This is a genomic window from Streptomyces violaceoruber (genome assembly GCF_033406955.1).
GTDB classification, from domain to species: Bacteria; Actinomycetota; Actinomycetes; order Streptomycetales; family Streptomycetaceae; genus Streptomyces; species Streptomyces violaceoruber.
The window spans coordinates 6,429,285-6,541,895 of the sequence record NZ_CP137734.1 but is presented as its reverse complement, the minus strand read 5'-3'; the positions used below and the strand labels follow the sequence as shown (position 1 = coordinate 6,541,895).

The following is a 112,611-nucleotide window of genomic DNA, read 5'->3' as shown; positions in this document are numbered from 1 at the left end:
CCCGGGCGTTGACGGCACCGGGCACCTGCGGGACCGGAGTGTCGGTCCGGGCCCGTATCCTCATTGACCATGCTCGAAGACCGCACGACCGCAGCGCCGTCCGCCACGGCGTGGCCGGCCGCGTATCCCCAGGGTTACGCGGTCGTCGACGTGGAGACCACCGGCCTGGCCCGCGACGACCGCATCATCTCGGCGGCCGTCTACCGGCTGGACGCCCGCGGCGAGGTCGAGGACCACTGGTACACCCTGGTCAATCCGCAGCGCGATCCGGGCCCGGTGTGGATACACGGTCTGACCAGCGACGTGCTCCGGGACGCACCGCTCTTCCCGGACGTCGCCGAGGAGTTCGCGGCCCGGCTCGACGGGCGGGTCCTCGTCGCGCACAACGCGGTCTTCGACTGGCAGATGATCGCCCGTGAGTACGCGCGCGCGGAGCGCGAGGCACCGGTGCGTCAACGCCTGTGCACCATCGCGCTGTCCAAGGCGCTGGACCTGCCGCTGCCCAACCACAAGCTGGAGTCGCTGGCCGCGCACTTCGGCGTCGTGCAGCAGCGGGCGCACCACGCGCTGGACGACGCCCGGGTGCTGGCGGAGGCGTTCCGGCCGAGTCTGCTCGCCGCGGCGGCCGGGGACGTGCGGCTGCCGCTGCACGAGTGCCGGCCGCTGACCGAGTGGTCGGACCGGCCCGCGCCCCGGATCGGGCAGCAGGCGGGCTACGGGAGCTACCGGCCGACCAGTTGGCGCCCCTCCCGTAAAAGGCCCGCATGCCCCCATCCCAACCCGGGCCGGTACGAAGAGGGCAAACGGCTCAAGCAGGGCATGCGGGTCGCCTTCTCGGGTGACACCTCCGTCGAGCGCGACCTGCTGGAGGACCGCGCCGTCGAGGCGGGACTGCACGTCGCGACCAGTCTGTCCCGGCTGACCAGCCTGCTGGTCACCAACGATCCGGACTCGGGCACCTCCAAGGTGGTCAAGGCCCGCCAGTTCGGGACTCCGGTGGTGGACGAGGCGGCCTTCGGACAACTGCTCGCGGACGTCGAGCCTGCGGACGGGTGATTCCGGGCGACTCGCCCGGCGGCCGCTGGCCCGCGTTCGCGGCGACGGCCCACCCTGTGGCGCATGGCGACATGTGAAGTCTGCGGCAACAACTACGGCATGACCTTCGAGGTCCACGCCCAGGGAGCGGTGCACGTCTTCGACTGCTTCTCCTGCGCGATCCACCGGATGGCCCCCATCTGCGAGCACTGCCGGGTGCAGATCATCGGCCAGGGCGTCGAGGTCGACGGCCACTGGTTCTGCGGCGCCCACTGCGCCCGCGCGGAGGGGAGGGCGGGGATCGTCGACAAGGTCTGAGCACTTCGCGTGGCAGCCGGGCGAAGCGGTCGTTGAACCCACGCCGCGGCACGGATGCCGGCCGTGCTCCCCGCCGACGCGGGGCTGTGGCCCTCGCGGGGACCTCCTCGCGAGGGCCGATCCGGGCCAAGGTACCGTCGATGCGTGTACCGCTTCCTGTTGTCCCGCCAGTGGGTGATCCTCACGCTGCTCGCCGTGCTGCTCATCCCCACGATGATCAAGCTGGGCTTCTGGCAGATGCACCGCTACGAGGAGCGCACCGCCCGGAACGACCTGGTCGCGCACGCGCTCGAGGCGCCACCGGTGCCCGTGGAGTCGCTGACCGCACCCGGCGAGAAGATCACCACGCGCGAGCGGTACCGCACCGTCACCGCGAAGGGCCGCTTCGACACGGACCGCGAGGTCGTGGTCCGCCGCCGCACCGACGGCGACGACAACATCGGCTACCACGTACTGACCCCGTTCGTGCTGAACGACGGCAAGGTCCTGCTGGTCAACCGGGGCTGGATCCCCGCGGACGGCCCGAGCCAGACCGCGTTCCCGAAGGTCCCCGCACCGCCCCGGGGCGAACTGACCCTCACCGGCCGGCTGATGCCCGACGAGACGACCGAGGCGAGCGGCATCAAGGACCTCGAAGGTCTCCCGGACCGGCAGATCATGCTCATCAACAGCGAGCAGCAGGCCGAGCGCCTGGACGCCCGGGTGCTCGGCGGGTACGTGGTCCTGAAGACTCCCGAGCCCAAGAACGACACCCCGGAGCCCATCGGCGGGCCCGGCAACGAGAACGCCGCGCTGAACTTCGCCTACGCCATCCAGTGGTGGCTGTTCGCCGCGGCCGTTCCGGTCGGCTGGTGGTTCCTGGTCCGCCGGGAGAAGCGCGACCGGGAGGCCGCCGAGGACGTGGAGCCCGCGGAGGCGGAACCCGTGACGGTGTAGCCGGGCGGCGGGAGCGCGCGGGGCGGATCCGATTGCTCCGGCCGAGGCCGGGAAGAGGTCAACCCGTGCACCCCCACATCGAGGACTACGCGCTCATCGGCGACCAGCAGACGGCGGCCCTGGTCTCCGCAGACGGCTCCGTGGACTGGCTCTGCCTGCCCCGCTTCGACTCGGCCGCCTGCTTCGCCAAGCTGCTCGGCGACGAGGACAACGGCCACTGGCGCATCGCCCCCGAGGGCGCCGAACGCTGCACACGGCGTGCCTACCGGCGGGACACCCTGGTCCTGGACACCGAGTGGGAGACCGAGGACGGTGCGGTCCGCGTCACCGACCTGATGCCCCAGCGCGACCGGGCCCCCGATCTCGTCCGCATCGTGGAGGGCCTGAGCGGCGAGGTCACCGTGCGCAGCGTGCTCCGGCTGCGCTTCGACCACGGCTCGATCGTGCCGTGGGTGCGCCGGTCCGACGGGCACCGGGTGGCTGTCGCCGGACCCGACTCGGCGTGGCTGCGCAGCGAGCCCGAGGTGCACAGCTGGGGCCAGGACTTCGGGACGCACGCCGAGTTCACCGTCGCCGCGGGCGAGAAGGTCGCGTTCGTGCTGACCTGGCACCCCTCGCACGAGCCCCGGCCGCCGCTGATCGACCCGTACATGTCGCTGGAGCACAGCGTGGAGGACTGGCGCGAGTGGGCGGCACGCTGCCGCTACGACGGCCCGCACCGCGACGCCGTGGTCCGCTCCCTGATCACGCTGAAGGCACTCACGTACCAGCCCACCGGGGGCATCGTGGCCGCCCCCACCACCTCGCTGCCCGAGGAGCCGGGCGGTGTGCGCAACTGGGACTACCGCTTCTGCTGGCTGCGCGACTCCACGCTCACCCTGGGCGCCCTGCTGTCGGCGGGCTACCTGGAGGAGGCGGAGGCCTGGCGCGACTGGCTGCTGCGCGCGGTCGCGGGCAACCCGGCGGACCTGCAGATCATGTACGGCGTCGCGGGCGAGCGGCGGCTGCCCGAGTACGAGCTGCCGTGGCTGTCCGGCTTCGCCGGTTCCGCGCCCGTGCGCATCGGCAACGACGCGGTGAACCAGCTCCAGCTGGACGTGTACGGCGAGGTCATGGACTCCCTGTCGCTGGCCCGGCTGGCCGGGATGCGCCCCCGGCCGCAGATGTGGGAGTTGCAGTGCGCCCTGATGGAGTTCCTGGCCACGGCGTGGCGGGAGCCGGACGAGGGGCTGTGGGAGGTGCGGGGCGGGCGCCGGCAGTTCGTGCACTCGAAGGTGATGACGTGGGTGGCCCTGGACCGGGCGGTGCGCACGCTGGAGGACCGTCCCGAGCTGGGCGGCGGTGACCTCGACGGCTGGCGGGCGCTGCGCGACGAGGTGCACCGCGAGGTGTGCGAGAAGGGCTACGACCCGGTGCGCAACACCTTCACCCAGTACTACGGCTCGCGGGAGCTGGACGCCTCGGTGCTGCTCATCCCGCGCGTGGGCTTCCTGCCGCCGGACGACCCGCGGGTGGTCGGCACGGTCGACGCGATCGGCGCGGAGCTGGCCCGGGACGGCCTGGTGCGGCGCTACAGCACCGAGGGCGATCCCGTGGACGGCCTGCCGGGCGGCGAGGGGACGTTCCTAGTGTGCTCGTTCTGGTACGCGGACGCGCTGCACGCGACCGGCCGGACGAAGGAGGCCCGGGAGCTGTTCGAGCGGCTGGTGGGGCTCGCCAACGACGTGGGGCTGCTGGCCGAGGAGTACGACCCGGTGGCCGGACACCAGCTCGGCAACTTCCCGCAGGCCTTCAGCCACGTCGGCCTGGTGAACACGGCCCTCGCCCTGTTCGGGGGCGAGGAGGCAGGATAGGGGTCATGGATCTTGGACTGAAGGACCGGGTGTACGTCGTCACGGGTGCCACCCGGGGCCTGGGCAACGCCGCCGCGCGCGAGCTGGTCGCCGACGGGGCGAAGGTGGTCGTCACGGGGCGGGACGAGAAGAGCGTCGCTCAGGCGGCCGCGGCACTGGGACCGGACGCGGTCGGCGTCGCCGCGGACAACGCCGACCCGGAGGCCGCCGGGCGGCTGATCGCCACCGCCCGTGAGCGCTTCGGCCGTTTCGACGGCGTACTGATCAGCGTGGGCGGGCCGCCGCCCGGGTTCGTCGCCGACACCACGGACGAGCAGTGGCAGTCGGCGTTCGAGTCGGTGTTCCTCGGCGCGGTGCGGCTGGCCCGGGCGGCGGCGGCCGAGCTGGCGGACGGCGGGGTGATCGGGTTCGTGCTGTCGGGCTCGGTGCACGAGCCGATCCCGGGCCTGACCATCTCCAACGGTCTGCGCCCCGGGCTCGCGGGTTTCGCCAAGTCCCTCGCCGACGAGCTGGGCCCGCGCGGCATCCGCGTCGTCGGCCTGCTGCCGGGGCGCGTCGACACCGACCGGGTGCGCGAGCTGGACGGGCTGTCGGCCGACCCGGAGGCGACCAGGGCGGCCGCCGAGTCCCGCATCCCGCTGCGCCGCTACGGCGCCCCGGAGGAGTTCGGCCGCGCGTCGGCGTTCCTGCTCTCCCCCGCGGCGTCGTACATCACGGGCGTGATGCTGCCGGTGGACGGCGGCGTGCGGCACGGGTTCTGAGGAGCCGGCCGGGCGGTGCCGGGGGGCCGCTCCCTCAGTTGACCCGTTCGGCCCCGTGCTTGACGCCACGGAGCTGGACCTCCGCCGGGAGGGAGGCGAGGTTCGCCGAGTCACGGGCGTGGGACAGGGCCCGGGTGGTGAGGTCGTGCAGGGCCGTGCCGGGGTCCACGTGGGGAGCCAGGAGCAGCCGGACGCGGGCCGCCGGGGCGTCGCGGCGGCCGGTGAGCCGGACGCCGGCCCGTTCGACGCCGTCCACGCGGTCCGCCTCACCGGCGACGACGTCCTCCAGTGCCCTGCCGCGCAGCGTGGCGCCCTCGCCGTCCCCGGTGTCGACGAGGACCTCGGTGAGCCTGCGGCGGCGTACCACCGCGACCAGCCACCACAGGGCGAGCAGCAGCAGGACCGCGAGCCCGGCGATGACGACCGGCCACCACCAGCCGGCCTCCCGCCACCGGGTCCGTTCGGCGTTGCTCAGCAGCACGTCGTGCGGCCCCTGGTGGACCCACCAGGAGGGTGCCGGGGCGTCGCAGCCCACGGCCAGCACCGCACCGCCGAGGGCCAGCAGGACCAGACCCGCCAGTGCCGTCAGTACCCGGTTCACCGTCCTGAGCACCGCGCTCACCCCTTCCGTCCGGGGCGCGCAACCCGCAGCGACACGGCGGGCGGCCGGGCCAGACCGAGGCCGCGCACCGCGTCGTCGAGCACACCGTCCAGGTCGGCCCGTACGTCGTCCAGTTCCCGGAAGTGCGACAGCGCCCGTACCCGGGCCCGGCGGCGGCGCATCCGCACCCGCGCCGACTGCACCCCGGAGACCTCCATGGCCCGGTCGCGCAGCACCGTGGCGGCGGCGTCCCGGTGCAGCCCGGCGCGTACGTCCGGATGCGTGCGCCGCATCGGCAGCACCCGGCGCAGTCCGGGGGTGAGGGCCAGCACGAGCAGCCAGAGCCCGAGGGCCGCCGCGACGCCCGCGCCGACCAGCACCCAGGTGTCGTCGACGGGCCGTTCGGCGAGCTGCCGGGCCAGGTCGCGGCGCCAGCCGAGCGCGGACCGGCCGGCGCGCACGGCGGCGACGTCGTAGAGGAAGGCCCCGGCGAGGAGCAGGAGCAGCAGCGCGACGAGGCCGGCGGGGACTCGGCGCACGGACCAGAAACGGCCCGCACGTCCGCTCCCGGACGCGTCCGGGGGCCCGGGCTCGTGCTGGTCCGGCGACGGTGCCGCACCCGGATGGGTGCCGCGTTCCACGACGGGCAGGCGCTGGGTGCTGCCCTCTCCCGTCCCGGAGCCCTGCGGCTCGCTCATCGCGTCCTCCCGTGCCTCGCGCCGTACTGCGCCGCCAGGTGCAGCCGCTCCACCCGGACGGCGACCTCCGGCACCGCCATGCCCACCAACGCACGTACCCGCTGGACGACTTGGTGACGCACCTGGCCGCAGCGGGCGCCGATGTCGCAGGGGTAGTCGAGTTCGAGGTGGACCCGGACGTGTGCGGTGTCGTGGTGGACGTCGACGGTCGCGTACGGCCGTGCGGCGTCCGGGTGGAGCGGGCCGAGCGCCTCGCGCGCCGCCCGGGCCGCGACCTTGGCGACGACCCGGTCGGCGATCCGCGTGGCGCCGCGCTCCCCCGGTGCCACGCGGGCCAGGGGTTCGAGGAGCTCACCGGCCCCATCGCTCACGCCGGTCACCGCCGCCGGTCGTCGCGGGTACGGAAGAAGTCACCGAGTTCCATGTCCCCCTCCAGGAAGCGGCCGACGACGAACCCGACGGCCCCCAGGGCCGCCACCAGCAGGAAGGCGCCGAACCCGCCGAAGTATCCGGCGAAGCCCAGTGCCATGCCGGCGATCATGCCGACCACGGCCATGCTCATGGTGCGCTCCCCTCATTCACCGATTCACTCACCGTTCAGTCAGCGTTCCGTCAGCGTCCGTGTCACCTGATCCGGGGTTCCGGTTCCTCGTCCTCCTCGTCGGGCAGCTTCACGTCGCTCACCGCGATGTTGACCTCGACGACCTCCAGACCGGTCATCCGCTCCACCGCCGCCACCACGTTCTCCCGCACGTCCCGGGCCACGTCCGCGATCGACACGCCGTATTCGACGACGATCTCCAGATCGAGGGCGGTCTGCTTCTCGCCGACCTCGGCCTTCACCCCGCGCGTCACCCCGGACTTGGTCCCGCCGGGCACCCGGTCGCGCACGGCGCCGAAGGTGCGCGACATCCCGCTGCCCATCGCATGCACACCGGAGACGTCGCGTGCCGCCATTCCGGTGATCTTCTCGACGACGCCGTCGGCGATCGTGGTGCGTCCCCGGGTGCCGGGGTCTCCGCCGCCGCGCCGAATCGTCTGGCCCTTGGCCGTACCGGAGGTCTCGATCGTGTCCTGCCCGCTCCGGTTGCTCTCCATGTCGCTCATCGCCGTACGTCCCTTTCGGTCGTAGTCCTGTGCCCACGTTAGGCGGGGTTGCGGTGACTCGCGCCACGGATGCGGCAGGCTGGGGCAATGACTACGGCGGACCGGTGGACTCGGGCGGTGCGGGAGCAGTTGGGTCTCGGCAGGCTGCTGCCGCTGGGCGGCCCGGGGGACGGCGCGTGGATCGCCGAGCGGGCGGCCCGGGAGGTGCTGCTGGCGGCGGCCCGGGGGGTGGCGGGGGTGCGTCCGGGTGACCTGCGGGTCGGGCTCGCGGACCCGGACGACGTGCGCGAGCCCGCCGTACCGCTTCCGCCGGGTGCGCTGCCGCCCGGTCCGCTGCGGGTGACGGCCGACTTCGCGGTGGTCGTGGGGCCGACGACGGCGGTCGCGGAGCCCCTGCCGGCGACGGCCGCGCGCCTGCGGGCCGCGCTGGCGGAGGCGGCGGCCGCGCGGCTCGGCCTCACGGCGGCGGACGTGGACCTGCGGGTGACCGGCCTGCTCGACGAAACGCCGGAGGCGGGTCCGGAGGCCGGGCCCGGGCCGGGGCCCGTCGACGCGGCCGACACCGACACCGACACCGGCGACGGCGGAAGCGACGACGGAAGCGAAGCGAGCGGGGACGAGGGGCGCGTCGCCCGGGCCGCGCTGACGGTGCCGGGCGTGGCGCGGCTGACGGGCGTACTGGGCCGTCCGGTGCACCTGACCGAGCCGCCGCCCCGGGAGGGTGCCCTGCCGCGCCGCCACGTCCGGGTGGAGCTGGCGGTGCGGGCGGACCACCGGGCCGTCGAGGTGGCCCGGCGGGTCCGCGCGGCGGTGTCCGAGGCGGTGGCGGACCGCCCGACGGTGGCGGTGGTGGTGACCCGGACGGACGTCGGCTGAGCAGCCGCGCCTCGGCGTCCCTACTCCCCGAGCCCCGCCAGGTCACGCAGCCGGCGTCCCTGCGCGGCCCGTTCGGCGGTGCGCTGGGCCTCGTAGTCCCGCGTCTGGGCGCCCTGGAGCAGCGCCTTGGTCTCGACGACCGCGTCGCGCGGTGCGGCCAGGATCGCGGACACCAGGTCGTGCACGGCGGGGTCGAGCTGGTCCGCGGGCACGGCGAGGTTGGCCAGGCCGGTGCTCACGGCCTCCTCGGCCGCGACGAAGCGCCCGGTGGCGCAGATCTCCAGCGCGCGGGCGTACCCGACCAGGGACACCAGGGGATGCGTGCCCGTCAGGTCCGGCACCAGCCCCAGGCTGGTCTCGCGCATGGCGAACTGCACGTCGTCCGCGACGACCCGCAGGTCGCAGGCGAGGGCCAGCTGGAAGCCCGCCCCGATGGCGTGCCCCTGCACGGCGGCGACCGACACCAGGTCGCTGCGCCGCCACCAGGTGAACGCCTCCTGGTACTCGGCGATGGTCGCGTCCAGCTCGGCGTCGGCGCCCCGTGCGAGGTCGATGAACGACGGTTCGCCGTCGAAGCCCTCGGGCGTGAACGCCTGCCGGTCGAGCCCGGCCGAGAAGGACTTGCCCTCGGCCCGCAGCACCACGGCGCGGACGGAGCCCGGCAGCCGCCGGCCGGCCTCGGCGAGCGCCCGCCACAGAGCGGGGCTCTGCGCGTTGCGCTTGGCCGGGTTGGTCAGCGTCACCGTGGCGATCGCGTCGTCGACGGTGAGCCGCACGCCGTCCTGGTCGAGTGCGGGACCGGGGTCGTGGGCGGGCGAAGCCATGGGGCGCCTCCGAAAGGTGCGGTCGTCGTCCCCGCCGCGCGCCGGACGGTGCGCCGTGCGACGGCAGGGCTAAGTGACTGCACAGTAACCACCCGGACGGTCGGACGACCGACCGGGTGGCCACCGTCACTTTCGGAGCCGGGGGCCGCCCGGGACGTCAGGCCGAAGTGGCCTTCTTGCCCCGGGTAGCCCCGCCACGCCCTCGGAGCGTGACGCCCGACTCGCTGAGCATGCGGTGCACAAAGCCATACGAGCGGCCGGTTTCCTCGGCCAACGCCCGGATGCTTGCACCGGCGTCGTACTTCTTCTTCAGGTCTGCCGCGAGCTTGTCGCGCGCGGCGCCGGTAACCCGGCTGCCCTTCTTCAGAGTCTCGGCCACCCGTGCCTCCTCATGGGAAGTGCGCTCTGGTTCTCCTCATGATCACCCCTCCAGGCGCTCATGGCCACCCATTCGGCAAGGCTGATGAGACAAGGTTGTGACGACAGGAGCGCGTCCCCACATACGGAACCCCTGATTCCAGAGAAACGGGCCCGTTCCGCCGAACGAGTTTCTCCGCGAAATTCCTGGTCAGAAAGGCGTCGCGGCCGGACCCCCGGTGGATGGGGGTCCGGCCGCGAATTCGATGTAGGACACACCTCTTGATGAGGAGATCTCACACAGATGGCGGATCACGGATCGGCCGAATGATCCATAACCAGTGGATCATCCATTCGATCAAGCGAGGGCGACGAGATCCGCGTAGTCGGCGCCCCACAGGTCCTCGACCCCGTCCGGAAGCAGAATGATCCGTTCCGGCTGGAGCGCCTCGACGGCGCCCTCGTCGTGGGTGACGAGGACGACGGCGCCCTTGTAGGTGCGCAGCGCGCCGAGGATCTCCTCGCGGCTGGCCGGGTCGAGGTTGTTGGTGGGCTCGTCGAGGAGCAGCACGTTGGCCGAGGAGACCACGAGGGTGGCCAGGGCGAGGCGGGTCTTCTCGCCGCCGGAGAGGACACCGGCGGGCTTGTCGACGTCGTCGCCGGAGAACAGGAACGAACCCAGCGTCTTGCGGACGTCGACGAGGTCGAGGTCGGGGTTGGCCGAGCGCATGTTCTCCAGGACGGTGCGCTCGGGGTCGAGGGTCTCGTGCTCCTGCGCGTAGTAGCCGAGCTTGAGCCCGTGCCCCTCGATCACCTCGCCGGTGTCGGGCTTCTCCACGCCGCCGAGCAGGCGCAGCAGCGTGGTCTTGCCGGCGCCGTTGAGGCCGAGGATGACGACCCGGGAGCCCTTGTCGATGGCCAGGTCGACGTCCGTGAAGATCTCCAGGGAGCCGTACGACTTGGAGAGTCCCTCGGCGGTCAGCGGGGTCCTGCCGCAGGGGGCGGGCTCGGGGAAGCGGAGCTTGGCGACCTTGTCGGACTTCCGCTCGGCCTCCAGGCCGGCCAGCAGCTTGTCGGCCCGGCGGGCCATGTTCTGCGCGGCGACGGTCTTGGTGGCCTTGGCGCGCATCTTGTCGGCCTGCGAGTGCAGCGCGGACGCCTTCTTCTCGGCGTTCTGACGCTCGCGCTTGCGGCGCTTCTCGTCGGCCTCGCGCTGCTGCTGGTAGAGCCGCCAGCCCATGTTGTAGACGTCGATCTGGGAGCGGTTGGCGTCCAGGTAGAACACCTTGTTGACGACTGTCTCGACCAGGTCGACGTCGTGGGAGATCACGATGAAGCCGCCGCGGTAGGTCTTCAGGTAGTCGCGCAGCCAGATGATCGAGTCGGCGTCGAGGTGATTGGTCGGCTCGTCGAGCAGCAGGGTGTCGGCGTCCGAGAACAGGATCCTGGCCAGCTCGATACGGCGGCGCTGACCGCCGGAGAGCGTGTGCAGGGGCTGGCCGAGCACCCGGTCGGGCAGGTTGAGCGCGGCGGCGATGGTGGCGGCCTCGGCCTCGGCGGCGTATCCGCCCTTGGTGAGGAACTCGGTCTCCTGGCGCTCGTACTGCTTGAGCGCCTTCTCACGGGTGGCGCCCTGGCCGTTGGCGATGCGCTGCTCGTTGTCGCGCATCTTGCGGATCAGGGTGTCCAGGCCGCGGGCGGACAGGATGCGGTCGCGGGCGAGCACGTCGAGGTCGCCGGTGCGCGGGTCCTGCGGGAGGTAGCCGACCTCGCCGGAGCGGGTGACGGCACCTGCGGCGGGCTGGCCCTCACCGGCCAGGACCTTGGTGAGAGTGGTCTTGCCGGCGCCGTTGCGGCCGACCAGGCCGATGCGGTCGCCCTTGGCGACGCGGAAGGTGGCGCTCTCGATGAGGACACGGGCACCGGCGCGCAGCTCGATGCCGGAGGCGGAGATCACGGTCAGACTCCTGGGCGGGTGGTTGGCGGGGATGGGCGGCTGTGGAGGTTCCCGCCGCTCTAATGCACGAGGAGAATGGCCATGAGGGCCAGTCTAACGGGGCGGTGCAACCGCTTTTCCCAGCCGGGCGTCGGCCGGGCGTTGTCAGTGGCCGGTGCAAGACTGGGCGAACGAGTCCAAAGCGGCCTTCGGGCCATGGACCCGACCAGTCAGGACGGACCACCGGTTCACAAGGAAGTGATCGGCATGACAGGCAACGCGGGCAACAGCCCCAGCATCTGCCCGACGCTCCGGTACGCGGACGCCAAGGCGGCGATCCGGCAGCTCACCGAGGCCTTCGGCTTCACCGAACTCGCGGTGTACGAGGGCGAGGACGGCTCGGTGGCCCACGCCGAGCTGGCCCAGGGCAACGGCGCGGTGATGCTCGGCTCCAAGGGCAGCGGCAGCCGCTTCGACGAGGCGATGAAGGGCGGCGGCCCCACGGGGGTGTACGTCGTGGTGGCGGACGTCGACGCCCATCACCGGCGGGCGGTGGAGCACGGCGCGGAGATCCTGATGCCCCCGACCGACCAGGACTACGGCTCGCGGGACTACATGGCCCGCGACCTGGAGGGCAACGTCTGGAGCTTCGGGACGTACGCGCCGGAGGTACGCGGGTAGCCTCCGGCGGTTCGCCCGTCGGGACCGGCCGGTCAGCTGCCCCCGGTGTGCACCTGGAAGGCCGCCCGGCGTACGGCCTTGGCCAGGGCGGGGTCCGGGTGCGCGGCGGCCAGCGCCACCAGGACCTGCACGGTGCGGGGGTGGCCGACCGCGCGGACCTCGTCGAGCAGGGCCGGGACGGTGGCCTGCACGGCCGACTCCAGATGCCGCACCAGCAGCGGGGCCTCCCCGTGGTCGGCGACGGCGGCCGCGGTGTCGACCCACAGCCAGGTGGCCTCCGGGCGGGTGAGGACCTCGTGGGCGTCCTCGGGGTCGGCACCGTCGTGCTCGGCCAGCCACAGCAGCGCGTACGGCCTGAGCGTCGGCTCGTCGAGGACGCCGCGGACGTCGGGCTCGGCGGGGGCGCCGACGACGCGCAGCGCCTCGAAGGCGAGGCCGCGCAGCAGGGCGTCCTCGCCGCGGGCGGCGCCGAGCAGTTCGGCGACGGCGCTGCCGACGGGGCGGGCGGCGAGCCAGGCCCGGTACTCGGCGCGGGCGGCGTTGGGGCGGAGCCGGCCGCAGCCGCGGAGCATGCCCTCGGCCGACTGCTCGATGTTGCCGGCGGGGCTCTGCGCGGCGACGCAGATCTGCTCCAGCTTGACCCAGACCGCCCAGCTGCCGAGCGGGGTGAGCGTGGCCTGCCCGTCGCCGCAGGTGAGGGCGCCGACGGCGGCGAGGGCGTGCAGGGCCCAGTCGAGGAGGGGGGCGAGCGCGGTGTCCGTGGCCGGGGCCGGGTCCGGCTCGGCGCCCGGGGTGCCGGGTTCGAGCCGGGGGCCGTAGGGCACCTCGCAACGTTCGGTGCGCAGTTCGGTGACGCGCTGCTCCAGCAGGTCCAGGAGCTGCGCCACGGGGACGGGCCCGGCGGACAGCTGGAGGAAGGAGAGCACCTGGGGCATCGCGGAGACGACCTCGGCCACCGCGCCGGGCTCGTGTCCGGCGGGCTCCGGATGGGCGAGCGACCAGGCGTCGAAGAGGGCGACCCAGCCGCGCAGCACGGCGCTGTCGTCGCGGTTCCAGGCGCGCAGCCGCCAGCCGGGGCGGGCGGTGCCGCCGTGCACCTCGACCAGTCCGGCGAGGCGGGCGGTGTCCCAGTCGGCGCGGACCTTGGCCACGGGCAGGCCCAGCTCGCGGGCCGCGTGGGCGGCGGTGGCGTCGGACAGGGTGGCCTTGCCGTCGGCGGTCGCACTGCCGCGGCCGGGGCCGAGCGCGGAGTCGGCCCAGCGGGCGACGCGGGCCGCGTCGGCAAGACCGGAGCGCGCCATTCCGGCCAGCTCCGAGCGGGCCGGTGTGCCTTCCGGGGGGCGCGGCGCGGGGCGGCGCGGACGCCGCTGATTCATCGCTTGGGGGGCGGCGGCCAGGGGTCGCGGGCGGACGAGTCGAAGCCTGGAGTCGCGCGGGATACGGGACGTCACGGGTGCAGTCTTCCGGTTGACGGTCCGAAAACCCAAACGGAATGCCCCGGCGGCCTCCCGGGACGGGGCACGCGGGGGCCCGGCGCAGCGTCCGGGCACCGGATCAGGCCAGTGGTACGGCGCTGAACGGAACCGGAGCGACGCGCGCGGGGACGGGCGGGGACGGTGGGTGGGGCGCGGGGCCGGCGGGGGTGGCGCCGAGGGGGCGTGGACCCGGCGGAGGTCGCGCGGAGGGGGCGTGGCGGGGGGTCACACCAGCGGGGTCATGAAGCGGCGGAGGGTCTCCTCGTAGTCCGCGGGGTCGGCGTTCCACATGGCGCCGTGCGGGGCGTCCCGGACGGTGTGGAGGGCGACCAGGCGCGGGTGCGTGTCGGCGAGGCGGCGGGAGAGGCGCCAGGGGGCCACTTCGTCGCCGGGGCCGTGGAAGATCAGGGTGGGCACGGCCGGGCGGTGCAGACCGGCGGTGCCGGTGTCCCGGTCGGCGTGCAGCCCGGCGCGGCCCTGCGCGGCCCGGACGGCGAGCGGCAGGAGCGCGCCGGGGGTGCGGCGGGCGGCGGCCAGGGCGCGCAGGGTGGTCTCCCAGCTGAGCACCGGTGAGTCCAGGACGAGCCCCGCGATGCGCTCGCGCACGCCGGAGAGCGCGGCGGTGCGCAGCGCCATGGTGGCGCCGGTGGACCAGCCGAGCAGGACGACCTGGCGGGCGCCGTGGTCGAGGGCGTAGCGGACGGCCGCGTCCACGTCGCGCCACTCGGTCTCGCCGAAGTGGTGCAGGCCGTCGGGCGAGGGCGGTGCGCCGACGTCGCCGCGGTAGGCGAGGGCGAGCACCGGGACGTTGCGGCGGTGCAGGGGGGCGATCAGGTTCAGCGCGTGTTCGCGGGTGGCGGCCAGGCCGTGCACGGCGACGATCCAGGTCGGCCGGGCCCCGGGCAGGAACCAGGCCGGGAGCGGGCCGAGTTCCCCCGGGACCTCGACGTCGGCGTACTCGAGGTCGAGGGCCGTGCCCGGGTTCCCGACGTACAGGTTGGGGGTGAACCACGCCCGGTCGCCGGTCGCGAGGGTGCCGTGCGTGACGCGTTCGAGGCGGCGTACGACGGTGTCGGCGCCGTGCTCGGCGGTGTCCAGGACGGGGCCGAGGACGGCGTGGGAGCCGTCGCCGGCGAGCCCGTACCGGCCGGGGCGCAGGGCGGCCAGGTGCCGGGTGAGGGTGATCTGCCCGGCGGCGGTCCCGTGCACGGTGAGCCGGGGCTCGGTGGGCAGGGGCCGGCCGGGGGGCGCCTTGAGCGCGGCGTCGCTGGCGAGCCGGCCGGCGGCGACGCTCGCCACTCCGGTCGCCAGTGCTGCGGTGACGGCGGCTGCCGTTGCGGTGACAGTGCGCATGGGGCCAGTCTCCTGGTGGAGTCCTCGGGCGGCCAGTGGACGCGTGACAGTGGGTGACGGGGTCTTCGTGTCCCGTAGCCGGTACCCGCGCAGCCGCCGGGCACGCACCGCGCGTCAGCTTCGCTGCCCGTACCCCCGGAGGCGTTCGGTCACCTCGGCGAGCTGGGCCGGCGTCAGCAGGGACGGCGAGTGGCCGGGCACCGAGGACGCGGTCAGCCACAGGCGGCACATCCACTCGAGCTGGGCGGTGCGGTCGTAGGCCTGGTCGAGGGAGGTGCCGTAGGTGATCGTGCCGTGGTTGCGGAGCAGGCAGCCGGTGCGGCCGGCGAGGGCGTCGAGCATGCCGCGGGCGAGTTCGGCGGTGCCGTAGGCCGCGTAGGGGGCGACCCGGACGGGGCCGCCGAGGGCGGCGGTCATGTAGTGCACCGGCGGGAGTTCGGGGACGAGCAGCGAGACCGCCGTCGCGTGCACGGCGTGGGTGTGGACGACGGCCCGGGCGCCGGGGTCGGCGCGGTACACGGCGAGGTGCATGGGCAGTTCGCTGGTGGGGACGAGGGTGCCGAGCACCTGCCGTCCGTCCAGGTCGACGCCGGTCGCGTCGTCCGGGGTCAGCCGGTCGTAGGGGACGCCCGACGGGGTGACCAGGACCGTGTCGCCGACGCGCACCGAGACGTTGCCGGAGGTGCCCACCACCAGTCCGTCGGCGACCGTCCGCCGGGCCGTCGCGACGAGTTCCGCCCAGGCCGCTTCCCGGGCCGGCCCCGCGGTCGGATCCCCGGCCGCTTCCCGGTCCGGCTCCCCGGCCCCTTCCGCCCCTCCGGCCCGCGAATACGTCACAGTCACCGCCTCCTCCCGGGCCGCCCGCGGGCCCCTCGCGTGCCGTCGCCGAACGGCCTCCCGGTGATCCTGCCAGGGACGTCTCCGGAGAGCACCGGAGCGGGCACGCAGAGGGAGGCCGCGACCCCGCTTCCGGTCACCGTGGCGCCCTGCCCAGTTCATCTTCCGTTCACCCTGGTTACTTACGTTCGTCGCGCCAACGACCTCGAACGATTGCCTGGGTAAATGGAAAGCTTCTCGCTGATCCTCGCGATTGTGGTGGTAACCGCACTCGCGTTTGATTTCACGAACGGTTTCCACGACACCGCGAACGCGATGGCGACGACCATTTCGACCGGTGCGCTCAAGCCCAAGGTGGCGGTGGCGATGTCCGCCGTCCTCAACCTTGTAGGCGCCTTCCTCTCGGTGGAGGTCGCCAACACGATCTCCAAGGGTCTCGTCGACGAGACCGGCATCCGTCCCGAGGTCATCTTCGCCGCCCTGGTCGGCGCGATCCTCTGGAACCTCCTGACCTGGCTGGTCGGGCTCCCGTCCAGCTCCTCGCACGCCCTGATGGGCGGCCTGATCGGTGCCGCCGTCGCCTCGGCCGGTATCGGCGCGGTCAACGGCGACGTGCTCGTCACCAAGGTGCTCCTCCCGGCGATCGCCGCCCCGATCGTGGCCGGCCTCGCGGCGCTGCTGGCGTCCCGGATGACGTACTCGCTGGGCCGCAGGGCCGACGGCAGGGCCGCCGCGAAGGGTTACCGGGCCGGGCAGATCGCCTCCGCCGGTCTGGTCTCGCTGGCGCACGGCACCAACGACGCCCAGAAGACCATGGGCATCATCACCCTCGCCCTGATCGCCGGCGGCTCGCTCGCCCCCGACTCCGACCCGCCGGTGTGGGTCATCCTGAGCGCGGGCCTGGCCATCGCGCTCGGCACCTACCTGGGCGGCTGGCGCATCATCCGCACCATGGGCAAGGGCCTGACCGACCTCCAGCCGCAGCAGGGCTTCGCCGCCCAGACCAGCGCCGCCACGGTCATCCTGGCCTCCTCCCACCTCGGCTTCTCGCTGTCCACCACGCACTCGGTCTCCGGTGCGGTGATGGGCGCGGGCCTCGGCCGCAAGGGCGGCGTGGTCCGCTGGTCCACGGCCACCCGGATGTTCGTCGCCTGGGGCCTGACGCTGCCGGCCGCGGCCCTGGTCGCCGCGCTCGCCGAGTGGGTCTGCCGCGCCGGCGACTGGGGCACGGCCCTCGTCGCGGTGTTCCTGATCGCCTCCAGCTTCGCGATCTGGCGGATCTCCCGCCGGGAGGTCGTCGACCACACCAACGTCGTCGACGGCGGTCCGGTGGACACCGAGGGGCCGGGGCAGCCCGAGCCCGCCGGTGTGGTCACCACGGCGATGGCCGCCGTGTCGCCGCCCCCGACGGGCGCGACCGAGGAACTGGCGGCCACCCTCCCCGCCCCGGCCACCACCCCCGACCCCAAGGCCCCGTCGGCCGCCACCACCGTCTGAACCCGCCTGCCGGGTACGAAGGAAGCGAACCTCCATGAGCATCGACTGGGCAGCCCTCGGCTCCGTCTTCGGCGTCAGCCTCGTGGTCACGGTGGCCCTGGTGGGCCTGTTCACCCTCGGCATCGTCGGCCTCTCCCGCCAGGAGCGGGCCGCCGCCCGGGGCGGCTCCGCGGCCCTCGCGGTCACCGGCGCCTACGCCTGCTTCGCGGCCTGCACTGCGGCGGTGGCGTACGGGATCTATCTGATCGTCGCCTGAGCGTCGCCCGTCTCACGGGCGCACGCCCCCGGGGCGGGGCGCGGGACGGACTCGAACCGTTCCGCGCCCCGCCTCTTCGCGCGCCGGCGCCCACCACTCGGGTGTGGGCCTTCGCACACTCCCCCGTCGCAGGTCAACGCCAGGTTGACGGGTGTTCGCGGGCCGTGGTGGACTTCCGGGGCCATCTACGGCGGCAGAAGAGGAAGCCCGGTGCGAATCCGGCGCGGTCCCGCCACTGTGACCGGGGACAGGATCCCCGGGAGCCAGGAACTCTTGCCGCCGTGCTCTTCGAACCAGGGCGCGGACACCCTGAGTGAGGACCTATCGCCATGCGCGGCTGCCGTTTCGGGCTCACCAGCGACACGCTTCGACTTCCCCTTCCCACGGCCGGTTGAGCCGTGCGTGCCGGACGCGTCTTCGCGTACGGCGCCGCCGCCGGCCTCCTCGGTGACCTCCTCCTCGGCGATCCTCGCCGCGGACACCCGGTCGCCGCGTTCGGCCGTGCCGCGGGCGCCGTGGAACGGGTGCTGTGGCGGGACCACCGGGGCTGGGGCGCCCTGCACACCGTCGTGTGCGCCGGCGGCGCCGCCGTCCTCGGCTCGGCCGCCGCGCACGCCGTACGCCGCTCCCCCGCCGCCTCCGTCGCGCTGACCGCCGCGGCCACCTGGTCGGTCGTCGGCGGCACCTCGCTGGCCCGCGAGGCCACCGCGATCGGCCGGGCCCTGGAGGCCGGCGACGTCGAGGCGGCGCGGGCGCGGCTGCCGCACCTGTGCGGGCGGGACCCGCAGGCGCTGGACGCCGACGGGATCGCCCGGGCCGTCGTGGAGTCCGTCGCCGAGAACACCTCGGACGCGGTGGTGGGCGCCCTGGTCTGGGGCGCGGTGGCCGGGGTGCCCGGGCTGCTCGGCTTCCGGGCCGTGAACACGCTGGACGCGATGGTCGGCCACAAGTCGCCCAGGTACCGCCGCTACGGCTGGGCCTCGGCCCGCCTCGACGACCTCGCGGGCTGGCCGGGCGCCCGCCTCACCGCCGTGCTGACCACCGTGGCGGGCGGCGCCCCGCGCGGCGCCGTACGGGCCTGGCGGGCGGACGCCGCACAGCATCCGAGTCCCAACGCCGGGCCCGTGGAGGCCTCCTTCGCGGGCGCCCTCGGCGTGCGGCTCGGCGGCACGCTCTCCTACGGCGGGCGGGTCGAGCACCGGCCCGTCCTCAACGGCGCCGCGGGACGCGCCGTACGGGCCGGTTCCGGCGACATCGACCGTGCCGTACGGCTGTCCCGGCGCGTGGGCTGGCTGGCGCTGGGGGTGTGCGCGGGCGCGCGGCTGCTCGCGCGCCGGGCCGCCGCGAAGAACCCGGGTGTCACGAAGGGACGTACCTCATGAACGGTGGCCTCCTCGTCGCCGGCACCACCTCCGACGCCGGCAAGAGCGTCGTCACCGCCGGGATCTGCCGCTGGCTGGTCCGCCAGGGCGTCAAGGTGGCGCCCTTCAAGGCGCAGAACATGTCGCTCAACTCCTTCGTGACCCGGGACGGCGCCGAGATCGGGCGGGCGCAGGCCATGCAGGCCCAGGCCTGCCGGGTGGAGCCGACCGCGCACATGAACCCCGTGCTGCTCAAGCCGGGCGGGGAGCGCAGCAGCCAGGTCGTGCTGCTCGGCAGGCCCGTGGGCGAGATGAGCGCCCGCGGCTATCACGGCGGGCGCCAGGAGCGGCTGCTCGGCACGGTGCTCGACTCGCTGGCCGAACTGCGCGGCACCTACGACGCGGTGATCTGCGAGGGTGCCGGCAGCCCCGCCGAGATCAACCTGCGCCGCACCGACATCGTGAACATGGGGATCGCCCGGGGCGCCGGACTCCCCGTCCTCGTCGTCGGCGACATCGACCGCGGCGGCGTCTTCGCGTCCTTCTTCGGCACGGTGGCGCTGCTGGCGCCCGAGGACCAGGCACTGGTCGCCGGGTTCCTGGTGAACAAGTTCCGGGGCGACGTCTCGCTGCTGGAGCCGGGCCTCGACATGCTGCACGGCCTCACCGGGCGGCGGACGTACGGCGTGCTGCCGTTCCGGCACGGGCTCGGCATCGACGAGGAGGACGGGCTGCGGGTCTCGCTGCGCGGGACGGTGCGGGAGTCGGCCGTCGCGCCGCCGGTCGGCGAGGACGTGCTGCGGGTCGCGGTCTGCGCGGTCCCGCTCATGTCCAACTTCACGGACGTGGACGCGCTGGCCGCCGAACCCGGTGTCGTGGTGCGGTTCGTGGACCGTCCGGAGGAACTGGCCGACGCCGACCTGGTGATCGTGCCGGGGACGCGCGGGACGGTCCGGGCCCTGGAGTGGCTGCGGGAGCGGGGGCTCGCGGACGCGATCGCGCGCAGGGCGGCCGAGCGGCGGCCCGTGCTCGGCATCTGCGGCGGCTACCAGCTCCTCGGCGAGCACATCGAGGACGAGGTCGAGTCGCGCGCCGGGCACGTGGACGGGCTGGGACTGCTCCCCGTGCGGGTGCGGTTCGACCGGGAGAAGACCCTCACCCGGCCGGTGGGCGAAGCCCTCGGCGAGCCCGTCGAGGGGTACGAGATCCACCACGGCGTCGCCGAAGTGACGGGCGGGGCGCCCTTCTTGGACGGCTGCCGGGTCGGCCGGACCTGGGGCACGCACTGGCACGGCTCGCTGGAGTCGGACGGCTTCCGGCGGGCGTTCCTGCGCGAGGTGGCCGCCGCCGCGGGCCGCCGCTTCGTGCCGGCCCCCGACACCTCGTTCGCCGCGCTGCGCGAGGAGCAGCTCGACCGGCTCGGCGACCTGATCGAACACCACGCGGACACGGACGCGCTGTGGCGGCTCATCGAGTCCGGCGCGCCGCAAGGACTGCCCTTCATTCCACCGGGAGCGCCCGCATGAGCACAGTGCTGTTGTTGTCGACCGCCGACACGGACCTGCTGGCGGCCCGCGCGTCGGACGCCGCCTACCGGATCGGCAACCCGACCCGGGTCGACGTCGGGGAGGAACTGCCGGGCCTGGTCGACGGCGCGGACCTCGCCGTCGTGCGCCTGCTCGGCGGCAAGCGCGCCTGGGAGGACGGGCTCGCCGCGCTGAGGTCCGCCGGCATCCCGACCGTCCTGCTGGGCGGCGAGAGCGTGCCGGACGCGGAGCTGATGGCGGAGTCCTCGGTCCCCGCCGGGGTGGTGGCGGAGGCCCTGCGCTACCTGGTCGAGGGCGGCCCCGACAACCTCACCCAGCTCGCGCGGTTCCTGTCCGACACGGTGCTGCTGACCGGGGAGGGCTTCGACGAGCCGCGGAAGATGCCAGAGTACGGCGTCCACGGCTCCCGGGACGCCGTGGCGGGCCGCCCGACGGTCGGCGTGCTCTTCTACCGCGCCCACCAGCTCAGCGGCAACACCGCGTTCGTCGACACGCTGTGCGACGCGATCGAGGCGCGCGGCGCCAACGCCCTGCCGGTGTACTGCGGTTCGCTGCGCGGCGCGGACCCCGGGCTGTACGAACTGCTGGGCCGGGCCGACGCCCTGGTCGCCACCGTCCTCGCGGCAGGGGGCACGCACGCCTCGCAGGCCTCGGCGGGCGGTGACGAGGAGGCCTGGGACATCGGCGCGCTGGCCGACCTGGACGTGCCGGTGCTGCAAGGGCTCTGCCTCACCTCCTCCCGGGCCGCCTGGGAGGCCTCCGACGCCGCCCTGTCCCCCATGGACGCGGCGATGCAGGTGGCGATCCCGGAGTTCGACGGCCGGCTGGTCACGGTGCCGTTCTCCTTCAAGGAGCAGGGTCCGGACGAGGTGCCGGTCTACGTCGCCGACCCCGAGCGGGCCGCGCGCGTCGCCGGAATCGCCGTCCGGCACGCGGCGCTCGGGCACAAGCCGAACGCCGGGAAGAAGCTCGCGCTGGTCTTCACGGCGTACCCGACCAAGCACTCCCGGGTCGGCAACGCGGTCGGTCTCGACACCCCGGCGTCGGCCGTGCGGGTGCTGGACGCGCTCAGGGACGCGGGGTACGGGGTCACCGACTACCCCGCCGAGGGCGACGAGTTGATCCACCGGCTGATCGAGGCGGGCGGTCACGACGTGGAGTGGCTGACGGAGGACCAGCTGGCGTCGGCGCCCGCGCGGGTGCCGCTGGCCGACTACCGGGCCTGGTTCGAGCAGCTGGACCCGGAGCTGCGGGACGGTATGCGGGAGGCGTGGGGCGAGCCGCCGGGCTCGCTGTACGTGGACGGCGACGACATCGTGCTGGCCTCCCTCCGGTTCGGGAACGTCGTGGTGATGATCCAGCCGCCGCGCGGCTTCGGCGAGAACCCGATCGCGATCTACCACGACCCGGACATGCCGCCGTCGCACCACTACATGGCCGCCTACCGCTGGCTGGAGCACAGCTTCGGCGCCGACGCGATCGTGCACATGGGCAAGCACGGCACGATGGAGTGGCTGCCGGGCAAGGGGCTGGGGCTGAGCGCGGGCTGCGCGCCCGACGCGGTCCTGGGCGACCTGCCGCTGATCTACCCGTTCATCGTCAACGACCCCGGCGAGGGCACCCAGGCCAAGCGCCGCGGGCACGCCACGGTCGTCGACCATCTCGTCCCCCCGATGGCGCGCGCCGACACGTACGGCGACCTGGCCAAGCTGGAGCAGCTGCTCGACGAGTACGCGCTCGTCTCCGACCTGGACCCGACGAAGGCGCCGGCGGTCCGGGCCCAGATCTGGACGCTGGTCAAGGCGGCCGAGCTGCACCACGACCTGCACGTGGACGACCAGCCGGACGACGACGCCTTCGACGAGTTCGTCATGCACATCGACGGCTACCTGTGCGAGATCAAGGACGTGCAGATCCGCGACGGCCTGCACATCCTGGGCGGCGGCCCGGTCGGCGAGCCGCGGGTCAACCTCGTCCTGGCGGTGCTGCGCGCCTCACAGGTGTGGGGCGGGCAGGCGAACGCGCTGCCGGGGCTGCGGGCCTGTCTGGCCGCGCACTTCGGACTGGTGGAGAAGGAACTGCTGGCCGCGCCGGGCGCCCCGGTGAAGGTCCCGGCGGAACTGACGGACCTGGTGGACGGGCCGGCGCGGTCGGCGGCCGACGCGATCGACCTGCTGGAGCAGCTGTGCCGGCGGTTCGCGGAGGGGATGGAGCTGCGGGAGTGGGACGCGGAGGCCGTTCCGGGTCTGGTGCGCGACGTGCTGGGCGCCGAACTCGCCGAAGCGGCGGCGGTGCTGGAGTTCGCCTGTGCGGAGGTCGTGCCGCGCCTCGCCCGGACCTCCGACGAGATCGGGCACATCCTGCGGGCCCTGGACGGCGGTTACGTCCCGGCGGGGCCGTCGGGCTCCCCGACCCGCGGGCTGGTCAACGTCCTGCCGACCGGCCGGAACTTCTACTCCGTCGACCCGAAGGCGATCCCGTCCCGGCTGAGCTGGGAGGTCGGGCAGTCGCTGGCGGACTCGCTGATCCAGCGGTACCTGAGCGACACCGGTGAGTACCCGAAGTCCGTCGGCCTCACGGTGTGGGGCACCTCCGCGATGCGTACCCAGGGCGACGACATCGCCGAGATCCTGGCGCTGCTGGGCTGCCGTCCGATCTGGGACGACGCCTCGCGCCGGGTGACGGGCTTCGAGGTGGTCCCGGTGGCGGAACTGGGCCGGCCGCGCGTGGACGTCACGGTGCGCATCTCGGGCTTCTTCCGGGACGCGTTCCCGCACGTGGTGGGGCTGATCGACGACGCGGTGCGGGCGGTGGCGGAGCTGGACGAGCCCGCATCGTCCAACTTCGTGAAGGCGCACGCCGACGAGGACACCGCCGAGCACGGCGACCGGCGCCGGGCGACCTCCCGCATCTTCGGCTCCAAGCCGGGTGCGTACGGCGCGGGTCTGCTGCCGTTGATCGACGCCCGCAACTGGCGCTCCGACGCGGACCTCGCCGAGGTGTACGCGGTGTGGGGCGGTTACGCCTACGGGCGCGGGCTCGACGGGCGGGCGGCTCGCGGGGACATGGAGACGGCGTTCCGGCGGATCGCGGTGGCGGCGAAGAACGTCGACACGCGCGAGCACGACCTCGTCGACGCCGACGACTACTTCCAGTACCACGGCGGCATGGTCGCCATGGTGCGGCACCTCACGGGGGACTCCCCCGAGGCTTACGTCGGCGACTCCGCCACTCCCGACCAGGTGAAGACCCGGACGCTGGGCGAGGAGACGCACCGCGTCTTCCGGGCCCGGGTGGTCAACCCTCGCTGGATGGCCGCGATGCGGCGCCACGGCTACAAGGGCGCCTTCGAGATGGCGGCCACCGTGGACTACCTCTTCGGGTACGACGCCACGGCCGGTGTCGTGGACGACTGGATGTACGAGCGGCTCAGCGCCGAGTACGTGTTCTCGCCCGAGAACCGGGACTTCATGAAGAAGTCCAACCCGTGGGCGCTGCGCGGCATCACCGAGCGGCTGCTGGAGGCGGCGGACCGCGGCCTGTGGGCCGAACCCGACGCGGAGACGCTGGAGCGGCTGCGCGCCACCTATCTGGAGCTCGAAGGCGACTTGGAGGGCGACGACAAGTGAGTACCCCGTTCCCGTTCACGGCCGTCGTGGGCCAGGACGACCTGCGGCTCGCGCTGCTGTTGAACGCCGTCTCCCCGGCCGTCGGCGGTGTGCTGGTGCGCGGCGAGAAGGGCACCGCGAAGTCCACGGCCGTGCGTGCGCTGTCGGCGCTGATGCCCGAGGTGGACGTCGTCTCCGGGTGCCGTTTCTCCTGCGACCCCGACTCCCCCGACCCTGCCTGCCCGGACGGCCCGCACGAGCCGGGCGCGTTCGCGTCGCGTCCGGCGCGGATGGTCGAGCTGCCCGTCGGGGCCTCCGAGGACCGGCTGGTGGGCGCCCTCGACATCGAGCGGGCGCTGGCGGAGGGCGTGAAGGCCTTCGAGCCCGGCCTGCTGGCCGACGCGCACCGCGGAATCCTGTACGTCGACGAGGTCAACCTGCTCCACGACCACCTGGTCGACCTGCTCCTCGACGCCGCCGCGATGGGCGCCTCGTACGTCGAGCGCGAGGGCGTGTCGGTGCGGCACGCCTCGAAGTTCCTGCTGGTCGGCACCATGAACCCCGAAGAGGGCGAGCTGCGGCCGCAGTTGCTCGACCGGTTCGGACTGACGGTCGAGGTCGCCGCCTCGCGCGAGCCCGACCAGCGGGTGGAGGTCGTACGGCGCCGGCTGGCGTACGACGACGACCCGGCCGGTTTCGCCGCGCGCTGGGCCGACGAGGAGGCCGCCGTACGGGCGCGGATCGTGGGGGCGCGGGAACTGCTGCCGTCGGTGCGCCTGGGCGACGGGGCGCTGCGGCAGATCGCGGCGACCTGCGCGGCCTTCGAGGTGGACGGCATGCGGGCCGACATCGTGATGGCGCGTACGGCGACCGCGCTGGCGGCCTGGGCCGGGCGGACCGAGGTGCTCGCCGAGGACGTGCGGCAGGCGGCCCTGCTCGCGCTGCCCCACCGGCGGCGGCGCAACCCGTTCGACGCGCCGGGGCTCGACGAGGACAAGCTGGACGAGACGCTGGAGGAGTTCGGCGGGCAGGACGGGGACGGGCCCGACGGGGACGACGATCCCGATCCGGGGCCCGGCGGCGGTCCCGGCGGGCAGCCGGAGCCCGATGACGCGCCGCAGGGCGATGGCGACGCCGCCGCGCGGCCCGAGGCCGGGGAGGGCGGCGAGCCGCAGCCGTCCGGCTCGGGTGCCGGGGAGCAGCAGCCGGCGCGTGCCGCCGAGCCCTTCCGGACCAAGGTGCTGAGCGTGCCGGGGCTCGGCGAGGGTGCCGCCGGGCGGCGTTCGCGGGCGCGGACCGAGCACGGGCGGACCACGGGCGCCCGGCGGCCGCAGGGCGCCCTGACCAAGCTGCACCTGGCCGCCACCGTGCAGGCCGCCGCCCCGCACCAGCGGGCGCGGGGCCGCAGCGGGCCCGGTCTCGTGGTGCGCCGGGACGATCTGCGGCAGGCGACGCGCGAGGGGCGCGAGGGCAACCTCGTGCTGTTCGTCGTCGACGCCTCCGGGTCGATGGCCGCGCGGCAGCGGATGAGTGCCGTCAAGGGCGCGGTGCTGTCGCTGCTGCTGGACGCGTATCAGCGGCGGGACAAGGTGGGGCTGGTGACCTTCCGGGGTTCGGCCGCGGATGTCGCGCTGCCGCCGACGTCGTCGGTCGACGCGGCGGCGGTGCGGCTGGAGTCGCTGCCGACGGGCGGGCGTACGCCGCTCGCCGCCGGGCTGCTGCGCGCCCACGAGGTGCTGCGGGTGGAGCGACTGCGGGACCCGGCGCGGCGGCCACTGATGGTCGTCGTGACGGACGGGCGGGCCACGGGTGGTCCCGAGCCCGTCGCGCTGGCGGGGCGGGCTGCGCGGCTGTTCGCGGCCGAGGGCACCGCGTCCGTGGTCGTGGACTGCGAGTCGGGGCCCGTGCGGCTCGGGCTCGCCGGGCAGCTCGCGGGTGAGCTGGGCGGTACCGCGGTGACGCTGGACGAGCTGCGGGCCGACTCGATCGCCGGTCTGGTGAGGGACGTTCAGGGCAGCAGCAGGAGGGCCGCGTAATGCCGCAGGGGAAACCGAGTGTCGTACCGGACGACGGCCTGACGACCCGTCAGCGGCGCAACCGCCCGCTGGTCGTGGTGCACACGGGCATCGGGAAGGGCAAGTCCACCGCCGCCTTCGGGCTGGCGCTGCGGGCCTGGAACCAGGGGTGGCCGATCGGGGTGTTCCAGTTCGTCAAGTCGGCGAAGTGGAAGGTCGGCGAGGAGAACGCCCTGCGGGTGCTGGGGGCCAGCGGCGAGGGCGGGTCCGTCGACTGGCACAAGATGGGCGAGGGCTGGTCCTGGGTCCAGCGGGACGCCCAGATGGACAACGAGGAGAAGGCCCGCGAGGGCTGGGAGCAGGTCAAGCGGGACTTGGCCGCCGAGACGTACAAGCTGTACGTGCTGGACGAGTTCGCCTACCCGATGCACTGGGGGTGGGTCGACACCGACGAGGTGGTGTCGGTGCTGCGCGAGCGGCCGGGGACCCAGCACGTCGTGATCACCGGGCGGAACGCGCCCGGCGCCCTCGTGGAGTTCGCCGATCTCGTCACCGACATGTCCAAGGTCAAGCATCCGATGGACGCGGGGCAGAAGGGGCAGCGGGGCATCGAGTGGTGACCTCCTCCGACTCCGGCTCCGCCGTTCCCCGGCTCGTCATTGCCGCGCCCTCGTCCGGGAGCGGCAAGACCACCGTCGCCACCGGGCTGATGGCCGCGCTCACGGCGCGGGGGCTCGCCGTGTCCCCGCACAAGGTCGGGCCCGACTACATCGACCCCGGCTACCACGCGCTCGCCACCGGGCGGGTGGGCCGCAACCTCGACGCGTACCTGTGCGGGCCCGAGCTGGTCGGGCCGCTGTTCCTGCACGGGGCGCGCGGGTGCGACATCGCCGTGGTCGAGGGCGTGATGGGGCTGTACGACGGGGCCGCCGGGGAGGGCGAGCTGGCGTCCACCGCGCAGGTCGCGAAGCTGTTGCGGGCGCCGGTGGTGCTGGTCGTGGACGCGTCCTCGCAGTCGCGGTCGGTGGCGGCGCTGGTGCACGGGTTCGTGTCCTGGGACCCGGAGGTGCGGATCGGGGGCGTGATCCTGAACAAGGTGGCGTCGGACCGGCACGAGGCGTTGCTGCGGGAGGCGGTGGACTCCGTCGGGGTGCCGGTCCTCGGGGTGTTGCGGCGGGCCGCTCCCGTGGAGACGCCTTCCCGGCATCTGGGGCTGGTTCCTGTTGCCGAGCGGGGCTCGGATGCGGTGGATGCCGTGGCGGCGATGGGTGCGCGGGTTGCCGACGGGTGTGATCTGGAGGCGTTGGTCGGGCTGGCGCGCAGCACCGGTGCGTTGTCCTGTGCGGCTTGGGACGCGGGTGAGGCCCTGGTCTCCTCGCCCCCGCCGCCCCTCCCCGTCCCGTCCCCGGGGGCTGCGCCCCCGGACCCCCTCGTTCGGCCTGGCCGGCCTCGTCCTCAAGCGCCGGACGGGCTGAGAAGGCGCGTCGCCATGGCCAGTGGCGCGGCCTTCACCTTCTCCTACGCCGAGCACACCGAACTGCTCGCCGCCGCCGGGGCCGAGGTCGTCACGTTCGATCCGCTGCGGGACGAGGAACTGCCGGAGGGCACTCAAGGGCTCGTCATCGGCGGCGGGTTCCCCGAGGTGTACGCCTCCGAGCTGTCCGCCAACGAGGGGCTGCGCAAGTCCGTCGCCGAGCTGGCGTTCAGCGGTGCTCCCGTCGCCGCCGAGTGTGCGGGGCTGCTGTATCTGTGCCGGGAGCTGGACGGGCTGCCGATGTGCGGGGTGCTGGACGCCGCCGCGCGGATGTCGGAGCGGCTGACGCTGGGCTACCGGGACGCCGTGGCCGTGTCCGACAGTGCGCTGGCCGTGGCGGGGACGCGGATGCGGGGGCACGAGTTCCACCGGACGGCGGTGGAGCCGGGGGCCGGGGCGGCGCCGGCGTGGGGGATGCGGGCGCCCGAGCGGCGCGTCGAGGGATTCGTGGAGCGCGGTGTGCACGCGAGCTATCTGCACACGCACTGGGCGGCCGAGCCCGGTGTCGCCCGTCGGTTCGTGGAGAGGTGCCGGACGTCATGAGCAGCACGCTGATCGGTGTGGGGGTCGGGCCCGGGGACCCCGAGCTGGTGACCGTGAAGGGGGTCAACGCGCTGCGGGGCGCCGATGTCGTGGTCGTGCCCGTCATGGACACCGGCGAGCGCGGCCGCGCCGAGGCGACCGTGCTGCACTACGTGGGCGCCGAGAAGATCGTGCGGATCGTGTTCGCGCTGAACGAGCGCACCGACCGGGCACGGCGCGAGGCGGCCTGGGACGCGGCCGGTGAGCGGGTGGCCGGGCTGCTGCGGGAGCATGCCGCCGTCGCCTTCGCGACCATCGGTGATCCCAACGTGTACTCGACCTTCACCTACCTCGCGCAGACCGTCGGCGCGCTCGTGCCGGGGACGGTCGTTCAGACCGTGCCGGGGATCACCGCCATGCAGGACCTCGCGGCGCGGTCGGGGGCCGTGCTGACCGAGGGCACGGAGCCGTTGACGCTGGTGCCGGTCACCGCAGGGTCCGCGGTGCTCGAGGAGGCGTTGCACGGGCCCGGCACGGTCGTCGCCTACAAGTTCGGCCGTCAGGCGGCCGAGGTGGCCGAGGCACTGCGGGAGAGCGGGCGCCTCGACGACGCCGTGTGGGGGTCGGCGCTGGGGCTGCCGGAGGAGTCGGTGCGGCCGGCCGGCGAGCTGGACGGCGCGCCGTTGCCGTATCTGTCGACGCTCATCGCGCCCGCCCGGCGCGAGGGCGGGCGGGGCGGGAAGCTGTGACCGCCTCCCGTTCCCGGCGCTCACTCCGCGATGCCCACCACCAGCCAGATGAACGCCGCGCCCGCGACCGTGCACAGCAGGGTCGAGCGGGCGGGGTGCTCGTGGTGGGCCTCGGGGAGGATCTCGGCCGCGGCGAGGTAGAGGAGTACGCCGCCGAACAGGCCGAGATAGGCGCCGAGCGCGCCCTCCGGGATGGTGAAGAGGAGGGTGGAGGACGCGCCGAGGACGGGGGCGATCGCGTCGGCGACCAGCATCGCGACGGCGCGGCGGCGGGCGTTGCCGTACAGGCTGGTCAGTGTGTAGGTGTTGAAGCCGTCCGCGAAGTCGTGGGCGATCACGGCCATCGCGACCGCCGCGCCCATGCCGCCGCCGACCTGGAAGGCCGCGCCGATCGCCACGCCGTCCATCGCGCTGTGGCCGACCATCGCGGCCGCGGCCGTCAGGCCCACCTCGGGCGAGCGGTGTTCGTGCTCGTCGGCGCCGTGTGCGGCGCGGCGGGCCGCCAGCAGGCGTTCCACCAGGTGCGCGAGCAGGAATCCGGCGACGAAGAGCAGGAGCGCGGCGGGTACGCCGAACACCTCGTCGCCTGCCGCCTCCAGGGCCTCCGGCAGCAGGTCGAGGCCGACCACGCCGAGCATGAGGCCGCCGGCCAGGCCCAGGACCAGGTGGCGCCGGTCGGTGACGCGCTGTGCCGTCCACCCGCCGGCCAGCGTCATCAGGAACGCGCCGAGCGCGACGAAGACCGCCATGGGCCCTTGGTATCCGATCACCCCGCGTTCACGCGCGTACGACAGCAGCAACCGCAGTAAATATGCGCAGGATGCACAGGAGAGGACCGAAAACGATGGATTCCGAGGCCAAGGTGACCTTCGTCGGTGCCGGTCCCGGCGCCGCCGACCTGCTGACGTTCCGTGCGGCGCGGGCGATCGCCGAGGCGGACGTGGTGATCTGGGCGGCGAGCCTCGTCCAGGCGGAGGTGCTCCAGCACGCGCGCGAGGGCGCCGAGGTGCTGGACTCGGCGACGATGTCGCTGGAGGACGTCGTCGCCGTGTACCGGCGGGCCCGGGCGGAGGGGCTGCGGGTGGCCCGCATCCACTCCGGCGACCCGGCGCTGTGGGGCGGCACGCAGGAGCAGCTCGACCGGTGCGCGGAGATCGGTGTCGCGACCGAGGTGGTGCCCGGCGTCTCCGCGTTCTCGGCCGTGGCCGCGCTCGCGCAGCGCGAGCTGACCATCCCGGAGGTCGCGCAGTCCGTGGTCCTCACCCGGCTCGGCGGGGGCAAGACGCCGATGCCGCCCGGGGAGGAGGTCCGCGAGTTCGCCAAGCACGGCACGACGATGGCGGTCTTCCTGTCGGCGGCCCGCAGCGGCCAGCTGGTGCGGGAGCTGCTGGAGGGCGGCTACCCGACCGAGACCCCGGTGGTCGTCGCCTACCAGGCGACCTGGCCGGAGGAGCTGGTCGTGCGGTGCACGATCGGGACCCTGGAGGAGACGGTCAAGGAGCACAGGCTCTGGAAGCACACCCTGTTCCTGGTCGGCCCGGCCCTCGACGCGCACGGCACCCGCTCGCACCTCTACCACCCGGGGCACTTCCACGGCTATCGCAAGGCCGACCCCGAGGCGCGCCGGGAACTGCGCTCGCGGGGTGCGAGCACGTGATCACCGTGGTCGGGGTGGGGGCCGCCTCCGGTGCGGCTCCCGCCGGGGACGTCGCCGCGGGCGCGGAACTGGTCGTCGGCGGACGTCGGCACCTGGACGCCGTACGGCTGCCGGAGGGGGTCCGGACGGTGGTCCTCGGGGCGTTGGCGCCCGCCCTGGACACGGTCGCGGAGTACGTCGCCCGGGGGCGGCCGGTGACCGTGCTGGCCTCCGGTGATCCGGGGTTCTTCGGGATCGTGCGGGCGCTGGCCGAGCGGTTCGGACCGGAGCGGCTGGACGTGCGGGCCGGGGTGTCCTCCGTCGCGGCGGCCTTCGCGCGGGTGGGGCTGCCGTGGGACGACGCCGTGGTGGCGAGCGCGCACGGGCGGGACCTGCGGACGGCGGTGAACGTGTGCCGGGCGCACCCGAAGGTGGCCGTGCTGACCGGTCCCGGGGCGGGTCCGGCGGAGCTGGGGGCCGCGTTGCGGGACGACGGGCGGGTGTTCGTCGTCGCCTCCGCACTGGGCTCGGCCGAGGAGCGGGTGGAGCGGGTGACGCCCGCCGAGGCCGCCGGCCGGGACTGGGGTACGGCGGTGAGCGTGGTGCTGTGCCTGGACGGGGCGCGGGCGCTGGGGCCGGTGCGGGCCCTCGCGGGGGTGCGCCCCGGGCCCGCCGGGTGGGCGCTGGCCGAGGACGCGTTCACGCACCGGGACTCGATGATCACCAAGTTCGAGGTGCGGGCGCTGGCCCTGGCCCGTCTGGGGCCGCGCCCGGGCGACCTGGTGTGGGACGTCGGCGCCGGTTCCGGGTCCGTGGCGGTGGAGTGCGCGCGGCTGGGTGCCGCCGTCACCGCCGTCGAGCGGACGCCGGACGGTGTCGGGCGGGTCCGCGCCAACGCCGCCGCGCACGGTGTCGACGTGCGGGTGGTGCACGGGGCGGCGCCCGCGGTGCTGGCCGGGCTGGACGAGGTCCCGGACGCGGTGTTCGTGGGCGGCGGCGGGCGCGAGCTGCCTTCGATCGTCGCCGAGTGCGCGCGGCGGGCCCGGCGCTCGGTGGTCGTCGCCGTGGCCGCGCTCGACCGGGTGCCGGCGGCCCGCGAGGCGCTGCTCGGCGCCGGTCTGGACTGCGACGGGGTGCTGCTGCAGTCCTCGCGGCTCGCGCCGCTGCCGGGGGACGTGACCCGGCTCGCGGCCACCAATCCCGTCTTCCTGCTGTGGGGCGTCAGGCCGCACGGCCGTACCGAAGGAGTTGCCCCTTGATCGGCCTCATTTCCGCCACGGCGGCGGGAGCGGCGGCGCGGGACCGGCTGGCCGCGGCGTGGCCGGACCGCACGCGGGTGTACGACGGTCCCGTCGGGGACGCCGTGCGGTCCGCGTTCGCCGAGTGCGAGCGGCTGGTGTGCTTCCTGGCCACCGGGGCCGTGGTCCGGCTGGTGGCGCCGCTGCTGGACGACAAGCGGACCGACCCCGGTGTGGTGTGCGTCGACGAGGGCGGGCGGTTCGCCGTGTCGCTGGTCGGCGGGCACGGGGGCGGCGCCAACGAACTGGCCCGTGCGGTCGGCGAGGTACTGGGCGCGGAGCCGGTGGTGACGACGGCGACCGACGCGGTCGGGCTGGCCGGTCTGGACACGCTCGGGATGCCCGTGGAGGGCGACGTCGCCGGAGTGTCGCGGGCCCTGCTGGACGGTGAGCCGGTGGCGCTGCGGGCGGAGGTGGCGTGGCCGCTGCCGCCGCTGCCGGTCGCCGCCGAAGGGGCCTACGGGATCCGGGTGACGGACCGTGCGGTGGAACCGGCCGCGGGCGAGGTCGTCCTGCGGCCGCCGTCCCTGGTCGTCGGCGTCGGCGCGTCCAGGGGGGCGCCGGTGGACGAGGTGCTCGGCCTGGTGGAGGCCGCCCTGCGCGAGGCGGGGCTGTCGGCCGCGTCGGTCGCCGAGCTGGCCACCGTGGACGCCAAGGCCGGGGAACCCGGGATCGTCGGGGCGGCGGGGCGGCTGGGGGTGCCCCTGGTGACCCACCCCGCCGACGAGTTGGCCGGTGTCGAGGTCCCCAACCCCTCGGACGCGCCGCTCGCGGCCGTGGGCACCCCGTCGGTCGCGGAGGCGGCGGCGCTGGTGCGCGGGGGCGAACTGCTCGTGCCCAAGCGGAAGTCGGCGGCGGTGCCCGCGATGGCGACCTGCGCGGTCGTACGGCGTCCCGGGCGCGGACGGCTCGCGGTGGTCGGGCTCGGGCCCGGCGCCCGGGACCTGGTGACGCCGCGGGCGCGGGCGGAGCTGCGGCGGGCGTCGGTGCTGGTCGGGCTCGACCAGTACGTCGACCAGATCCGCGACCTGCTGCGGCCCGGCACCCGGGTGCTGGAGTCGGGGCTCGGCGCCGAGGAGGAGCGGGCCAGGACCGCGGTCGAGGAGGCGCGGCGCGGGCACGCCGTCGCGCTGATCGGCAGCGGGGACGCCGGGGTGTACGCCATGGCCTCGCCGGCGCTGGCCGAGGCGTCCGACGACATCGACGTGGTCGGGGTGCCGGGCGTGACGGCGGCGCTGGCGGCCGGGGCGGTCCTGGGCGCGCCGCTCGGCCACGACCACGTGTCGATCAGCCTGTCCGACCTGCACACGCCGTGGGAGGTCATCGAGCGGCGGGTGCGGGCGGCGGCGGAGGCGGACCTGGTGGTGACGTTCTACAACCCGCGCAGCCGGGGCCGCGACTGGCAGCTGCCCAAGGCGCTGGCGATCCTCGCGGAGCACCGGGAGCCGACGACTCCGGTGGGTGTGGTGCGCAACGCGTCCCGCGCCGACGAGTCGAGCCGCCTGTGCACGCTCGCCGCTCTCGACCCGGCGACCGTCGACATGATGACGGTCGTGACGGTGGGCAACACCGCGACCCGGGAGATCGCCGGGCGCATGGTGACGCCGCGCGGCTACCGCTGGCAGACGCGCGAGACCGCGCCGCCCGCCGAGAGGCCCGGCTCGTCCCCGACGGCCGAGGTGTCCGCCGAACCCGACGTACCCGACGCGTCCGCCGAACCCGACGTACCCGCTGCACCCGACGTGTCCGCTGCACGCGACGTATCCGCTACCCCCGAGGAGACCCTGTGACGACCCCGCCCGCCCTGCTCATCGCCGGACACGGCACCCGGGACGAGGCCGGAGCCGAGGCGTTCCGCGACTTCGTGCGCGAACTGGGCCGACGCCATCCCGAGCTGCCCGTCGCGGGCGGCTTCATCGAGCTGTCCCCGCCGCCGCTGGGCGACGCGGTCGCCGAGCTGGTCGAGCGCGGGGTGCGCCGGTTCGCGGCGGTGCCGCTGATGCTGGTGTCCGCCGGGCACGCCAAGGGCGACATCCCGGCGGCCCTGGCCCGCGAGAAGGAGCGCCACCCCGGCATCACGTACACCTACGGACGCCCGCTGGGCCCGCACCCCGGGCTGCTGCGGGTGCTGGAGCGGCGTCTGGCGGAGGCGGTCGATCCGGCCTGGGACCCGGCCGAGGTGACCGTGCTGCTGGTCGGGCGCGGTTCGACGGACCCGGACGCCAATGCCGAGGTGTTCAAGGCGGCGCGGCTGCTGTGGGAGGGGCGCGGTTACGCGGGCGTGGAGACGGCGTTCGTGTCGCTGGCGGAGCCGGACGTGCCCGGCGGCCTGGAGCGGTGCGTGCGGCTGGGGGCGCGGCGGGTCGTGGTGCTGCCGTACTTCCTGTTCACCGGCATCCTCCCGGACCGGGTCCGGCACCAGACCGAAAAGTGGGCCGCCGCGCACCCGGAGACCGAGGTGCGGTCGGCGGACGTGATCGGTCCGGAGCCGGAGCTGCTCGACCTGGTGTGGGAGCGGTACGAGGAGGCCGTCGGCGGCGACCTGCGGATGAACTGCGACAGCTGCGTGTACCGGATCGCGTTGCCGGGGTTCGAGGACAAGGTGGGGCTGCCGCAGCAGCCGCACTTCCACCCCGACGACGACGGCGACCACCCCCACGGGCACCATCACGGGCATGGACACGCACACTCCCATGCACACTGAGGCCGACGGCCTCGACCTGCGCCATCACGGGGACGCCGAGGTGCGCGACGACGGTGCGGCGCTGGTGGACCTCGCGGTGAACGTCCGCGCGGGCACTCCCCCGGCCTGGCTGCGCGAGCACGTCGCCGCCTCACTCGGTTCGCTCGCGGCCTACCCGGACGGTCGGGCCGCGCGGGCGGCGGTGGCGGCGCGGCACGGGCTGCCGGTGGAGCGGGTGCTGCTGACGGCGGGCGCGGCGGAGGCGTTCGTGCTGCTGGCGCGGGCGCTGAAGGTGCGCCGGCCGGTCGTGGTGCACCCCCAGTTCACCGAGCCCGAGGCGGCGCTGCGGGACGCGGGGCACACGGTCGGCCGGGTGCTGCTGCGGGCGGCGGACGGCTTCCGCCTCGACCCCGCCGCCGTCCCCGAGGACGCCGACCTGGTGGTGGTCGGCAACCCGACGAACCCGACCTCGGTGCTGCACCCGGCGGACGTACTCGCTTCGCTGGCCCGGCCCGGGCGGACGCTGGTCGTGGACGAGGCGTTCATGGACGCGGTGCCGGGCGAGCGGGAGGCGCTGGCCGGGCGGACGGACGTACCCGGGCTCGTCGTGCTGCGCAGCCTCACCAAGACGTGGGGACTGGCGGGGCTGCGCATCGGGTACGTCCTCGCGGACCCGGAAACGGTCGCCGGGCTGGAGCGCGCGCAGCCGCTGTGGCCGGTGTCCACGCCCGCGCTGGCGGCGGCCGAGGCGTGTGTGGCGCCGCGGGCACTGGCGGAGGCCGCCCACGCCGCCCACCGCGTCGCCGCCGACCGGGACCGGCTCGTCGCCGGGCTGGCGGTGTTGGCCGGTGCCGGCGTGCGGGTCGTCGGACCGGCCGAGGGTCCCTTCGTCCTGGTCGACGTCCCGGACGGGGCCGCCGTACGGCACCGGTTGCGCGACCTGGGGTACGCGGTCCGGCGCGGGGACACGTTCCCCGGTCTGGGCGGCGGGTGGCTGCGGCTGGCGGTACGGGACCGGGCGACGACGGAGGGCTTCCTGAGCGCCCTGGAACGCACGCTGACGGCGACGGAACCGGCCTGAGCCACACGGGGCGCCGGCGCAACGGGCTCCGGCCGGTTCCGCCCCCGTCGGGTCAGCCATGCCCGCTCCGGATCAGGAGCGGCGCTCCCACCCGCCAGGGCCGGGCCCCCGGCACCCGCGACACACAGGGCCACCGGACCACCGCCCGCCCCAGCCGGGACCACCGCCCCCACACGCCCCGGCCGAATCCCCCGCAGGCGCCCCGCACCCCGGCCGGATCCCCACCGCCAGCCGCACCGGGCCAGCAACGTCCCCGCCCGCCAGGGCCGGGCCCCGGCACCCGCGACACACAGGGCCACCGGACCACCGCCCGCCCCAGCCGGGACCACCGCCCCCACACGCCCCCGCCAAATCCCCCAGAGGCGCCCCGCACCCCGGCCAGAGACCCACCCCCGGCCGGATCCCCACCACCAGCCGCACCGCACCGCGCCGGGCCAGCAACGCCCCCACCCACCAGGACCGGGCCCCGGCGCCCGCGACACACAGGGCCACCGGACCACCGCCCGCCCCAGCCGGGACCACCGCCCCCACACGCCCCCGCCGAATCCCCCGCAGGCGCCCCGCACCCCGGCCAGAGACCCACCCCCGGCCGGATCCCCACCGCCAGCCGCACCGCACCGCGCCGCACCGGGCCAGCAACGCGCCCCCGCCCGCCAGGATCAGGCCCCGGCACCCGCGACACACAGGGCCACCGCCCGCCCCAGCCGGGACCACCGCCCCCACATGCCCCGGCCGGATCCCCACCGTCAGCCGCACCGCACCGCACCGCGCCACACCGGGCCGGCACCGGCGCGCCCCCGCTCGCCAGGACCGGGCCCGGCACCCGCCGCGCCCCTCGGGGGCACCAGAGCACCGTCCGCCCCCGCACACGCACCCCGGCCAGAACCGGCCAGTGACCCTCCCCCGGCCGGTTCCCCACCGTCAGCCGCGCCTGCGCCGGGCCAGGACCAGGGCGCCGCCGCCCGCCAGGACCAGGGCCGCGGCTCCGGCCGCGACGTACGGCGTCGCGGAGCTGCCGCCGGTCTCGGCGAGGTCGGCCTCGGTGCGGGCGCCCTGGGCCTTCACGTCGGCCGCGGGCTCGGCGGGCCGTTCCGCGTCCTGCTCCGCCGGGGGCTCGTCGGCCTGCGCCGGGGGCTGCCCGGCCTCGTCCGCGGGGGCGGCCGGGGACTCGCAGGTCGCCCTGGCCAGGGTGACGGTGCCGTCGACCTCGGCGACGTTCAGGTCGCCGGGGTTGACGGAGACCTTGAGTTCGAGCGCGGTGGCGGCGGCCGTGCGGGAGGTGGTCTCCTCCTTCGAGAGGTCGAGCCGTACCTCGCCGACGCCGGGCACCTTCACGTCCGTCGTCCCGCCGGTGGTGAGCGTGACCTTCTTGCCGAGGACGGTCACGGGTCCCAGGAGGTTGGCGTCGGCGACCGGCTGCTTCCCGGCCTCGCAGGTGGCCGTGGAGGTGACCTCCTGGACCTCGATCACCGACAGCAGCGGCAGGCCGGGAACGTGCAGCCTGGCGCGGGCCAGCGTGGTGGAGCCCTCGCTCTTCCCGGCGGTGGCCGTCGCCCTCGCCTCGGCCACGTCGGCGCGCAGGACGCTGAACGGCTTTCCGCCGTCGACGCCGTCCAGCCGGGCGGTGAGCGCGGTCTTCTCGGCGCTCTCGGGCGCCTGCACCTCGTTGAGGGTGACCGCGAGCGGGACGTTCACGGTCTTGTTGAGCAGGGAGACGTCGAGCCCGGTGCGCAGCACGGTGGCGCTCGCGCGGCCGTGGTCGCCGGTCGCGTGGGCGGACCCCGCGCCGGCCAGGGTCGCGGGACCCGCGGCCAGGGCCGTGGCCGCCGCGACGGTGGCGAGACGGCGTGCGGGCATGCGGAAGGTGTTGCCGTTCAAGGTGGTGGGACCCCCAGTGAGACATGCGTGCGGGGCACGCATGAGCGACATGCTTGGGACCCGGAAAGGATGTCCCCGCGTGCGCCCAACCGTCAGCGATCCCGGGGCACTTCACCCCTTCGTGGGGTTTTGGCGGATCTATTCGAATCTTCGTCGCATCTTCCGGCACGGGTGTTCCCCCGCGTCACTCCCGTCGGTCAACCGACGACCCGCCCGTTGAGCACGACCCGGCGCGGAGCGGTCAGCACGCGCACGTCCGCGCGCGGGTCCTGCTCGTACACCACCAGGTCCGCCGGCGCGCCCTCGTCCAGGCCGGGGCGGCCGAGCCAGCGCCGGGCGGCCCAGGTCGTCGCGGCGAGGGCCTCGACGGGCGGGATGCCCGCGGTGACCAGCTCGGCGACCTCGGCCCCGGCCAGCCCGTGGGCGAGGGCACCGCCCGCGTCGGTGCCGACGAAGACCGGGATGCCGGCGTCGTAGGCGCTCCGGACGGTGTCGTAGCGGCGTTCGTGGAGCCGGCGCATGTGGGCCGACCAGCGCGGGAACCGGGACTCGCCGCCGTCGGCCAGCGCGGGGAAGGTGGCGATGTTGACCAGGGTGGGGACGATGGCGACGCCGCGCTCGGCGAAGAGCGGGATCGTGTCGTCGGTCAGTCCCGTGGCGTGCTCCACGCAGTCGATGCCTGCCTCGACCAGGTCGCGCAGGCAGTCCTCGGCGAAGCAGTGCGCGGTGACGCGGGCGCCCAGCCGGTGGGCCTCGGCGATGGCCGCCTCCACGGCGCCGCGCGGCCAGCAGGCCGACAGGTCGCCGAGGTCGCGGTCGATCCAGTCGCCGACCAGTTTCACCCAGCCGTCGCCGCGCCGGGCCTCCTGGGCGACGTAGGCGACGAGGTCGTCGGGCTCGACCTCCCAGGCGTAGTTGCGGATGTAGCGGCGGGTGCGGGCGATGTGCCGGCCGGCCCGGATGATCTTCGGGAGGTCCTCGCGGTCGTCGATCCAGCGGGTGTCGGAGGGCGAGCCCGCGTCCCGGACGAGGAGGGTGCCCGCCTCCCGGTCGGTCAGCGCCTGCTTCTCGGCCACGTCCGCGGGGACGGCGCCGTGCTGGTCGAGGCCGACGTGGCAGTGCGCGTCGACCAGGCCGGGCAGGGCCCATCCCTCGACGGTGCGGACGTCGGCGGCGCCCGTGGGGCGGTCGTAGGAGATCCGTCCGTCGATCACCCACACCTCGTCCCGGACCTCCTCCGGCCCGACGAGCACCCGACCCTTCACGTGCAGCACCGCGCGATCGCTCATGCCCCGCACCCTAAACGGTGCCCGCACACCCGTACGGGGCCGGTCACGGGACGGGTCACCCGCCTCCGCCGCGCGCTGTCGCGCGGGCGCGCGCCCCACTCGCGTACCCGGCCCCGACGGCGCCCGCGACGGCGGTCAGGGCCAGGGCGGCGGTGGCGGGGTTGACGTAGCCGGGGACGTCGTCGCTGGTGTACTCGCCGCCGCCGGTGGTCTCGCAGACGAAGCCCAGCGGCAGGAAGGAGACCGACTGGTCGATGACGTGGAGGGCGCGCTCCTCGTTCCCGGGCGTGCGGCAGGGCGGCGCCGGCGCGGAGCCCGCGCCGCCGTCGGACTCCATGACGGCGCCGGTCACGTGCAGCAGCCCCCAGGCGTACATCGCGACGGCGGCGGCACCGGCGAAGGCGGCGAGGGCGCGCAGAGCCGGTCCGGCGCCCGTTCCCCGGGCGCGGCGGGCGGCGAGGACGCTCGCGCCGTGGCCGGTCAGGCCGACGGCGGACACCACGGCGACCACGACGATCAGCAGGAGTACGAGGAACACGGGCCCAGTCCATCAGGCGGTGATCTCTTCGGCTGTGACGGAAGCCACGATTCCGGGCGTGGGGGTGTCGCAACGGAAGCACTCCGGCGCGAGTGCCGGCGGACGCCATGGTTACTCTCGACTCCGTACGCCGCGTACCCGCGCCGCACACCCGCCGTCACCGAAGAGAGCACCGCCGTGACCCATCCCTTCCTGGACCTCCCCCCGCTGAGCGCCGGACGTTTCGCCGCGATCGAGGACCGGGTCGCGCGCCTGCTCGGCACCGGCCAGGACGTGGTGGTCATGCAGGGCGAGGCGCTGCTGCCGCTGGAGGGCGCCATCCGCGCCGCCGCGGGGCCCGGCACCGTCGCGCTGAACGTCGTCACGGGACCGTACGGGCAGACCTTCGGCAACTGGCTGCGGGACTGCGGCGCGACCGTGCACGACCTCGCCGTGCCGTTCCACACGGCCGTCTCCGCCGAGCAGGTCGGCCGGGCCCTGGCCGAACACCCGGAGATCGACTTCGTGTCCCTGGTGCACGCCGAGGCGGCGACCGGCAACACCAACCCGGTCGCGGAGATCGGCGAGGTGGTCCGGGCGCACGGCGCGCTGTTCTACCTGGACGCCGTGGCCTCGGTGGGCGCGGAGCCGGTGCTGCCGGACGCCTGGGGCGTGGACCTGTGCGTCATCGGCGCGCAGAAGGCGATGGGCGGCCCGGCGGGCGTCTCGGCGGTGTCGGTGAGCGAGCGGGCCTGGGCCCGCATGGCGGCGAACCCGAACGCCCCGCGGCGGTCGTACCTGTCGCTCCTCGACTGGAAGGAGCGCTGGATCGACGGCGGGCGCAAGGCGCTGCTGCACGCGCCGGCGCAGTTGGAGATGCTCGCGCTGGAGGCCTGCGTCGAGCGCATCGAGGCGGAGGGCCCCGGCACGGTGATGGCGCGGCACGCGTCCGCGGCGGCGGCCACCCGGGCCGGCGCGCTCGCGCTGGGCGGCCTGGAGCCGTACGTGTACGAGGCGGGGGACGCGGCGCCGGTGGCGACGACACTGCGCACGCCGTCGGACGTCGACGCGTCCGCGCTGGTGGCCCGTGCCCTGGAGTCCGACCCGGCGCTGCCGCTGGCGGCGGGCGGCGGCGCGCTGGCGGGCGAGATGATCCGGGTCAACCACTACGGTCCGGACGCGACGCGCGGGGCCGTGCAGGGCTGCCTGGCGGCACTGGGTGCCGCGCTGGTCGAGCGGGGCGTGAAGGCCGACCCGGAGGCCGCCCGGCGGGCCGCCGAGGAGGCGTGGGAGCGGGCGGCCGGGCCCGGCCTTTCGGAAGGATGAATCGGAGGGAATTCCGGATACTCGCACAAGCAGAATTTAAGAATTCTACTCAGCGCAGCTTCCCGTATTCTTCTGCCCGCTTTCTTCGGACCTAAACACAAAGATTTCACGACTAACGATCTTCACATTTCGGACACGTCTCGCACGGGTTACGCGATTGTGACCCGATCCACATGCTGCCCGATTTGCGGCTTACGCACCCGTCAAATCGCCCCATAACGCCGTCGTCTCGCGCGGAAGCACGCGCCCGCGTGATAACACAAGCGGCACTCATTCGTAACCCCATCCGGCGATGCAATTTCGAATTTCGCTGGGTAAATTCAATTTGCATGACTGCCGCGCAAGCAGACCTGCAAATCGATCGTCCGAGAGTGGCCGACGGCGCCGCCCTGTGGCGGATAGCGAGGGATTCCGAGGTCCTCGACCTGAACTCCTCGTACAGCTACCTGCTCTGGTGCCGGGACTTCGCCGCCACCTCGGCCGTCGTCCGCGACGGGCACGGCGTGCCGGTCGGCTTCATCACCGGCTACGTACGGCCGGACAGTCCCGACACCCTGCTCGTGTGGCAGGTGGCGGTGGACGGGACGTACCGTGGTCGTGGGCTCGCGGCAACGCTGGTCGACGGACTGGCGGACCGGGTGGCCCGCGAACGCGGGATCACCATCCTGGAGACAACGATCTCTCCCGACAACACGGCGTCCCAACGACTGTTCACCTCGTTCGCCGAGCGCCGCGGCGCCCGGCTTGAGCGCGAAGTCCTGTTCGACACGGCGGTGTTCCCCGACGGGCCCCACGAGCCCGAGGTCCTGTACCGCATCGGACCCCTGTCCGCCGGCGGCTGACCCCTCGCCGAGCCGTCGGGGCACCCCCGACCGTCCGGCCCCCAGACTTCCCGGCCGGGACCGCGACCGGTCCCACCGGACCCGTACGACCTTCCTCTCCCACCCTCACCCCACGAGGAGCGATTCGTCGTGACCATCACCCAGCCCGACCTCAGCGTCTTCGAGACCGTCGAGTCCGAGGTGCGCAGCTACTGCCGCGGCTGGCCCACCGTCTTCGACCGTGCGGTCGGCAGCCGCATGTACGACGAGGACGGCCACGAGTACCTCGACTTCTTCGCCGGAGCGGGCTCGCTCAACTACGGGCACAACAACGCGGTCCTGAAACGCGCCCTGATCGACTACCTGGAGCGGGACGGCGTCACGCACGGGCTCGACATGTCGACGACGGCCAAGCGCCGCTTCCTGGAGACCTTCCAGAACACCATCCTGCGGCCCCGCGACCTGCCCTACAAGGTCATGTTCCCGGGCCCGACGGGCACCAACGCCGTCGAGTCCGCGCTCAAGCTGGCGCGCAAGGTGAAGGGGCGCGAGTCGATCGTGTCCTTCACCAACGCCTTCCACGGCATGTCGCTGGGCTCCCTCGCGGTGACCGGCAACGCCTTCAAGCGGGCCGGCGCCGGCATCCCGCTGGTGCACGGCACGCCCATGCCGTTCGACAACTACTTCGACGGCACCGTCGAGGACTTCATCTGGTTCGAGCGCCTGCTCGAGGACCAGGGCTCCGGCCTGAACAAGCCGGCCGCCGTGATCGTCGAGACCGTGCAGGGCGAGGGCGGCATCAACGTCGCCCGCGCCGAGTGGCTGCGCGCCCTGGCCGACCTGTGCGAGCGCCAGGACATGCTGCTCATCGTCGACGACATCCAGATGGGCTGCGGCCGTACCGGCGCCTTCTTCTCCTTCGAGGAGGCGGGCATCACGCCGGACATCGTCACCGTCTCCAAGTCCATCAGCGGCTACGGCATGCCGATGGCGCTGACCCTGTTCAAGCCGGAGCTGGACGTCTGGGAGCCGGGCGAGCACAACGGCACCTTCCGCGGCAACAACCCGGCCTTCGTCACTGCGACCGCCACCCTGGAGGCGTACTGGGCCGACGGGTCGGCGATGGAGAAGCAGACCCGCAAGCGCGGCGAGCAGGTCGAGCAGCACATGATCGCCATCACCGAGGAGAACCTCGCCGACGTCAAGGAGTACCGCGGCCGCGGCCTGGTCTGGGGCCTGGAGTTCCACGACAAGGACCGCGCGGGCCGGGTCGCCAAGCGCGCCTTCGAGCTGGGGCTGCTCATCGAGACCTCCGGCCCCGAGAGCGAGGTCGTCAAGCTGCTGCCGGCGCTCACCATCACGCCCGACGAGCTGGACGAGGGCATGAAGACCCTGGCCAGGGCCGTGCGCGAGACCGCGTGACGGTCTGACGGCCCGGCCGTCGGGCACCACCACCACGAACTCCCGGCGTCTTCGGTCCGCGCGGCCGAGGACGCCGGGGCCCCTTGCACACCCTTCACCTAGGAGGCATCGCAAAACCGTGATCGTCCGTTCGTTCAAGGAGTTCGAAGGCACCGACCGGCACGTGAAGAGCGCGTCCGGCACCTGGGAAAGCACCCGGATCGTCCTCGCCAAGGAGAAGGTCGGCTTCTCCGTGCACGAGACGATCCTGTACGCGGGTACGGAGACGTCGATGTGGTACGCCAACCACATCGAGGCCGTCGTCTGCACCAAGGGCGACGCCGAGTTGACCGACCGCGAGACGGGGAAGACGTACCACATCACGCCGGGCACGATGTATCTCCTCGACGGCCACGAGCGGCACACGCTCAAGGTCAAGGAGGACTTCCACTGCATCTGTGTCTTCAACCCGCCCGTCACCGGACGGGAGGATCACGACGAGAACGGCGTCTACCCGCTGCTCACCGAGGAGGTGTGAGTCACCGTGACCACCACGACCACGAACGTCACTGATCTCTATCCCACCCGCGGCGCCACCGAAGTGGCCACCCCTCGGCAGGACCCGGTCGTCTGGGGCTCCCCGGACGCGCCCGGCCCCGTCTCTGCGGGCGACCTCCAGGCGCTGGACCGCGACGGCTTCCTCGCCATCGACCAGCTGATCACCCCGGACGAGGTCGGCGAGTACCAGCGTGAGCTGGAGCGCCTCACCACCGACCCGGCCATCCGCGCGGACGAGCGCTCGATCGTCGAGCCGCAGTCCAAGGAGATCCGGTCGGTCTTCGAGGTGCACAAGATCAGTGAGGTCTTCGCCAAGCTGGTGCGCGACGAGCGCGTGGTCGGGCGGGCGCGGCAGATCCTCGGCTCGGACGTGTACGTCCACCAGTCGCGGATCAACGTCAAGCCGGGCTTCGGGGCCAGCGGTTTCTACTGGCACTCGGACTTCGAGACCTGGCACGCCGAGGACGGCCTGCCCAACATGCGCACGATCTCGGTCTCGATCGCGCTCACCGAGAACTACGACACCAACGGCGGTCTGATGATCATGCCGGGGTCGCACAAGACGTTCCTCGGGTGCGCGGGGGCCACGCCGAAGGACAACTACAAGAAGTCCCTGCAGATGCAGGACGCGGGGACGCCGTCCGACGAGGGCCTGACGAAGATGGCCTCGGAGTACGGCATCAAGCTGTTCACCGGCAAGGCCGGTTCGGCGACCTGGTTCGACTGCAACTGCATGCACGGGTCGGGCGACAACATCACGCCGTTCCCGCGCAGCAACGTGTTCATCGTGTTCAACAGCGTGGAGAACACGGCGGTCGAGCCGTTCGCGGCTCCCATCCGGCGGCCGGAGTTCATCGGGGCGCGGGACTTCACGCCGGTGAAGTGACTCGCGTCTGAGACTCGGGCAGGGGCCTTCTCGTGTGGGACGGGAGGCCCCTGCCCGATACTTCTTCCCGGCCCGGCCGGGTCAGCCCGCCAGCACGTCGAGCAGCCGGTCCACGTCGGCCGCGGTGTTGTACGCGTGGAAGGCGGCCCGCAGATTGCCCGCCCGGTCCGAGACCTGGACGCCGGCCCCGCCCAGCTCGCCCTGCCGGTGTCCGAGTCCCGGCACGGACACGATCGCGGAGCCCGGCGCGTCCACCGGCTCGTGGCCCAGCGAGCGCACCCCGGCGCGGAACCGGTCGGCGAGCCCGGTGTCGTGGGCGTGCACCGCGTCGACGCCCAGTTCCTCGATCAGGGCCAGGGAGTGCCGGGCGCCGGTGTAGGAGAACAGGGCGGGGCTCTCGTCGAACCGCCGGGCGGAGTGCGCGAGTTCCTCCACGGGGCCGTAGCAGCTGTCCCAGGGGTGCTCACCGGACGCCCACCCGGCGAACAGCGGTGTCAGCCCGGCCGCCGCCCCCAGGTCCTCCGGTACGACGAGGAAGGCGACGCCGCGCGGGCACAGGACCCACTTGTAGGCGACGGCGACCACGAAGTCGAAGTCGCCGGCGGCCAGCGGCAGCCACCCGTTCGACTGCGAGGCGTCGATCAGCGTCCGCGCCCCGTGCGCCCGGGCGGCGTCCCGCAGCGCGGCGAGGTCGGCGAGCCGCCCGTCGGCGGACTGCACGGAACTGACCGCGACGAGCGCGGTGTCAGGACCCACCGACTCGGCCAGCCGTTCCAGCGGCACACTGCGCACCTTCAGGTCGCCGCGGGTGTACAGCGGGTTCACCAGGGAGCTGAAGTCGGCCTCCGCGGTGAGGACTTCGGCGCCCGGGGGCAGCGACGCGGCGACGAGCCCGCTGAACGTGGCGACGGACGCGCCGGTCGCGACCCGGGTGGCGGGCACTCCCACGAGGCGGGCGTACGCGGCCCGGGACGCCTCGACGTCGGCGAACATGTCGAGCGGCTGCCCCTCCGCGGCGGAGGCCGCCGCGTCGCGCATGGCCGCGAGGGTCCGGGCGGGGAGCAGGCCGGTGCTGGCGGTGTTCAGATACGTGGTCTTCGGGGCGAACTCGGTGCGGACGAGGTTCTCGAAGCTCTCCATGGCACCACTGTGCGGTCCCGTGACCTCCCCGTCCATTGCGTATTTCTACGCGATACCCCCAAGGGACACTTATGAGTCCGTCCCGACCTGCCGATTCAGTGGCCGGGGACCGCGCACCCGTCCGGGCCGCAGGCCTCGGCGCCGCCGTCGTCGATCAGCCTCAGCGGCGTGCGCTCGCCCCACGCCTGGGTCAGTGCCTGGGTGAAGACCTCGGCCGGCTGGGCGCCCGAGACTCCGTAGGCCCGGTCGAGCACGAAGAACGGCACCCCGGTGGCCCCGAGCTGGGCGGCCTCGCGCTCGTCGGCGCGCACCTCGTCGGCGTAGGCGGCGGGGTCGGCGAGCACCGCGCGGACCTCCTCGGCGTCCAGCCCGGCGCCGACGGCCAGCTCCACGAGCCGCTCGTCGTCGTTGAACACGGAGCGCTCGTCGGCGAAGTTGCCCCGGTAGAAGGCGTCGAGGAGCGCCTCGTGCCGTCCCCGCTCCTTGGCGAGGTGCAGCAGGCGGTGCAGGTCGAAGGTGCTGCCGTGGTCGCGGTCCCGGGTGCGGTAGGCCAGGCCCTCGGCGGCGGCCTGCGCGCCGAGGTTGTCCTCACCGGCCTGCGCCTGCTCCTGGCTCATGCCGTACTTGGCGGTGAGCATCGTCAGCACCGGCTGCACGTCGTCCTTGGCCCGTCCGGGGTCCAGTTCGAACGAACGGTGGACCACCTCGACGCCGTCACGGTGCGGGAAGGCCGCGAGCGCCTTCTCGAAGCGGGCCTTGCCCACGTAGCACCAGGGGCAGGCGATGTCGCTCCAGATCTCGACGCGCATGTCTCGGCTCTTCTCCAGGTCGTACGGCGGCGGAGGCCCTCTCCGCCCCGTACGTGAACGTTCAAGCAGCCGTTCTCATTCCCGCCCCGCGCTCAGCTGCCGTCCCGCAGATCCGCGGGCCAGGCCGGCCGGAACTCCAGGTGGTCGTAGGTCACGGTGCAGCCCTCCCCCGTCGGCGCCTGCGCCAGGAAGCCGACCAGGGCGGAGCCGGTCTCCTCCTCGTCGCCCAGTGTGAAGAGCCGCACGAAGGTCCAGCGCTCCCCGTCGAGGGAGGCGTGGAAGGCGAAGGCCCGTCCGGTCCGGCTGACCCGGAACCAGACGGAGTCGCCCTCCACGGTGAAGGAGTTGCAGTCGTCGGAGTGCCCCCGGGTGACCACCGTGCAGACGGTGGGCACGTCCGGGGAGTACTCCAGACACAGCTTGGCCCAGGCCCGCTCCCCCACGTGCACGTAGAGCACCCCGGCGTCGAAGGCCCCGCGGAACCCGACGGACACACGGGCGATCAGCTGGAAGTCCCCGTCGGGCGCCCCCAGCAACCGCGGCGCGTCGGACACGGACTCCAGCGACTCCCCGGTGGGCGGCACGAACCGGTCCTGCCGGGACCCGGCGACCCCGGTGAGCACACCGTCGGCGTAGGACCAGCGGCCGTCGGGCCCGTAGGGACGGAGGGGAAACGGCAGTTCGGGAAGGTCAAGAGTCATGCACTGATCATCGCAGGCGGAGGGAAGTCCCCTGAGGGGCGCCGGGCTGTGTCGATCTGCGGCTCCGCCGCGCGGGCGCGACAAGCCACGACGGCGCGTGAGCCGCCGAACAACCCGCGCCCCTACGGCGCAACCGCGGAGCGCTACCGCTCGAGCACTCCGTTGAACCGCCGCGGCAGCCCCAGCGGATTGTCGTCCCGGAGCTCCACCGGCAGCAGCGCCTCCGGCACCCCCTGATACGCCACCGGCCGGAGCCACCGCTCGATCGCCGTACCCCCCACCGACGTGGACGTCGAAGTGGTCGCCGGGTAAGGCCCCCCATGCTGCTGAGCCGCCGCCACGGCAACCCCCGTGGGCCAGCCGTTGACCAGCACCCGCCCCGCCAACGGCGTCACCTCCGCGAGGAGAGCCGTCCCGGCACCCTCTCCCGCCACTTCCTCGGCAGAGAGCTGCACCGTCGCCGTGAGGTTCCCCGGCAGCCGCGACAGCACCCCCCGGACCTCCCCCTCGTCCTGATAGCGGGCCACCACGGTGACCGGCCCGAAGCACTCCTCCAGGAGCAGGTCGTGCTCGCCCTCCGCCGCCAGCCGCGCCGCCGGCACCGTGAGGAACCCGGCGCTGACGGTGTGCTCGCCGCCCGAGCCCGGCGTCACCGGGGAGTCCACGTCGGGCAGCGCGGCGCGCTCGGCGACGCCTGCGACGAAGTTGTCCCGCATGCGGTGGTCGAGGAGCACACCGGCGTCGGTGGCGCTGACCGCGTCGGTGAGCGACTTGACCAGGCCGTCGCCGGCGTCGCCCGCCGGCACGAGCACCAGGCCGGGCTTGACGCAGAACTGCCCGACGCCCAGCGTCATGGAGCCCGCCAGGCCCGCGCCGATCGCCTCCGCCCGCTCCACGGCCGCCGCCTCCGTGACGACGACCGGGTTCAGCGAGCCCAGCTCGCCGTGGAACGGGATCGGCACCGGACGCGCCGCCGCCGCGTCGAAGAGCGCGCGGCCACCGCGGACGGAGCCCGTGAAGCCCGCCGCGGCGACCAGCGGGTGCTTGATCAGCTCGACGCCCGCCTCGAAGCCGTGCACCAGGCCGAGGACCCCGTCCGGGATGCCGTGCCGGGCCGCGGCCCGGCGCAGCACCTTGGCGACCAGCTCGGACAGGGCCGGGTGGTCGGGGTGCGCCTTGACGACGACCGGGCAGCCGGCCGCGAGCGCGCTCGCGGTGTCGCCGCCGGGGACGGAGAAGGCGAAGGGGAAGTTGGAGGCCGAGTAGACGGCGACGACGCCGAGCGGCACCTTGTAGCGGCGCAGGTCGGGGATGGGCGGGGTGGCCGTGTCGTCGGGGTGGTTGACGACCACGCCGAGGTACTCGCCCTCGTCGACGATGTCGGCGAAGGCCCGCAGCTGGTAGCAGGTGCGGGCGAGTTCGCCGGTGAGCCGGACCGGGCCGAGCGCGGTCTCCGCGTCGGCCACCTCGACGAGGGTGCTCTCGGCCGCCTTCAGCTCGTCGGCGGCGCTCCGCAGGAAGGCCGCGCGGACGGCGCGGTCGGCGAGGGCGTCCCGGGCGGCGTGCGCGGCGCGGACGGCGGCGTCCACCTCCTGGGCCGTGGCTTCCACGGCGACCTGTTCACGCTGCTTCCCGGTACGGGGGTCGACACTCCAGACTGGTGCTGCTGCCACCGCGGGTCCCTCCACGTGCTCTGCACAGAAGTTGTTCGATATACTGAACGCTGTCTCTACTGATGAATATGCTGTTCGAGACTATATCTTCAGCTTCTCGTCGAACGAAGGGGTCAAGGTCGATGTCGGCTGTCGAGACGGGGGGCGGAGCGCAGGTCAAGTCCGCGGTGCGGACGGTTGAGCTGCTCGAGTACTTCGCCGGGCGCCCCGGTATGCACTCCCTCGCGTCGGTCCAGGAGGCCGTCGGTTATCCCAAGTCCAGCCTCTACATGCTGCTGCGCACGCTGGTGGAGCTGGGCTGGGTGGAGACGGACGCCACGGGCACGCGGTACGGCATCGGCGTACGGGCGCTGCTGGTCGGCACCTCGTACATCGACGGCGACGAGGTGGTCGCGGCGGCGCGGCCGACGCTGGACCGGCTCTCCGACGACACGACGGAGACCATCCACCTCGCCCGCCTGGACGGCACCAACGTGGTGTACCTGGCCACCCGCCAGTCCCAGCACTACCTGCGGCCGTTCACCCGGGTCGGCCGCCGGCTGCCCGCGCACTCGACCTCGCTGGGCAAGGCGCTGCTGAGCACGTACACCGACGAGCAGGTGCGCAAGATGCTCCCGGAGACCCTCCCCGCGCTGACCGAGCACACCATCACCGACCGGGAGAAGCTCATCGAGGAGCTGCGCCTGGTGCGGGAGCAGGGCTTCGCCGTGGACCGCGAGGAGAACACGCTGGGGCTGCGCTGCTTCGGCGTGGCGGTCCCCTACCGCACCCCCGCGCGGGACGCGATCAGCTGCTCGGTGCCGGTGGCCCGGCTGACGCCCGCGCACGAACAGATGGTGAAGGACGCTCTGTTCGACGCGCGGGACCGGCTGACACTGGCGACGCGTAGGCTCTGATCCATGCACATCGCACTGCGCGAGGTTCACGACAGCGATCTGCCCGTCTTCTTCCGGCAGATGAACGATCCGGAGGCGCTGCGCATGGCGGCCTTCACTCCGAAGGACCCCGCCGACTGGGACGCGTTCACGGCCCACTGGACGAAGATCCGGGCCTCCCGCGACGTCGTGCGCACCATCCTCGGCGACGGTGACGTCGTCGGCAGCACGGCGGTGTACGGGGAGCCGGGCGAGCGCGAGGTGACGTACTGGGTGGACCGGGCGTACTGGGGACAGGGAGTCGCGACGGCCGCGCTGCGTGCCCTGCTCGCCGAGGTCCGGGACCGCCCGCTGTACGCGCGGGCGGCGGCCGACAACACGGGCTCGCGGCGCGTGCTGGAGAAGTGCGGCTTCGTGACCAGCGCGCGGGCGCGCGGGTTCGCGACCGCCCGGGGCGCGGAGATCGACGAGGTCGTCCTCCACCTCGCAAAGTGAGCCACCGGCCGCACCGGTGATCCGCCGGGCGGTGCGTCTCCGCCGCGCGGCGGAGGCGGATCGTCGGTGCGCAGGATGTGCCGGGTGCGTGCGGGTGGGAGCGTGGACGCACGACTCCGACGTCCGCCGGCACCCCGCCGACCGCCGCCTCCGCCCGAACGCGAGGGGAGGTGCTGCGTCCGATGGCGACCGGGCTGACCGACGCCAAGATCGCCGGGCGGCCGGGGGCGGGCCCGGCCGCGGCGAAGACCCATGTGGCGTCGGTGCCGGCGCGGACCGGCGCCCGGGACCGCACCCAGGCGGTGACCCGGGCCTGCGGGGCGGGCTTCGTGAACGGCCGATGAGAAGCATGAGAAAGATGAGAAATCGGGGCACACGGGAACGACCGCCGCCCGCCCGTTCGTCCTGTCAGCGGGATGAACGGGATGAACAAGACGATCAGGCGCGCCTCGGTCCTCACGCTGCTCCTGGTGTTCGCTCTGCTGGTCAGGGCGACCTGGGTGCAGTTCTACGAGGGCCGGGCGCTCGCGGACGGCAAGGACAACCGGCGCAACGCGATCGAGACGTACGCGGAGCCGCTCGGGAACATCATCGTGGCCGGCCGGTCGGTCACCGGCTCGGCGCAGACGGAGGGCGGCGACCTCGCGTACAGACGCACGTACGAGAACGGCAAGCTGTACGCGGCGGTGACGGGCTACGCCTCGCAGGCGTACGCGCCGACCCAGCTGGAGGGCGTCTACCAGGACGTGCTCAACGGCACCGATCCGCGGCTGAGGACGGTGATGGACACCGTCACCGGGGCCCGGGCCGAGCCGGGCAACGTGGTGACGACGATCGACCCGGACGTGCAGCGGGCCGGGTTCGAGGCGCTGGGCGACAAGAAGGGCGCCGCCGTCGCGATCGACCCGAAGACGGGCAGGATCCTCTCGGTCGTGTCGACCCCCTCGTACGACCCGGCGTCGCTGACCGACGCCAACACCGCCGGTGCGGCCTGGGAGAAGCTCACCGGCGACCCGGACAAGCCGCTGACCAACCGGGCGCTGCGCCGGCCGCTGCCGCCGGGCTCGACGTTCAAGCTGGTCGTGGCGGCCGCCGCGCTGGAGAACGGGCTGTACGGCTCGGTGGACGAGAAGACCGACAGCCCCGATCCGTACACCCTGCCGGACACCACGACCGATCTGACCAACGAGAATCCGAACGCCCCCTGCGAGAACGCCACGATCCGCACCGCGCTGCGGTACTCGTGCAACAACGTCTTCGCGAAGATGGCCGTCGACCTCGGCCAGGACGAGCTGCGCGCCATGGCCGAGAAGTTCGGCTTCAACGACGAGACGCAGGACGTACCGGTACGGGCCTACACCAGCGTCTACCCGAAGGACATGAACCGCTCGTCCACGGCGCTGACGGGCATCGGCCAGTTCGACGTGACGGCGACCCCGCTCCAGATGGCGATGGTCTCCGCGGCCCTCGCCAACGGCGGCGAGCTGGTCTCCCCGCACATGGTGTCGCAGGTCACCGACAGCGGCGGCGACGTCCTGGAGGACCACACCGACGCGGACTCGAAGCGGATCGTCAGCTCCACCACCGCCGAGCAGCTCCAGTCGGCCATGCGGACCGTCGTCGAGCAGGGCACCGGGTCCAACGCGCAGATCCCCGGGGCGACGGTGGGCGGCAAGACGGGCACGGCCCAGCACGGCGAGAACAACAGCAAGACGCCGTACGCCTGGTTCACCTCCTACGCCAAGTCCGAGTCGTCGGACAAGGAGGTCGCGGTGGCCGTCGTCGTCGAGCAGTCCGACGCGGCGCGCAGCGAGGTCAGCGGCAACGGCCTGGCGGCCCCGGTGGCCAAGGCGATGATGGAGGCGGCGCTCAAGGGCTGATCCCGCGGGGGTCGTTCGGGTTCGGTCTGCCGTACGGTGTCCGGCATCCGGGAAGCCGCTGCGAGGAGAGCCCGCCGTGGGGACAGTCGTCGACGACGCCGCCGGGGAGTTCCGCGCCTTCTTCGAGCGCCACTACGCCGAACTGGCCCGGCTCGCCCACCTGCTGACGGGTGAGCCGGACGCCGCCGACGACCTCGCGGCGGACGCCCTGCTGGCCCTGTGGCACCGCTGGGACCGGGTGCGCGCGGCCGACCACCCGGTGGCGTACGCGCGCGGCGTCGTCGCCAATCTCGCCCGTACCCGCGTCCGGGCCGCCGTGCGCGAGCGCAGACGCGTCGCCCTGTTCTGGTCGCAGCGCGAGGAGCGGACGGAGAACCCCGACGTCGCGGGCGTGGTGGACGTGCGGGAGGCGCTGCGCCGACTGCCGTTCCGCAAACGGGCGTGCGTGGTGCTGCGGCACTCCTTCGACCTCTCCGAGAAGGACACGGCGCTCGCCCTGGGCATCTCCGTGGGGACGGTCAAGAGCCAGACGTCGAAGGGGGTGGCCGAACTCCAGCGGCTGCTCGGCACCCGGACCGCTCCCCGCGCTCCCGGGCAGGTGCGCGCGGCGATCGCGCACAGCGGTGAGACGGCGGGAGGGGCCCGGTGACCGGGCGGCGGGAGCCGGACGAGCGGTTGCGTGCCCGGCTGCGGGAGGCGGCCGGGGCGCACGAGCCCGACCGGGCCCGGATCCTGGCCCGGATCGAGCACGGCATGGCGGCCGGTGACCGCGGGCCGTCGCGGCCGCCGCTGCCGGGCTGGGTACGGGTGGCCGGTGCGACGGCGGCCGTGGCGGGCGTCCTGGTGGCCGGCGGTTACGCGGTCGCCCCGGTGGTGCGGGACGACGCGCCCGCGCAGCGTCCGGCCGCCACCGCACCGGCGTCGCGCGAGCCGGGCCCGCTGTGGTCGGGCGGGGCGGTGGACCCGCACAGCAACGAGTTCTGGGCGCAGAGCAACATCACCCTGGGTACGAACGCACCGCTCACCGCGCTCACCGTCGAACTGCGGGTGGCGCAGACGGGTTCGGTGACCTCCACCGGCGCCTGGCGGTCGCTGCCGGAGGACGACTTCGCGTTCACGGTCGGCGAGCGGGCGGGCTTCCTCGTCTACCGGTGGACCCTCAAGGAGGGCCGTACCGTCCCGGCCGGCGAGTGGGTGTTCGCCGGGCAGTACAACCACGAGCGGGGCGGCCGGGACGCGGGCGGCGACCGCTACTCGGCGACGGCCACCGCCGCGTCCGGACGGCTCACGGTCCGGGGCGGCTTCACCCCGGTCGGCTGACCGGGCGACCCGCTACTCGACGAAGTACGTCGGGTTGGGCAGCTTGTACGTCCGGTCCGCGTAGCCGCCCTGGAGGTCGGAGTACTGGTCGCCGAAGTTGGCGACGACGTCGTACCCGAGGTCCCGCTCGATGTGCCGGCGGGTGCCCGCCTTGTACTGGACGGTGGTGCACGTCCAGCTGCCCGGGGTGGCGCAGTGGGCCAGGTAGGACGGCGGGTTCGCCTTGTCCTTGAGGAACATGTGGGAGGCGTCCAGGTTCACGTCGGCGCCGGCCTTCTTCAGGTTCTCGACGGCGGCGGCGCGCTGGGCCTCGCCGAGACCGGAGTTGTAGAAGACCTCGACGCCCTTCTTGTCGGCGTACCGGGCCAGCTCGGGGCTGCCGGGGACGGCCGGGCGGTCGGCCCGGTCGACGTAGGCGGCCCAGGTGGCGCCGTCGTAGCCGTAGTTGTTCTTCTTCTCGTAGTCGAGGCTGAGGAGCAGCGTGTCGTCGATGTCGAAGACGACCGCGGGCCTGGTGTGCTTGTGGTGCGCCGTGCGGGCGGCCCGGTCGATCTGCTTCTTCGCGGCGGCGTCGACGCGGGCCAGGTCCGCGGCGTACGGGCTGTCCGGGGAGGCCTGGTAGACGCCGTCGGCGTCGAGCGTGGTGCCGTAGTAGGCGTCGATGTCCTTGGCCAGCACCCCGATGTTGTACGGCTCGTGGGTGGAGTTGGCCGTCGACTGGCCGGCGCTGGCGGCGCCCGTTGCGTACAGGACGGCACCGGCGACGGCACAGGCGGCGGTGACGGTCGCGATGCGCAGTGGTTTATGCATGACACAGGTTTCTACGCGCGTCACCCGGGTGAGCGCGAGACCCGTGGCCGGATCCGCGCCCCTTTACCTGGCAAAAATCGCGTCAAGCGGGTCAAGTACCGGTCGTGACGGCCCGGTCGGCCCGTTCAGTACCGGCCGTGGTGGTGCTGCCGGTCGTAGGGCCGCCAGTCGCCGAGGTACGCCTCGCGGGTGTGCGCGGCGGCCTCGGCGCGGGTGAGCTGCGGCCGGTTGTCCGGGACGGTGACCGCGGCGCCGGGGCCGGTGTTGCGGTACTCGCGGAACCGCTGCTCCTGCCAGGGGTACGCGTCGCGCATGTTGGCGTACGGCGCCACCGCGTCGACGCCCGCACCGAGGCGGGTCTCGCGCACGGTGAGCATCGGACGGGCGGTGGTGTCGGAGCTGGGCACCCAGGGGCGGGCCAGCTTGTAGTAGCCGTCGGGGGCCTCGCTGCTGACACGGCCGCGGATCACCAGGTAGCCGCGCGGGTTGGCGCCCGCCGTGGAGGGCGCGAAGACGAAGCCGTACGGGGCGGCGTCGAGGTCGGTGCGGACCAGGGTGCGGAAGTGGCACTGCTCGTACACCGCCGTCGCCCGGCCGAAGACGAAGTCGACGTCGCCCTCGACGTAGCAGCGCTCGTAGTACTGGCGGGCGAAGAGGGCGAGGTCGCGGCTGTCGGCGTAGAGGGTGTCCTGGTGGCCGAGGAAACGGCAGTCGTGGAAGGCGGAGCGGTCGCCCATGACCTTGATCGCGACCGCCTGGGTGCCGGTCCAGTCGGGCCGGTCGGCGCGCAGCCAGTCGTTGGCGAAGGTGACGGCGCGGGCGGTGAAGCCGTCGGCGCGCACGGTGGTGGTGGCCGAACCGCTGGTGCCGTGGGTGCCGGAGCCGTCCGGCTTGGGGGTGCCGGCCGCGTTGTCGTAGACGATGACGACGTCGCGCGGGTCGCCGGAGGCTCCGATCCAGGTCGCCCCGGTGCGCTGGGCGTCGACGGAGACCGTCTCGCGGTAGGTGCCCGGAGCCAGGACGAGTGCCCAGCCGTCGCCGGCGGCGGCGTCGACCGCGCTCTGGACGGAGGTGAAGTCGCCGCGGCCGTGCGGGTCGACGTACAGGGTCCTGGGTGTACGGCGGGCGGCCGGTGAGCCGTACCGGCCGAAGGGACGCGGGTGCGGCCGGGCGCCGGCGACGGCGGGACCGGCTGCCGCGAGGCCGAGGGCGGCGCCCGCGCCGGCGGTCGCCAGGAGGAAGCCTCTGCGGGACGGGGCGGGTGGGTGCATGCGGGTGCTCCTTCGGGGGTGGGCCGGGGCGGTGCGGGCGCCCCGGCCCGGTTCGGGGGACGGGTGTCAGCGCAGCCGGCCGGCGCCCGCTCCGTGGTCGACGACGAAGGGGACCGCCCGGGCCGGGAGGACCTTGGTACGCAGCGAGGGCGTCCAGCCCGCGCCGGAGCGGAGGACCGCGTCCGGGTTCTCGGCGTTGTGGGCGGCGATCAGGTCGACGGTGCGGCCGTTGACGCGGTTGTGGGCGGCGCTGAGCGGCGAGTCGTTCCAGCGCTTGAGCACCTTCGCGGGGCTGACGCCGGCCGGCAGGGTGAAGGCGTTGTGCTCGGCGACGAGGGCGGACTCCTTGCCAACGCCGAAGCTGTAGGCGTAGTCGTCCGAGGCCACGAAGTGGTTGTTGTAGACGTCGACCTGGCCGAAGCGGACGCGGGGCGCGCGCTCGACGAGGTTCTTGAACAGGTTGTGGTGGAAGGTCGCCCTGAGGTGGCCGCGGTCGACGGCGGCGGTGGACTCGCTGTCGCTGTTGCCGATCAGGATCGTCTTGTCGTGCTCGGTGAAGACGTTCCAGGAGGCGGTGACGTAGTCGGCGCCCTTGACGATGTCCAGCTGGCCGTCGTGCTGCTGGTAGAGCATGCCGAAGTAGGTGGGCGCCGCGCTGTCGGGGTGCTCGCCGTCGGTGAAGGTGTTGTGGTCCAGCCAGACGTGCGTCGACCCGTACACGACGGCGCTGTCGTACTCGGAGTTCCAGTTGCCCCGGTCCCCGTCCGTCGGGTCCCACTGCGGGAAGCAGTCGACGGGGCTCTCGAAGGTGAGGTTGCGGACGATGACGTTGTCGACGCCCTTGATCTGGAGGCTGGCTCCCTTGAGCGCGGCGCCCCGGCCGACGCCGATGATGGTGGTGTTGGAGGGCACGTTCGCCTTGATGGTCCGGTCCTGCCGTGCGGCGGAGACGCGGCGCAGGCCCTCGGGGCTGTCGTCGGGCTCGGCGCTCAGGTCGGTGTCCATGCCCCAGTTCTCCGGGGAGTACTTCTCCAGGTAGGCGTCGAAGTCGTAGCCGGGCGCGGCGAAGGCCTCGCAGCCCTCCGAGACGGCGTCGACGGTGCCCTTGACCTTGATGATCCTGGGCGCGGTGCCGTCGGCGGCGAGGGCGGCCCGGAACTCGGCCCAGGTGGAGACGGTGTACACGTGCTCCGCGTCGGCGGCGGACCCGCCGGTGGTGCCGGGGCCCTGCGAGGCCCAGCCGTCGCCCGCGGGCAGCGTCTGGCGGGCGGTGTCCCGGGGGTGGTGGTGCCCGGGGCGGGCCTCGGCCGTGGCGGCGGTCAGGCTCAGCACGAGGGCGGTGCAGCCGACGAGTGCGGCGGCTCTCTTCGTGGCATGCCCATGCCATCTCTGCGTGCTCATGGTGCGGCTCTCCCTTGTTCTCGGGGTGGTCTGTGAGGTGTTGCGCGCCGGCCGGCCGACGGTGCTACGCGGTGGCCGGCGCGGGCCAGCTGATCCAGGACCCGGGGATCTCCTCCTCCAGCCGGCGCACGTCCCGGTGCGCCAGTACGCGCCCGCGCAGCAGCTCCCGGGCGACGAGCCGGGCGACCGCGATCGCGCCCGGCGGGTTGAAGTGGGTGTTGTCCTGCTCGGTGGCGGTCCAGTTGAAGTACGCCTTGGTCCCCTCGGCGCCGAGCCGCTGCCACAGCGCGAGCGACAGCACCTGCACGTCGAGCAGCGCCACGCCCTCCTGCCGCGCGAGCGCCCGCATCGCCGCCGGGTACTCCCCGTGGCTCGGGACGGCGTTCCCCTCCGCGTCGAACCGCCGTCGCTCGACGGGCGTGGCCAGCACCGGCCGCGCCCCGCGGGCCCGCGCACCGGCGACGTACCTCCGCAGGTAGTCCTGGTACGTCGTCCAGGGCTCGGTGTAGCGGGCGGGATCCTCGTCCTTCTCGTCGTTGTGCGCGAACTGGATCAGCAGGAAGTCACCGGGCCGGATCGCGCCGAGGACGGCGTCGAGCCGCCCCTCGTCGACGAAGCTCCTGGAACTCCGCCCGTTCACGGCGTGGTTGGCGACGCGAAGGCCGTTGCGGAGAAAGAAGGGCAGGGCCATGCCCCACCCGGTCTCGGGCGCGGCGTCGGAGTACTTCTGCGCGGCGGTGGAGTCCCCGGCGATGTAGAGGGTGCGGGGGTGGTGGCGTCCGCCGGCCTGGGCGGTCCCGGTGGTGGCGAACGCCAGGGGAATGGAGGAGACGGCGGCTGCGGCGACCTGTCTTCGGCTGAGTGACACGCGGGTCTGCCTTTCAGGAGGGAGGTGGACAGCTCCCCCAGGGGCGCGGGGAACTGCGCGATCAGCCACAGGCGGCCCGCAGCCCGCGGCGAACCACGGACCACCCATGGCGAAACCCGGAACCGGAACCGGCTAGCCCATCTGCTCCGTCCACTCGGCCTGCGCCTCGTTCAGCTTGTCGGCCAGCCCGTCCAGGAAGTCCTTCGCACTCATGTCGCCCAGCAGCACCTTCTGGAACCCCGGCTCACTCTCCGACTTGGACAGCGTGTTCCAGTCCGGCAGGTAGTAGGGCAGCTGAACAATGGTCGTGGACCCGTCGTTCAGCGCCTGCGCCGCCAGCTTCGTCGGCTCCGCCTTCTGGATCCACGCGTCGTTCGCGGCCTCGGTGCTGGACGGCACCTGCCCGGCCGACTCGTTGAACTTCGAGTTCTGCTCCTTCGAGGTGGCGAACTCGATGAACTTCCAGGCGGCCTCCTTGTTCTTCGAGCTCTTGAACATGCCGAGCCCGTCCACCGGGTTGGAGACCTGGACCCGCTTGCCGGAGGCCCCGACCGGCTGCGGGATGCCGCGGAACTTGTCGACGCCGAGCGCCTTCACGTGGTCCTGGTAGGAGCCCAGGTTGTGGTTGAGCATGCCGATGGTGCCGGTGTCCCACTGGGCGACCATCTTGGCGAAGTCGTTGTTGACGTCGGCGGCCGGTGTGACCTTCTTGTAGAGGGCGGCGTACTTCTCCAGCGCCTCGACGTTCTTCGGGTCGTTGACGGTGGTCTTCTTCTTGCCGGCGTCCCAGAACGAGGTGATGCCGGACTGCCCGTACATCGCGTCGAGCGCCTGGGCGATGGAGCCGGAGCCGCCGCGGATGGTGTAGCCGAACTCGTTCTTGCCCGCGTCGGTCAGCTTCTCGGCGGCGGCGTAGAACTTGTCCCACGTCGTCGGCGCGTCGAGACCGGCCTTCTCGAACAGGTCGGTGCGGTAGTAGAGGACGCCGTTGTTGGCGGAGGTCGGCATCGAGTACAGGGTGCCGTCGCCGCCGCCGGCGGCCTTCAGGGACTCGACCATGTCCTTGTTGACCTTGTCGCTCAGGGGCGACTTGCCGAGCCGGTCGTCCAGCGGCTCCAGGGCGCCCTGGGCGGAGAAGCCCGCGAGCATCGACGCCGTCACGCCGCCGACGTCCGGCAGGCCGCCGCCCTGGATGGCGGTGTCCACCTTGGACTGGTACTCGGTGGCGGCGATGCCGACGTACTCCACGTCGATGTCCGGGTTCGCCTTCTCGAAGTCGGCGATGATCGTCTTCCAGACGGCCGTACGGATACCGCCGTTGTTGTCCCAGAAGGTGATCTTCCCCTTGCCGCTGCCCTCGGCCCCCTTGTCGCCGCCCGCCCCGCTGCCGTCGTCACCGCAGGCGGTGGCGGTCAGCGCGAGCACGGCCCCCAGGGCGACGGCGGCGGACGTCCGGCGCCTGACTGTGCCTTTGTCTCTGCTGCTGAGCATGCTGATCCTCATGGTCGGCTCTCTTCTTCCGGATCTTCTGGATCGAACAAGGCGGTGGAACGACAACGTGGGGGTTCAGTGGGGCCCGACGCGGAACCGCGTGAAGGTGGCGGTGCCGGCGGGTCCCTGGCCGGCGGGCGCGAGGGCGAACAGGCCGAGCAGTGCGCCGACCCAGCGCCAGGGGGTGGCGGCGAACTCCCGGCCGACGGGGACGGGGCAGGGGCCGTCGCCCGGGTCGCCGTCGCCGAGGTCGTACGAGAAGCGGCAGCGCGCCCCCGGCACCGTCTCGATCCGCAGCCGGACCCGTCCCCCGGGTGCGGGGCGGGGCCGGTCGGCGTCCCGCTCGGTCTCGGCCACGGACTCCGCGAAGCGGTGCACCAGGTGCACCGTCCCGTCGGTGTCCCGCTGGAGCCCGATCCAGCGGTAGGCGTCGCCGAGCACCGCGAGCCCGGCCCGCGCTCCGGGTACCTCGCTGTCCAGACGCAGCTCGACCTCGATCACCGAGGGCTCGCCGGGGAAGCGCTGGGTCAGGACACTCGGCAGCAGGCGCAGGTCGTGCGCGTCGGCCGAGCGGACGCAGGCGAGGCGCAGCCCGTCCCCGGCGTGCTGGGTGGCCCAGCCGGCCCGGGGGTTGGCCGTCCACGACCACTGGCGGCCGAACCGTCCGCCGGGGAAGTCGTCGTCGGTGGCGGGCGCGGCGGGCGGCTGCGGGGGCAGCGCGGGACGCGGGTGCTCGGCGACCGGGGCGCCGTCGTCCCCGAGTGCCGGCCAGCCGTCCGGCGACCACCTCATCGGCTGGAGGTGGACCACCCTCCCGTACGCGCCGCGCTGCTGGAAGTGCAGGAACCAGTCCTCGCCGGACGCCGTGCGCACCCAGCCGCCCTGGTGGGGGCCGTTGACGTCGGTGTCCTTCTGTTCCAGGACGACCTTCTCCTCGTACGGCCCGAAGAACCCGCGGGAGCGGAAGGCGCCCTGCCAGCCGGTCTCCACCGAGCCGGCGGGGGCGAGGATCCAGTACCAGCCGTCGTACCGGTAGAGCTTGGGGCCCTCCAGGGTGAACCAGCCGGGGAGCCGGTCGGCGTCCACGATCACCTTGCCCTCGTCGAGGACTCCGGTGCCGTCGGGGCGCATGCGGTGGCCGGTGAGGCGGTTCTTGATCCCGGACCGGGAGCGTGCCCAGGCGTGCACGAGGAAGGCCTCGCCGGTCTCCTCCTCCCACAGCGGGCACGGGTCGATCAGGCCCTTGCCGGCCTTGACCAGGTGGGGCGCGGTCCACGGGCCCCGGACGTCCGGGGCGTTGACCTGGAAGACGCCCTGGTCCGGGTCGCCCCAGAAGATCCAGAAGCGGCCCGCGTGGTGGCGCAGGGACGGTGCCCAGACGCCGCAGTCGTGGCGGGGCCGGGCGAACTCCCGCTCGGGCTCCAGGCGCTCCAGGGCGTGCCCGACCAGGGTCCAGTGGACCAGGTCGCGGGAGTGCAGGAGCGGCAGGCCGGGGACGCGGCCGAAGCTGGAGGCGGTCAGGTAGAAGTCGTCGCCGACGCGGACGACGTCCGGGTCGGACCAGTCGGCGTTCAGGACGGGGTTGGTGTACGTCGTCCCCGCGCTCTCGACGGCGGTCACGGGCTCACCGCCTTGCGGACGAGGGCGGCGGCACCGTCGGCGTCGAGGCGGCCGTCGGCGACGACGGTGACGATCCGGCGGACCAGGGTGTCGCCCGGGGCGACGGTCACCCGGTCGTCGTGGGCCAGCGAGGACCCGACGCCCGGGTACTCCTCGGTGCGCACGAACCACGGGTCGCGCCGGGTGCGTTCGGTGGCGCCGGCGAACACCAGCGACCAGGTCTCCCCGGTCAGCGCGAGCCAGTCGGCGCCGCGGCCGTGCACCTCCCGTTCGCCCTCCCGGTCGGCGGTGAAGACGCCGGGCGGCGTGCTCTCCTTGCGGGCGCGCCAGAAGAAGCCGCCGTACGCGGCGCCGGGGCGCCCGTTGGTGGCGGGGCTGCCGAGGGTGAGCGGGTCCCGGGTGACGTTGGTGAGGGAGAAGGTGAAGTCCAGCGCCCAGGCGGTGCCCGTGAGTTCGGCGGCCGCGACCGTACGGCGCTCGCGCAGCAGTTCGGCGCCGGCGGCGACCCAGCGCAGCTCCTCGACGAATCCGTCGGGGTCGCGGAGCTGGAAGGCGGTGTGCCGCTGGGTGCCGTGGTTGTCCAGCTCGGTCGGCCCCCGGCCCCGGACGTAGGTGCGCCCGCCCCAGAAGTTGTGCCCCTCGACGTCGGGAACGGCGACACCGACGCCGAGGTGATGGAGGTGGTCGGCGGGGCTGAACTCGGTGACGGCCGTGCCGGCCAGGGTGGCGACGGGGTGCAGGTAGGGGCGCGGCGAGAGCCGGTGGGGCAGTTCGGGCCGGGTGACGTAGCGGGCGACGGGGCGGCCCGCCACGCGCAGCACCGGGGAGTCGTTGCCGGTCATCGGGTGCTCACCTCGTGTCGTGGGTGCTCGGTGCGCGGCGCCCAGGGCGCGCCCAGTTCGGAGTAGAGGGAGAGGGTGTCGGCGGCGGCGGCCACGAGGCCGTCGATGCCGGGGACCACGCGGCGCCGCTCGCCGGGCAGGCGCCGCCAGGCGGCCTCGGGCAGCGGCTCCGGGTCGGGGGCCCGGCGGATCGCCTCGACGACCCGCATGAAGGCGCCCGTCTCGTCCGGCGGCACCAGCAGCGGGGCGCCGGTGGTGAGGTGGTCGACCAGGTTCTCCAGCAGGTCGGTGCGGTCGTGGTGGAACTCCTCGGGGCCGTGGCCGCCGCGCTGGAGCAGGACGCGGTCCTGCTTGTACCAGAAGGTGACGCGGCCGCTGGAGCCGTGCACCAGGACGTACGGCTCGGCGGCCCGCTCGGCGCACAGGGTCGCGGCGACGGTGACGCGGTGCCCGCGCGCGGTGCCGATCCGCACGCAGGAGGTGTCGTCGGTCTCGATGTCGTTGGCGTGGCTCAGCTCGGTCTCGATGCCGGTGACGTCCTCGGCGCGGGCGGTGCCGCCGAGCGCGAGGGCGGTGGCGACGGCGTGCGCCAGCGGGTTGGTCAGCGCGCCGTCGATCACGTCGGCGCCGTTCAGCCGCCGCTTGCCCGACCAGGGCGCCCGGCGGAAGTAGTCCTCGTCGCGCACCCACGCCCCGGCCCCGCCGATGCCCACGACCTCGCCGATGGCGCCCCGGGCGACCAGCTCGCGGATGGCCGGCACGGCGTGCGAGCCCAGCGACTGGAACCCGACCTGGCAGGCGACGCCGGCCTCGGCGACCCCGTCGGCCATGCGCCGGAACTCGGCGTACGACGGTGCCGGGGGCTTCTCGAGGAGCAGGTGCACGCCTCGGCGGGCGGCGGTCAGCGCGAGGTCGGTGTGGGTGGGGATCGGCGTGCAGATCACGGCGACCCGGGCGCCGGTGGAGTCGAGCAGGGCGCCGAAGTCGGCGGACTGCTCGGGGAGTTCGCCCTCGGCCTCCTGTTCGGTCAGCGGGGTCAGCTCGCAGATGCCGGCCAGCCGGACCAGTCCCGCCCGCTCCAGGCGGCGGATGTTGGCGACGTGCCAGCGGCCGTGGCCGCGGGCGCCGGCGAGGACGACGGGAACCCGGCTCATCCCTTCACCGCCCCCGCGCTGAAGCCGGTGATCAGCCACTTCTGGATGAAGGCGAAGACGATCACGACGGGGACGGCCGCGACGATGCCGCCGGCGGCCAGCGCGCCGAGGTCGACGCTGTCCGCGCTCATCAGGGAGTTGAGGCCGACCGGGATGGTCTGCTTGCTCTGGTTGTTGAGGAACATCAGGGCGAACAGGAAGTGGTTCCAGGAGTGCACGAAGGCGAAGGAGCCCACCGCGATCAGTCCCGGCCGCAGCAGGGGCAGTACGACGATCCGGAAGGCCCGGAACCGGCCGCAGCCGTCGACCCAGGCGGCCTCCTCCAGGGAGTACGGCACGTTCTTGATGAAGTTGCTGATCAGGATGATCGACAGGGGCAGCTGGAAGACCGTCTCGGCGATGATGACGCTGCCCAGCGAGTTGATCATCTGGAGACCGGCGAAGATCTCGAACAGCGGCACCAGCAGCAGCGCGCCGGGCACGAACTGGGAGCAGAGCAGGGCGAGCATGAAGCCGCGCTTGATCCTGAAGTCGAACCGGGCGAGGGCGTAGCCGCCGGCCAGGGCGACGAGCGTGGTCATCACCAGGGTCGCGAGCCCGACGTACACGCTGTTGGTGAAGTAGGTGCCGAAGCCTCGGTCGGTCCACACCTTCTCGAAGTGCTCGGTGGTCATCGGCCAGGGCACGAGCGAGGTCGACCCGGTCGGACGCAGCGCGAAGAGCAGGATCCAGTAGAACGGGATCAGGGTGAAGACCAGGTAGATCCCGAGCGGCAGGTAGATCTGCCAGCGGGGCACCTCGTCCCAGGCCGGACGCTTCTTGCCGGGCCGCGCCGCCGCGGGGGCGACCGGCGTGGGGGCGGGGGCGGCCGCGGGGGCCTCTTTGGTGATCACTTGTTCTCGCCTCCGAACTTGCTCAGCCGCAGGTAGACGATCGAGCAGAAGAGCAGGATCACGAACGCGACCGTGGTGAGGGCCGACGCGTAGCCGAAGTCGTGGGCGTCGACGCTGGTGTTGGCGATGTACAGGGGCAACGTCGTGGTCTCGCCCGCGGGTCCGCCGCCGGTCAGGGTGTAGAGCAGGTCGACGTTGTTGAACTCCCACACCGCGCGCAGCAGGGTGGACAGGATGATGGCGTCCTTCAGGTGCGGCAGTGTGATGTGCCAGAACTGCTTGAGCCGGCTCGCCCCGTCGACCTCGGCGGCCTCGTACAGGTCCTTCGAGACGGACTGGAGGTCGGCGAGGATGAGGATGGCGAAGAAGGGCACGCCGCGCCAGAGGTCGGCGACCACCGCCGCGGAGAAGACCGTCGAGGTGTCGGAGAGCCAGCTGGTGCCGTACGAGCCGATGCCCATGTCGGCGAGGTAGCGGGTGACGCCGGTCTGGGAGTTGTAGAGCAGTACCCAGATCGCGGAGGTCAGGACGCCGGAGACGGCCCACGGGGAGAAGACCATGGCCCGCCCGACGCCCCGGCCCACGAAGGTCTGGTTGACGATGAGCGCCAGCGCCAGTCCGAAGAGCAGTTGCAGTCCGACCTCGACGAAGACCCACTTGGCGCTGAAGACGAGGGTGTCCCAGAACACCGGGTCCTCGGTGAAGATCTTGACGAAGTTGTCGAAGCCCGCGAAGCCGTTCCGCCACGGCTTGGTGGGGTTGTACTCCTGCAGGCTGTAGTAGAAGACGCTGATGACCGGGTAGGCGATGAAGCCCAGCATCAGCAGGGCGGCCGGTCCGATCAGCAGGTACGGGAGCCTGCGCGGCGTGGCCGAGGCACGGCGCCGCCGGGGTGGCGCGGGCGGTTTCGCCACGGCTGCGGCTTGGGCCATGACAGTTCTCCGTTCAGTTACGTCTACGTCGTGCGGGGGTCGTACAGGAAGCGCTTTCTCGACGGGCAGGGCTGTGCGGAGGCGGTTCGGGTCGTACGGGGTTCCGCCGGAGCAGGGGGTTCAGCCGGCGTACGGGTCCTGCACCTTGCCCGGGCGGGCCAGGAACTCGAAGTCGCAGCCGGTGTCGGCCTGGGTGATCTGTTCGTTGTAGAGCGCGCCGTAACCGCGCTCGTAGCGGGCGGGCGGCGGTGTCCAGGCGGCCCGGCGGCGCTCCAGCTCCTCGTCGTCCACGCCCAGGTGCAGGGTGCGGGCCCCGACGTCGAGGGTGATCGGGTCGCCGGTGCGCACCAGGGCGAGCGGTCCGCCGACGTACGACTCGGGGGCCACGTGCAGCACGCACGCGCCGTAGCTGGTGCCGCTCATCCGGGCGTCGGAGATCCGGACCATGTCCCGCACGCCCTGCTTGAGCAGGTGGTCGGGGATGGGCAGCATGCCGTACTCGGGCATGCCCGGCCCTCCCTTGGGACCGGCGTTGCGGAGCACCAGCACGCTGTCGGCGGTGATACCCAGCTCCGGGTCGTTGATGGTGCGCTGCATGGTCTTGTAGTCGTCGAAGACGACGGCGGGTCCGGTGTGCTTGAGCAGGTGCGGCTCGGCGGCGATGTGCTTGATGACGGCGCCGTCCGGGCAGAGGTTGCCGCGCAGTACGGCGACCCCGCCCTCGTTCGCGACCGGGTTGTCGCGGGGCCTGATGACGTCGTCGTGGTGGACGAGGGCGCCGTCCAGCTGCTCGCGCAGGGTGTCGTGCGCGACCGTGGGCCGGTCCAGGTGGAGCAGGTCGGTGATGCGGGAGAGGAAGCCGGGCAGGCCGCCGGCGAAGTGGAAGTCCTCCATCAGGTGGGTCTGTCCGCCGGGGCGGACGTTGGCCAGCACCGGGACGGTGCGGGCGATGCGGTCGAAGTCGTCGAGCGTGAGGGTGACGCCCGCGCGGCCCGCCATGGCGATCAGGTGGATCACGGCGTTGGTGGAGCCGCCGAGCCCGAGCACGGTGGTGACGGCGTCCTCGAAGGCGTCGGCGGTGAGGATGTCGCTCAGCCTCCGGTCCCGGTGGACCAGTTCGACGACGCGCAGTCCGGCCGCGGCGGCCATCCGGTCGTGCCCGGAGTCGACGGCCGGGATGCTGGAGGCCCCGGGGACCGTGACGCCGAGGGCCTCGGCGGCGGCGGTCAGGGTGGAGGCGGTGCCCATCGTCATGCAGTGGCCGGGCGAGCGGGCCAGGCCGCTCTCCAGTTCCTGCATCTCGCAGTCGCCGATGAGGCCGGCCCGCTTGTCGTCCCAGTACTTCCACATGTCGGTGCCGGAGCCGAGGGTCTCGCCGCGCCAGTGCCCGGGGAGCATGGGCCCGGCGGGGACGAACACCGCGGGCAGGTCCACCGTGGCGGCGCCCATGAGCAGGGCGGGCGTGGACTTGTCGCAGCCGCCCATCAGCACGGCGCCGTCGACCGGGTAGGAGCGCAGCAGCTCCTCGGTCTCCATGGCGAGGAGGTTGCGGTAGAGCATCGGGGTCGGCTTCTGGAAGGTCTCGCTGAGCGTCGAGACCGGGAACTCCAGCGGGAAGCCGCCCGCCTGCCACACGCCCCGCTTGACCGCCTGGGCGCGGTCGCGCAGGTGGACGTGGCAGGGGTTGATGTCGGACCAGGTGTTGAGGATGGCGATGACGGGCTTGCCGAGGTGTTCCTCGGGCAGGTAGCCGAGCTGGCGGGTGCGGGCGCGGTGGCTGAAGGAGCGCAGGCCGTCCGTGCCGTACCACTGGTGGCTGCGCAGCTCTTCCGGGGACTTCCTGGGGGTCATATGGACCACCCCGCGGCGATGGCGGCGACCTCGGCGCGTTCGCTCTCGGGCAGCGGCTTGCTCGGCGGGCGGACCTCCCGGCGGCACAGGCCCAGCGAGGCGAGGGCCTCCTTGACCACGGTGACGTTGTTGGCGGAGCCGTTGGCGGCGCGCAGTTCCTCGAAGCGGCGGATCTGCTCCCAGACCTTCATGGCGGCCGGGTAGTCGCCGGACCGAAGCGCTTCGATCATGTTCAGGGAGACGGCCGGGGCGACGTTCACCAGGCCCGAGGTGAAGCCGGTGGCGCCCGCGGAGAAGTACGAGGGGGCGTAGGGCTCGGCGAGCCCCGCGACCCAGACGAACCGGTCGAGGCCGGCGTCGCGGGCGAACGCGGCGAACTTGGAGGCGTCCGGGACGGCGTACTTCACGCCGATCACGTTGGGGCAGGCGTCGGCGAGGTCGGCGAGTCGGGCGCCGGTGAGCTGGGCGTTGCGGATGTAGGGGACGACGCCCAGTTCGGGCACGGCCTCGGCGATGGCGCGGTGGTAGTCGACCCAGCCGCCCTGGGAGACGTAGGGGTGGACGGGCTGGTGCACCATCACCATGGAGGCGCCCAGGTCGCGGGCGTGCCGGGCGGAGGCGACCGCGGTCGGCACGTCGTGGCCGACGCCGACCAGGATGTCCGCGCGCTCGCCGGTCTCCTCGATCGTCAGCTCGGTGACGAGGCGGCGCTCGGCCGGGTCCAGGGCGTAGAACTCGCCGGTGTTGCCGTTGGGGGTGAGGGTCGTGATGCCACCGTCGAGGAGACGACGCAGCAGGGCCCGGTAGGTGGCGGGGTCGACGGTGCCGTCCTCGGCGAACGGGGTCACCGGGATCGCCACCACGTCGGCCAGGGCCGCCCGCTGGGTCTCGAACGTCGCTGTCATGCCTGACCGTCCTCTTCCTGGGCCGCGTTCCCCGCTTCGGGGAAGGCCCGCTCGACGAACGACGCGATGTGCGCGTGCAGGGCGCGGGCCGCGCCGTCCGCGTCACCGGCGAGGGCGAGGCGCAGGATCTCCTGGTGCTCGCCGGCCTCCCGCTCCCAGGAGGGGTCGGCGGCCCAGGCGACCGCGGAGACGAGGGCCGCCTGGTCGCGGACCTCGTCGAGCATCCGGCCGAGCAGCGGGTTGCCGCACGGCACGTACAGGGCGCGGTGGAACTCGCGGTTGGCCAGCGACCGTTCGGCCGTGTCCGTGGCCCGGTCGGCCCGGTTCAGGGCCTCGCGGGCGGCGTCCAGGGAGGCCTCCCGGCGCACGGCGCGCCTCAGTGCCTCGGGCTCCAGGAGGAGCCGGACGTCGTAGACCTCGCGCGCCATGTCCGCGTCCACCATGCGCACGGTGACGCCCTTGTACTGGCTCATCACGACCAGTCCGGTACCGGCCAGCGTCTTGAGCGCCTCGCGCACCGGTGTCTTGGACACCCCGAACTGTGCGGCGAGGTCGGTCTCGACCAGGGCCTGGCCGGGCGTCAGCCGGCCGGTGAGGATGCGGCGTTTGATCTCCTCCAGCACGTACTGCGTGCGGGAGGGGATCGGCGTGGGCACAGAGGTCATGCGCGCCTCTCGGAATCTCGCGTCGGATGCGCGGACAGATCTCGGACATCAGATCTCGCGTATCGCGTCTCATATATGACGTACGGAGTACGACGCGTTGAAGGTAAGAGGGGCGCGCGGCCACGTCAATGCTTCTGACAAAGGAAGTCGTGCCGGGTGCCGGCTTCGTCAGACGGTGCGGGTCCAGTCCGGGTCACGCCCGCTCAGCCCCACCGCGCGCTCCAGCAGCGGCGCGTCCGCGGGGACGGCGACGACCGGCCCGAACATGCCCTGGTCCCGCTCGGACTCCTCGGCGGCGGCGGCGAGCAGGCCGTGCGCCGCCCGCAGCGCGGCCGCGTCGGGGGCGTACTCCTGGCCGGTCGCGCGGGCCAGGTCCCAGCCGTGGATGACCAGTTCGTCGGCGACGACGGCACCGGCGACCTCGCCGGGCAGGTCGATGCCGCCGGCCCGGGTCCTGCCGGTCCACGCCTCGGGGTCGCGCCACGCCTCGGCGAGTTCGCCGAGTGCGGCGGCGAGCTCCTCGCGCCAGCCGGGCCCGACGTCCGGCACGGACGCCTCGGGGCTGGTGTCCGTGGTGGGCCCGAGATCCTTGCGCGCGGCGTCACGGAAGGCGACGGCGAGACCGGTCAGGTGGCCGAGCAGGTTGCGCACCGCCAGACCGGGGCAGGGCGTCGGGTCCGCGAGCCGGTCCTCGCGCACGCCGTCGGCGAGGCGGGTGAGGACCCGCGTCTGCGGTCCCAGGTCGAGGGTGGTGGTCTCGGCGGTCATCGGCTGCTCCTCGGGATGTGCGTGGCCGGTTCTCTCGGAAGGTTGACCGGTCGCACCCGCGAAACTCATCGGCCGCCGCGGCGAGTACTGGGGCACCTGCCCGATGCCCGCACCCGGGCCTTAGGCCCAGGGTGACCGGGTATGACGACGGAAAGAACCAAGCATTCCGCGGGCCGGGGCGGACACCGGCCCCTCGTCCGCGTCCTGCGCGACCGCGACGCGGCCCTCTGTCTCGGCGGGGTGGTGGTGTCCGGCTTCGGCACCTCGGCGCTGTGGCTGGCGGCCGGCGTGTGGGTGAAGGACCTCACCGGCTCGGACGGGCTCGCAGCCCTGTGCATGCTCGCGATGTGGGCGCCGACGCTCGTGGGTCCGGCGCTGGGCACTCTGGCGGACCGCGTCCGCCGCAGGCCGCTGCTGATCGCCACCGGCCTGCTGATGTCCTGCCTGCTGCTCACGCTCTTCGCCGTGGACTCGCGGGAGGAACTGTGGCTGGTCTACGCGGTGCTCCTCGTGTACGGCGCGTCGGGCGTCGTCCACGACGCGGCCGAGTCGGCGCTGATGGCCGCCGCCGTCGGCCCCGGGCTGCTCGGCGACTTCAACGGCCTGCGTCTGACCGCCAACGAGGGCATGAAGCTGGTGGCGCCGCTGGCCGGGGCGGGGCTGTACGCGGCGTACGGCGGACCGGGGGTGGCGCTGCTGGACGCGGCCACGTTCGTGCTGGCCGCCGCCGTCTATGCCGCCCTGCGGGTCCGCGAGGCGCCCCCGGGCCGCCCCGCGGGGAACTGGCGGCAGCACACGGCCGAGGGCGCCCGGTATCTGTGGGGACACCCCGGCCTGCGCCCGCTCGTCCTCGCGGGCGGCGTCACGATGCTGTGCGCGGGCGTCAACGGCGCCACGGCGTACGCCGTCGTCGACGCCCTCGGTCACTCCCCCGCGTACGCCGGCGCGCTGTACGCCGTCCAGGGCGCCGGGTCGGTGGTGGCGGGCCTGCTCGCCGGATGGGCCGTCCGGCGCCTGGGCGGACGGCGCTTCGCCGCCGCGGGGATCGCCCTGTTCGCGGTGGCCGTGGCGGTGCGTGCGGCACCGTACGACGCGGTCGCCCTCGCCACCAGTGCGGCCATCGGCGCGGGGCTGCCCGCGGTGCTGATCGCCGCCCTGACCGCCGTCCAGCACGAGACGCCGGGGCCGCTCCTTGGCCGGGTCGCGGCGACGGCCAACTCCCTGGTCTTCGCCCCGAACGTGCTCGGTCTGGCTGCGGGGGCGGCCCTGGTGGAGCCGGCCGGTCTGTGGCCGCTGCTGCCGGTCGTGGCGGCGGTGCTGCTGGGCACGGCGGCCGTGCTGGCGGCCACGCGGCGGCCTGCCGGCCGGCGGACGCCGTCAGCCGCGTAGGGCCAGCCACTCCTGGAGTTCGACGAGGTTGCCCGCCGGATCCACGAGGTGGGCGACCCGCATGCGGTCCGTCATGGGAGCGGGGCCGTGGACGAGCTCGGCTCCCCGCGCGGTGATCTCCTCGCAGTAGCGGTCCAGGTCGTCGACCCGCAGGACGACGAGGGCCCGGTGGCCGGCCGGTTCGTCGGCGAGTCCGCCCAGTACCCGGGCCATCTGCGCGCGGTCCTGGAGCGCGATGCCCGCGGCCCCGCCGTCGGGAGTGAACTTCGCGTACGGGCCGTCCTCCGACTCGAACTGCGGCTTCAGCCCCAGGACGTCCCGGTAGTAGCGGTAGCAGCCGGGGAAGTCCGTCACCAGCAGGCGGACCTGGGCGAGTTCCACGGGCATCCCCTTCCGGAGCGCGAGCGCGACGAGGGTTCGCGGGGTCGGTCGGTGACGACCGGCCCCGACACCGTCGTCCGCACCCTACGCGAAGGCCGCGAGCCCCGCCCGCACCTCCTCCAGGTCTCCGTCCGACGCCAACCCCGCGTGGTACAGCCGCAGTTCCGTCGCGCCCAGGTCACGGGCGCGGGCGGCGTCCGCGGCGAGGGTGCGGGGGCTGCCGCCCATGCCCGAGACCACCGTGAGGTTGGCGGCGAGGACGGTCCCGGCACCGGCCTGTTCGGCGAACGGCGTCAGCAGGCCCGCCCCGCCCGTGCAGGGGACGACCACGCCGTCCGCGACGGAGAGGATGTGAGCGGGGTCGGCACCGGCGTTGGCGCCGCAGTGGTGGGACACCGGGTCGGCGTGCAGCAGGACCTGGAAGCCGTCGGGCGCGGCGGCGCGGACCGCGGAGACGGCCGCCTCCTGGAGCGTGCGGGCCCGGTCGTCCCGCCACGCACGCGTGGCGTTCGCGGGCGCCGCGCCGAGGAGCTTCTCGACGCCCGCCCAGCCCCCGTCCGAGGGCGCCGCACCCCGCCACACCGGCTCCAGCGCGGTGCGCACGGCGGCGGCGAGCGCGTCGGGGTCGAGACCCTGGCCGCCGTACCCCGCCCGGCAGTCGGGGCAGAAGCACAGCGACATCAGGTACTGCCCGGCGTCCCCCAGTCGCACCCCGCCGGTCTTGTCGTGGGCGTGCAGGTGGGCGAGCCCGTACCAGCCCAGCGACTCCAGTTCCGTGCCGCGCGCCCCGGGCCGCACCGCCGCCTCGGCGGCCAGGTCGGTGAGGTACGCGCGCGTGGCGGGCTGCGCGATGCAGGGCGCCCAGGGGTAGCGGTCGCCGTAGGCGTTGACGACGGAGGTGTGCGGGTGCTCCGCGCCGAGGCGGGAGCTGTGGGCGAGGACGACCCAGGTGTGCACCTGAAGGCCCGCCTCCGCGAGGGCGGCGGCGGCCTCGCCGTACGCGTCGCCGGGCGCCCAGTCGCCGGACGCGTACGGGTGGAGTGTGCGGCCCTGCCAGCGGGCGCTGTCCGGCGGGTAGAGGACGGCGGCGTGCTCGGCGGTGACGACGCGGTGGCGCGGGTGGCGCGGGGTGAGGGCGCGGGTGGAGTGGTAGGCGGCGGCGAGGGTCACCTGCGCCACGCCGAGGTCGGCGACGCGCGCGGGGGCTTCCGGGTCGCCGTTGACGTCCCAGGGGTAGACGAACGCCGAGGCCTTCACCGGCCGGCTCCTTCCTCGACCAGCACCTGACCCCGCTCGATGATCTGGACGAGCTGCTTCACGTGCTCCTCGGCCGGCTCCTGCAACGGCGTCCGCACCTCCCCCACGTCCAGGCCGCGCAGCCGCACGCCCGCCTTGACCAGGGCCACGGCGTATCCGCGGCCCCGGGCGCGCAGTTCGACGAACGGCCGGTAGAAGCCGTCCAGCAGACGGTGCACGGTGGTGTCGTCGCCCTCGCGCAGCGCCCGGTGGAAGGCGACGGCGATCTCGGGGGCGAAGCAGAACACGGCGGAGGAGTACAGGGGGACGCCCAGTGCGCGGTAGGAGAGCTGGGTCTGTTCGGCGGTCGGGAGTCCGTTGAAGTACAGGAACTCCTCGCCCGGCAGCTCCGTGCGCACCGCGCTGACGATGCGCTGCATCAGGTCGAGGTCGCCGAGCCCGTCCTTGAGGCCGACGACGCCGTCCGTGCGGGCCAGTTCGACGACGCTCTCCGGGGTGAACACGGCGTTGTCGCGCTGGTAGACGATCACGGGCAGCGGGGTCGCGGCCGCCACCTCCCGGTAGTGCCGCACCAGCCCCTCCTGCCCGGCGAGCACCAGGTAGGGCGGCATGGCGAGCAGCCCGTCGGCCCCGGCCTGCTCGGCGAGGCGGGCGTAGCGCACGGCGAGGGCGGTGCCGTAGCCCGCGCCCGCCAGGACGGGCACCCGGCCCGCGCTCTCCTCGACGGCCGCGCGGACGCAGGCCGCGAACTCCTCGGGCGTGAGGGCGTGGAACTCGCCGGTGCCGCAGCAGGCGAAGACCGCGGCGGCACCGGCCTCGACCCCGCGGCGCACATGGGTGCGGTAGACGTCGAGGTCGAGTCCGCCGTCGGGTCCGTACGCCGTGACGGGGAAGAACAGCGGGCCGCTGGGCACGGTGAGCCGGGCGGCGAGAGGGGCTGAGGTCACGGGCGCTCCCCATTCCAGGTACAGGGTCGATTCACGGACGTCATCATATTCATGACCTGCGTCTACATTTCTGAACGCGACCACGCTAAGCCGCCCCGCGAACACCGTCAAGCAGGCGCCCTCTTGACGCCTGACCACCGGCTCCTTAGCGTGTCCACACATCTGAACGTGAGGCACACACCGGCACGCCTGCGCACGCCTGCCGCTTCCACAGACCGACCTAGGAGTCCCGAGGATGTCCGCTCCCCGCACCGTCCTGCTCACCGGCGCCGCCGGCGGCCTCGGCACCCTGATGCGGGAACTGCTCCCCGGCCACGGCTACGAGCTGCGCCTGCTCGACCTGCTCCCGGTCGAGGGCGAGCCGGACGCGATCGTCGCCGACCTCGCCGACCGGGACGCCCTGCGCGAGGCGGTCCGGGGCGTCGATGCGATCATCCACCTCGCGGGCATCTCCCTGGAAGCCTCTTTCGACAAGATCCTCGCGGCGAACATCGAGGGCACGTACAACCTGTACGAGGCCGCCCGCGAGGAGGGCGTCGGCCGCATCGTCTTCGCCTCCTCCAACCACGCCGTCGGCTACACCCCCCGGCCGCAGGGCGACGACCCCCTCATCCCCATCGACACGCCACGCCGCCCGGACACCTTCTACGGCCTGTCCAAGTGCTTCGGCGAGGACCTCGCCCAGCTCTACTGGGACAAGCACGGCATCGAGACCGTCTCCGTCCGCATCGGCTCCTGCTTCCCCGAGCCGACCAGCGTGCGCATGCTCTCGGTGTGGATGAGCCCCGCGGACGGCGCCCGCCTCTTCCACGCGGCACTCACCGCCGAGAACGTGGGGCACACCGTCGTCCACGGCTCCTCCGCCAACACCCGCCTGTGGTGGGACCTGACCTCCGCGCGGGCGCTCGGTTACGAGCCGCAGGACGACTCCGAGCCGTACGCCGGCAAGCTCGTCGCCGAACAGGGCGAACTCGACCCCGGCAACCCGGCGCACGCCCGCCTGGGCGGCCACTTCGTGACCGACCCCCCGATCTGGCCGTACTGACCGGAAGGCGACCACGCGAGAACCACCGAAGAGGCGGACGGGCACCGAACGGGCCCGTCCGCTTCCGCATGCGGGCATCCGCGCTGCCCGTTCTCACCCCGCCCCACGCCGAACCCCAGGTCCGAGACGGGCACCCGGCACGGCAAACGGTCACACCCGGGCAGTATCGGGTCCGCAACAGGCCTGGTCAGTGCCGCGCGACCGCTGTAGAACTTCCCCCAAGGGCCATCCGGGCCCGAACGGGCAACCACACGGCGACGAGGCGGTGAGGCAGGTGTTCGGCATGAGCACGCGGACGAGGACGACGGAAGAACGCCGGCACGAGATCGTGCGGGTCGCCCGCGCCACCGGCTCGGTCGACGTCACCGCGCTCGCCGCCGAACTGGGCGTCGCCAAGGAGACCGTACGACGCGACCTGCGCGCCCTGGAGGACCACGGCCTGGTCCGCCGCACCCACGGCGGCGCCTACCCGGTGGAGAGCGCCGGTTTCGAGACCACGCTCGCCTTCCGCGCCACCAGCCACGTGCCCGAGAAGCGCCGGATCGCGTCCGCCGCCGTCGAACTGCTCGGCGACGCGGAGACGGTCTTCGTCGACGAGGGCTTCACCCCCCAGCTCATCGCCGAGGCCCTGCCCCGGGACCGGCCGCTGACCGTGGTCACCGCGTCCCTGCCGGTGGCGGGCGCGCTGGCCGAGGCGGGCGACACGTCCGTCCTGCTGCTCGGCGGCCGGGTCCGCTCGGGCACCCTGGCCACCGTCGACCACTGGACCACGAAGATGCTGGCCGGCTTCGTCATCGACCTGGCGTACATCGGCGCCAACGGCATCTCCCGGGAGCACGGTCTCACCACCCCCGACCCCGCGGTCAGCGAGGTCAAGGCGCAGGCCGTCCGGGCCGCCCGCCGCACGGTGTTCGCCGGCGCGCACACCAAGTTCGGGGCGGTGAGCTTCTGCCGGTTCGCGGAGGTCGGCGCCCTGGAGGCCATCGTCACCAGCACGCTGCTGCCCTCGGCCGAGGCCCACCGCTACTCCCTCCTCGGCCCCCAGATCATCCGCGTCTGAGCACCACCCGCCCCAGTCCCGCACGGCACACCCACATCCGCACCCACACCCACACCCTTCGCGGCCCAGTACATCCATATACCTCCCCATTCCTCCCCATACGTTCAGGAGCGATCCATGCGAACCCAGAGCCGACGGAGGCCGCGAGCCACGCTCGCCATGGCCGCCGCAGGGACGCTGCTCGCCCCGCTGCTCACCGGCTGCTGGGTCGGGGCGGGCGGCGCCGGATCCGGCGGCAACGCCATCAACGTCCTGATGGTCAACAACCCGCAGATGGTCGAGTTGCAGAAGCTCACCGCCGACCACTTCACCAAGGAGACCGGCATCAAGGTGAACTTCACCGTCCTGCCGGAGAATGACGTCCGGGACAAGATCAGCCAGGACTTCGCCAACCAGGCCGGCCAGTACGACGCCGCCACCCTCTCCAACTACGAGATACCCATCTACGCCCGCAACGACTGGCTGCACGAGATGGACTCCTACGTCGCCAAGGACCCGGCCTACGACGAGCAGGACGTCCTCGGCCCGATGCGCGAGTCCCTCACCGCCGACGACGGCAAGCTCTACGGCCAGCCCTTCTACGGCGAGTCCTCCTTCCTGATGTACCGCAAGGACCTGTTCGCCAAGGCCGGCCTGACCATGCCCGAGCACCCCACCTGGACCCAGGTGGCCTCCTTCGCGGAGAAGCTCGACGGGTCCGAGCCCGGCATGAAGGGCATCTGCCTGCGCGGACTGCCCGGCTGGGGCGAGCTGATGGCGCCCCTGACGACGGTCGTGAACACCTTCGGCGGCACCTGGTTCGACCAGGACTGGCAGGCCCGGCTCGACTCCCCCGAGTGGGAGAAGGCGACGAAGTTCTATGTCGACCTGGTCCGCGAGCACGGCGAGTCCGGCGCCGCCCAGTCCGGCTTCGCCGAGTGCCTGAACAACATGACGCAGGGCAAGGTCGCCATGTGGTACGACGCCACCTCCGCGGCCGGCTCCCTGGACGCCGCCGACTCCCCGGTCAAGGGCAAGATCGGCTACGCGCCCGCGCCGGTGGAGAAGACGGACTCCTCCGGCTGGCTCTACACCTGGGCCTGGGGCATCCAGAAGGCCTCCCGCAACTCCGACAAGGCCTGGAAGTTCGTCTCCTGGGCGTCCAGCAAGGAGTACGAGCAGCTGGTCGGCGACGAGATCGGCTGGTCCAACGTCCCGGCCGGCAAGCGCGCCTCGACGTACGAGAACCCGGCCTACGTCAAGGAGGCCGCCGCCTTCCAGGAGATGACCAGGAAGGCCATCGAGGGCGCCAGGCCCAAGGACCCCGGCGTGCAGCCGCGGCCCGCGCCCGGCATCCAGTTCGTCGGCATCCCCGAGTTCACCGACCTCGGAACCAAGGTCTCCCAGGAGATCAGCGCGGCCATCGCCGGACGCCAGTCCGTCGAGGAGGCCCTGAAGAAGTCCCAGCAGCTCGCCGAGCAGATCTCCGAGGAGTACGAGGGACGATGACCGCCACGACCACGGCCCCCTCGGCCGCACCCGAGCACCCCCGCCCCGCCGTCCGCCCGCCGTCCAACCGGCTGCGCGCCTGGGCCACCCGCGCCCCGCTCCTCCCCGCCCTGATCTTCATGATCGTGGTCACCCAGCTGCCCTTCGTGGCGACCCTGGTGATCTCCTTCTTCGACTGGAACGCCCTCTACCCGGACGCCCGCAGCTTCACCGGCTTCGCCAACTACGGCGACGTCCTCAGCGACCCGGCCCTGCGCAAGTCGGTGTGGACGACGATCCTGCTCACCGTGGCGGTCGTCCTGGTCAGCCTCGTCCTCGGCCTGGCCCTCGCCCTGCTCCTCGACCGGAGGTTCAAGGGCCGCGGCGTGGTCCGCACCCTTCTGATCGCCCCGTTCCTGGTGGTCCCGGTGGCGGCCGCCCTGCTCTGGAAGCACGTCCTCTACAACCCCGAGTACGGCCTGCTCAACGGCCTGTTGCACTACGTCGGCGGGCCCCAGCCGGACTGGATCTCCAACACCCCGCTGCTCGCGGTCGAGGCCTCACTGGTGTGGCAGTGGACGCCGTTCATGATGCTCATCCTGCTGGCCGGACTGCAGAGCCGGGACCAGCAGCAGATCGAGGCCGCCCGGGTGGACGGCGCGGGCGACTGGCAGATCTTCGTTCATCTCACCCTGCCCCACCTGCGCCGCTACCTCGAACTCGGCGCCCTGCTCGGCTCGATCTACATCGTCCAGAACTTCGACGCCGTCTTCACGATCACGTCCGGCGGCCTGGGCACGGCCAACCTGCCCTACACCGTCTACCAGAGCTTCTACCAGGCCCACGAGAACGGCCTCGCCTCGGCCGCGGGCGTCCTGGTCGTCATCGGCTCGATCATCATCGCCACCTTCGCACTGCGCGTGGTGTCGTCCCTGTTCCGCGAGGAGGTCGGCCGCGCATGAGCGCCACCGCCGTACGCCCCGTCGTCACCGACGCCAAGCCGCCCGTACGCACCCGCCGCAGGGCCGGTGCCGGCCTCGGCCTGGTGGCCTGGCTGGTCGGCATCGTCTTCTTCCTGCCCATCGCCTGGATGGCGCTGACCTCCTTCCACTCGGAGTCGGACGCGGCCACCAACCCGCCCTCCTTCGCGGCCTCGCTGACGCTGGACGGCTACCGCGAGTTCTTCGGCGCGGGCGGCGGTGCCAGCCCCTGGCCCGCCCTGGTCAACTCGGCGGTGGCGTCGATCGCCTCGACCCTCTTCGTCCTGGTCCTGGCCCTGCCCGCCGCCTACGCCCTGTCCATCCGCCCGGTGAAGAAGTGGACGGACGTCCTGTTCTTCTTCCTGTCCACCAAGATGCTGCCGGTGGTGGCGGGCCTGCTGCCGATCTACCTGTTCGCCAAGAACACCGACATGCTGGACAACATCTGGCTGCTGGTCATCCTCTACACGTCGATGAACCTGCCGATCGCGGTCTGGATGATGCAGTCATTCCTGGCCGAGGTCCCGGTCGCGATCGTCGAGGCGGCCCGAGTGGACGGCGCGAAGCTGCCCACCATCCTGGTCCGCGTGGTGGCCCCCATCGCCCTCCCGGGCATCGCCGCGACATCCCTGATCTGCTTCATCTTCAGCTGGAACGAACTGCTCTTCGCCCGGGTCCTGACGGGCGTGGTCGCCGAGACCGCCCCCGTCTTCCTGACCGGCTTCATCACCAGCCAGGGCCTCTTCCTGGCCAAGGTGTGCGCCGCGTCGCTCGTCATCTCCCTGCCGGTGCTCGCCGCGGGGTTCGCCGCCCAGGACAAACTGGTCCAGGGCCTGTCGTTGGGAGCCGTGAAATGAAGGCCGCCGTCATCGAGTCCGTGGGCCGCGCCGTCGTCACCGAGGTCCCCGACCCGACCCCAGGGCCGCGCGAGGTCGTCGTCGAGGTCGCCGCCTGCGGCCTGTGCGGCACCGACCTGCACATCCTCCAGGGCGAGTTCGCGCCCAAGCTCCCGATCGTGCCGGGCCACGAGTTCGCGGGCGCGGTGGTCGGCGTCGGCGCCCAGGTCACGGAGGTGGCGGTCGGCGACCAGGTGGCCGTCGACCCCTCCCTCTACTGCTACGAGTGCCGCTACTGCCGCACCGGCCACAACAACCTCTGCGAACGCTGGGCGGCCATCGGCGTGACGACGGCGGGCGGCGCGGCCCAGTACGCGGTGGCGCCGGTCGCGAACTGCGTGAAGCTCCCCGAGCACGTCCGCACCCAGGACGCGGCCCTGATCGAGCCGCTCTCCTGCGCCGTGCGCGGCTACGACGTCCTCCAGTCCCGCCTCGGCGCCCACGTCCTGATCTACGGCTCCGGCACGATGGGCCTGATGATGCTGGAGCTGGCCAAGCGCACCGGCGCGGCCAGCGTCGACATGGTCGACCTCAACCCGGCCCGCCTGGAAACGGCCCGCGGCCTCGGCGTCTCGGCCTCCGCCGCGACCCCCGACGAGCTGGACCGCCCCCAGGGCTGGGACCTGGTCATCGACGCCACCGGCAACGCGGCGGCGATCCAGGACGGCCTGGACCGCGTCGCCAAGGCCGGCACCTTCCTCCAGTTCGGCGTCGCCGACTACGCGACGCGCGTCCAGATCGACCCGTACCGCATCTACAACCAGGAGATCACCATCACGGGTTCGATGGCGGTCCTGCACAGCTACGAGCGCGCGGCGGAGCTGTTCGCGAACGGCGTCCTGGACCCCGACGTCTTCATCAGCGACCGCATCGAACTGGCCCGCTACCCCCAGGCCCTGGAGCAGTTCGCGGCGGGCGTGGGCCGCAAGATCGTGGTCGTGCCGTGACCGTACAGCCCGTTGGGGGTGCCCCCACCGGGGGAGTTTGAGGACGAAGCCGTCCAGGCCGAAAGGCGGGGGTCTGGGGGCGGCAGCCCCCAGGGACGGGAAGGGACGGGAAGGGACGGAACGGGACGGGAAGGGACGGGAAGGGAAGGGAAGGGACGGGAAGGGAAGGGAAGGGGCGGCGGGGGCGAAAACCCGTGGGAACGCCGCCCCCACCACCCGTACGCTCCCCCGCATGCCCAAACCGAACGGCTTCGCCTACACCGCCACCGCGTCCGGCACCGTCCACATCACCCACCACAACCGCCCCGCCACCACCCTCAACGGCTCCCGAGCCGCCCGCTTCCTCGAAGAGGTCACCGCGGGCGACCCCCAGCTGGTCATGGCCCGCTGGACCGGCACCTACAAGCACGGCAACGAACGCACGGCCCGCAACCACCCCCGAAACCGCCGCTGACCTGGCGCAACGCGCCCCCGACCCGATTGGCCCCCGGGTAAGGGAACGGTAAAACGCCCTCGCTCGTTCACCCGGCATGACAGCTATGACCCCCGGCTCGAACATCCCCCTCTCCGCCGCCCGCGTGACGGTGGACGTCGCCGCTCCCGTGCGGCTCGACGTATCGGGCCTGCTGCTCACCGCCGACGGCAAGGTGCGCTCCGACGACGACTTCATCTTCTACAACCAGCCCACCGGCCAGGGCGTGACCTACCGCTCCGGCGGCGGCAGCGCCCCGGACGCGATCGTGGTCGACACCTCCGCCGTCCCGCCGGGCATCGAGAAGATCGTCGTCACCGCCAGCCCGGACGCCGCCGGCCAGACCTTCCAGGGCATCGAGCCGACCGCCACCATCCGCAACGCGGACGACAACGCGGTGCTCGCCACCTTCACGCCCCCGCAGCTCGGCACCGAGACCGCGCTGGTGATCGTCGAGGTCTACCTGCGCAACGGCGCCTGGAAGGCCCGCGCGGTCGGCCAGGGCTACTCCAACGGCCTCGCCGGCATCGCCACCGACTTCGGCGTCACGGTGGAGGAACCGGCCGCCCCGGCGACCCCGCCGCAGCCCCAGGCGGTCACGCCACCGCCGCCCCCCGCGGCCGCGCCCACGATGCCCGCCGCTCCGCCCGCCCCGCCCGCCGCACCGCCGGCCCCCGCCCCGGGCACCGGCAAGATCAACCTCGACAAGGGCCGGGTCAGCCTCCAGAAGAACCAGACCGTCTCCCTGGTCAAGGGCGGCCGGCCGGTGCTCTCGCAGGTGAAGATGGGCCTCGGCTGGGAGCCGGCGTACCGCGGCAAGGACATCGACCTGGACGCGTCCGTCATCGCCTACGGCCCGCAGCGCAACCACATCGACAGCTGCTACTTCGGCAAGCTCTCGATCGTGAACGGCGCGATCAAGCACTCCGGCGACAACCTCACCGGCGAGGGCGGCGGCGACGACGAGGTGATCGTCGTGGATCTCGGCCGGCTCCCGCAGGAGGTCAGCGGCCTGGTCTTCACCGTGAACTCGTTCTCGGGCCAGAAGTTCACCGAGGTCGCCAAGGCCTACTGCCGCCTCATCGACGCCGCGAGCGGCGAGGAGCTGGTCCGCTTCGACCTCACCAGCGCCGAGCCGCAGACCGGCGTGATGATGGCGAAGCTGATCCGCCAGTACTCCGGCGAGTGGGAGATGACCGCCATCGGCGACTTCGTCAAGTCCCGCACGGTCCGCGGCATGGTGAAGCCGGCCGCACAGGCGCTGTAAGAGAGGCTGGCCCACGGAGCGGGCGGTGGCCCACTGCACCGCTTCGCTCCAACGGCTTCCCCTCCCCGTGCGCGTAAAGAACCCCCGCCATCGCGGCCGAACGCCGTAATCTCTGAGCGAGCAGCGATCGGGGGCACGCATATGGCTGTCGGCGGTGGGACGACGCCTTGTTTCATCAGCTACGTCAGGTCCGACCGGGCATGGGCCGAGTGGACGGCGTGGCAGCTGAAGGACGCCGGGTACGAGGTGTGGCTCGACGCCTGGCAGCTACGCGCGGGCTCTTCCTGGCCCTCCGAGATCGCCGCCGCGGTGCGCGACGCGGCCAAGGTCCTAGTACTCGTTTCGGTGCGGTACGCGGACAGTCGGTTCACGCGAGCGGAGCTCACAGCCGCGCGCGACGCGGAAGCCACGATCGTGCCCGTCGTGATCGATGACACTCGTCTACCCCGGAGTCTTGACGGCCTGCAGGCCGTCCGCCTTAAGGGCCTGGGAGAACAGGCCGCCCGTGACACCCTTCTGCGGGCCGTCCGGCCCGACAAGATGCCGGCGGGCGGTGTGCTGCGCCGTCTGGGGGCCGTCAGCCCCAGGCTCCCCGGCACCCAGCCGCGGGTGTGGAACGTACCCGAGCGCTGCGACCCCTTCGTGGGTCGGGACAATCTCCTGTACAAGGTCAGGTCGGCGCTGATCGAGCGCTCCCGGGTGATCCTCACCGGGAGACCCGGTATGGGCAAGACCCAACTGGCCGTCGAGTACGCACACCGCTTCGCCGGTGAGTACGAACTCGTCTGGTGGGTCCGACCGACCCACCTGCAAGTGGCTCCCCAGTTGGCCGAGCTCGCGAGGCGCACCGGCGCCGCCACACCCGATTCCTCGTCTCCGGAGGCGGTCGCGGCCCTCACCGACGAGCTCCGCGGCCGCGGACGGTGGCTTCTGGTCCTCGACGACTCCGCGTCCCCGGCCGACGTGCCGGAGGAGCTGCTGCGGAACACCGCGAGAGGCCACATCCTGGTCACTTCCCGTGACTCCGCCTGGCGGCAGTGGGGCAAGCGGATCGACGTCGGTCCCCTCAGCCCGGGAGAGTCCTCCGAACTGCTCCAGCGATACGCATCCTCGCTGCCCCGGTCGGAGGCCCGGGCGCTGGCGACGGATCTGGAACACATGCCGCTGGCGATGATTCAGGCAGCCAGGCTCATCACACAGGGTGTCCCCGTCAGCGGTTACCGGCGGGCGCTCAACGCCGAGGAGGCCGCCCACGGTCCGCACCACGGGCTGGAGCACACCGTGCGCATCGCACAGGAGCGGCTAGCTTCGGACCACCCCGAGGCTGCGGCGCTCCTGACCTCCTGCGCTTTGCTCGCACCCGATCCCTTTCCCCTCCGGGCCTGCCGAGGGGTCCCGGAGTGGACACCCTCGGACGTGGCCGCGCTCTTGGCCGAGCCCGAGGCGATGGACCAAGCGCTGAGCGCCATCGTCCGCTATGGGCTGGCTCGTGTCGACGGCACTCTCCGTCTGCACCCGGGCACCCTGCCCGCGCTGCGGGACCGGCTTTCCAGCGACGAGCGAGCCGAGGCGGCACTCGGGGCACAGGCCCTGCTGGTTTCGGCCCTCTCCGCCCACCCGGCCTCCTCCGAGCGCTGGGCCGCCCTGCTACCCCACCTCCTCGCCATCGCGCCCCGGGACCTGACCCGGCTCGAGGGATTCGACGCGGCACGCCGAGCCTGTGCCCACCTGCTGGAGAGCGGGGACTCGGCCACCGCTGTGACCCGGCTGAGCGTGCTGCTCGAAGTCGCCGACGAGCGGTTCGGACCGGACGCCGAAGCCACGATGGAGACGATGTCCTCCCTGGCCCAGGGGATACGGGCGACGGGAGACTTCGGTGCCGCCAGGTCGTTGACCGAGCGGATCCTCACCTGGTCGCGGCGGGTCCTCGGCAACGACCATCTGACGACGCTGGAGACCGCCGCGCGCCTTGCCATGCTGCTGGCCGAATCGGGAGAGGCCCACGGCGCCCACGCTCTGGGCACGGAGACCCGGCAGGAGCTGCAACGGGTCCTCGGTGCCGACCATCCCACCACCCTGGCCCTGTCCGCCGGCCTGATCACGGTCGTACGGCAATTGGGCCTGGTCGACGAGGCCCGTTACCTGGCCGAGGACACACTCGACCGGCAGCGGCGCATACTCGGGCCACAGCACCCCGACGCCCTGCGGACCGCCGTGCGTCTGGCCGGCCTGCTCGCGGACGGTGGAGAGCCGGAACGTGCCACGGCGCTGGGCGAGGACACGTTCCTCCGTCTGCGGCGGAGCCTCGGCCCCGACCACCCGAGCGTCTTGCAGGCCGAGGCGGTGCTGGGCGCGCTGCTGAGCCGCAGAGGCGACCACGACCGGGCCTACGAACTGCTGTCCGCCACCCTGGAGCGCCAGGGTCGGACACTCGGCGCGGAACACCCCGACACCCTGGCCACCTCTGCCCAACTGATCGCGGTCCTCGCCCTTATGGAGCGGCTGCCGGAGGCCCGGCGGAACGCCAAGCGCCTCGTCGCCCGTCAGGAGCACACCCTCGGGCCCGGCCACCCTCGGACCTTGCGGTGTTCCGCTCTCCTCGCCGCACTCTGCTGGGCGATGCGCGACTACGACACCGCGCTCGTCAGCAGCAGACAGGTGCGGGACCGGCAGCTCGCCGCTCTCGGCCCGGAGCACAGTGACACAGTGGACACCACGGCGTTGCTGGCGGCTTGCCTCGCCGACAGCGGACGACACGCCGAGGCGGAGCGGGAGCGGCGGTACCTGCCCGCGGACACTCGGGAGGCCCTCCTCAACGCGGGCGTCCTCCCCCGGTTCCTGAAGGACCTGCCCGTGCCACCGGCTACCGGCGTACCCGAGCGTTTACCCGGCGGAGTGTCCGGCGTCCGAACCGAGCCGCCCACCCGGCCGGTCACCGCTTCGTCGGGTCGGCTGCGGGTGCTGGTCAGCCACGCCGAGGCCGACCGCCACTGGGCCGACTGGGTGCGCTTCGAGTTGGAGGCGCGAGGCCACGAGGTCCTGGCAGACCCCACGCGCACCCTGGCCGCGTACCACCTGAACCAGGAGTGCGACGTCGTCCTCGCGCTCTTCTCGGATGCCTACCTCGACTCGTCGGCCGCCGCGCCCGTCGTCTCCGCGCTCGCGGGCGGCCCCCCCGAGCCCGAGACAACCGCCGGATGCCGCTACGTCGTGCTCTTCGTGTACCCCGTCGACCGGGCTCGATTGCCGCACGTCCTGTGGGAACTGATCACCCCAGCGCTGAGCGACCTCGACTCCGACGCCGCGCGCGAACTGCTGGGTTTCGTCCTGACCGGCCACGGCGGTGCCGGCCGCGGCCCCTCCTTCCCCGGTGTGACCGGACCGGAGGACAGCGACCAGACGGTGCTGATCCGCCGCCTCGTCACGGCCTTGGAACGCTCTCTCGCGCTGCAGACCCGGGAGAATCGCCGGAACCTGGTCGCTCTGCTGCACCCGCACGGGACACACCGGCTCTCCCAGGACGGCGTGTCACTGCGTACGACGCTGTATGAAGCCGTGCGCGCGGCACGGGCGATGCCCGGGGGCCGGGGCCTCGCCCTGCTCGTGGACGCCGTGGAGATGATGGACGACCCGGGCTCCTTCGCGGTGGCGGAGGCCCGCCGCATTGCGGCCGAGATTGAGAGCAGCCGGGAAACCAGGTGAATCCGACACCGCCACCACCGGCCACTCCCATGGGCCCGCCTGGTCTGCCGCACTGGTTCTTCACCAGCTACTCCGACATCAGGAGCAACTTCCCGCTCGTCGAGCGCTTTCACCAGGACGTCGAGCGGTGGGTCGGCCAGATCCTGGGCAGGCAGACCCCGGGCCGGGGGTTCGTGGACGTACGGGACGTCAAGCCGGGCGAGCTGTGGGAGGACCGCATCGTCCGCAATGGCGTATGCACAAGCATGGCCATGCTTGTGTTGTACTCGCCCAGTTACTTCCAGAGCCATTGGTGTGCCCGGGAATGGACTGTGTTCACCGCCCGGGTCGGCCGCCACCGGTCCGAAGCTTGCGCCCCATCGTGTCTGATCGGCGTGCTCTGGCAAAAGGGCAAGCAGGACTGGCCGGACGCCGTGAACGCCTACCACTATGTGCGGCGCGGCCCCGACTCCGTCTATGAGAGACACGGCCTCGTCCACCTCGTGCCCCGCGGCCCGGAGGGGCACGAGTCGACGGAGTACCGGGAGATCGTGCTGGAAGTGGCCGATCTCGTCGCCGACGCTCGCGCGGCCGCTCTGCCGCACATCAGGGTGGGCGAGACGGCGCACCTGCGTCCGCCGTTCGGCCCCGAGTCCGACCTCCCGGTCGACTTCGTCGTCGCCTACACCGAACAGGACCGGAGCTGGGGGGAGTGGGTCCACACCTACTTGGACACGCACGGCAGTGTCGACGTCCTCCGGCTGGACGGCCCCGCCGACCCTCGGGGCGAACGATTGAGAATCGCCCTGCGCCGGGCCGGCCGGGTGGTACTGCTCGTCTCCCGGCACAGTCTCGCCGTCGGCCCCCTGCGAAGGGAGGCGTTGGAGACCGCGTTCGCGGACCCGTCTCTCTGCTCCGACCTGGCGAAGCTGACCCCTTTCTTCATCGAGGACGTTCCGGACGAGGCGTTTCCGCCAGGTCTCCTTCCACTGTCCGGCGGAGAGTTGCACGGCGTGCCGGACACCGAGGCTGTCCAGGACATGATCCGCACCGCAGTCAAGGCCCCGGTGACCGATCCGGCCGTTGTGCGGCAAGCTGAACCGGCTTACCCGTCGAACGCCGTGAGTTCCTTCGAACGTACGCTGGCGCACGCCCTGGCCCTCGCGCCCGCCGTCGGCCGACCCGCCGCACGAGAGGTCTGGTTCGAGCTCACCGGGCTCGACCCCGGGTACGCACCGAGTGCCGAACTGCCGACGCTGCTGTGGGCCTTCGCCGTGGTGCGCGCCGGCCGGCAAGTGCCGCATGGCTACGAGGGGATCGCCCTGGCCCTCGAATCGATCGCGCCCGACACCCAGGAGACGTTGCAAGTACGGTCGTTGGTCGACGGACACAAGGGGGCCCCGGATCCCTGAGAGATACGCGCTATGCCCGAAGTCCCTCCGTCAGCAGGCTCAGATACCTCCGGATGGTCGTCCCGTCCGCCCCACTCCTGGTCAGTCCGGACGCCGTCGCCACCCCGTGCGCCAACCGCAGCACCTCGATCGGCTCGATGTCCCGCCGCAGCGTGCCCTCGTGCTGGGCGGCCCGGACGAGCCGTGTCGCGGCCACTCGCAGGCAGTCACCGCACGCCGTGGCCTTCGGGGTGCCACTGTCCGTGACCGCCGATCCCAGGAGCGTTTTCAGCCCGCGCACCCGGAGCATCTCGGCGGCGAGTTCGTTCAGCCATTCCGCCAGCGCCTCGCCGGCCGGCCGGGCGGCCGCGATCACGTCGGCGCGGGCCGCGATCGCCTCCAGCCGCTCCAGGTAGGCGGCCTCCAGCAGCGCCTGCCGCGTCGGGAAGTGCCGGTAGAGAGTGCCGACGCCGACCCCGGCCCGCCGGGCGATGTCGTCCAGGGAGGCACCCTCCCCGTGCTCGGCGAACGCTTGCGCCGCCACCGCCAGCAACCGCTCACGGTTACGCCGGGCATCCGCCCGCATGGGCCTGACCTGCGCCACAGCCCCTCCCTGCACAGCGGGCAACCTTCCGGGCACCCTACCGCGCGTGCTCGTCCCGGGCGTCCCAGGGCCAGTCGGCGTCGCGGCCCGCCTCGAGCAGCGGGACCATCCGGAACGCGGCGTCGGAGAGCCCGCCGAAGGTGTGCCGGTTGGCCCGGCCCGAGGGGCCGTGGCCCGCCCGGTACCCGGCGAGGTTCCAGGTGTAGACGGGCACGTGTGCCGGGACCTGCTCGGTCGGGTCGCCGTACCGGCTGTACGCGTACTGCTCGTCGGTGACGATCAGCACCCGGTCGTGCTTCTCGTAGTGGCGCCGCACCGCCTCGGTGGTGTCGGTGCCGCCGAGGTTGCGGAAGCGGCCCAGGACCTTCAGCACCGACTCGCCCTCGCGGTACGTCACGCGGTTGCTCGACGAACCGAACTCGACCAGGTCCGCGTCGGCCGCCCGCAGCGCCAGCGCCGTGCCGAAGACCGCCGCCGCGTCGGCCCGGGTCAGCTCGGAGCGGTCCGACATCCGCGAGTAGAACATCGAGCCCGACCGGTCCACGAGGACCAGCGTCCGGCCGCCCAGCGCGGGCACGTTGGCCAGCGAGTGCCCGAGCGCCTGCTCCAGGGGGTACGACCAGCGCAGTGACGGCGCGTGCCGGTACGCGGCGAGGTAGCGGAAGGGGAACTGCCGCGAGCGCGCCACCTCGGCCGGGTCGCTGATCCGCGCCGCGACCCGGGCGGCGACCTCGTCCGAGACACCGGCCTCGTCGAGGTTCCGCAGGTTGCGGAGCAATGCCATCGCTCCCATGGACGGGATCACCGCTTCCCAGGCGGCCTTGTCCATCGGCCCCTGGAGCCAGCCGGCCAGCATCTCCCACGTGATGCCCGCCGCCGCGAGCCGCTCGGCACCGTCGGGTGCCGTGACCGCCGCTCGCCGCTCGGGGACGGGCAGCGCCATCAGCTCGCGGTGCGCGGTCAGGACGCGGTTCGAGGCGGGCGGCACCGCGGTGTCCGGGTTGTGCCGGCGGTCGAGGGCGTACTGGAACAGCTCGCCCTGCCACGGCTTGTCGGGGTCGGGGGCCGCGTGCACCAGGTTGAGGATGTCGCCGAAGCGGTACCCCTTGGACGCGGTGTCGTACTTCAGCAGCGACTTGCCGTGGTAGAGCCGCCGCACGGCGTCGGCGATCCCCCGCTTGACCGGCTTGGGCACGGCGCGGCCGTACGTCGCGGTCCAGTACGCGAGCAGCTCACCGGGCTCGTCGGGCCGCCGCAGGACGGAGGCGATCACCTGCCGGTTGGACGGTCCATCGGTGACGCCGGAGTCGAGGCGGGCCTTGACGTACTCGGCGGCGCCGACGATCGAGGCGGTGCGCAGGTTGCCCTCGCCGCGCAGCCAGCCGAGCAGGCCGGCCGTCCAGGACGGGTCGGCGACGGCGAGTTCGCGCACCAGCGCGGCGAAACGGTCGTCGCGGGCGGCGCCGGACTCGTAGAAGGTCTGCTGGGACACGAAGTTGGCCACCGACAGCAGGTAGAGCTCGGAGCGCGCGTCGCGCTCGGTGCCCCGGCCGCCCTCGTAGGTGCGCAGCACGCGGCCCGTCGACGTCACGCGCGAGGTGGGCTGCGCCTTCGCGGTCCTGGTGTTGAAGCGCGCCATGGTGAATTCCCCCGAATTCTCGAAAGCTCGAAATCCCGAACATTTCCGGAGGGAGACACGGCAGCGTAAGGGTGCCCGAGGTCGGAATCGGCGACGGGACTGTACGGATGCTCTGCCGAATTGAGCTACACCGACCCGAAGTCGATGACGGGATTCGAACCCGCAACCGTCCGATCAAAGGAAATATCCGCTGCCTGCGCACCGGGCACCCTTGGACTGCTGGGCCTCCCGAGATCAAGTGGGCGGCGGCATGGGATTCTTTTTGCAGAAGAAGTAGCCGCGGCCCGCGCACCGGGAGGTGCATGAAGTTGTGGGTGTCCAGAGTTCAGGTCGGCGGAACCGACAAGGTGCTCTAACCCCTGAGCTACACCGGCGCGTTGTGCCGGTGACGGGACTCGAACCCGTGGCCGCCCCATTATGAGTGGAAGTAGGTCCTGCCTTCGCACCTGGACGTTCATCACTCTAAAAGGGCGGCCGTCGTTCGGGCGAGCGAATTAATTACCGGCGCTTCTGGCGCTTCCAGGGCCCGGTGATGGCGAGCATGATGCCCGGCGTCTGGATGTTGGCGTAGAGGGTGCGGCCGTCGGGCGAGAAGGTGACGCCGGTGAACTCGCTGTATTCGGGGTCGTCCTCGGTGCCGAGGTTCAGTTCGTTGCGGGCGATGGGGTAGGTGCGGCCGCTGTCGGTGGCGCCGAACAGGTGCTGGACCCCGTCGCCGTCCTCGGCGATGACCAGGCCGCCGTACGGGGAGACGGTGATGTTGTCGGGGCCGTCGAAGGCGCCGTCGGCGGACGGGTCGGCGTTGACGCCGAGCAGGACCTTCAGCGTCAGGGTGCGGCGCTTGGGGTCGTAGAACCAGACCTGGCCGTCGTGCGGCCGGCCCGGGCTCTCGTCACGGGCGAAGGAGGAGACGACGTAGGCGCCGCCGTCGGCCCACCACATGCCCTCCAGCTTGCGCGCCCGGGTGACCTCGCCGGCGGCGAACTGCTTGCGCACGGAGGTGGTCTGCGCGTCGCGGTCGGGGACGTCGACCCAGTCGACGCCGTAGACGGTGCCGGTCCTGGTGGCGCGGGAGAGGTCGTCGACGAACTTGCCGCCGGAGTCGAAGCACTTGAACGCCTGGAGGACCCCGGCGTCGTCGGCGAGGGTGCGCAGCCGGCCGCGGCCGTGCCGGAAGTGCTCCGGCGGGGTCCAGCGGTACAGGAGGCCGTTGGGCCCCGAGGCGTCCTCGGTGAGGTAGGCGTGGCCGCGCTTGGGGTCGATGACGACGGCCTCGTGGGCGTAGCGGCCGAGCGCCTTGACGGGCTTGGGTTCGCGGTTGGCGCGGCGGTCCTCGGGGTCGACCTCGAAGACGTAGCCGTGGTCCTTGGTCATCCCCTCCTCGCCGGCCCTGTCCTCGGTCTCCTCGCAGGTCAGCCAGGTGCCCCACGGGGTGCTGCCGCCCGCGCAGTTGGTGGCGGTGCCGGCGATGCCGACCCACTCGGCGACGTGGCCGCCGCGGCGGACCTCGACGACGGTGCAGCCGCCGGCGGCGGCCGGGTCGTAGACGAGGCCCTCGGTGAGCGGGACGGGGTGCGGCCAGTCGTCGCGGTGGCCGCCGAGTTCGTGGTTGTTGACGAGGAGGGTGGTGCCGCGTGGGCCGTCGAAGGCGGCGGTGCCGTCGTGGTTGGACGGGGTGTACTCGCCGGACTCCAGCTTGGTCCGCCCGGAGTAGGTGATGATCTCGTACCGGAAGCCGGCGGGCAGGGCGAGGATGCCGTCCGGGTCGGGGAGCAGCGGCCCGTAGCCGACCCCGCCGTGGCCGTGGCCGTGGTGGTGGTCGTGGCCGTCGTGCTCCGCCCCCACGCTGTCGGTGTCCGTGGACGCGAGGGCGTTGGGGGCGGTGGCGAGGGCGCCGACGCTGCCCGCCAGCACGACCCCGGCGCCGGTGAGCGCGGATCGGCCGGCGAAGTCCCTGCGAGTGAGCGACATGGTGTCTCCTGTGACGGTGGGCGAGCCGTGGAGGGTGGCGGACCTCGATCCGGCGTCACGGTTCCGCCCGCGCCTGAACGGGGGTCCCGTCCGCGCCTGAACGGGAGTTGAACTGGCGGAGACCTCTCCCCCGCCCTCGGGCCGCCGCCCGCCGCCGCCTGCCGCCTCCTGCCGCGTCCTGTACGCCGCTCGGCCGCCGCCCCGTTCCACTTGCCGCTCGGCCGCCGCCCCGCCCGCGTACGCCGCCCTGGGGCGCTCAGCCCCCTGCTGGGAGCGTGCCTTGAACGCCGCCTTGCGGCGGCCGCCGCCTGCCGCCGCCTGCCGCGTCCCGTACGCCGCTCGGCCGCCGACCCGTTCCACTCGCCGCTCGGCCGCCGACCCGTCCCACTCGGCGCTCGGCCGCCGCCCCGCCCGCGTACGCCGCCCTCGGGCGCTCAGCCGCCCTGCTGGGAGCGTGCCTTGAACGCCGCCTTGCGGGCCTCCTTGGCCACCTTCTTGTCGGGGTGCAGCCGCCCCATCGCCTCCAGGACCTCCGGGGTGGCCGGGTGCTCGACCCGCCAGACCGTGTCGAAGAAGCCGCTGTGCTGCCGGGCGAGACCCTCCACCAGGGCGCGCAGCTCCTCGGAGTTGCCCTCGGCGGCGAGTTGGGCGGCGACGGTGTCGATGGTCAGCCAGAAGACCATCTCCTGCGGCGGCGGCGGGACGTCCCGGGCCCCGTGCTCGGTGAGCCACACCCGGGCGAGGCCGCCCAGTTCGGCGTCGTCGAGGACCTCCCGCAGCGCGGGCTCGGCCTCCGCGCCGACCAGGGAGAGCGCCTGCTGGCAGCGCAGCCGGCGCAGCGGAGCGCCGGGGTCGGTGCCACGGGCCGCCGCGAGGAGTTCGCGGGCGGCGTCGAGCGGGCTCCGCCCGGCCAGCCACAGCTCGGTCTCGGCGTGGGCCGCGGCCGGCGGGAAGGGCGCGGTGCCGTCGAGGAGCGCGTCGGCGCCCTTGTCGGAGAGGTCACCGACGGCGGGCGCCTCGAAACCGGCGTCCAGGAGCCGGGCGCGCAGTCCGTACAGTCCGAGCGGGGTGAGCCGCACCATGCCGTAGCGGGTGACGTCGGCCTCGTCGACGGGGGCGGCGGGCTCCTCGTCGGCGTCGGCCATGAGCGCCTCGTCGACCGGCTGGTACTCGACGAGGCCGACCGGTTCGAGCAGCCGGAACTGGTCGTCCAGGCGCATCATCGCGTCCGACACCTGCTCGAGGACCTCGTTGCTGGGCTCGCCCATGTCGCTGGGCACGATCACGGAGGCGGCCAGCGCCGGCAGCGGCACCGGGGCCTCGCCGGGACCGTCCTCGCCGACGGTGAGCAGGTAGAGGTTGCCGAGCACGCCGTCGAGGAAATCGGACTCGGCCTCGGGGTCCCAGTCGAGGGAGGACAGGTCGACCTCGCCGCCCTCGGCCATCGCGTCGACCAGGCCGTCGAGGTCGGGCACGCTCGCGTCGGCGAGCACGGCCTCCAGCGCGGTGAGCCAGACCCCGAGCACGTCCTGGGGGGAGCCGCCGGTGAGCAGGGCGAGGTCCTCGCCCGCGGCCACGGTGCCCGCCTCCTCGTCGGTGATCTCGACGAGCCCGGTGTCGACGGCGATCCGCCAGGCCTCGCTCGCGTGGGCGGCGGCGTCGTCCCCGCTCAGCCCGAGCTGCTCGGCCGCCGCGGGCAGCTGCTCCTCGACGAGTCCGCCTCCGGCGTCGACACGGGTGCCGGCATCGGCCCAGCGGGCCAGCCGCGCGGCCCGGGCGAGCACCGGCGCGGACAGCGCGTCGCGGGCCAGCTCCGCTTCGGGGCGCAGCCGTGCGGGCGGCAGGGTGGAGCTGTCTGACATCGGATGTTTCTCCTCGCGCGCCTCTTGACCGCCGTACGGCCGGGTCGGGACCGCGTACGACTCAACGGCTCAGCCTAGACGGGTTTCGCCCCATGCCGCCCGGTTCATCTCCCCGACGGGTGGTGTACATGGCCGAAACCTTGACAACTGGCCGGAGCAAGCAGGAGATTGACGCGCGTAGAGTCCCGCGCCACGTCACATCCCCGGAGGGATCCGTTGGCCAGCAAGTCCTCCGCGCGCCTCGCCGCGCTCACCGTCGCCGCCGTCTGTTCGGCGGCGTCCACCGTCGTCCTCACCACGCCCGCGCACGCCGCCTCCGCAGCGGCCGGCCCGGTGCGGATCCACGACGTCCAGGGCAGCACCCGGCTGTCGCCGTACGCCGGCGAGCAGGTCACGGACGTGGCCGGAATCGTCACCGGCGTCCGCGGCTACGGCTCCTCCAAGGGCTTCTGGATGCAGGACCCGCTGCCGGACGCGGATCCGGCCACCAGCGAGGGCGTCTTCGTCTTCACGAGCGGGGCCCCCGAGGTCGCCGTCGGAGACGCGGTCGCCGTCTCCGGGACGGTCTCGGAGTACGTCCCCGGCGGTACGTCGTCGGGGAACCAGTCGCTGACCGAGATCACCCGCCCGACGGTCACCGTCGTCTCGGGCGGCAACGCGATCCCGGCCGCGACGACCGTCTCCGCCCGCTCCGTGCCCCGCGCGTACGCCCCCGAGGGCGACGGGGCGGCGAACGGCTCGGTCAACGCCCTGCCCCTGCGGCCGGGGACGTACGCCCTGGACTACTACGAGTCCCTGGAGGGCATGAACGTCCGGGTCGCCGACGCCCGGGTGGTCGGCGCCTCGGACCCGTACACCGAGCTGTGGGTCACGGTGAAGCCCTGGGAGAACCCGAACCGCCGCGGCGGCACGGTCTACGGCTCCTACGACGACCAGAACACCGGCCGGCTCCAGATCCAGTCGCTGGGCAAGCCGGCCGACTTCCCCGCCGCCGACGTGGGCGACACGCTCGCCGGTACCACCGCCGGTCCGCTGGACTACAACCAGTACGGCGGCTACACCCTGGTCGCGAGCGAGATCGGCGCCCTGGAGAGCGGCGGCACGGAGCGCGAGTCGACGCGCCGGCAGAGCGCGCGCGAGCTGGCGGTGGCGACGTACAACGTCGAGAACCTCGACCCGTCGGACGACACCTTCACCGCGCACGCCGAGACGATCGTGCACCGCCTGAAGTCCCCCGACATCGTGTCCCTGGAGGAGATCCAGGACAACAACGGCGCCACGGACGACGGCACGGTGGCGGCCGACGCGACGGTCGGCAGGCTGATCGACGCGATCGTCGCGGCCGGCGGCCCGCGCTACGACTGGCGGGGCATCGACCCGGTCGACAAGGCGGACGGCGGGCAGCCCGGCGGCAACATCCGGCAGGCGTTCCTGTTCAACCCGGAGCGGGTCTCCTTCACCGACCGCGCGGGCGGCGACGCCACCACGGCGACCGGGGTGCGGAAGGTGCGCGGCAAGGCGGCGCTGACCCACTCCCCCGGCCGGGTGGACCCGGCGAACGAGGCCTGGGAGGACAGCCGCAAGCCGCTGGCGGGCGAGTTCGTCTTCCGCGGCCGGACGGTCTTCGTCGTCGCCAACCACTTCAACTCCAAGGGCGGCGACCAGGGTCTGACGGCGCAGTACCAGCCGCCGTCGCGCGGCTCGGAGACCCAGCGCCACGCCCAGGCGAAGGTGGTGAACACCTTCGTCAAGGAGATCCTGGCCGCCCAGAAGAACGCGGACGTCGTCGCGCTCGGTGACATCAACGACTTCGAGTTCTCGCGGACCGCCCGCATCCTGGAGGGTGACGGGGCCCTGTGGTCGGCGGTGAAGTCGCTGCCGAGGAGCGAGCGCTACTCGTACGTCTACCAGGGCAACAGCCAGGTCCTGGACCAGATCCTGGTCAGCCCCTCGGTCCGCCGCGGCGGCCACCTGTCCTACGACAGCGTGCACGTCAACGCCGAGTTCCACGACCAGATCAGCGACCACGACCCGCAGGTGCTGCGGTTCCGTCCGTAACAGGACCCCGGTGGGGGCGGGTTCGGGGGGTCAGCGGGGCACCAGGCCCAGCGCGTGATCGTAGCGGCTGACCCGGCCGCCCCCGGTCAGGCCCGGCCAGTTCTGCACCCGCTCCCACTGGGGTGTCGTCGAGCCGACACCGTCGCCGGGTGCGGCCAGGGCGTCGAGGTGGGCCTGCGCGCTCTCCCACTCGGCGTAGTTGAGCACGCGCGTGCCGTCGGTGCTGAGGTGGAAGTGGGCGGAGATGCCGCCGGGGTGCGGGTGCGGCTCGCTCTCCAGGGCCTCGAAGACCGCGTCGACCCAGGCGCGCTGCCGGTCGGGGTCGGGCCCCTCGAACTCGATGTCGACGATCACGATGCAGCCGGGCACGACGGCCGCCCGGTCCTCGCGGGCCGTACTGCGGTAGCGCCGGTACCTGCCGAGCCCCAGCCGTTCGATGCCCGGCACGGCGGTGTCGATCTCGTCGACGCGCTCCTGCCGGTGGGTCTTGACGAAGGCTTCGTACGCCTGCTCGCTCGCCCACTGGGAGTGGTGCAGCAGCGTGCTGCCGTCGTGCCCGGTGTAGACGTGGTAACCGCGCAGGTCTTCGGCGGGCCAGGGCCGGCTCTCCCAGGTACGGGCGATGGCGTCGACGGTCTGCCGCTGCCGCTCGGGGGTGCCGACCCGCCAGGTGCTGAAGAAGGGTGCCGAGGCGTCGGGGCGGGCCAGGTCGGGGTGGGTGTCGGTGCGGCGGGTCATGCCGGCCTCCAGTGATCGGTTTCCGTCGGGTGCACGCACCACCCTCCGACCTCGACCAAGGTTGAGGTCAAGCCCCGTCCGGCACCGGTGGGGAGACACATGGGGCGAGGGGCCCCGTCCGGAGCCCCTCGCCCGTACGCCGTTCCCGTGCGCGCGCTCAGCAGTGCCCGTGCTGCCGGCGCCGCACGAGGCTCGCCGCGACCACCACGCCCGCCGCGGCCCCGGCGGCCAGCACGACCCGCGGGTGCCCGAGCCCCGCCCGCACCGCACCGCGCGCCCGCCCGGGCCGCGCGTGCGGCTCCGCGGCACTCTTGGCCCGGCCCGCCTTGGCGTGCGCGGCGTGCCCGGCCCGGCCCGCCTTGTCGTGCACGGTGTGCCCGGCGTGCGCGGCGGAACTGCGCAACTGGACGCTCATCGCGCCCGCCTTGTCCTTCAGGTCGGCGGCCCGGGCCTTGGCGCGGCCCTTCACGTCGGCCTTGCCCGCCAGCTCCTCCACGGTGTCGCCGAGCTGGCCGCGGGTCTGTTCGATCTGCCTCCGCAGCTCGTCGGGGCCCTTGGCCCCGCCGACCGGCTGCTCGGTGGAGCCGCTCCTCGAACCGTCCCGGCTCGTCGCGTCGGTCATCGATGTGCCCTTTCCCTGATCTGGTCCACGTCGGCCCTGACGCTGCCGAGGGTCTCCTCGGGCTTGGGTGGCACGGCCCGGCGGAGCTGGGCGCGACCGGCCATGGCCAGGACGCCGGCGATCACGAAGAGCGCCGCCGTCACGATGAGCGCCGCGGCCCAGACGGGCAGTACCAGCGAGAGCGCGGCGGTGGCCGTGCCGGCCAGGGCGAACAGGCCCACGTAGGCGATGGCGCCCGCGGCACCGAGCATTCCGCCGCCGCGCCCGGCGCGCTTGCCCTTCTCGGCCAGTTCCATCTTGGCGAGGGCCACTTCCTGGCGCACGAGCCGGGAGAGCTGTTCGGTGGCCTGCCCGACGAGTTCGCCCACGGAGTGCTGCTCGTCGCGCACCGGCCTGGTGTGCATGGTTCCGGTCACGGTGTTCCCGCCTCCTCTCGGTTCGGAGCACCCCGGGTACCCCGCGCCGAACGGCGCTACCCCTGCCGGTACCCGCACCGTCCCAGACCCCGGGCTGCCCCCTCACCTTGAAGCATTCGTTACAGATACCTCGTAGCAGAATTAAGTGGAGCTACACTGTCTGGCCGCCGACACTACTCCCATGACGACAGACGACGACTCCGCCCCCTTCGGCCGCAGCCTGTGCGCCATGGTCACGCCCTTCACCGGCTCCGGCGCTCTCGACCTCGACGGTGCCCAGCGGCTCGCCGACCGGCTGGTCGCGCGGGGCTGTGACGGCCTGGTGCTGTCCGGCACCACGGGCGAGTCGCCGACCACCACGGACGCCGAGAAGGCGGCCCTGGTGACGGCGGTCAGGGAGGCGGTCGGGGACCGCGCGGCACTCGTCGCCGGGGTCGGCACCGCGGACACCCGGCACACCGTGGAACTGGCCCTGGCGGCCGAGAAGGCCGGCGCGGACGGACTGCTGGTGGTCGCGCCGTACTACAGCAGGCCGCCGCAGGACGCCCTGGAGGCGCACTTCCGCGAGGTCGCCGACGCGAGCGGCCTGCCCGTGATGCTGTACGACATCCCGGGCCGCACCGGCACCCGTATCGAACCCGACACCGTCGTCCGGCTCGCCGCGCACCCGCGCATCGTCGCCGTCAAGGACTGCGCCTACGACCTCCTCGGCACCCAGAAGGTGCTCTCCCGCACCGGTCTGGCCTACTACGCGGGCTGCGACGAACAGATCCTCCCCCTCTACGCGATCGGAGCGGCGGGGTACGTCAGCACCGTCGCCAACGTCGTGCCGGAGCTGTTCCGGGCCGTCCTCGACGCCTTCGACGCGGGCGACACCGGCCGGGCCGCGCTGCTCCAGCGGCGGGCGGTCCCGCTCGTCGAGTCGATGATGGCGGCCGGTCTGCCCGGCACGGTCACCGCCAAGGCCCTCCTCGGCGCGCTGGGCCTGCCGGCGGGCCCGGTCCGCGCACCGCTGCGGTCCGCGGACCGGGAGACCACCGCCGGTCTGCTGGCGGCCTACGGAGAACTGACCGCCGACGCCGGTCAGTCCCAGGCGTAGCCGTCGCCGAACAGCAGGGTGTGCTCCAGTACGTCCTCCGCCGGGTCGTCGATCTGCCCGACGTGGACGTTGAGGAGCCCCACCCGGGGGCCGTTGTGCGAACCGGTCGTCGTCTCGTCGGCGTGCGCGGCGCCCGCGGCCCACACCGACCCGCAGCACACCAGCACCGCGGCCCCCGCCCCGGCCAGCAGGCGGCGCGCCGCGGCCCTCACCCGCTCGTTCGGCGTCTCGGGCGTGTTCTCAGGCGTCATCCCAGGTCCTCGTCTCGTCGGATCGGCGTCTGATCGGACTCTGCGTCCACCCGTTCATCCGCCAAGACCACCGGAAAGTCACGGGCGGTCATCCGTACGTGCGGGCTACGGTTGCCCGCGATGAGCAGGAGACGCTACGTGGCCCGGGGCGTCCCGGGCGGATACCGGATCTGGGACACCAAGGGCGGCCGCTGGTGGGGCGACCTCTACGAGCTGTGCCCCGACGACCTCCTGACCGAGCTGAACGGAGCGGCCGACCGGGCCCGCGTCACCGCGCTGCTGAAGAGGTACCGGGCCCTGAAACGGTGAGCGCCGTAGGCTGGGCGCCCTCAGGAGACCGACGGGGCGACAGGAGGCGGCCGGGATGCCGGAGAAGACACCGGACAAGACGCCGACCGGGCCGACACTGGCCGAGGTGATGGCCGAGCTGGCCGGGCTCGAGGACCCGCGGATCCGAGCCGTGAACGAGAAGCACGGCGACGACCACGGCGTGCATCTCACCAAGCTGCGCGCGCTCGCGAAGCGCCTGAAGACACAGCCCGAACTCGCACGCACCCTCTGGGCCACGGACGACACCGCCGCACGCCTGCTGGCCCTCCTGGTCTGCCGCCCGAAGTCCTACGGCCGCGACGAACTGGACACCATGCTGCGCCAGGCCCGCACCCCCAAGGTGCACGACTGGCTCGTGAACTACGTGGTGAAGAAGAACCCGCACGCCGAGGAACTGCGTGTGGCCTGGACCGCCGACCCGGACCCGGTGGTCGCGAGCGCCGGCTGGGCGCTGACCACGGAACGCGTGACGAGGAACCCGGCGGGTCTCGACCTCCCGGCCCTGCTGGACACCGTCGAGTCGGAGATGAGCGGCGCCCCGGACCGCCTCCAGTGGGCGATGAACCACTGCCTGGCCCAGATCGGCATCGACCACCCCGAACACCGCGCCCGTGCCCTCACCATCGGCGAGCGCCTCGGCGTCCTCAAGGACTACCCCACTCCCCCGGGCTGCACCTCCCCGTACGCCCCCGCCTGGATCACGGAGATCGTGCGCCGCCAACAGGAGCACGCCACCGCGAAATCCTCCCCCACAGACACCTGAGCGCCCTCCCCGCAACAGCGGCAAAGGGCGCCCGGCGAGCCTGCGCGGGTTCAGTTGTGGCTGTGCAGGATCTCGTTCAGGCCGCCCCACACCGCGTTGTTCGGGCGGGCCTCGACCGTGCCGGTGACCGAGTTGCGGCGGAAGAGGATGTTGGAGGCGCCGGAGAGTTCGCGGGCCTTGACGACCTGGCCGTCGGGCATCGTGACGCGGGTGCCCGCGGTGACGTAGAGGCCGGCCTCGACCACGCACTCGTCGCCCAGGGCGATGCCGACGCCCGCCTCGGCGCCGACCAGGCAGCGCTCCCCGATGACGATCCGGACGTTGCCGCCGCCGGAGAGGGTGCCCATGGTGGAGGCGCCGCCGCCGATGTCGGAGCCGTCGCCGACGACGACGCCCGCGGAGATGCGGCCCTCGACCATCGAGGTGCCCAGCGTGCCGGCGTTGAAGTTGACGAAGCCCTCGTGCATGACCGTGGTGCCCGCGGAGAGGTGCGCGCCGAGCCGCACCCGGTCGGCGTCGGCGATGCGGACGCCCTTGGGGGCGACGTAGTCCGTCATGCGGGGGAACTTGTCGATCGAGGTGACCTGGAGGTGCAGGCCCTCGGCGCGGGCGTTGAGCCGGACCTTCTCGATGTCGTCGACGGCGACCGGGCCGAGCGAGGTCCAGGCGACGTTGGCGAGGTGGGCGAAGATGCCGTCCAGGCTCTGGCCGTGCGGCTTGACCAGGCGGTGGGAGAGCAGGTGCAGGCGCAGGTAGACGTCGTGGGTGTCGACCGGCTTCTCGTCCAGCGAGGAGATGACCGTGCGGACCGCGACCACCTCGACGCCGCGGCGGGCGTCGGGACCGACCGCGGCGGTGGCGCCGCCGCCCAGGAGTTCGGCGGCCTGTTCGGCGGTGAGGCGCTCGGTGCCGGAGGGGCCGGGCTCGTCGGACAGTTCGGGGGCCGGGAACCAGGTGTCGAGAACGGTGCCGTCGGCGGCGATCGTGGCGAGGCCAGCGGCCACGGCGCCGCTGGTGCGGGGAGCAGTCGTGTCGGTCATGAGGGCAACCTAACCGGCCGTCGCCGGTGGATGCGAGCCGGGCCCGCGGCCGTCTCGGGTGGCGGGCACGGGGATCAGGCGGGTCAGCACCTCGCGGGCGTACTCCTCGTCGTACGGCGTGTCCGTCAGCAGGACCTGGAGGCAGATGCCGTCGAGTACCGCGACCAGGGCGCGGGCCGTGGTGGGGTCGGTGCGGGCGGCGAGCAGGGCGCCCACGCCCTCGGCCCACTCGGCGGCGACCGGGCGCAGCGCGGGGCGGCGCAGGGCGGCGAGGTACAGCTCGTACTCCAGCTCCACGCCGGTGCGGTCGCCGCCCAGCCATTCGCCGAGGACGCGGGCGAGTTCGCCGGACAGGTCGGCTTCGGGGTCGGACAGGGCGGGGTGCGCCGCGACGACGCGGGCGAAACCCTCGTTGGCCTGGCGCAGGGCGGCGACCATGAGGTCGTCCAGGGTCGCGAAGTGGTAAGTCGTGGAGCCGAGCGGCACGTCCGCCTCGGCGGCGACGGTGCGGTGGCTGAGGCCGGCGATGCCCTTCTGTCCGACGACTCGGATCGCCGCGTCGATGATGCGCTGGCGGCGCTCCGGGTCGTGGCGGCGGGGCATCAGTGCGCTCCGCCCAGATTGAGGACGACGACGCCGATGATGATCAGCGCGATGCCGGCGGCCTTGGTGAGGGTCATCCCCTCACCCATGAAGGCCACGCCGATGGTGGCGATGGCCGCCGTGCCGACCCCGGCCCAGATGGCGTAGGCCGTGCCGACGGCGAGGATCTTCAGGGTCTGGGCGAGCAGCGCGAAGGAGAGGACGTACGCCAGGGCCGTCAGCAGAGACGGCACGAGCCTGCTGAAGCCCTCGCTGTACTTCATGGCGGTGGTGCCGGCAACCTCGGCGGCGATGGCTCCGGCCAGGAGCAGGTATCCCATGTGTACGAGCGTACATAACGACGGACGCGGACGGGTGCGGACATGAGAAACGGCGGCACCCGAAGGTGCCGCCGTTCTCCGCGACAGTGCTGCCGGTGTGGCGCAGACGTTGAACTGCTCAGACGTTGAACCCCAGCGCGCGCAGCTGCTCGCGGCCGTCGTCCGTGATCTTGTCGGGGCCCCACGGCGGCATCCAGACCCAGTTGATGCGCAGCTCGCTGACGAGGCCGTCCGTGGCGGACTTGGCCTGGTCCTCGATCACGTCGGTCAGCGGACAGGCCGCCGACGTCAGGGTCATGTCGACGGTGGCGATGTTCGCGTCGTCGACGTGGATGCCGTAGATCAGGCCGAGGTTGACGACGTCGATGCCCAGCTCGGGGTCCACGACGTCCATCAGGGCCTCGCGGAGCTCCTCCTCCGAGGCCGGCTTCATCTCCAGGGTCTCGCTCATGCCGTCGTCTCCTTCTCGGCGTCGGCGCCGTCCAGCGCCTGGGCGGTCGCGTCCTTCCAGGCCATCCAGCTCAGCAGGGCGCACTTGACCCGGGCCGGGTACTTCGAGACCCCGGCGAACGCGACCGCGTCCTCCAGGACCTCCTCCATCGCGTCGTCGGGCTCGATCCTACCCTTGGACTGCATCAGCTCCAGGAAGGTCTCCTGGATCCGCTGCGCCTGGGCGAGGTCCTTGCCGACCAGCAGGTCGTTCAGCACGGAGGCGCTCGCCTGGCTGATGGAGCAGCCCTGGCCCTCGTAGCTGACGTCGCTGATCGTCGTGCCGTCGTACTTCACGCGGAGCGTGATCTCGTCGCCGCATGTCGGGTTGACGTGGTGGACCTCGGCGTCGCCATCCCGCAAGCCCCGCCCGTGCGGGTTCTTGTAGTGGTCCAGGATGACTTCCTGGTACATGGAGTCCAGCTTCATGCTCTTCGCTCGTCCCGTCAGCCGAAGAAGTTCCGTACGTGCTCCAGGCCGTCGACCAGTGCGTCGATCTCGGCCGGCGTGGAGTACAGATAGAACGACGCTCGCGTGGTCGCAGGAATTCCGTAACGCAGGCAGACGGGGCGGGCGCAGTGGTGGCCGACCCGGACCGCGATGCCCTGCTCGTCGAGGACCTGGCCCACGTCGTGCGGGTGGATGTCCCCCAGCGTGAAGGAGATCGCCGCGCCGCGCTCCTCGGCCGTGGTGGGGCCGATGATGCGCAGGTCCGGGACCTCCAGCAGGCGCTTGACGGCGTACTCGGTCAGCGCGTGCTCGTGGGCGAGGATCTTGTCCATGCCGATCGAGTTGAGGTAGTCGATCGCCGCGCCGAGACCGACCGCCTGGGCGACCGGGGGCGTGCCCGCCTCGAACTTGTGCGGGGCCGGGGCGTAGGTGGAGGAGTGCATCGAGACGGTCTCGATCATCTCGCCGCCGCCGAGGAACGGCGGGAGGTCCTCGAGGAGCTCCTGGCGCCCCCACAGCACGCCGATGCCGGTCGGGCCGCACATCTTGTGGCCGGTGAAGGCCACGAAGTCGGCCTGGAGGGCCTGCACGTCCAGCGGCATGTGCGGCGCGGCCTGGGAGGCGTCGATGCAGACCAGCGCACCGACCTCCTGGGCGCGGCGCACGATCGCCTCGACCGGGTTCTGGGTGCCCAGGATGTTGGAGACCAGCACGAAGGAGACGACCTTCGTCTTCTCGGTGATGACCTCGTCGATGTTGGACAGGTCCAGGCGGCCGTCGTCCGTGAGGCCGAACCAGCGGAGCTTCGCACCGGTGCGCTGCGCCAGCAGCTGCCACGGCACGATGTTGGAGTGGTGCTCCATCTCCGTGATGACGATCTCGGTCTCGTGGTCCACGCGGTAGGGGTCGTCGGCCCAGCCCAGCATGTTCGCGACCAGGTTGAGGGACTCCGAGGCGTTCTTGGTGAAGATCACCTCGTCGCGCGAGGGCGCGTTGATGAACTCCGCGACCTTGTCACGCGCGCCCTCGTACAGCGCCGTGGCCTCCTCGGCGAGGACGTGCACGCCGCGGTGGACGTTGGCGTTGTAGCGCTCGTAGTACTCGCTGAGCGCGTCCAGCACCTGCCGCGGCTTCTGGCTGGTCGCCGCGTTGTCCAGGTACACGAGCTTGTGCCCGTCGTGGACCTGGCGGTCCAGGATGGGGAAGTCCTTGCGGATCGCCTCTGTGTCGAGGAGGCCCGGCAGCTGTGTCACTCGGATGCGCCGCCCTTCGTGTATGCCTCGTAGCCCTCGGCCTCCAGCTTGTCGGCCAGCTCGGCGCCGCCGGACTCGGCGATGCGGCCGTTGGCGAAGACGTGGACGTAGTCGGGCTTGATGTAGCGCAGGATGCGCGTGTAGTGCGTGATCAGCAGGGTGCCGACCTCGCCGGTCTCCCGGACGCGGTTGACGCCCTCGGAGACGACGCGCAGGGCGTCGACGTCCAGGCCGGAGTCGGTCTCGTCGAGGATCGCGACCTTCGGCTTGAGCAGCTCCAGCTGGAGGATCTCGTGGCGCTTCTTCTCACCGCCGGAGAAGCCCTCGTTGACGTTGCGCTCGGCGAAGGCGGGGTCCATGTTGAGGCGCTCCATGGCCTCCTTGACCTCCTTGACCCAGTGCCGCAGCTTGGGGGCCTCGCCGCGGACGGCGGTGGCGGAGGTGCGCAGGAAGTTGGAGACCGAGACGCCGGGGACCTCGACCGGGTACTGCATGGCGAGGAACAGGCCGGCGCGGGCGCGCTCGTCGACGGACATCTCCAGGACGTCCTCGCCGTCGAGGGTGACGGTGCCGCCGGTGATCGTGTACTTCGGGTGACCCGCGAGGGAGTAGGCGAGGGTCGACTTGCCGGAGCCGTTGGGGCCCATGATGGCGTGCGTCTCGCCCTGCTTCACGGTGAGGTCGACGCCCTTGAGGATCTCCTTCGTGGCGTTGTCGGCCTCGACGGTGACGTGCAGGTCTCGGATTTCAAGCGTTGCCATGGGTGCCTCAGGACTCCTGGGTGAGGGAGACGAGCACGTCGTCCCCTTCGATCTTTACGGGGTATACGGGGACGGGGCGCGTCGCCGGCAGACTGTCGGGCTTGCCGGAGCGGAGGTCGAAGCGCGAGCCGTGCAGCCAGCACTCGATGTGGCAGTCGTCGACCTCGCCCTCGGCCAGCGAGACGTTCGCGTGCGAGCAGATGTCGTGAATGGCGAACAGCTCGCCCTCGGTCCGCACGACGGAGATCGGCGTGCCGTCGAGTTCCACCCGCTTGGGGGTGTCCTCCTCCAGCTCGTCCGCTCCACAGACGCGTACGAAGGTCATGCGACCGACGCCTCCAGCTCTTGCGCGATCTTGGCGAGGAGGCGCTCCTCGATGTCCGCGACGCCGATCTGCTGGACCAGCTCGGCGAAGAAGCCGTGGACCACCAGGCGGCGGGCGTCCAGCTCGGGGATGCCGCGCGCCATCAGGTAGAAGAGCTGCTCGTCGTCGAAGCGGCCGGTGGCGGAGGCGTGACCGGCGCCGACGATCTCGCCGGTCTCGATCTCCAGGTTCGGCACCGAGTCGACCCGCGCGCCGTCGGTGAGGACGAGGTTGCGGTTCATCTCGTAGGTGTCGGTGCCCTCGGCCGCGGCCTCGATGAGCACGTCGCCGATCCACACCGCGTGCGCGTCGTCGCCCTGGAGCGCGCCCTTGTAGACGGCGTTGGACTTGCAGTGCGGGACGTTGTGGTCGACCAGGAGGCGGTGCTCCTGGTGCTGGCCGGCGTCGGTGAAGTACAGGCCGAACAGCTCGGCCTCGCCGCCGGGTCCGGCGTAGGCCACGCGCGGGTGCAGCCGGACCAGGTCGCCGCCGAAGGTGACGACGAAGGACTTGAAGGTCGCGTCGCGGCCGACCAGGGCGTTGTGCTGGCCGACGTGGACCGCCTTGTCGTCCCAGTCCTGGACGGAGACGACCGTCAGCTTGGCGCCGTCGCCCAGGACGTAGTCGACGTTGGCGGCGAGCACCGCGTCGCCGGTGTGGTCGATGACGACCACGGCCTCGGCGAAGGCACCCAGCTCGACGACCTGGTGGGCGTAGGCGGTGCCGCCCTCGCCGTGCACGGCGATGCGGATCGGCTCGGTGAGGACCGTCTCCTTGGGGACGGTGATCACGCCGGCCTTCTCGAACGCCGAGTAGGCCTGGGCGGCGACCCGGTCCACGGGGGTCCCGGCCCTGCCGATGCGCGCGTCGTCGCGGCCGACGGTCTCGACGACGACGCCCTCGGGCGCCTCGATGTCGACCTTCACGCCGTCGCCGGTGGCGACGGCGGTGCCGTCGTGCAGCCCGCGCAGCCGCTCCAGCGGGGTGAACCGCCATTCCTCCTCGCGGCCGTGGGGGACCGGGAAGTCCGCCACGTCGAAGGACGCGGGCGCGCTCATGCGCGTGGCGACGGTCGACTCGGCGGCCACCGCGATCTGGCCCGCGGTGGTGGACCCCACGGGGATGTTCTGAGCCTCAGCCATGGCTGTCGGTCTGCTCTCTTCCTACGTTCCTGGATCTGGTGACTGCGGTGGGGGCGGGGGTCAGCCGACCGCGCCCTCCATCTGCAGCTCGATCAGCCGGTTGAGCTCGAGGGCGTACTCCATGGGCAGCTCCTTGGCGATCGGCTCGACGAAGCCGCGCACGATCATCGCCATCGCCTCGAACTCGCTCAGACCGCGGCTCATCAGGTAGAAGAGCTGGTCCTCGGAGACCTTGGAGACGGTCGCCTCGTGGCCCATGGACACGTCGTCCTCGCGGACGTCCACGTAGGGGTACGTGTCGGAGCGGGAGATGGTGTCGACCAGCAGCGCGTCGCACAGCACGTTCGACTTGGAACCGTGGGCGCCCTCGCCGATCTCGACGAGACCGCGGTAGGAGGTGCGGCCGCCGCCGCGCGCCACGGACTTCGAGACGATGTTGGAGGAGGTGTTCGGCGCCATGTGGACCATCTTGGAGCCGGCGTCCTGGTGCTGGCCCTCGCCCGCGAAGGCGATGGAGAGGGTCTCGCCCTTGGCGTGCTCGCCCATCAGGTAGACGGCCGGGTACTTCATCGTCACCTTGGAGCCGATGTTGCCGTCGATCCACTCCATGGTCGCGCCCTCGTACGCCACGGCGCGCTTGGTGACCAGGTTGTAGACGTTGTTCGACCAGTTCTGGATGGTCGTGTAGCGGCAGCGGGCGTTCTTCTTGACGATGATCTCGACGACCGCGGAGTGCAGCGAGTCCGACTTGTAGATCGGCGCGGTGCAGCCCTCGACGTAGTGCACGTAGGCACCCTCGTCGACGATGATCAGGGTCCGCTCGAACTGGCCCATGTTCTCCGTGTTGATGCGGAAGTAGGCCTGGAGCGGGATCTCGACGTGCACGCCCTTCGGCACGTAGATGAAGGAGCCGCCGGACCACACGGCGCTGTTCAGCGAGGCGAACTTGTTGTCACCGACGGGGATGACGGTGCCGAAGTACTCCTTGAAGAGCTCCGGGTGCTCCTTCAGGGCCGTGTCGGTGTCCAGGAAGATGACGCCCTGCTCCTCCAGGTCCTCGCGGATCTGGTGGTAGACGACCTCGGACTCGTACTGCGCGGCGACACCGGCGACGAGGCGCTGCTTCTCCGCCTCGGGGATGCCGAGCTTGTCGTACGTGTTCTTGATGTCCTCGGGCAGGTCCTCCCAGGACTCCGCCTGCTTCTCCGTGGAGCGCACGAAGTACTTGATGTTGTCGAAGTCGATCCCCGACAGGTCCGAGCCCCAGTTCGGCATGGGCTTCTTCTCGAAGAGGCGCAGGCCCTTGAGACGGAGCTTGGTCATCCACTCCGGCTCGTTCTTCTTCGCGGAGATGTCGCGGACGACGTCCTCGTTGATGCCGCGCTTGGCAGAGGCGCCGGCCGTGTCGGAGTCGGCCCAGCCGTATTCGTACTTGCCCAGGCCCTCGAGCTCGGGGTGAGCAGTCTCCGTGGGGAGAGTCATGCGGGGTTCCTCCCGGCCGTGCTTGCAGATGCGTTAGCGGTGTTCTCGGACGCGCGCGCCGGGGGTGGCGCGTGCGAAGTCTTCGGAATGAACGTGGTGCAGACCCCGTCGCCGTGCGCGATGGTCGCGAGCCGCTGTACATGCGTACCGAGCAGCTCGGCGAAAAATTCCGTCTCCGCCTCGCACAGCTGCGGGAACTGCTCCGCGACGTGGGCGACCGGGCAGTGGTGCTGGCACAGCTGCTCGCCCTGCTGGGGGTGGGGTGCGCTCCGCGCGGTAGCAGCGTACCCGTCCTCGCTCAGGGCCTTGGCCAGCGCTTCCGCGCGCTTCTCGGCGGGGACGGACTCGACGGCCGCGCGGTACGCGCCCGACTGGGCGGCGATCCGGGCGCGGGCGAAGGCGGCGATCGCCTGCTCCCCGCCCTCCTGCTCGGCGATCCAGCGCAGGGCGTCGGCGGCCAGCTTGTCGTACGACTGGTCGAAGGCGTCCCGGCCGCAGTCGGTGAGCGCGAAGACCTTGGCGGGCCGCCCGCGCGTGCGCGCGCCGTAGACCCGCTGCTCACGAGGCTCTACCACGTCGTCGGCGACCAGGGCGTCGAGATGGCGCCGGACGGCGGCCTGGGTCAGGCCCAGGCGTCCGGCGAGCTCGGCGACAGTGGACGGCCCGTGGTCCAGGATGGAGCGCGCGACCCGGTTGCGGGTGGACCGCTCACCGGTCGCGAGTTCCTCCTGCGGAGCCTCACCGACGTTTTTCACAACGCCATTGTTGCGTAATTCCTCCGGGGCGGGCAACCCGCGTCCCGATCACCGGACGGTGCCCTGCGTCACTTAGGCATACCTAAGGTGACCTGCGGAAACGATCTTTGATCGATCGCCCGCCGGGCAATCCGCTGGCGTCCGCGGCCGGCTTCCGGAACACTCCCCCGCATGTCCACGCCCCCTCCGACCGGCCCACTCGTCACCCGCGGCACGCTCGCCGCCGGGCTGCGCGAACTGGGGGTGCGCACCGGCGACACCCTGCTCGCGCACTCCTCCCTCAGTGCGCTCGGCTGGGTCTGCGGAGGCCCCGTCGCGGTCGTCCGGGCGCTGCTCGACGTACTCGGCCCGGACGGCACCCTGGTGGTCCCGACCCAGACCGGCGACCTCTCCGACCCGGCCCTGTGGACCAGCCCGCCGGTGCCCGAGGAGTGGTGGGAGACCGTGCGCGCGGCGACGCCCGCCTACGACCCGCTGATCACGCCCTCGCGCGGCGTCGGCGTGGTCCCGGAGACGGTCCGCACCTGGCCCGGCGCCCGGCGCAGCGCCCATCCGCAGACCTCCTTCGCGGCCCTGGGCGGCCGTGCCGCCGAGGTGGTCGCCGGCCACGCGACCGACTGCCGGCTGGGCGAGCGCAGCCCGCTGGCCGCGCTGGAGCGGCTGGACGCCCGTGTCCTGCTGCTCGGCGCGGGCTACGACGCGTGCACCGCCTTCCACCTCGCCGAGTACCGGATCCCCGCCCCGCTGGTGGAGGTGGGGCGCCCGGGGCCGGTGGGCTGGGAGCGGGTGACGGAGGTGTCGATCACGTCGGAGCGCTTCGACGAACTGGGCCACGACTTCGAACGGGACCGCCCCGTCGCGCGCGGCAGGGTCGGCGCGGCCGACGTACGGCTGTTCTCCCTGCCGGACGCGGTCGCGTACGCCGAGCGGTGGCTGCCCGTGCACCGCCCTCGCGAGTGAGTCCCGTACCGGCGGCGAGGAGGTTTTCCACACCCCCGCGCCCGGCCGGTCGTCCGTCTCCCTAGACTCGTGACCCATGCGAAGCGAGCCCGTGGTCCAGGTCCAGGCCCTGGTGAAGCGGTACGGCACGAAGACCGCGGTGAACGGCCTCGACCTGGTGGCCCGCACGGGCGTCACCGCCGTGCTCGGCCCCAACGGGGCGGGCAAGACGACCACGGTCGAGACCTGTGAGGGATACCGCAGACCGGACTCCGGGACGGTGCGCGTCCTGGGCCTGGACCCGGTGCGGCAGGGCGCCGAGCTGCGCCCGCGGATCGGCGTGATGCTCCAGTCCGGCGGCGTCTACTCCGGCGCCCGCGCGGACGAGATGCTGCGCCACGTCGCGAAGCTGCACGCCCACCCGCTGGACGTCGACGCGCTGATCGAGCGGCTCGGTCTCGGCTCGTGCGGCCGGACCACGTACCGCAGGCTCTCCGGCGGGCAGCAGCAGCGGCTCGCCCTCGCGATGGCCGTGGTCGGCCGCCCGGAGCTGGTGTTCCTGGACGAGCCGACCGCCGGCCTGGACCCGCAGGCCCGCCGCGCCACCTGGGACCTCGTGCGGGACCTGCGCGGCGACGGGGTCTCGGTGATCCTCACCACGCACCACATGGACGAGGCCGAGCAGCTGGCCGACGACGTGGCCATCATCGACACCGGCCGGGTGGTCGCCCAGGGCTCCCCGGAGGAGCTGTGCCGCGGCGGCGCCGAGAACACCCTGCGGTTCACGGGCCGCCCGGGACTGGACGTCGCGTCCCTGCTCAAGGCGCTGCCCCCGGACTCCGCGGCGGCCGAGCTGACCCCGGGCTCCTACCGGGTGAACGGCGAGGTGGACCCGCAGCTGCTCGCGACGGTGACCTCCTGGTGCGCCCAGCACGGGGTGATGCCGGACCGCATCTCGGTGGAGCGGCACACGCTGGAGGACGTCTTCCTGGAACTGACGGGCAAGGAGCTGCGCGGGTGACCACCACGACAGGGACACCGGGGAACACCGGCACGCCCGGGGCCGCGGGGACGTATGCGCCCAGGCCCGGCGCCGCTCCGCTCGGGCGCATGATCGCGGCCCAGGCCGTGCTCGAGACGAAGATGCTGCTGCGCAACGGCGAGCAGCTGCTGCTGACGGTGATCATCCCGACGCTGCTGCTCGTCCTGTTCAGCTCCGTGGACATCATAGACACCGGGGCCGGAGAGGCCGTCGACTTCCTCGCCCCGGGCATCCTCGCGCTGGCCGTGATGTCGACGGCGTTCACCGGGCAGGCCATCGCCACCGGCTTCGAGCGCCGGTACGGGGTGCTGAAGCGGCTGGCCGCCTCCCCCCTGCCGCGCTGGGCCCTGATGACCGCGAAGACGGCGTCGGTGCTGGTCACCGAGGTGCTCCAGATCGTGCTGCTGACGGTGATCGCCTTCGCGCTGGGCTGGTCGCCGCACGGCAACCCGGCGGCCGTGCTGCTGCTCCTGGTCCTCGGCACCGCCGCCTTCTCCGGGCTGGGTCTGCTGATGGCCGGCACCCTCAAGGCGGAGGCCACGCTGGCCGCCGCCAACCTGGTCTTCCTGCTGCTCCTCGTGGGCGGCGGAGTGATCGTGCCGCTGGACAGGTTCCCGGACGCGGCGCAGGACGTGCTGGGGCTGCTGCCCATCTCCGCCCTGTCGGACGGACTCCGGGACGTCCTCCAGCACGGCGCCGCGATGCCCTGGGGCGACCTGGGGATCCTCGCCGGGTGGGCGGTCGCGGGGCTCGCGGCCGCGGGGAAGTTCTTCCGCTGGGAGTAAGAACACATGCCACGGACCGACCCTCGTGAAAGCGTGCACAAGCGGGCGCCTACGATGGACGGCGTGCCAAACGTGACCCGTGCCGACGCCGTAGCCGCCGTGCGCAACCCGCTCGCCTTCATCGCCGCGCGCTGGACCCCGCATCCCCGGACGGTCCAGCGGGCCGCCCTCGCGCCGATCGTGATGTCCGTGATCATCGTCGTCACCGGCGGCGCCGTCCGGCTCACCGGCTCGGGCCTCGGCTGCCCGACCTGGCCCAAGTGCACCGACGACTCGCTCACCACCACGAGCGAGATGGGCTTCCACGGCATCATCGAGTTCGGCAACCGCATGCTGACCTACGTGCTGTGCGCCGCCGTCGGCTGGGCGATCATCGCCGCCCGCTCGCAGAAGCCGTACCGGCGCAGCCTCACCCTGCTGGGGTGGGCGCAGTTCTGGGTCGTGATGAGCAACGCCGTCCTCGGGGGCATCGTCGTGCTCGTCGGGCTCAACCCCTACACGGTCGCGGCGCACTTCGTGGCGACGACGGCGCTGCTGACCCTGGCCACGCTGATGTGGCAGCGCACCCGGGAGGGCGACACGGCACCGCGCCCGCTGGTCGGCAAGTCCGTGCAGCAGCTGGTGTGGGTGATGGTCGTCGTCTCCGCGCTGCTGGTCGTGGTCGGCACCGTGGTCACCGGCGCGGGACCGCACGCGGGCGACTCGAGCGACGTTCCGCGCATGCCGGTCGACTGGGAGATGATCAGCAAGGCGCACGCCGTCCTGGCGTGGATCGTGGTGACGCTGACGTTCGCCCTGTGGTTCGTGCTGAAGGCGGTCGACGCGCCCAAGGGCCCGCTGGCCCGCACCCGCGACCTGTTCCTGGTGCTGCTGGCGCAGGGGGCCATCGGATACGTCCAGTACTTCACCGACCTGCCCGAGGTCCTCGTCGGCCTGCACATGTTCGGCTCGTGCCTGGTGTGGATCGCGGTGCTGCGGGTGCTGCTGGCACTGCGCGAGCGGCCCGAGGAGACGGTGCCCGGGCTGCCCTCTCAGGAGTACGACGCCACCAGCGTGTCGATGGCCGGTCCCAGGTAGCCGCGGGTCAGCTCCGCGCGGCGGGCGGTCCACTCCCCCGTGACCGCGGGCCGCGCGCGGTTTCCGTACCGCCGTTCGGTGATGTCCTCGACGACCTCGCCGGGCGCGCCCAGGGCGGGCAGCTCGTCCAGGGCCTGCCGCTTGGTGATCAGGCGGCCCTCGCGCAGCGTGACGGTGGCGCGGGCGAAGGTGATCAGCCCCAGGTCGACCCAGACGTCCTGCGACCACAGCTCCGCCCTGTGCACGTGCGGACGCCAGAATTCCCGCTGGTCGCGGACGACGAAGGCGTGCAGTTCCCGGTCCGGCACCGGGGGCAGCAGCTGCTCCGGCGACTCGCCGTGCAGGACGCGGCCGAAGCTGTGGAGTTCGCGCCGGGTGACCGGGGTGACGGTCCGTTTGAAGAGCTGCTGGTGGGCCCAGGTCAGATGCCGCTGGTCGGGGTCGGCGACCGTGTCGGGCGACAGATACGTGCAGTGCAGCAGCCCGGCCAGGGGCTCGGCGCGCAGGCGGGCGTGGAGCAGCCCGAGCCGCCAGGCCGTGCGCGCCGTGGCCGGCCGGGGCAGGACCGCGATCAGGTCCAGGTCGCTGCGGCCCTCCTGGTAGTCGCCCGCGCCCAGTGAACCGTGTGCCCAGACGGCGACGGGGTCGAGGGGCGTGAGGCCGGTGAGGAAACGGTCGAGCAGGGCGTCGGTCGGCATGCGCCCAGTGTCGACGACCCCTTCCGGCGTGTACACCCGTCACTCCAGTCCGTACACGCGCGCGGCGTTCCCCGAGGCGATCATCGCCGCCACCCGCTGGGCGTCCCCGGGCGACCACGCGCCCTCGGCCACCCAGGTGCCCAGCACCCGCCCGAGGGCCTCGCGGAACAGCCGGGCGGCGACCACGTGCAGTTCGGGCAGGCCCTGGGCGCCGCTGGAGAACAGGATCTTGCCGAAGGGGGCCAGCTCCAGGATCTCCGCGAGGACCGTCGCGGCCCGGGCGCCGGTGCGTACCAGGGCGGCGCCCGAGTCGGCGTAGACGTGCGGGAAGACCCCGGCCAGGTGGGCGGCGTGGCGGTGGTAGGGGTAGCCGTGCAGCAGGACCAGGTCGGTGCCGAGTCCGGCGGTGGTCCGCACGAAGTCGGTGAGCAGGACCGGGTCGGTGCGGTCGATGCGCAGGCCCGGTTCGCCGAGGCCGGCGTGCAGCTGGAGCGGCAGGCCGGAGGCGACGGCGATCCACAGCAGGTGGCGCAGCAGTACGGGGTCGCTCAGCTCCCCGCCGACCTCGCGCCCGGTGAGCCAGCGGGCGGCGGCCCCCCGCACCTCGCCGGGGCCCGGCGGCTCCGGGGCGAGGGCCAGGCCGTGCCGCACCCCGGCGACCGAGGTGAACGCGACCGCGTTCACGGCGGCGCCGTGCACGGCCTCGGCGAGGTTGGCGAGGAAGGACTCGACGGTGCCCGAGGTGTCGGCGACCTGCTCGGCGAGCAACTCCAGGCGCACGATCTCGCGCGTGTCCGCGTCCGCGGCGGTCGCCATCTCGGTGGGGCCGGTGAGGTCTCCGGGCAGTCCCGCGTCGACCAGGTAGGTGGTGATGCCGCTGCCGCGCAGGAGCCTGCGGTCGGCCTCCATGACGCCCAGTTCGCGGCGCCTGGCCAGGTAGCGGGCGGGCGGGCAGTGCGGTTCCAGACCGAGCAGGGGCGGGCACCAGCGGCGTACCGCGAAGCCGGTCTGGGTGTCGAAGAGGGTGGTGCCCGGTGCGGGCGGGCCCTCGGTGCGGGCCAGCTGGGCCTCGAAGGTGCCGAGGCCCAGCTCCGTTCTCAGGACGCCGTGGCAGTACTGGTCCACCAGGGACGGCGTTTCGATCATCCGGGCTCCCCGCGCTGGGACCGAGCGCCGCGCGGCTCGTGTGCCGTGCGGCCCGCACGACTCGCGGTCCGCGTACCTCGCGGCTTCCTACGGTCCTAACGGGTGAACCCGCCCTCAGGTGTTGCTCGGGCCCCCGACCTGGATGCCGGCCATGCGCGACCACTCGTAGCGGCCCGTGGTGACCTTGGCCGCGAACTCGCCGTCGAAGTCCTCGTGGACGGTGATCCCGGACTTCTCCACCGCCTTGCGCGCCCGCT

Annotated in this window: 109 protein-coding genes, 1 tRNA gene and 1 riboswitch (1 of these 111 cut by a window edge); of the genes, 51 read left to right on the top strand and 59 right to left on the bottom strand. The window is 72.9% G+C overall.

Features of this window, described 5'->3' with window-relative positions; all coding sequences use genetic code 11:
* Nucleotides 1-69 precede the first annotated feature (69 nt).
* The 5 genes from R2E43_RS29245 (at nt 70) to R2E43_RS29225 (ending at nt 4,903) form a co-directional block, all read left to right on the top strand.
* Nucleotides 70-1,056 (top strand): DEDDh family exonuclease, encoded by a 987-nt coding sequence (locus R2E43_RS29245; RefSeq protein WP_011027997.1) that lies wholly within the window; start codon nt 70-72, stop codon nt 1,054-1,056.
* Nucleotides 1,057-1,119: 63 nt separating this feature from the next.
* Entirely contained in the window at nt 1,120-1,353 is a 234-nt protein-coding gene (locus tag R2E43_RS29240; RefSeq protein ID WP_003976994.1) for a hypothetical protein, read from the top strand.
* A 144-nt stretch (nt 1,354-1,497) separates the two neighbouring features.
* Nucleotides 1,498-2,289: an SURF1 family cytochrome oxidase biogenesis protein gene (locus R2E43_RS29235; RefSeq protein ID WP_030872966.1), complete on the top strand. Its 792-nt coding sequence runs from the start codon at nt 1,498-1,500 to the stop codon at nt 2,287-2,289.
* A 65-nt stretch (nt 2,290-2,354) separates the two neighbouring features.
* A complete protein-coding gene (locus R2E43_RS29230; protein WP_011027999.1) occupies nt 2,355-4,142 on the top strand; it encodes a glycoside hydrolase family 15 protein in 1,788 nt (595 codons plus the stop codon).
* A gap of 5 nt (nt 4,143-4,147) precedes the next feature.
* Nucleotides 4,148-4,903, top strand: a complete 756-nt coding sequence (locus R2E43_RS29225) for an SDR family oxidoreductase (protein ID WP_003976991.1) — start codon at nt 4,148-4,150, stop codon at nt 4,901-4,903.
* 34 nt (nt 4,904-4,937) lie between these two features.
* Here the strand turns inward: R2E43_RS29225 and amaP are convergent, their stop codons facing one another.
* The 5 genes from amaP to R2E43_RS29200 form a co-directional block, all read right to left on the bottom strand.
* Nucleotides 4,938-5,525: an alkaline shock response membrane anchor protein AmaP gene (gene amaP / locus R2E43_RS29220; RefSeq protein WP_332056706.1), complete on the bottom strand. Its 588-nt coding sequence runs from the start codon at nt 5,523-5,525 to the stop codon at nt 4,938-4,940.
* Complete coding sequence (locus tag R2E43_RS29215; RefSeq protein WP_030872962.1) at nt 5,522-6,202, bottom strand: DUF6286 domain-containing protein; 681 nt, start codon at nt 6,200-6,202, stop codon at nt 5,522-5,524. Before R2E43_RS29215 ends, amaP begins: the two co-directional genes overlap by 4 nt.
* Nucleotides 6,199-6,582, bottom strand: coding sequence for a hypothetical protein (locus tag R2E43_RS29210; RefSeq protein WP_003976988.1), 384 nt, complete (start codon nt 6,580-6,582; stop codon nt 6,199-6,201). Before R2E43_RS29210 ends, R2E43_RS29215 begins: the two co-directional genes overlap by 4 nt.
* On the bottom strand, nt 6,579-6,764 hold the full coding sequence (locus tag R2E43_RS29205; RefSeq protein ID WP_003976987.1) for a hypothetical protein: 186 nt from the start codon (nt 6,762-6,764) through the stop codon (nt 6,579-6,581). The genes R2E43_RS29210 and R2E43_RS29205 overlap by 4 nt, the downstream gene beginning before the upstream one ends.
* A 62-nt stretch (nt 6,765-6,826) precedes the next feature.
* Nucleotides 6,827-7,309, bottom strand: a complete 483-nt coding sequence (locus tag R2E43_RS29200) for an Asp23/Gls24 family envelope stress response protein (RefSeq protein WP_003976986.1) — start codon at nt 7,307-7,309, stop codon at nt 6,827-6,829.
* 87 nt (nt 7,310-7,396) lie between these two features.
* Here R2E43_RS29200 and R2E43_RS29195 point away from each other — a divergent pair, with 87 nt between their 5' ends.
* Entirely contained in the window at nt 7,397-8,185 is a 789-nt protein-coding gene (locus tag R2E43_RS29195) for a hypothetical protein (RefSeq protein WP_011028002.1), read from the top strand.
* Between the two features lie 20 nt (nt 8,186-8,205).
* Here the strand turns inward: R2E43_RS29195 and R2E43_RS29190 are convergent, their stop codons facing one another.
* The 3 genes from R2E43_RS29190 to R2E43_RS29180 form a co-directional block, all read right to left on the bottom strand.
* Nucleotides 8,206-9,009, bottom strand: a complete 804-nt coding sequence (locus R2E43_RS29190; protein ID WP_011028003.1) for an enoyl-CoA hydratase/isomerase family protein — start codon at nt 9,007-9,009, stop codon at nt 8,206-8,208.
* A gap of 157 nt (nt 9,010-9,166) precedes the next feature.
* On the bottom strand, nt 9,167-9,388 hold the full coding sequence (locus R2E43_RS29185) for a helix-turn-helix domain-containing protein (protein ID WP_003976983.1): 222 nt from the start codon (nt 9,386-9,388) through the stop codon (nt 9,167-9,169).
* Between the two features lie 336 nt (nt 9,389-9,724).
* Nucleotides 9,725-11,323 (bottom strand): ABC-F family ATP-binding cassette domain-containing protein, encoded by a 1,599-nt coding sequence (locus R2E43_RS29180; protein WP_003976982.1) that lies wholly within the window; start codon nt 11,321-11,323, stop codon nt 9,725-9,727.
* A 246-nt stretch (nt 11,324-11,569) separates the two neighbouring features.
* Between R2E43_RS29180 and R2E43_RS29175 the strand changes: the two genes are divergently transcribed.
* Nucleotides 11,570-11,983, top strand: a complete 414-nt coding sequence (locus R2E43_RS29175) for a VOC family protein (RefSeq protein ID WP_030872956.1) — start codon at nt 11,570-11,572, stop codon at nt 11,981-11,983.
* Between the two features lie 32 nt (nt 11,984-12,015).
* Here R2E43_RS29175 and R2E43_RS29170 read toward each other — a convergent pair whose 3' ends face one another.
* From R2E43_RS29170 to R2E43_RS29160, 3 genes are all read right to left on the bottom strand, one after another.
* Nucleotides 12,016-13,434 carry a hypothetical protein gene (locus R2E43_RS29170; RefSeq protein WP_173668717.1) on the bottom strand — a complete coding sequence of 473 codons (1,419 nt, stop codon included), beginning with the start codon at nt 13,432-13,434 and terminating at the stop codon, nt 12,016-12,018.
* A gap of 249 nt (nt 13,435-13,683) precedes the next feature.
* Entirely contained in the window at nt 13,684-14,811 is a 1,128-nt protein-coding gene (locus tag R2E43_RS29165) for an alpha/beta hydrolase family protein (protein ID WP_003976978.1), read from the bottom strand.
* Between the two features lie 114 nt (nt 14,812-14,925).
* On the bottom strand, nt 14,926-15,648 hold the full coding sequence (locus R2E43_RS29160; RefSeq protein WP_003976977.1) for a class II aldolase/adducin family protein: 723 nt from the start codon (nt 15,646-15,648) through the stop codon (nt 14,926-14,928).
* Nucleotides 15,649-15,873: 225 nt separating this feature from the next.
* Between R2E43_RS29160 and pitH the strand changes: the two genes are divergently transcribed.
* The 9 genes from pitH to cobI all read left to right on the top strand — a co-directional run bounded on the left by pitH (nt 15,874) and on the right by cobI (nt 28,737).
* On the top strand, nt 15,874-17,145 hold the full coding sequence (pitH, locus tag R2E43_RS29155) for a low-affinity phosphate transporter PitH (protein WP_003976976.1): 1,272 nt from the start codon (nt 15,874-15,876) through the stop codon (nt 17,143-17,145).
* Between the two features lie 34 nt (nt 17,146-17,179).
* Nucleotides 17,180-17,401, top strand: coding sequence for a hypothetical protein (locus R2E43_RS29150; RefSeq protein ID WP_003976975.1), 222 nt, complete (start codon nt 17,180-17,182; stop codon nt 17,399-17,401).
* 152 nt (nt 17,402-17,553) lie between these two features.
* Nucleotides 17,554-17,695: riboswitch (cobalamin riboswitch) on the top strand.
* 104 nt (nt 17,696-17,799) lie between these two features.
* Complete coding sequence (locus tag R2E43_RS29145) at nt 17,800-18,783, top strand: cobalamin biosynthesis protein (protein ID WP_038535017.1); 984 nt, start codon at nt 17,800-17,802, stop codon at nt 18,781-18,783.
* Nucleotides 18,780-20,288 (top strand): cobyric acid synthase, encoded by a 1,509-nt coding sequence (locus R2E43_RS29140; protein ID WP_030868670.1) that lies wholly within the window; start codon nt 18,780-18,782, stop codon nt 20,286-20,288. Before R2E43_RS29145 ends, R2E43_RS29140 begins: the two co-directional genes overlap by 4 nt.
* Nucleotides 20,285-23,938 (top strand): cobaltochelatase subunit CobN, encoded by a 3,654-nt coding sequence (cobN, locus tag R2E43_RS29135; protein WP_332056705.1) that lies wholly within the window; start codon nt 20,285-20,287, stop codon nt 23,936-23,938. Before R2E43_RS29140 ends, cobN begins: the two co-directional genes overlap by 4 nt.
* On the top strand, nt 23,935-25,953 hold the full coding sequence (locus R2E43_RS29130) for a putative cobaltochelatase (RefSeq protein ID WP_003976970.1): 2,019 nt from the start codon (nt 23,935-23,937) through the stop codon (nt 25,951-25,953). The genes cobN and R2E43_RS29130 overlap by 4 nt, the downstream gene beginning before the upstream one ends.
* Nucleotides 25,953-26,552 (top strand): cob(I)yrinic acid a,c-diamide adenosyltransferase, encoded by a 600-nt coding sequence (cobO, locus tag R2E43_RS29125; protein WP_003976969.1) that lies wholly within the window; start codon nt 25,953-25,955, stop codon nt 26,550-26,552. The genes R2E43_RS29130 and cobO overlap by 1 nt, the downstream gene beginning before the upstream one ends.
* Nucleotides 26,549-28,009, top strand: coding sequence for a cobyrinate a,c-diamide synthase (locus R2E43_RS29120; RefSeq protein ID WP_189284576.1), 1,461 nt, complete (start codon nt 26,549-26,551; stop codon nt 28,007-28,009). Before cobO ends, R2E43_RS29120 begins: the two co-directional genes overlap by 4 nt.
* Nucleotides 28,006-28,737, top strand: a complete 732-nt coding sequence (cobI, locus tag R2E43_RS29115) for a precorrin-2 C(20)-methyltransferase (RefSeq protein ID WP_191850969.1) — start codon at nt 28,006-28,008, stop codon at nt 28,735-28,737. The genes R2E43_RS29120 and cobI overlap by 4 nt, the downstream gene beginning before the upstream one ends.
* Before the next feature lie 20 nt (nt 28,738-28,757).
* Here cobI and R2E43_RS29110 read toward each other — a convergent pair whose 3' ends face one another.
* Nucleotides 28,758-29,486 (bottom strand): ZIP family metal transporter, encoded by a 729-nt coding sequence (locus R2E43_RS29110; protein ID WP_003976966.1) that lies wholly within the window; start codon nt 29,484-29,486, stop codon nt 28,758-28,760.
* A 95-nt stretch (nt 29,487-29,581) separates the two neighbouring features.
* Between R2E43_RS29110 and cobM the strand changes: the two genes are divergently transcribed.
* The 5 genes from cobM to cobC are packed head-to-tail and all read left to right on the top strand — an operon-like array spanning nt 29,582 to nt 35,435.
* Nucleotides 29,582-30,394, top strand: coding sequence for a precorrin-4 C(11)-methyltransferase (gene cobM, locus R2E43_RS29105; RefSeq protein ID WP_003976965.1), 813 nt, complete (start codon nt 29,582-29,584; stop codon nt 30,392-30,394).
* Entirely contained in the window at nt 30,391-31,632 is a 1,242-nt protein-coding gene (gene cbiE, locus R2E43_RS29100; protein WP_319218131.1) for a precorrin-6y C5,15-methyltransferase (decarboxylating) subunit CbiE, read from the top strand. The genes cobM and cbiE overlap by 4 nt, the downstream gene beginning before the upstream one ends.
* Complete coding sequence (cobJ, locus tag R2E43_RS29095) at nt 31,629-33,461, top strand: precorrin-3B C(17)-methyltransferase (protein ID WP_319218129.1); 1,833 nt, start codon at nt 31,629-31,631, stop codon at nt 33,459-33,461. The genes cbiE and cobJ overlap by 4 nt, the downstream gene beginning before the upstream one ends.
* Complete coding sequence (locus tag R2E43_RS29090) at nt 33,458-34,375, top strand: sirohydrochlorin chelatase (RefSeq protein WP_106518850.1); 918 nt, start codon at nt 33,458-33,460, stop codon at nt 34,373-34,375. The genes cobJ and R2E43_RS29090 overlap by 4 nt, the downstream gene beginning before the upstream one ends.
* Nucleotides 34,347-35,435, top strand: a complete 1,089-nt coding sequence (cobC, locus tag R2E43_RS29085) for an Rv2231c family pyridoxal phosphate-dependent protein CobC (RefSeq protein ID WP_247703897.1) — start codon at nt 34,347-34,349, stop codon at nt 35,433-35,435. The genes R2E43_RS29090 and cobC overlap by 29 nt, the downstream gene beginning before the upstream one ends.
* 921 nt (nt 35,436-36,356) lie before the next feature.
* Here cobC and R2E43_RS29080 read toward each other — a convergent pair.
* From R2E43_RS29080 to R2E43_RS29070, 3 genes are all read right to left on the bottom strand, one after another.
* Entirely contained in the window at nt 36,357-37,313 is a 957-nt protein-coding gene (locus tag R2E43_RS29080; RefSeq protein ID WP_193486091.1) for an SCO1860 family LAETG-anchored protein, read from the bottom strand.
* 197 nt (nt 37,314-37,510) lie between these two features.
* Nucleotides 37,511-38,602 carry an amidohydrolase family protein gene (locus R2E43_RS29075; protein WP_319129112.1) on the bottom strand — a complete coding sequence of 364 codons (1,092 nt, stop codon included), beginning with the start codon at nt 38,600-38,602 and terminating at the stop codon, nt 37,511-37,513.
* 55 nt (nt 38,603-38,657) lie between these two features.
* On the bottom strand, nt 38,658-39,140 hold the full coding sequence (locus R2E43_RS29070; RefSeq protein WP_319120306.1) for a hypothetical protein: 483 nt from the start codon (nt 39,138-39,140) through the stop codon (nt 38,658-38,660).
* 177 nt (nt 39,141-39,317) lie between these two features.
* Between R2E43_RS29070 and R2E43_RS29065 the strand changes: the two genes are divergently transcribed.
* From R2E43_RS29065 to thpD, 5 genes are all read left to right on the top strand, one after another.
* A complete protein-coding gene (locus tag R2E43_RS29065; RefSeq protein ID WP_136208432.1) occupies nt 39,318-40,445 on the top strand; it encodes a pyridoxal-phosphate-dependent aminotransferase family protein in 1,128 nt (375 codons plus the stop codon).
* 329 nt (nt 40,446-40,774) lie between these two features.
* Nucleotides 40,775-41,287 (top strand): diaminobutyrate acetyltransferase, encoded by a 513-nt coding sequence (gene ectA / locus R2E43_RS29060; RefSeq protein WP_003976956.1) that lies wholly within the window; start codon nt 40,775-40,777, stop codon nt 41,285-41,287.
* 129 nt (nt 41,288-41,416) lie between these two features.
* Nucleotides 41,417-42,688: a diaminobutyrate--2-oxoglutarate transaminase gene (gene ectB, locus R2E43_RS29055; protein WP_003976955.1), complete on the top strand. Its 1,272-nt coding sequence runs from the start codon at nt 41,417-41,419 to the stop codon at nt 42,686-42,688.
* Between the two features lie 118 nt (nt 42,689-42,806).
* Nucleotides 42,807-43,205, top strand: a complete 399-nt coding sequence (locus R2E43_RS29050; protein WP_003976954.1) for an ectoine synthase — start codon at nt 42,807-42,809, stop codon at nt 43,203-43,205.
* Nucleotides 43,206-43,211: 6 nt separating this feature from the next.
* Entirely contained in the window at nt 43,212-44,111 is a 900-nt protein-coding gene (thpD, locus tag R2E43_RS29045) for an ectoine hydroxylase (RefSeq protein ID WP_003976953.1), read from the top strand.
* 81 nt (nt 44,112-44,192) lie between these two features.
* On the opposite strand, the gene R2E43_RS29040 is transcribed toward thpD, so the two are convergent.
* From R2E43_RS29040 to R2E43_RS29025, 4 genes are all read right to left on the bottom strand, one after another.
* Nucleotides 44,193-45,287, bottom strand: coding sequence for an aminotransferase class V-fold PLP-dependent enzyme (locus tag R2E43_RS29040; protein WP_011028020.1), 1,095 nt, complete (start codon nt 45,285-45,287; stop codon nt 44,193-44,195).
* A gap of 59 nt (nt 45,288-45,346) precedes the next feature.
* On the bottom strand, nt 45,347-46,060 hold the full coding sequence (locus R2E43_RS29035; RefSeq protein WP_329432463.1) for a DsbA family oxidoreductase: 714 nt from the start codon (nt 46,058-46,060) through the stop codon (nt 45,347-45,349).
* A 92-nt stretch (nt 46,061-46,152) separates the two neighbouring features.
* A complete protein-coding gene (locus tag R2E43_RS29030) occupies nt 46,153-46,761 on the bottom strand; it encodes a DUF1349 domain-containing protein (RefSeq protein ID WP_011028021.1) in 609 nt (202 codons plus the stop codon).
* 143 nt (nt 46,762-46,904) lie between these two features.
* Nucleotides 46,905-48,434 carry an aldehyde dehydrogenase (NADP(+)) gene (locus R2E43_RS29025; RefSeq protein WP_011028022.1) on the bottom strand — a complete coding sequence of 510 codons (1,530 nt, stop codon included), beginning with the start codon at nt 48,432-48,434 and terminating at the stop codon, nt 46,905-46,907.
* A 122-nt stretch (nt 48,435-48,556) separates the two neighbouring features.
* Here R2E43_RS29025 and R2E43_RS29020 point away from each other — a divergent pair, with 122 nt between their 5' ends.
* The 6 genes from R2E43_RS29020 to R2E43_RS28995 all read left to right on the top strand — a co-directional run bounded on the left by R2E43_RS29020 (nt 48,557) and on the right by R2E43_RS28995 (nt 53,004).
* Nucleotides 48,557-49,330 (top strand): IclR family transcriptional regulator, encoded by a 774-nt coding sequence (locus R2E43_RS29020; protein WP_003976948.1) that lies wholly within the window; start codon nt 48,557-48,559, stop codon nt 49,328-49,330.
* A gap of 3 nt (nt 49,331-49,333) precedes the next feature.
* Nucleotides 49,334-49,804 carry a GNAT family N-acetyltransferase gene (locus tag R2E43_RS29015; RefSeq protein ID WP_003976947.1) on the top strand — a complete coding sequence of 157 codons (471 nt, stop codon included), beginning with the start codon at nt 49,334-49,336 and terminating at the stop codon, nt 49,802-49,804.
* A 182-nt stretch (nt 49,805-49,986) separates the two neighbouring features.
* On the top strand, nt 49,987-50,148 hold the full coding sequence (locus R2E43_RS29010; protein WP_387845634.1) for a helix-turn-helix domain-containing protein: 162 nt from the start codon (nt 49,987-49,989) through the stop codon (nt 50,146-50,148).
* 81 nt (nt 50,149-50,229) lie between these two features.
* A complete protein-coding gene (locus tag R2E43_RS29005; protein ID WP_003976945.1) occupies nt 50,230-51,684 on the top strand; it encodes a peptidoglycan D,D-transpeptidase FtsI family protein in 1,455 nt (484 codons plus the stop codon).
* Nucleotides 51,685-51,760: 76 nt separating this feature from the next.
* Nucleotides 51,761-52,333, top strand: a complete 573-nt coding sequence (locus R2E43_RS29000; RefSeq protein ID WP_011028024.1) for a SigE family RNA polymerase sigma factor — start codon at nt 51,761-51,763, stop codon at nt 52,331-52,333.
* The gene (locus R2E43_RS28995; protein WP_136208445.1) at nt 52,330-53,004 is read left to right on the top strand and encodes a hypothetical protein; all 675 of its coding nucleotides are present in this window, start codon (nt 52,330-52,332) and stop codon (nt 53,002-53,004) included. The genes R2E43_RS29000 and R2E43_RS28995 overlap by 4 nt, the downstream gene beginning before the upstream one ends.
* 12 nt (nt 53,005-53,016) lie before the next feature.
* Here R2E43_RS28995 and R2E43_RS28990 read toward each other — a convergent pair whose 3' ends face one another.
* From R2E43_RS28990 to R2E43_RS28925, 14 genes are all read right to left on the bottom strand, one after another.
* On the bottom strand, nt 53,017-53,814 hold the full coding sequence (locus tag R2E43_RS28990) for an HAD family acid phosphatase (RefSeq protein WP_332056704.1): 798 nt from the start codon (nt 53,812-53,814) through the stop codon (nt 53,017-53,019).
* Nucleotides 53,815-53,939: 125 nt separating this feature from the next.
* Complete coding sequence (locus R2E43_RS28985) at nt 53,940-55,085, bottom strand: pectinesterase family protein (protein WP_011028027.1); 1,146 nt, start codon at nt 55,083-55,085, stop codon at nt 53,940-53,942.
* Between the two features lie 66 nt (nt 55,086-55,151).
* Nucleotides 55,152-56,486 carry a pectate lyase family protein gene (locus R2E43_RS28980; RefSeq protein ID WP_011028028.1) on the bottom strand — a complete coding sequence of 445 codons (1,335 nt, stop codon included), beginning with the start codon at nt 56,484-56,486 and terminating at the stop codon, nt 55,152-55,154.
* A gap of 64 nt (nt 56,487-56,550) precedes the next feature.
* Nucleotides 56,551-57,354: a rhamnogalacturonan acetylesterase gene (locus tag R2E43_RS28975; RefSeq protein ID WP_011028029.1), complete on the bottom strand. Its 804-nt coding sequence runs from the start codon at nt 57,352-57,354 to the stop codon at nt 56,551-56,553.
* A 132-nt stretch (nt 57,355-57,486) separates the two neighbouring features.
* Entirely contained in the window at nt 57,487-58,857 is a 1,371-nt protein-coding gene (locus R2E43_RS28970; protein ID WP_016325939.1) for an ABC transporter substrate-binding protein, read from the bottom strand.
* A gap of 63 nt (nt 58,858-58,920) precedes the next feature.
* On the bottom strand, nt 58,921-60,465 hold the full coding sequence (locus R2E43_RS28965; protein ID WP_030868633.1) for a glycoside hydrolase family 43 protein: 1,545 nt from the start codon (nt 60,463-60,465) through the stop codon (nt 58,921-58,923).
* On the bottom strand, nt 60,462-61,307 hold the full coding sequence (locus R2E43_RS28960) for a DUF6807 domain-containing protein (protein ID WP_003976936.1): 846 nt from the start codon (nt 61,305-61,307) through the stop codon (nt 60,462-60,464). The genes R2E43_RS28965 and R2E43_RS28960 overlap by 4 nt, the downstream gene beginning before the upstream one ends.
* Complete coding sequence (locus R2E43_RS28955; protein ID WP_326653676.1) at nt 61,304-62,461, bottom strand: Gfo/Idh/MocA family protein; 1,158 nt, start codon at nt 62,459-62,461, stop codon at nt 61,304-61,306. The genes R2E43_RS28960 and R2E43_RS28955 overlap by 4 nt, the downstream gene beginning before the upstream one ends.
* Nucleotides 62,458-63,354 carry a carbohydrate ABC transporter permease gene (locus R2E43_RS28950; protein WP_003976934.1) on the bottom strand — a complete coding sequence of 299 codons (897 nt, stop codon included), beginning with the start codon at nt 63,352-63,354 and terminating at the stop codon, nt 62,458-62,460. The genes R2E43_RS28955 and R2E43_RS28950 overlap by 4 nt, the downstream gene beginning before the upstream one ends.
* Nucleotides 63,351-64,286 carry a carbohydrate ABC transporter permease gene (locus R2E43_RS28945; protein ID WP_003976933.1) on the bottom strand — a complete coding sequence of 312 codons (936 nt, stop codon included), beginning with the start codon at nt 64,284-64,286 and terminating at the stop codon, nt 63,351-63,353. The genes R2E43_RS28950 and R2E43_RS28945 overlap by 4 nt, the downstream gene beginning before the upstream one ends.
* 120 nt (nt 64,287-64,406) lie before the next feature.
* Nucleotides 64,407-66,137 (bottom strand): L-arabinonate dehydratase, encoded by a 1,731-nt coding sequence (gene araD, locus R2E43_RS28940; protein WP_003976932.1) that lies wholly within the window; start codon nt 66,135-66,137, stop codon nt 64,407-64,409.
* Complete coding sequence (locus R2E43_RS28935) at nt 66,134-67,042, bottom strand: dihydrodipicolinate synthase family protein (protein WP_003976931.1); 909 nt, start codon at nt 67,040-67,042, stop codon at nt 66,134-66,136. Before R2E43_RS28935 ends, araD begins: the two co-directional genes overlap by 4 nt.
* Nucleotides 67,039-67,707: a GntR family transcriptional regulator gene (locus tag R2E43_RS28930; RefSeq protein WP_011028033.1), complete on the bottom strand. Its 669-nt coding sequence runs from the start codon at nt 67,705-67,707 to the stop codon at nt 67,039-67,041. Before R2E43_RS28930 ends, R2E43_RS28935 begins: the two co-directional genes overlap by 4 nt.
* 168 nt (nt 67,708-67,875) lie before the next feature.
* Entirely contained in the window at nt 67,876-68,475 is a 600-nt protein-coding gene (locus R2E43_RS28925) for a TIGR03086 family metal-binding protein (RefSeq protein ID WP_332056703.1), read from the bottom strand.
* A gap of 141 nt (nt 68,476-68,616) precedes the next feature.
* Here R2E43_RS28925 and R2E43_RS28920 point away from each other — a divergent pair, with 141 nt between their 5' ends.
* Nucleotides 68,617-69,864, top strand: coding sequence for an MFS transporter (locus tag R2E43_RS28920; protein WP_193486094.1), 1,248 nt, complete (start codon nt 68,617-68,619; stop codon nt 69,862-69,864).
* Here R2E43_RS28920 and R2E43_RS28915 read toward each other — a convergent pair.
* The 3 genes from R2E43_RS28915 to R2E43_RS28905 form a co-directional block, all read right to left on the bottom strand.
* Entirely contained in the window at nt 69,853-70,245 is a 393-nt protein-coding gene (locus R2E43_RS28915; RefSeq protein WP_121710503.1) for a VOC family protein, read from the bottom strand. The two genes, R2E43_RS28920 and R2E43_RS28915, sit on opposite strands and share 12 nt — an antisense overlap.
* 84 nt (nt 70,246-70,329) lie before the next feature.
* A complete protein-coding gene (locus R2E43_RS28910; RefSeq protein ID WP_003976925.1) occupies nt 70,330-71,502 on the bottom strand; it encodes a hypothetical protein in 1,173 nt (390 codons plus the stop codon).
* The gene (locus R2E43_RS28905) at nt 71,499-72,449 is read right to left on the bottom strand and encodes a 5-dehydro-4-deoxyglucarate dehydratase (RefSeq protein ID WP_121710499.1); all 951 of its coding nucleotides are present in this window, start codon (nt 72,447-72,449) and stop codon (nt 71,499-71,501) included. The genes R2E43_RS28910 and R2E43_RS28905 overlap by 4 nt, the downstream gene beginning before the upstream one ends.
* 235 nt (nt 72,450-72,684) lie before the next feature.
* Here R2E43_RS28905 and R2E43_RS28900 point away from each other — a divergent pair, with 235 nt between their 5' ends.
* The 10 genes from R2E43_RS28900 (at nt 72,685) to R2E43_RS28855 (ending at nt 85,676) form a co-directional block, all read left to right on the top strand.
* Nucleotides 72,685-73,494, top strand: coding sequence for an NAD-dependent epimerase/dehydratase family protein (locus R2E43_RS28900; RefSeq protein ID WP_136208451.1), 810 nt, complete (start codon nt 72,685-72,687; stop codon nt 73,492-73,494).
* 283 nt (nt 73,495-73,777) lie between these two features.
* The gene (locus tag R2E43_RS28895) at nt 73,778-74,554 is read left to right on the top strand and encodes a DeoR/GlpR family DNA-binding transcription regulator (RefSeq protein WP_003976922.1); all 777 of its coding nucleotides are present in this window, start codon (nt 73,778-73,780) and stop codon (nt 74,552-74,554) included.
* A gap of 117 nt (nt 74,555-74,671) precedes the next feature.
* Nucleotides 74,672-76,042, top strand: a complete 1,371-nt coding sequence (locus R2E43_RS28890; protein ID WP_003976921.1) for an ABC transporter substrate-binding protein — start codon at nt 74,672-74,674, stop codon at nt 76,040-76,042.
* Nucleotides 76,039-76,983: a carbohydrate ABC transporter permease gene (locus R2E43_RS28885; RefSeq protein ID WP_003976920.1), complete on the top strand. Its 945-nt coding sequence runs from the start codon at nt 76,039-76,041 to the stop codon at nt 76,981-76,983. The genes R2E43_RS28890 and R2E43_RS28885 overlap by 4 nt, the downstream gene beginning before the upstream one ends.
* Nucleotides 76,980-77,858, top strand: coding sequence for a carbohydrate ABC transporter permease (locus tag R2E43_RS28880; protein WP_136208452.1), 879 nt, complete (start codon nt 76,980-76,982; stop codon nt 77,856-77,858). Before R2E43_RS28885 ends, R2E43_RS28880 begins: the two co-directional genes overlap by 4 nt.
* Entirely contained in the window at nt 77,855-78,844 is a 990-nt protein-coding gene (locus R2E43_RS28875) for a zinc-dependent alcohol dehydrogenase family protein (RefSeq protein WP_003976918.1), read from the top strand. Before R2E43_RS28880 ends, R2E43_RS28875 begins: the two co-directional genes overlap by 4 nt.
* A gap of 232 nt (nt 78,845-79,076) precedes the next feature.
* A complete protein-coding gene (locus R2E43_RS28870; RefSeq protein WP_003976917.1) occupies nt 79,077-79,298 on the top strand; it encodes a hypothetical protein in 222 nt (73 codons plus the stop codon).
* A gap of 85 nt (nt 79,299-79,383) precedes the next feature.
* On the top strand, nt 79,384-80,583 hold the full coding sequence (locus R2E43_RS28865) for a TerD family protein (protein ID WP_011028040.1): 1,200 nt from the start codon (nt 79,384-79,386) through the stop codon (nt 80,581-80,583).
* Between the two features lie 141 nt (nt 80,584-80,724).
* Nucleotides 80,725-84,285 (top strand): FxSxx-COOH system tetratricopeptide repeat protein, encoded by a 3,561-nt coding sequence (fxsT, locus tag R2E43_RS28860; RefSeq protein ID WP_136208454.1) that lies wholly within the window; start codon nt 80,725-80,727, stop codon nt 84,283-84,285.
* 29 nt (nt 84,286-84,314) lie between these two features.
* Nucleotides 84,315-85,676 (top strand): toll/interleukin-1 receptor domain-containing protein, encoded by a 1,362-nt coding sequence (locus R2E43_RS28855; protein WP_189284564.1) that lies wholly within the window; start codon nt 84,315-84,317, stop codon nt 85,674-85,676.
* A 10-nt stretch (nt 85,677-85,686) separates the two neighbouring features.
* Here R2E43_RS28855 and R2E43_RS28850 read toward each other — a convergent pair whose 3' ends face one another.
* The 5 genes from R2E43_RS28850 to R2E43_RS28830 all read right to left on the bottom strand — a co-directional run bounded on the left by R2E43_RS28850 (nt 85,687) and on the right by R2E43_RS28830 (nt 91,731).
* The gene (locus tag R2E43_RS28850) at nt 85,687-86,259 is read right to left on the bottom strand and encodes a TetR/AcrR family transcriptional regulator (protein WP_189284563.1); all 573 of its coding nucleotides are present in this window, start codon (nt 86,257-86,259) and stop codon (nt 85,687-85,689) included.
* Between the two features lie 37 nt (nt 86,260-86,296).
* On the bottom strand, nt 86,297-87,898 hold the full coding sequence (locus R2E43_RS28845) for a TROVE domain-containing protein (protein ID WP_319129093.1): 1,602 nt from the start codon (nt 87,896-87,898) through the stop codon (nt 86,297-86,299).
* A gap of 383 nt (nt 87,899-88,281) precedes the next feature.
* Nucleotides 88,282-88,351 (bottom strand) — tRNA-Met (locus tag R2E43_RS28840).
* A gap of 45 nt (nt 88,352-88,396) precedes the next feature.
* Complete coding sequence (locus R2E43_RS28835) at nt 88,397-89,869, bottom strand: PhoX family protein (RefSeq protein ID WP_011028042.1); 1,473 nt, start codon at nt 89,867-89,869, stop codon at nt 88,397-88,399.
* Nucleotides 89,870-90,303: 434 nt separating this feature from the next.
* The gene (locus R2E43_RS28830) at nt 90,304-91,731 is read right to left on the bottom strand and encodes a hypothetical protein (RefSeq protein ID WP_319218109.1); all 1,428 of its coding nucleotides are present in this window, start codon (nt 91,729-91,731) and stop codon (nt 90,304-90,306) included.
* Nucleotides 91,732-91,947: 216 nt separating this feature from the next.
* Here R2E43_RS28830 and R2E43_RS28825 point away from each other — a divergent pair, with 216 nt between their 5' ends.
* On the top strand, nt 91,948-93,789 hold the full coding sequence (locus tag R2E43_RS28825; RefSeq protein WP_332056702.1) for an endonuclease/exonuclease/phosphatase family protein: 1,842 nt from the start codon (nt 91,948-91,950) through the stop codon (nt 93,787-93,789).
* 30 nt (nt 93,790-93,819) lie between these two features.
* On the opposite strand, the gene R2E43_RS28820 is transcribed toward R2E43_RS28825, so the two are convergent.
* The 3 genes from R2E43_RS28820 to R2E43_RS28810 form a co-directional block, all read right to left on the bottom strand.
* Complete coding sequence (locus tag R2E43_RS28820; RefSeq protein ID WP_003976910.1) at nt 93,820-94,527, bottom strand: antibiotic biosynthesis monooxygenase; 708 nt, start codon at nt 94,525-94,527, stop codon at nt 93,820-93,822.
* Nucleotides 94,528-94,684: 157 nt separating this feature from the next.
* Nucleotides 94,685-95,149, bottom strand: a complete 465-nt coding sequence (locus R2E43_RS28815; protein ID WP_030868597.1) for a DUF3618 domain-containing protein — start codon at nt 95,147-95,149, stop codon at nt 94,685-94,687.
* Nucleotides 95,146-95,565 (bottom strand): phage holin family protein, encoded by a 420-nt coding sequence (locus R2E43_RS28810; protein ID WP_003976908.1) that lies wholly within the window; start codon nt 95,563-95,565, stop codon nt 95,146-95,148. Before R2E43_RS28810 ends, R2E43_RS28815 begins: the two co-directional genes overlap by 4 nt.
* Nucleotides 95,566-95,746: 181 nt before the next feature.
* On the opposite strand from R2E43_RS28810, the gene dapA reads away from it, so the two are divergent.
* Complete coding sequence (gene dapA / locus R2E43_RS28805; RefSeq protein WP_016325946.1) at nt 95,747-96,664, top strand: 4-hydroxy-tetrahydrodipicolinate synthase; 918 nt, start codon at nt 95,747-95,749, stop codon at nt 96,662-96,664.
* Here dapA and R2E43_RS28800 read toward each other — a convergent pair.
* The gene (locus R2E43_RS28800; protein WP_003976906.1) at nt 96,649-96,915 is read right to left on the bottom strand and encodes a membrane protein; all 267 of its coding nucleotides are present in this window, start codon (nt 96,913-96,915) and stop codon (nt 96,649-96,651) included. The two genes, dapA and R2E43_RS28800, sit on opposite strands and share 16 nt — an antisense overlap.
* Before the next feature lie 120 nt (nt 96,916-97,035).
* Between R2E43_RS28800 and R2E43_RS28795 the strand changes: the two genes are divergently transcribed.
* Together R2E43_RS28795 and R2E43_RS28790 are read left to right on the top strand one after the other, a co-directional pair.
* Nucleotides 97,036-97,224, top strand: coding sequence for a hypothetical protein (locus R2E43_RS28795; RefSeq protein ID WP_332056701.1), 189 nt, complete (start codon nt 97,036-97,038; stop codon nt 97,222-97,224).
* 55 nt (nt 97,225-97,279) lie between these two features.
* Nucleotides 97,280-98,008: a DNA alkylation repair protein gene (locus tag R2E43_RS28790; protein WP_332056700.1), complete on the top strand. Its 729-nt coding sequence runs from the start codon at nt 97,280-97,282 to the stop codon at nt 98,006-98,008.
* A 50-nt stretch (nt 98,009-98,058) separates the two neighbouring features.
* On the opposite strand, the gene dapD is transcribed toward R2E43_RS28790, so the two are convergent.
* The 11 genes from dapD to R2E43_RS28735 all read right to left on the bottom strand — a co-directional run bounded on the left by dapD (nt 98,059) and on the right by R2E43_RS28735 (nt 106,667).
* Nucleotides 98,059-99,048 carry a 2,3,4,5-tetrahydropyridine-2,6-dicarboxylate N-succinyltransferase gene (gene dapD / locus R2E43_RS28785; protein ID WP_003976903.1) on the bottom strand — a complete coding sequence of 330 codons (990 nt, stop codon included), beginning with the start codon at nt 99,046-99,048 and terminating at the stop codon, nt 98,059-98,061.
* A 9-nt stretch (nt 99,049-99,057) separates the two neighbouring features.
* Complete coding sequence (locus tag R2E43_RS28780) at nt 99,058-99,651, bottom strand: TetR/AcrR family transcriptional regulator (RefSeq protein WP_003976902.1); 594 nt, start codon at nt 99,649-99,651, stop codon at nt 99,058-99,060.
* Nucleotides 99,651-99,971: a DMT family transporter gene (locus R2E43_RS28775; RefSeq protein WP_003976901.1), complete on the bottom strand. Its 321-nt coding sequence runs from the start codon at nt 99,969-99,971 to the stop codon at nt 99,651-99,653. The genes R2E43_RS28780 and R2E43_RS28775 overlap by 1 nt, the downstream gene beginning before the upstream one ends.
* A 118-nt stretch (nt 99,972-100,089) precedes the next feature.
* The gene (locus tag R2E43_RS28770; RefSeq protein WP_003976900.1) at nt 100,090-100,422 is read right to left on the bottom strand and encodes a metal-sulfur cluster assembly factor; all 333 of its coding nucleotides are present in this window, start codon (nt 100,420-100,422) and stop codon (nt 100,090-100,092) included.
* On the bottom strand, nt 100,419-100,889 hold the full coding sequence (gene sufU, locus R2E43_RS28765; RefSeq protein ID WP_030868583.1) for a Fe-S cluster assembly sulfur transfer protein SufU: 471 nt from the start codon (nt 100,887-100,889) through the stop codon (nt 100,419-100,421). The genes R2E43_RS28770 and sufU overlap by 4 nt, the downstream gene beginning before the upstream one ends.
* 17 nt (nt 100,890-100,906) lie before the next feature.
* Nucleotides 100,907-102,163, bottom strand: a complete 1,257-nt coding sequence (locus tag R2E43_RS28760; RefSeq protein ID WP_003976898.1) for a cysteine desulfurase — start codon at nt 102,161-102,163, stop codon at nt 100,907-100,909.
* Nucleotides 102,160-102,924 (bottom strand): Fe-S cluster assembly ATPase SufC, encoded by a 765-nt coding sequence (gene sufC, locus R2E43_RS28755; protein WP_003976897.1) that lies wholly within the window; start codon nt 102,922-102,924, stop codon nt 102,160-102,162. The genes R2E43_RS28760 and sufC overlap by 4 nt, the downstream gene beginning before the upstream one ends.
* Before the next feature lie 7 nt (nt 102,925-102,931).
* Nucleotides 102,932-103,249: a non-heme iron oxygenase ferredoxin subunit gene (locus R2E43_RS28750; RefSeq protein WP_003976896.1), complete on the bottom strand. Its 318-nt coding sequence runs from the start codon at nt 103,247-103,249 to the stop codon at nt 102,932-102,934.
* A complete protein-coding gene (sufD, locus tag R2E43_RS28745; RefSeq protein ID WP_030868580.1) occupies nt 103,246-104,430 on the bottom strand; it encodes a Fe-S cluster assembly protein SufD in 1,185 nt (394 codons plus the stop codon). Before sufD ends, R2E43_RS28750 begins: the two co-directional genes overlap by 4 nt.
* A 60-nt stretch (nt 104,431-104,490) precedes the next feature.
* Nucleotides 104,491-105,912, bottom strand: a complete 1,422-nt coding sequence (sufB, locus tag R2E43_RS28740) for a Fe-S cluster assembly protein SufB (RefSeq protein ID WP_003976894.1) — start codon at nt 105,910-105,912, stop codon at nt 104,491-104,493.
* Nucleotides 105,909-106,667 (bottom strand): helix-turn-helix transcriptional regulator, encoded by a 759-nt coding sequence (locus tag R2E43_RS28735; RefSeq protein ID WP_003976893.1) that lies wholly within the window; start codon nt 106,665-106,667, stop codon nt 105,909-105,911. Before R2E43_RS28735 ends, sufB begins: the two co-directional genes overlap by 4 nt.
* 171 nt (nt 106,668-106,838) lie before the next feature.
* On the opposite strand from R2E43_RS28735, the gene R2E43_RS28730 reads away from it, so the two are divergent.
* From R2E43_RS28730 to R2E43_RS28715, 4 genes are all read left to right on the top strand, one after another.
* Nucleotides 106,839-107,627, top strand: a complete 789-nt coding sequence (locus tag R2E43_RS28730) for an aminoglycoside N(3)-acetyltransferase (protein WP_003976892.1) — start codon at nt 106,839-106,841, stop codon at nt 107,625-107,627.
* Between the two features lie 76 nt (nt 107,628-107,703).
* The gene (locus tag R2E43_RS28725; protein WP_063739109.1) at nt 107,704-108,627 is read left to right on the top strand and encodes an ABC transporter ATP-binding protein; all 924 of its coding nucleotides are present in this window, start codon (nt 107,704-107,706) and stop codon (nt 108,625-108,627) included.
* Nucleotides 108,624-109,433 (top strand): ABC transporter permease, encoded by an 810-nt coding sequence (locus R2E43_RS28720; RefSeq protein WP_189284558.1) that lies wholly within the window; start codon nt 108,624-108,626, stop codon nt 109,431-109,433. Before R2E43_RS28725 ends, R2E43_RS28720 begins: the two co-directional genes overlap by 4 nt.
* 54 nt (nt 109,434-109,487) lie before the next feature.
* A complete protein-coding gene (locus R2E43_RS28715) occupies nt 109,488-110,510 on the top strand; it encodes a COX15/CtaA family protein (RefSeq protein WP_237530313.1) in 1,023 nt (340 codons plus the stop codon).
* Here R2E43_RS28715 and R2E43_RS28710 read toward each other — a convergent pair.
* The 3 genes from R2E43_RS28710 to R2E43_RS28700 form a co-directional block, all read right to left on the bottom strand.
* On the bottom strand, nt 110,465-111,208 hold the full coding sequence (locus R2E43_RS28710) for a nucleotidyltransferase domain-containing protein (protein ID WP_202492437.1): 744 nt from the start codon (nt 111,206-111,208) through the stop codon (nt 110,465-110,467). The two genes, R2E43_RS28715 and R2E43_RS28710, sit on opposite strands and share 46 nt — an antisense overlap.
* A gap of 39 nt (nt 111,209-111,247) precedes the next feature.
* The gene (locus R2E43_RS28705) at nt 111,248-112,354 is read right to left on the bottom strand and encodes an amidohydrolase family protein (RefSeq protein WP_011028051.1); all 1,107 of its coding nucleotides are present in this window, start codon (nt 112,352-112,354) and stop codon (nt 111,248-111,250) included.
* A gap of 114 nt (nt 112,355-112,468) precedes the next feature.
* On the bottom strand, nt 112,469-112,611 hold the final stretch of the coding sequence (locus tag R2E43_RS28700) for a hypothetical protein (protein ID WP_038534985.1). The gene runs 226 nt beyond the window's last position; the window shows 143 of its 369 coding nt (coding positions 227-369); its start codon lies off the right edge, out of view; it ends in the stop codon at nt 112,469-112,471.

Coding starts and splice junctions, on each gene's coding strand:
- R2E43_RS29245 (WP_011027997.1), top strand. CDS start 70: ATGCTCGAAGACCGCACGACCGCAGCGCCGTCCGCCACGGCGTGGCCG.
- R2E43_RS29240 (WP_003976994.1), top strand. CDS start 1,120: ATGGCGACATGTGAAGTCTGCGGCAACAACTACGGCATGACCTTCGAG.
- R2E43_RS29225 (WP_003976991.1), top strand. CDS start 4,148: ATGGATCTTGGACTGAAGGACCGGGTGTACGTCGTCACGGGTGCCACC.
- R2E43_RS29215 (WP_030872962.1), bottom strand. CDS start 6,202: ATGAGCGAGCCGCAGGGCTCCGGGACGGGAGAGGGCAGCACCCAGCGC.
- R2E43_RS29205 (WP_003976987.1), bottom strand. CDS start 6,764: ATGAGCATGGCCGTGGTCGGCATGATCGCCGGCATGGCACTGGGCTTC.
- R2E43_RS29200 (WP_003976986.1), bottom strand. CDS start 7,309: ATGAGCGACATGGAGAGCAACCGGAGCGGGCAGGACACGATCGAGACC.
- R2E43_RS29195 (WP_011028002.1), top strand. CDS start 7,397: ATGACTACGGCGGACCGGTGGACTCGGGCGGTGCGGGAGCAGTTGGGT.
- R2E43_RS29190 (WP_011028003.1), bottom strand. CDS start 9,009: ATGGCTTCGCCCGCCCACGACCCCGGTCCCGCACTCGACCAGGACGGC.
- R2E43_RS29175 (WP_030872956.1), top strand. CDS start 11,570: ATGACAGGCAACGCGGGCAACAGCCCCAGCATCTGCCCGACGCTCCGG.
- R2E43_RS29165 (WP_003976978.1), bottom strand. CDS start 14,811: ATGCGCACTGTCACCGCAACGGCAGCCGCCGTCACCGCAGCACTGGCG.
- pitH (WP_003976976.1), top strand. CDS start 15,874: ATGGAAAGCTTCTCGCTGATCCTCGCGATTGTGGTGGTAACCGCACTC.
- R2E43_RS29150 (WP_003976975.1), top strand. CDS start 17,180: ATGAGCATCGACTGGGCAGCCCTCGGCTCCGTCTTCGGCGTCAGCCTC.
- R2E43_RS29140 (WP_030868670.1), top strand. CDS start 18,780: ATGAACGGTGGCCTCCTCGTCGCCGGCACCACCTCCGACGCCGGCAAG.
- cobN (WP_332056705.1), top strand. CDS start 20,285: ATGAGCACAGTGCTGTTGTTGTCGACCGCCGACACGGACCTGCTGGCG.
- cobO (WP_003976969.1), top strand. CDS start 25,953: ATGCCGCAGGGGAAACCGAGTGTCGTACCGGACGACGGCCTGACGACC.
- cobI (WP_191850969.1), top strand. CDS start 28,006: ATGAGCAGCACGCTGATCGGTGTGGGGGTCGGGCCCGGGGACCCCGAG.
- R2E43_RS29110 (WP_003976966.1), bottom strand. CDS start 29,486: ATGGCGGTCTTCGTCGCGCTCGGCGCGTTCCTGATGACGCTGGCCGGC.
- cobM (WP_003976965.1), top strand. CDS start 29,582: ATGGATTCCGAGGCCAAGGTGACCTTCGTCGGTGCCGGTCCCGGCGCC.
- cobC (WP_247703897.1), top strand. CDS start 34,347: ATGGACACGCACACTCCCATGCACACTGAGGCCGACGGCCTCGACCTG.
- R2E43_RS29075 (WP_319129112.1), bottom strand. CDS start 38,602: ATGAGCGATCGCGCGGTGCTGCACGTGAAGGGTCGGGTGCTCGTCGGG.
- ectA (WP_003976956.1), top strand. CDS start 40,775: ATGACTGCCGCGCAAGCAGACCTGCAAATCGATCGTCCGAGAGTGGCC.
- R2E43_RS29040 (WP_011028020.1), bottom strand. CDS start 45,287: ATGGACGGGGAGGTCACGGGACCGCACAGTGGTGCCATGGAGAGCTTC.
- R2E43_RS29035 (WP_329432463.1), bottom strand. CDS start 46,060: ATGCGCGTCGAGATCTGGAGCGACATCGCCTGCCCCTGGTGCTACGTG.
- R2E43_RS29030 (WP_011028021.1), bottom strand. CDS start 46,761: ATGACTCTTGACCTTCCCGAACTGCCGTTTCCCCTCCGTCCCTACGGG.
- R2E43_RS29020 (WP_003976948.1), top strand. CDS start 48,557: ATGTCGGCTGTCGAGACGGGGGGCGGAGCGCAGGTCAAGTCCGCGGTG.
- R2E43_RS29015 (WP_003976947.1), top strand. CDS start 49,334: ATGCACATCGCACTGCGCGAGGTTCACGACAGCGATCTGCCCGTCTTC.
- R2E43_RS29010 (WP_387845634.1), top strand. CDS start 49,987: ATGGCGACCGGGCTGACCGACGCCAAGATCGCCGGGCGGCCGGGGGCG.
- R2E43_RS29005 (WP_003976945.1), top strand. CDS start 50,230: ATGAACAAGACGATCAGGCGCGCCTCGGTCCTCACGCTGCTCCTGGTG.
- R2E43_RS28990 (WP_332056704.1), bottom strand. CDS start 53,814: ATGCATAAACCACTGCGCATCGCGACCGTCACCGCCGCCTGTGCCGTC.
- R2E43_RS28985 (WP_011028027.1), bottom strand. CDS start 55,085: ATGCACCCACCCGCCCCGTCCCGCAGAGGCTTCCTCCTGGCGACCGCC.
- R2E43_RS28980 (WP_011028028.1), bottom strand. CDS start 56,486: ATGAGCACGCAGAGATGGCATGGGCATGCCACGAAGAGAGCCGCCGCA.
- R2E43_RS28970 (WP_016325939.1), bottom strand. CDS start 58,857: ATGAGGATCAGCATGCTCAGCAGCAGAGACAAAGGCACAGTCAGGCGC.
- R2E43_RS28960 (WP_003976936.1), bottom strand. CDS start 61,307: ATGACCGGCAACGACTCCCCGGTGCTGCGCGTGGCGGGCCGCCCCGTC.
- R2E43_RS28955 (WP_326653676.1), bottom strand. CDS start 62,461: ATGAGCCGGGTTCCCGTCGTCCTCGCCGGCGCCCGCGGCCACGGCCGC.
- R2E43_RS28945 (WP_003976933.1), bottom strand. CDS start 64,286: ATGGCCCAAGCCGCAGCCGTGGCGAAACCGCCCGCGCCACCCCGGCGG.
- araD (WP_003976932.1), bottom strand. CDS start 66,137: ATGACCCCCAGGAAGTCCCCGGAAGAGCTGCGCAGCCACCAGTGGTAC.
- R2E43_RS28935 (WP_003976931.1), bottom strand. CDS start 67,042: ATGACAGCGACGTTCGAGACCCAGCGGGCGGCCCTGGCCGACGTGGTG.
- R2E43_RS28930 (WP_011028033.1), bottom strand. CDS start 67,707: ATGACCTCTGTGCCCACGCCGATCCCCTCCCGCACGCAGTACGTGCTG.
- R2E43_RS28925 (WP_332056703.1), bottom strand. CDS start 68,475: ATGACCGCCGAGACCACCACCCTCGACCTGGGACCGCAGACGCGGGTC.
- R2E43_RS28920 (WP_193486094.1), top strand. CDS start 68,617: ATGACGACGGAAAGAACCAAGCATTCCGCGGGCCGGGGCGGACACCGG.
- R2E43_RS28900 (WP_136208451.1), top strand. CDS start 72,685: ATGTCCGCTCCCCGCACCGTCCTGCTCACCGGCGCCGCCGGCGGCCTC.
- R2E43_RS28895 (WP_003976922.1), top strand. CDS start 73,778: ATGAGCACGCGGACGAGGACGACGGAAGAACGCCGGCACGAGATCGTG.
- R2E43_RS28890 (WP_003976921.1), top strand. CDS start 74,672: ATGCGAACCCAGAGCCGACGGAGGCCGCGAGCCACGCTCGCCATGGCC.
- R2E43_RS28885 (WP_003976920.1), top strand. CDS start 76,039: ATGACCGCCACGACCACGGCCCCCTCGGCCGCACCCGAGCACCCCCGC.
- R2E43_RS28880 (WP_136208452.1), top strand. CDS start 76,980: ATGAGCGCCACCGCCGTACGCCCCGTCGTCACCGACGCCAAGCCGCCC.
- R2E43_RS28875 (WP_003976918.1), top strand. CDS start 77,855: ATGAAGGCCGCCGTCATCGAGTCCGTGGGCCGCGCCGTCGTCACCGAG.
- R2E43_RS28870 (WP_003976917.1), top strand. CDS start 79,077: ATGCCCAAACCGAACGGCTTCGCCTACACCGCCACCGCGTCCGGCACC.
- R2E43_RS28865 (WP_011028040.1), top strand. CDS start 79,384: ATGACCCCCGGCTCGAACATCCCCCTCTCCGCCGCCCGCGTGACGGTG.
- fxsT (WP_136208454.1), top strand. CDS start 80,725: ATGGCTGTCGGCGGTGGGACGACGCCTTGTTTCATCAGCTACGTCAGG.
- R2E43_RS28855 (WP_189284564.1), top strand. CDS start 84,315: ATGGGCCCGCCTGGTCTGCCGCACTGGTTCTTCACCAGCTACTCCGAC.
- R2E43_RS28845 (WP_319129093.1), bottom strand. CDS start 87,898: ATGGCGCGCTTCAACACCAGGACCGCGAAGGCGCAGCCCACCTCGCGC.
- R2E43_RS28835 (WP_011028042.1), bottom strand. CDS start 89,869: ATGTCGCTCACTCGCAGGGACTTCGCCGGCCGATCCGCGCTCACCGGC.
- R2E43_RS28830 (WP_319218109.1), bottom strand. CDS start 91,731: ATGTCAGACAGCTCCACCCTGCCGCCCGCACGGCTGCGCCCCGAAGCG.
- R2E43_RS28820 (WP_003976910.1), bottom strand. CDS start 94,527: ATGACCCGCCGCACCGACACCCACCCCGACCTGGCCCGCCCCGACGCC.
- R2E43_RS28815 (WP_030868597.1), bottom strand. CDS start 95,149: ATGACCGACGCGACGAGCCGGGACGGTTCGAGGAGCGGCTCCACCGAG.
- dapA (WP_016325946.1), top strand. CDS start 95,747: ATGACGACAGACGACGACTCCGCCCCCTTCGGCCGCAGCCTGTGCGCC.
- R2E43_RS28800 (WP_003976906.1), bottom strand. CDS start 96,915: ATGACGCCTGAGAACACGCCCGAGACGCCGAACGAGCGGGTGAGGGCC.
- R2E43_RS28795 (WP_332056701.1), top strand. CDS start 97,036: ATGAGCAGGAGACGCTACGTGGCCCGGGGCGTCCCGGGCGGATACCGG.
- R2E43_RS28790 (WP_332056700.1), top strand. CDS start 97,280: ATGCCGGAGAAGACACCGGACAAGACGCCGACCGGGCCGACACTGGCC.
- dapD (WP_003976903.1), bottom strand. CDS start 99,048: ATGACCGACACGACTGCTCCCCGCACCAGCGGCGCCGTGGCCGCTGGC.
- R2E43_RS28780 (WP_003976902.1), bottom strand. CDS start 99,651: ATGCCCCGCCGCCACGACCCGGAGCGCCGCCAGCGCATCATCGACGCG.
- R2E43_RS28775 (WP_003976901.1), bottom strand. CDS start 99,971: ATGGGATACCTGCTCCTGGCCGGAGCCATCGCCGCCGAGGTTGCCGGC.
- R2E43_RS28770 (WP_003976900.1), bottom strand. CDS start 100,422: ATGAGCGAGACCCTGGAGATGAAGCCGGCCTCGGAGGAGGAGCTCCGC.
- sufU (WP_030868583.1), bottom strand. CDS start 100,889: ATGAAGCTGGACTCCATGTACCAGGAAGTCATCCTGGACCACTACAAG.
- sufC (WP_003976897.1), bottom strand. CDS start 102,924: ATGGCAACGCTTGAAATCCGAGACCTGCACGTCACCGTCGAGGCCGAC.
- R2E43_RS28750 (WP_003976896.1), bottom strand. CDS start 103,249: ATGACCTTCGTACGCGTCTGTGGAGCGGACGAGCTGGAGGAGGACACC.
- sufD (WP_030868580.1), bottom strand. CDS start 104,430: ATGGCTGAGGCTCAGAACATCCCCGTGGGGTCCACCACCGCGGGCCAG.
- sufB (WP_003976894.1), bottom strand. CDS start 105,912: ATGACTCTCCCCACGGAGACTGCTCACCCCGAGCTCGAGGGCCTGGGC.
- R2E43_RS28730 (WP_003976892.1), top strand. CDS start 106,839: ATGTCCACGCCCCCTCCGACCGGCCCACTCGTCACCCGCGGCACGCTC.
- R2E43_RS28725 (WP_063739109.1), top strand. CDS start 107,704: ATGCGAAGCGAGCCCGTGGTCCAGGTCCAGGCCCTGGTGAAGCGGTAC.
- R2E43_RS28715 (WP_237530313.1), top strand. CDS start 109,488: ATGGACGGCGTGCCAAACGTGACCCGTGCCGACGCCGTAGCCGCCGTG.
- R2E43_RS28710 (WP_202492437.1), bottom strand. CDS start 111,208: ATGCCGACCGACGCCCTGCTCGACCGTTTCCTCACCGGCCTCACGCCC.
- R2E43_RS28705 (WP_011028051.1), bottom strand. CDS start 112,354: ATGATCGAAACGCCGTCCCTGGTGGACCAGTACTGCCACGGCGTCCTG.